Genomic DNA, 115343 nt, shown 5'->3' with positions numbered 1-115343 from the left:
CACGATTTAATTCGCTGTATAGAACCTTGGATGAAAAAGTATCAGCTTTGGTTAGACACTCGCAGCAAATCGCAACGTGCAGATTTACATGTTCAACAGCAAGATCTATTGCCGCCACAAAATGCTGAGCCTATTGTGCTGGATAGCGCCATGTCTGCCAATGAAGCAATCCAACAGATTGTGAATAACACCTTTAAGCAGCTGTTACCCAATGCCACCGCTTTAGCATGTGGGACGTTCAGCAGTGAACATATTCATCAGGCTCGTGTTGCGATACGACGCATGCGCAGTGCCTTAAAAAGCTATAGCACGTTGACGCATGAAATTTCACCGCATTGGGCTGCGCAGTTACGCGTGATCTTTCAAGCCTTGGGTTATGCTCGTGATGCCGATGCAATCCGAGAAAGCCTGCTGCCGCAATTACAACAAGTGGGCTGCTCGCATCTTAACTTTCCTGATGAAAGCGCCTATCACACTCAGGTCACGCAAATTTTTCAGTCAACCGAAACCAATTTGCTGATTTTAGATTTAATGAATTACGTTACGTCTCCGGTCAACCCGAAAAACAAAAAGAAAAAAACCTTTAAACATTATGCTGAAAAGCAATTAAAGAAAACCCATCAGCGCATTGCAGATGAAATCGGACATTTTTCTCAATTGGAGGATGAGGACAAGCATCAACTACGTAAACGCTTTAAACATTTACGCTATAACATTGAGTTTGTCCGTAGCTTATATAAGCCCAAAGCCGTTAAACACTATTTAAAAGCCATCAAACCAATTCAGGAACTGTTAGGTCAATATAACGATTTGCTGGTGGCTGAACAATTTATGCAGGAAATTCCACAAAATGAAGATGTGGCTTGTGCTATGCAGTGGCTCAACCAACAAGAAAAGCAACAACTCAAACATATAGACAAACAACTGAAAGCCTTTCGGAAAATTAAACCGTTCTGGAAATAGACAGCCTTCAGCGATATTTGCCAAAAACTTTCCAGACTTGGTTATCTGCCAAAGGATCACTATAGCTATCGCTCCGCTGTTTGCGTGGTTTTTCACGTGCATCGACCAATTTAAAATGTGCTTCGGTGCTTAACACAATGCCATTTACATAAAATCGAGTCCGCGTATATTCAGTTTGCCCGTGCTGAAATACATAAGTTCTTAAATCAATAAATTCACGATGCGCAACCAACGCCGCCTGCTCGTCACTATTCAGCCAAGCTTGCATCGCAGCGACTTGCTCCACAGGAAATTGTCCGCATTTGTCTAACAAACTGGCAATCCCTCTAAAGGTTTTCGATTCTTTGGCGCGCGTTTTATTAATCCGAATCCGGTCGACATGAAAATAGAACAGCGGCAAATTTAAATGACTGGGTAAGTGAATGGCATCCACTGGCTCGTCCGTTAAAAAAGGTTGGCTTAGAAGTTGCGCCCGCTCAATTAAATCTTGCCATTGTTGATAATAGTGCGCGACCTCTTGCTCCGACCCATAATAAATCGGTAAACCTTCAACATTGGCTAAATCTTGTGGTGGCCAAATTTGTTGACGCAACAGTGATATATCATGCTTAAGGTTTTGAATTGCAATAGCATCTGACATAAAGTATTCCCGTTATTATAATGCTTAGGCTATTTTTAGATTAAGTCAAAGGTTTTGTTTCTGCAAGGCTTTGCCTATAATGCGGAATGAAATTTTTTGCTAGGAACAGTCATGGTTCAAAAGATTGACGCTACCGATGTCACCGAAGAAGAAGCTTTGAATGCTGCTTTTTTTGAACGTGCCGATGAGTTTATTAAACAAGCCAATGAATTTTGCCGTCCAGTCAAAGGACAACAAGTCAAGCCAAATGAAATTCGTGGGCAAGTGAGTGCATCGATGCTTTTTGCAACGGCTCGTTTTAATACTTGGGTCGCAGCAAATAATTTTAAAGATGGCAATGAAATGCGTGAGGCTAAAGACCAAGTCATGTCTTATGTCATGCAGCAATTTCAAATGATGCTCGAAGACAACTATGAAGAATACTGTGAACAGTTCGAGAACTATTTACGCTTCCGTCATAATGAAGAATTCCACGCCAATAAGCATGATCACGATCATTAATTGAGTCGTAACTAAAAACCCTTAGTCTTCACTAAGGGTTTTTTTATGCCTTAAATTTTACGATCCCAGACAATTTTCTTTACGGCATTGTCCACTACCGTCACGGTGTAATAGGTATTTTCCAGTAAATAAACATAGTCAGATGCGGTGAATTTCTTGTCCCCTTCTTCCCATTCATAATGACGAACCGAAACGGGTTGCTGCGCCATGTTTTGCAGCAACTGAATATAGCTATCTCCTATATGAACCAACTGACCATTATCTGTACGGATGACACGGGTTTCGGTTGCTGCCACAGCATGAGAGATAGCACACCAAGAGAGAAGAAAAAGAACACTATAGGTTTTTAAAATTTGATTCATATTTAAATGCTGTCCGCTTCAGAATTGTATTATTTATAAAGTGTGATTTCGCTTATTTTTTACCATTTGTTCATTTTAACTTCAAGTTATAAAAAGAAAAGTCACATAAATGTGACTTTTCTTAAAGAGCTCAATACAGTAGTTTGTTCAGCAGATTTATTGTGATTGTCCATATTGATCAGCCATGACTTCCACTAACTGATCCAAATGGATGTACTTTTTAATCACACGATCAACATCGGCTTTGGTCAACTGCGCAATCGCCTGATCACGTTTTTTACGGAACAAGAGGTCACGACTGCGTTCCAACTGTGGGGTGAGCATTTGATGAATATTGCGTTCATCTTCCAAAGCGGTGACACGATTTTTCATAATGTCAGCTTTGGCAGCTTCCACCTCTTGCTCGGTGACCCCTTGTGTCAGTAATTGCTGCAAAACTTTATGCACTGACTGGGATACTTGATCGGCCTTGCCCGCAGTATAATTTGCGCTAATGCTTAAAGCCCCCGAATCAATCCAGTCATCCAACTGAATTTCACTGCCAAAGCCATACACTAAAGCATTTTTCTCACGTAATTCTTGTGCCAAACGTGAAGACAATTGTGAGTCACCTAAAATATAGCTGAACACCCGCATGGCTGCGGCATCTGGATGTTCTTCACCCAATGGGAAAGTCAAAAGTGCCTGATAGCTTCCAAACTCACGCTGTTCAGATAAAACATGCTTTTTTTGAGCTTTATAAGCTGTATAAGTCGACGTTAATTGCTCATAAGGTTGCGTGCTATTCCAAGTACCGAATTGCTTTTTCACGTTTCGCAGCATTTTTTTCGTGTCAAACTCACCAGTAATGGCCAGTTGGGCATGATTCATGGCAAAGAACTGTTGATATAACTGCTTCACCTGTAGATTACTGGCAGCTTGATATTGTTTTTTCGCAAACTCAGGCTCGAAATGATAACGCAAATCTCCCGGTGCATAGATCTCAATTAATCGTGCAATGTTGAGTGCTGCTACGGTTTCAGGTTCGGTATATGGTCGGTTTAAACTGGATAATGTTTGCGATTTAATTAAATCAAATTGTGATTGCTCGAATTTCGGATTTTTCATGACCTCAACAATGTAGTTGAAAAAATCTTCAAATTTTTCCTTCTTCGCCACAATCTGAACAGTCATGCCGTTGGCATTGGCACTCACCGATGCCGAGCCACCAGCATCAATTGATTTGTCTGCAATATCTTGCAAACTGTACTGATCCGATGCACGCAACAACAAATAGGCAGTGAAATCGATAATTTCACTTTTATTCATTAAAGCTTGCGCGGTACCAAAATCCACATTAATTGTGGCATAGGTTTTATTGTCTTTGGTTGCCACAGGGAAAAAGGCATATTTCAAGCCGTTCTTTAATGCACCGCGCTGAATTTTCTGCTCAGTTTTCTCTAAATTCTGCGCAGAAGTCGCCACATATTGGGCCACTTCCTGTTGATAGACACTGACATCTTTTAAAGGCTCAACAGCTTGTGTTTGCTGATCCAACGTTTTGGTCGGTGCTTTAGTTTGTTGCTGCTGTAAGGCTTTTTTCTGGTCTTCAGGCGTCGGCTGAATGTCTCCTGAAATACGATGATCTTTCACCAAAAACTGTTTCAAGGTTTGATTGACATCATTCACACTCAACTTTTGAATATTTTCCAGATCAACATAATACTGATCCCAGCGTCCTTGGCTCGCGACAAAATAATCGGCAATACGGGAACCTAAAGCCGCAGAATTACTTTGAATACTGTCTGCCTGATTTTGAATCAGACTTTTCACCCGTTTCAACTCGGTTTCGTTAAATGCCTTACTCTGCTCAATACCTTGATCCAGTGCTTGTTCAACTTGCTGTGCATCATTGTTCGGTGCATAAATTGCCCCCATAAACACCAAGTTGAAATCTCGATCTAACCAAGTTGTTGCCTGTACCATGGTGCTAGTTCCAGTTTCCACCATGTCTTGATATAAATGCCCGCTAGGCTGCATCGTATAGAGCAAAGGTGATAATGCTAAAGCCGGTTTAATCGAGTCATTTTTCCCATTTAAATAGATATTGAATTTGGCTAAATCACTGCCTTTTTGCACTTTAAACTGGCGCTGCTGAATTTTAGTTGCATCCAGTAAGGGTACTTTTACTTGCGCCGGAATTTGGCGTGCTGGAATCGGGCTAAATTTTTGCTCAATTTGATTTAATACTTGCGCTTTATCAAACTTACCCGCAATCACCATCGCTGCATTATTTGGCGCGTACCAAGCACGATAAAACTGATTGAGTTCGCTCATCTTGATCGACTGCAACTCTTTTAAATCGCCAATTGGTAAACGTCCCAAGTATTGATTACCGTAGGCTGATTTCCACATTTGATCCATCAACACTGAAAATGGCTGATCTAAACGGACTTCACGTTCACGCTTTACAATAGCAATTTCAGAAGGCACAAACTTTTCTTGCAACACCAATTTGTCCATGCGCTCGGCTTCTAAATGAATAATTTCATTTAAAGCCGTTTGATCGGGTCGTAGAACATTAATATAACGGGTGGAATAATAATCCGTACTGGCATTGGTCATTAAGGTATATTGATCGAGCCGACGCTGAAACTCTTCCCCCTTCACATTCTGAGTGCCTTTAAAGGCCAAATGTTCCAGTAAATGCGCTAGTCCCCCTTTGCCCTGTGGATCATTCAAAGACCCCGTCAGGTAAATGGTACTCATATAGACTTTGTTTTCTTTATCATTCGGTGCCAAGATGACCCGAAAACCATTATCTAATTTATATTCTTCAATCTGATGTTCAGATTTGACTAAAACAGGCTGTGCCCAAGCAGCCGAACTTAAACCAACAAAAAATAGAGAGAAAGTAAGTTTTTTCAACCGCATTAACATGTTAATTCCAATATATTCAGTCATATAAATATTGTATAAGCTGACTATCTTACGGAATCAAAATTGGGATTTATAGTGAAGTTTTGCAAAGCAACCCTCGGTTTTGAGTGTTGCTTTGTTCAAATATAATTAATCTAAGAACAACTCTGCCTGCATATAGAGTTTGCCATAACCTGAAATTTCTATACGGTCTTGTTCCAAGATACGACAGTACAAAGCCCCACCTCGTGCTGAAGCTTGATAAGCTGTGAGCTCATTTTTACCCAAACGTTCTGCCCACAACGGTGCTATTGCAGTATGAATAGAACCTGTAACAGGGTCTTCATTGATGCCTATTGCAGGGGCAAAATAACGTGACACACAATCATACTCTGTATTTGAAGCAGTAATGGCAACATCGACACTTGAACACTGTGCCGTAATAGCGGTACGTAAAGAACCCAACTGCTTTAACAGTTCTAAGTTTGGTTGCTCATCCAGCACATCCTGAACATTTTCATATTCAACAATGTACGCCTGCTGGTTCAAATAGACATTTTTAAAAGGTTTGCTGAGGGCTTGGCTCAATAACGCTGGATACTCTTCTACTTTTTCAGCACGGCGAATCGGAAAATTCATACAAATTTTGCCATCATCAGCCTGACTTACAACAAAAACACCTAATTTTTTCACATGGATATGAATCGTTTTGGCTGGAGTAAAATCTTTAAATAGCACAAAACTGCTAGCTAAAGTTGCATGCCCACAAAAATCAACTTCAGCCGTGGGGGCAAACCAACGAATTTCATAATTCTCTGCATCAAGCATGCGCACAAATGCCGTTTCCGACAGGTTATTTTCCAAAGCAATATTTTGCATCAGAGTTTCATCTAGCCATTGTTCAGTCACAATTACTGCCGCAGGATTTCCCTTAAATAATGCCTGTGTAAAAGCATCGACTTGATACATCTTCATGTGGATTCTCCATTGTTTGATTGCTATTTTGCCCGTTCAGCTCAAAAATAACAGATACAAATATATTTCAATTATGGGTACAGTTTGAGTCTTTTCGATATCGCATAAAAAGAAAGCCAATATTCAACATATTGGCTTTCAAGTTAAAAATAGCGAATTTAGTTCTCGGTTAAATCGACATTTTCTTGTTCAAACACAGCTTTATTGGTTTGTCCCAACACCTGACTGGTGACCATGCCTGCGGTCATTGAACCATTGACATTCAGTGCTGTACGTCCCATATCAATTAAAGGCTCAATTGAAATAAGCAAAGCAACCAAGGTTACTGGTAAACCCAACATCGGCAACACAATTAACGCAGCAAAGGTTGCTCCGCCACCCACACCCGCAACACCAACAGAACTGAGCGTAACCACACAAACCAAAGTCAAAATCCAAATCGGGTCCAGTGGATTAATACCCACGGTTGGTGCCACCATCACTGCCAACATGGCAGGATATAAGCCTGCACAACCATTTTGACCAATCGTGGTACCAAAAGATGCCGAAAAACTGGCAATTGATTCTGGTACACCAAGTCGACGGGTTTGCGCTTCAATATTTAAAGGAATACTGGCCGCACTAGAACGACTGGTAAATGCAAAGGTCAGCACTGGCCAAACCTTTTTAAAGAATTGAATCGGGTTAACACCCGTAAAGAGCAAAATCAAGGCATGCACGGCAAACATAATGCCGAGACCAATATAGGAAGCCACCAAGAATCCGCCTAAATTGAGAATATCCGCCAATTTAGAATTCGCGACAATATTGGTCATTAACGCAAACACACCATACGGTGTTAAGGTCATAATTAAACGAACCAACTTCATGACCCATGCTTGCAGAAGTTCAATCGCTGCGAGGAGTTTCTGCCCTTTTTCTGCATCTGCTTTAATCAGATTCAGTCCTGCAATTCCCAAGAATACCGCAAAAATCACCACGCTAATGATTGATGTCGGATGAGCCCCCGTCAGTTCTGCAAAAGGGTTGGTTGGAATGAAGGTTAAAAATAAGTCAGGCACTTTTAGGTCAGTCACTTGCCCGACATAATCGGTCTGAATGGCATTTAAGCGTTCCGTTTCCTGTGTCCCTTGTACCAACCCTGCTGCTGTTAAGCCAAACAGGTTGGTCACCACAATACCCACAAATGCAGCAATCGCAGTGGTCGCCAGCAAAGTTCCAATGCTGATAAAACTAATTTTACCGAGCGAACCTGCATCATGCAGTTTAATAACTGCCCCTAAAATAGAGACAAAGACCAGTGGCATAACCACCATTTGCAACAGTTTGACGTAGCCTTTACCAACCAAGTTAAACCATTGCACTGACTGCTGAAGAATAGCGGAGCCTGAACCGTATACAAGGTGTAACAGCAAACCAAATACAACACCTAGACACAAGCCAGCAAGCACTTTTTTGGCAAGACTCCAGTTGGTATGCCGTGTCCGACTTAATAAGAACAGCAATGCGACAAAAATGATGACATTGATGATTAAGGGCATATTCATGTCTTTTCCCTAAATGATATAACCCTTATTATAAAACAAAATACTATTCGACTTTTGGCTTTACCTTTTCTTCTCTACCAAGTGTTCAAATTTAAACTACTCAGGCTGTGTTCAGCGTTATTATATTTACCTTGTCCACCAAGGATTCTGCACAACCATGCCCACAGCAATTTCTTCACATATTCAACCTGTAGAACTTTCTAAAGCCTATCGCCTGCTCAATCATGGTCCAACCGTACTGGTATCGGCGCGCCATCAAGATGAGATCAATGTTATGACGGCAGCTTGGGCGTGTGCCTTAGAGTTGGTTCCCGCCAAAGTCTCCGTTGTTTTAGACAAGAGCACCAAAACCCGTAAACTTATCGAACATTCCGGTTATTTCGCCCTGCAAGTCCCGACCTTAAAGCAACTTGAACTGGTACAAGCACTGGGTTCTATTAGCCAGTTCGACGACCCGAATAAGCTTGAGCATTGCAAAACACCACTGTTCATACTTGAGCCATTTGAGCTCCCACTTGTGCAAGGTTGTGCCGCTTGGCTTATTTGCGAATTAATTCCCGAACCACACAATCAGCAAACGCATGATTTATTTATTGCTAAAGTGGTTGCAGCTTATGCCGATGATCGTGTGTTTCGCGATGGACATTGGTATTACCATGAAGCCGACCCATCATGGAAAAGTATTCATCATGTCGCTGGTGGTCATTACTATAGTATTGGCGATGCGGTTGTGGCTCAATCAGCGCAACCCAAACCCTAATACTGAAGTGTTTGCCGACTTGAACTAAAGATGAAAAGTACAGCATTGTCTTTCTATATTTTTCACCTTATAGTTCAAGTATATTTTTTAAACAATAAGTCAAATAATATGAACAGGACGTTCTCTACCACACTACGACTGAGCATCTTTCTTTGTCTAAGCATGTGTCTGGGCATTGGTCTGCTTCGTTTTTCCTATACAGCATTATTACCTTCCACGCGCGAAGCCTACGCATGGAGTCATAATTTTGCCAGCATTCTAGGCAGTGCCAACCTCCTCGGCTATTTGGTCGGAGCATTTTGGGCCATGAAAGTGCCACAAAATTCCAAAATGCCGTTTTACATTCTTGGGGCAGCCCTGTGCGGTTCAGCAAGTCTGTTGGCCTGTGCCTTTACCCATTTTTCTGAAACATGGTACTTGGTCTGGCGTTTTATTTCGGGCATAAGTGGCGGACTGTTGATGATTCTGTCCCCAAGTGTGGTGGCGCAGTGCAGCGAATTACAGCACCGTTTCAAAATTAACTTTATTGGTTTTAGTGGCATTGGCCTAGGGGTGTTATGTGCCACGCTGTTTATGCCTTATCTCGATCAAATTGAGACATCAACTGCTTGGCTGATCTTATGTGCTTTTGCTTTTAGCATGAGTGCTGTGTTGTGGATTCTGGTCCGTCCGTTTCAAACACAGTTGCAGTCTATTGCTACCACTCAAAGCCACTTCGGTCAGGTCAATCCAATCTATTACAGTCTTCTAATTGCATACGCTTGTAGTGCCTTTGCCTATATTCCGCACTCCTTATTTTGGATTGATTATTTAAGCCAAGTCTTGGAGTTGAATTTATTCTGGATTAATTTCAACTGGATACTCTATGGTTTAGGCAGTGCGCTCGGGGCATATAGTGCCTATATATTAGCGCGTAAATTCGGTAATTTTGCCGCACTGAAAGTCTTGTATAGCCTTTATATCGTTGCAGTGTTAATGGCGGTCTTGAGCTTTTCAGCTGTTTTTACCTTCTTATCCTCATTCCTCACAGGTTTGCTCAATCCTGCTGTGGTTTTCCTGACGTCTTACACCATTTTGCAATTGTACGGTTTGGCTTATAAAAAACTCTGGAGTATGGCGACTTTAAGTTTTGCCGCCATTCAGTTGATTGGAGGGATTAGCTTTAGTAGCTTGCAGCATTTTGGAGTATCCTACCCACAGCAGTTTATGATTGCGTCAAGTGTACTGTTACTGGGTACGCTGCAATTATTTTGGTTTAGCCGCCCACAGGCCAGTACTAAGCTCCATAGTAACCACATGACCGAGTAACGCGGCTCACTCATTTAAATTTGATTGCGTGTTTATTCCAGTGCAATACAATATGTCGCTATAATCCTTGCGCATGTAAAAAAGGATAAGGATTCACCGCCCCTTGCCCACTCCGATAAATACCATAATGCAAATGTGGCGGAGTATTTTGAGCATTACCGGTATTGCCCACATAACCCAGCACGGTGCCTTGCTCCACCCAGTCCCCAACTTCTATTTGCTGGGCATAAGCATCTAGGTGCGCATAATAATGTCGACTTAAATCTGGACCAACCACCCAAACAACTTTTCCACCTAAACTGTCTAACCCCACTTTTGCCACTATCCCTTGTGTTGTACTCAGTACCACTGTTCCGCGTTGAGCAAAAATATCAATACCTTCATGTTTTCGCCCTTGGCCTCTGGCTGCACCCCAAGTATCACTGATTTGCTGAGGCGTCACGCCTTCTACAGGCATGGGAAGTTGCTGCGGCAAATCTTGACGAGCCAATTGCAACTGTAAAACAGGATATTGCCAACTGGTCGATTGCCCCGAGGCAGGCGGTTTACAGGCAGAGAGTAAAACACTGAGTACTAAGAACGCAGTTACACATTTTATTATTCGAGATTTGGAGGTCATTCTTATGATGCTAGTCTTTTCAAATTGGCTTCATTGTAACGATGTCCAACACCGCTCCATAGGGTGTTTTGGTTATCTTATATTTGTGCCAGACCCACGATGAGCACTGAAAAATGCCTGTTTTAGTATTGGGTAAAAGATGGGTAGAATGCCGCAATCAATTTGAACATGAACTTTTTAAAAGAAAAAAAAAAGCCTACAAATGAGTCAAGTAGGCTTTAAAAAATTTAAAACAAGTCAGGGAACTATCAGCTTTAAATCTTGTGCTAATACTGCCAAAGACGAAGCTTATTTACAATACTTTGGTTAAAGATATATTTAAAATATTTGTTAAAAACACCTTTTTTTTTTAATACACGCAGAAAAATGCCGATAGATTCTGATGCATGTCCCCATCAACTGCTCAAACTATCTTTTTGCTTATTTAAATAGTGATGGTATTCCTTCAGATATTGTTGAGCCAAGGCTGTCTTTTGCGGCTCGGCTAAAATTTTTCCCGCTTGCTGAAAAAAACCATGCTCCTCTTCTTTCAAATGATGATGCACCATTTCAGATAATTTCTTGGCAATTGATAACCAACTCGGATGACTAAAATCCAAGTCTGTCAGCTGCTCTAATAGCTCATCCATCGCGTGATGTTCTGCTAAAGCATGACGCGTAATATTCAGTCCTGAATCAGTCATCATGAGTGGAATATAAAAATATCGATCTTCTGCAACGGCATGTGCAAACAATTCATTCTTTAATGCATAAAACAATTCATGCCGTTCTTCACTATCCCCTGAGGTTTGAATTAACTGTTGCGACAAGATTCTCTGCTTATCATGACTTTGTCTTAATGCTTCAAAAATTGTGGTGCTTGTCATTGCGATCAACCCTCTTGAACGTATGTATGCGTCTACTATGAACATACTCCATAAAATGATCAGTTTCCGAACTGTTTTATTTTTAAGCGTAATGCATTACCATTTTTTTCAAATTGTGTTTTTACTGCCGTTCATTGTTAATATAAAAGAATCCAATAATCACAGCTGCAACCACCGCTCAATTTGCGAAATGTTTAGGCGCTATTGAAAAGAAAAAATTTAAAAAGAATAAATCGCTCACCCTGTATTTAAAGCGATTGCACAAGAAGATTTCGTCCCCTGCTCAAAAAAGAACTGCATGATCTATCCCTAAAACTACAGTTTATAAAATGCTAGTTCTATTAAGCTCAATCAAAAAATGCCCATGACTCTAGAGCCAGCGCTTTAGATGAATACAATAATCTTCACAGCCAAATGGAATGAATATCACCCAATTTTTAAGTACATGACATTAAGTTTTTCAAAAAAGAAGCGATAAATAAAAACTACAGATATTCTGATTATTCTATATATTGAATAAATCTAAATCATTTTTCATGATCAGACTAAAAATCTAAGAATTAGAAATAGCAGCTTGAAGCAAGGAGGCAATCAATGCCTAATTTCAAAAGACCTGAGCTCTTAGGTTTACTTTTTCCCACGGTATTGCTCATAAGTGTTTCCACTATCGTATCTGCACACACTGCACCAGTAGTGCTGAATACCAACAAAGCGCTTGTTTATCCAGATATAGATCCCAGTTTAAGTGAAAGCCTTTATCCGAATGAGGCTGCCACGGCTAAACAAATTGCCGACAGCATTGAAATGTCCATTCGCAAACAATATGCCACAGATCTCGCACTACGTGATGCACACCCTAAAGCTCATGGTTGCGTACGCGCAGAATTTCAAATAAATGACACCTTACCTCCCACCCTAGCGCAAGGTGTTTTCATTCCAGGGAAAACCTATCCAGCATGGATTCGTTTTTCTAATGCATCGAGTAATGCTAAACAGGCGGATATTAAAAAAGATGCACGCGGCATGGCAATCAAGCTTTTAGGAGTATCTGGTAAAAATCTTTCAGATGAACCTTCTTCTACCCAAGATTTCATCATGATCAACCACCCAGTCTTTTTTGCCAATGACCCCGCTCGCTATTTATCATTCATACAAGATATCAATAGTGACAAACTTCTAAAAAAACTACATATTCCTTTCGCATTAGGGGCAAAAGGCACTTGGATTGCCTTAAATACTAGAAATAAAATTTCAAATCCATTACAAGCCAGATACTGGTCTATGGTGCCCTATCAATTGGGATTAGGTAAGCAACGTCAGGCGGTAAAATATTCTGTTCGAGCTTGTTCGACCGTGCTTAGCCCTTTGCCTGCTAGGCCTAACAAGGATTTCTTAAGGGAGGCACTCCGCACGAGTTTGCAAGAAAACGATGCGTGCATGGAATTTTTAGTTCAACCTCGAACATCCAGCGCCATGTCCGTCGAAGACTCTATGACTGAATGGAAAGAAGACCAAGCCCCTTTCTACAAGGTGGCAACGATTCGAATTACTAAGCAAGTATTTGATACCCCAGAGCAAAATAATTTTTGTGAAAACCTCTCTTTTACACCATGGCATGCATTAGCTGAACACAAACCCCTTGGTGCGATAAACCGAATGCGTAAAGTTATCTATGAGCAGATTAGTCGCGTCCGACATGAAATGAATTCGACTGAAAGATTGGAGCCCTCATCCTAATAAAAATAAATTAAGGCAATATAGCTAAAGAAGGAGTCCTTATCGTTCTGAAACTTTCTCAACAATATATTGCCTTAAAGCATTAAGACAAAATGGATCAATGATGTGTTCAACTTAAGCATCTGCTGTAGGGCAACTGAAATCAAATATTTACTAAACATGTCCAAGCTTTGGAACAAAGAGGATTACCTATCCGATGTAAAGAATAAAATTGAGGAGCATCAGCCGAAATCTGATATAGTAGCCTACATCTCATGGGCTTTTTCCTTACCCTTCCCGACCTACTCCCACTTATACGGGTAACCAAACGGGTAACACAAGCAAGTCCAAACAAATTTTTTAAATTTTTTAGTAGGTTAAAGTGAAAATAGTCATTCTTAACAAGCCTTATGACGTTCTCTCTCAGTTTCGTAAAGACGAAGCGCATATGACAATGTCTGACTTTGTAGACGATTCAACTTTGCGTTTAGCAGGTCGTCTCGATATGGACTCTGAAGGCTTAGTTTTTTTAACTGACCACGGTGGTCTAAATCAATACATTACCAATCCTGCAAACAAAAAGTACAAAACCTATTTAGTTCAAGTTGATGGTGATGTGACTGAAGAAGCTTTAGAGCAACTTCGCAAGGGTATTGAATTAAAAGATGGCATGACCTTGCCAGCTAAAGCCATCAAAGTTCAACAGCCAGAATGGTTATGGGAGCGTGATCCTCCTGTACGTTTCCGCGCTTCTGTTCCGACTTCTTGGGTTGAAATTTCAATTTGTGAAGGTCGTAACCGCCAAGTACGTCGTATGACTGCTGCTGTCGGCTTCCCGACTTTACGTTTAATTCGTACTAAAATTGGCTCAATTGACTTGGTGCAATTAGGTTTACAACCGGGTGAAACCAAAGAAATTGAACCTTTACTGTACCCTGACTTTAAAGATGTACCAGCAGAAAAACCTTACCGTTCGCGTTCGTATGTGAAAAAGCCAGGTGGTACGGGTGGTAAGCCAATCGTTCGTAAGAATAAAGATGGTTCTACCAAAAAATCGGGTACGAAGCGTATTTGGCAAATGGACGAAAGCGAGAAGCCAAAACGTAAAACCAATGGTACTACACGTCCAAATACCAAAGCTCCGCGTGGTCGTGGACGTAGTGGTCGTTAAGATTAGATCATTTTAAAGCCCACGTCAGTGGGCTTTTTTAATAAATTAGTCCCGCTTATAAATAAAACATACTTCTTCGCGATCTAATGATTCTAATTCAGTTTGCATATATATTTCATAGTTATATTTTTCATTTATTGCATATAAATTCTCAAAATCAATCGTAATTTCAGCAAGCATAATTTGTTGCATATCATTAATATCTAAATTAATCTGATATAAATTCAATTTCACTTCCACAGTTTCTTTTTCACCAATTTGATCCAAATAAAATATGGCTTCTTTCATATTATTTCGAATATAAAACGCATTAGCTACTCCACCCAAATTTGTCAGATTAAACTTCACTTCAACAAGAAAATCATTGCCATCAGGATGACTAAAATATGTAAATCCACTATCTCTAATCACAAATATTGGCTTAACCGCCTTGTTGAGGGCATCAAACTGCTGCTTTTGAATAGCAGCCATTTCTTTTTGCTGCTGAACACTCTCTTTCATCTCATGAATCTGAAGTTGAAGTGCTCTTTCTTGTTGTTCTAGGGCTCTTGTATTTTGATCTAACTGATTACCTTGCTGGATATAGCCTAAAATCAGCCAAAAGAAAGCAATTGGTGCAAATATTCCTGCAAGAAAATCCCCCAATTCATTTAATGACTCCGGTGATTCCAAACTTCCAAAAAACCAAGTTAAACCAATTACGCCCAACCAAATTACTGTAATGGCTATAGCCCAATTCAAACTTTTCTTATTCATATTTTTAGCCAGTTTAAATATTTGTAAATATAAAAAAGCCGATGCATTCGCATCGGCTTTTTCACATCATCGACTAAAGCCGATTTTGCTAAACTTAAACAGTTTCAAGTGCAGCGTTAAGTGTAGCACTTGGACGCATTACAGCATTTACTTTCGCTGGGTCTACAGCGTAGTAACCACCGATATCTGCCGCTTGACCTTGAACAGCTGCAAGCTCAGCAACGATTTTTTCTTCGTTGTCAGCAAGTACTTTTGCAAGTGGAGCAAATTTCGCTTTTAACTCAGCATCTTCGTCCTGAGCAGCCAAAGCTTCAGCCCAGTACTTCGCTAAGTAGTAATGGCTACCACGGTTGTCTAACTCACCCGTACGGCGTGATGGAGACTTGTCGTTATCAAGTAACTTGCCAGTCGCTTGGTCTAAAGTTTTCGCAAGAAGTTTCGCCTGAGCGTTGTCTTCTTTAATGCCTAACTCTTCCAAAGAAACTGCTAATGCAAGGAACTCACCTAAAGAATCCCAACGTAAGTGGTTTTCTTCTACAAGCTGTTGTACGTGTTTAGGCGCAGAACCACCAGCACCAGTTTCGTACATACCGCCACCTGCCATTAACGGCACGATAGACAACATTTTCGCAGAAGTACCTAATTCCATGATTGGGAACAAGTCAGTGAGGTAGTCACGTAAAATGTTACCAGTTACAGAAATCGTATCTAAACCACGAGCTACACGCTCAAGCGTATAACGCATTGCACGTACTTGTGACATGATTTGAATATCAAGACCAGTAGTATCGTAGTCTTTCAAGTACTTTTGTACTTTCTTGATAAGTTCATTTTCATGTGGACGGTACGGGTCAAGCCAGAAGATTGCAGGCATACCAGAGTTACGCGCACGAGTTACTGCAAGTTTCACCCAGTCACGAATCGGTGCATCTTTCACCTGACACATACGCCAGATGTCACCTTGCTCTACATTTTGACTCATCAACACTTCGCCAGTGTCAAGGTCAGTAATGTTGGCAATACCCGCTTCTGAAATTTCAAAAGTCTTGTCGTGTGAACCGTATTCTTCAGCTTTTTGCGCCATTAAGCCTACGTTTGGCACAGTACCCATCGTTTTCGGGTCAAAGTTACCATTCCACTTACAGAAATTGATCATTTCTTGGTAAATACGCGCAAATGTAGATTCTGGCATTACGGCTTTACAGTCGTACTGTTTACCATCTGCACCCCACATTTTACCACCACTACGGATCATTGCAGGCATAGAAGCATCTACAATAATGTCGTTTGGAGAATGGAAGTTGGTGATGCCTTTAGCCGAATCAACCATTGCTAATGCAGGACGGTGTTCTTGGCAAGCATGTAAATCTTCAATGATTTCTTCACGTAAAGAAGTCGGTAAAGTTTCGATCTTTTCATAAAGACCTGCCATACCGTTATTTACGTTAATGCCTAGCTCATCAAATAATTTGCCGTGCTTTTCAAATGCATCTTTATAATAAATTTTAACGCAGTGACCAAATACGATTGGGTGCGATACTTTCATCATGGTTGCTTTAACGTGCAACGAGAACAAAATGCCCGCTTCGCGGCAGTCTTCGAGTTGTTTCTCGTAGAAGTCACACAGTGCTTTTTTGCTCATGAACATTGAATCGATAATTTCGCCATCTTGAAGCGCAACTTTTGGCTTAAGAACGATCGTTTCACCAGAGTTGGTGATCAATTCCATTTTCACGTTACGCGCGCGGTCAAGCGTCATCGATTTTTCGCCATGGTAGAAGTCACCTTCTTCCATGTGTGAAACGTGAGTTTGAGACCATTGCTTCCACTCGCTCATTGAGTGCGGGTGTTTTTTCGCGTAATTCTTTACTGCAGCAGGCGCACGGCGGTCAGAGTTACCTTCACGTAATACTGGGTTTACAGCAGAACCAAGGCATTTACCATAACGTGCTTTAATCGCTTTTTCTTCTTCAGTCGTAGGATTTTCTGGATAGTCAGGAATCGCAAAACCTTTAGATTGAAGTTCCTTAATGCATGCAATTAACTGAGCAACAGAAGCACTAATGTTAGGAAGTTTGATGATATTCGTGTCAGGATCTTGTGTAAGACGACCTAATTCTGCGAGGTTGTTTGGAACCTTCTGCTCGTCGCTTAAATAGTCAGCGAATTCTGCAAGCACGCGTGATGCTACAGAAATATCACTTTTGGTGATCTCGATGCCAGCTGGCTTAGTAAAGGTTTCAATGATCGGCAGTAGCGAATAAGTCGCCAACAATGGCGCCTCATCAGTCAGTGTGTAAATGATGTTTGACTTTCCACCAGCCATATATAGCCCCTTGTGTTAAATTGAGTTTTAGAGAACCAGACTTTTGATCCAGTCCTACGAACCGATTGCTTAAATAAACCCTGAGAGTATCGGCCTTCAACGCTTCCCAGTCAACGATATATCTTGTGATAACGACATTTCGTAAGAAAATACCACCTAATCTGTGTGGTTTTTTTAAACAGTTTTTAAAGTCAGCCACTTAGATTCTGATCAGCAGATGTAATTGGATTGCTCAAGGATTAAGCTTCACCTTGGCGGCTCATGCTTATATTAAATCCAATATATGACAATCAAATAAATCCATCTGTTCCAAAACTGTTCAATTCTGTATTCAGTCTGAATATTGGTTGAACTTTCAAATTTCCAATTTTTATCAAAACAACTTGATCAGGCTGCATGATGATGCTAATTATGATTCATCTTACATATTTTAAATAATTAAAACGTATCATAAAGGACGGAATAATGGAAACCGCAAAAGGACTGGCTTTATTTAACAATGATCAAGTCATGCAAGAACTTGGCATCCGTTTAGTTGAACACCATACCTACTATGCCAAAGTCGAGTTAACCATCGAAAAACGTCATACCCAAGCACATGGGACTTGTCATGGCGGGATTATCTTTACTTTAGCCGATGGTGCTTTTGCTATTGCTTGCAATACCGGTGATTACCCTGCTGTCGGGCAGCACTGCAATATTAGCTATATTAAACCTGGGCACATTGGCGACACACTCACCGCAACCGCCGAACTGCGTTCACAAGCTGGACGTTCTGAATTTTATGATATTCAAGTTATCAATCAAAAACAGGAAACAATTGCTGAGTTTCGTGGTATTTCTCGCATACTCATTCCCTCAAAAAAGTAACCGCTCAATAAAGGGTTTAATCTGAGCAGCCACTTAGCGCATAGATTCGGGCCAGTTATGTCCTTGAATGATGGTTACATATTGAAATGTTGAATTTCACCTGATTGTTTAAACTAAAACCCTTTTAAGCTTGAGGATCAATCAGATGGTTAAATTTTTACTGCCACTTGTTGGACTGGGTTTCTCTTCTTTGTGCTTGGCACAGAATCCATTAAGTGTGCATGTACTCAACTTAGAAAATGGCTTGCCTTCTGCAAACGTCAAAGTTGTGTTGGAAGCACAGCAAAATAATCAATGGACTGAAATTAGTTCGGGCACCACAGATGAACAAGGACGGATTAGCGATCTTTATCCGAAAGATAGCACTTTACAGAAAGGCATTTATAAAGTCACTTTTAAAACAGGTGACTGGTTTCGCCAAAAGAATCAACGTGCATTTTTTCCAGAAGTTCCTGTGGTCTTCGTGATTGATGGTTCACTGGAGCATTACCACATTCCGCTACTCATCAGCCCTTACGGTTATTCCACTTATCGAGGCAACTAATCGCTCTTTAGCACATCGAGTTTAGTCACAAATGAAAAAGCCAATGCGTTAACGCATTGGCTTTTTATTGGTTTAAGGTATTTGCATTAAGCTTTTAACCAAGCCTCGACTTTCGCCTGATCTTCCACTTTAAGCTCTACAGTTGTTAAGTCCGTTTCGCCACCTTGAACTTCAAACTGCATTAACTCGTCACGACGGAAAGCAAAGATGCTAAAGCTGTCGTTACGTTTTGCATATTGAGCTAACAGCTTTTCGCTGGCTTTTAAGCCATCAATCGCAAGAATCACATCATTCGCAGAAAGCCCCGCTTTAGCAGCAGCACCGTCACGACGGGTTTGCTGAATCAGTACGCCTTCTGGTTTGTCGACGACTTTCATGCCAAATGGTAATGATTTGTCATTCTTCAAACTATAACTTAAACCAAACTCAGGGAATAATTGATCCAGCGGCAACTCATCAACGGTATTGATTAAATGGTTGATCTGCTCAACCCAACTGTCACCCGTCAGCTCTTGGCAGATTTCAAAAATCGTCCGCTCATTTACTGCAATGCCTTTTTGCGCATTTTCATACAATTTACGCATTAAGGCATCTAAGCTTGAACCACGTAAACGCAACCCTAAGTCCAAACAAAGAGCCACTAAGCACCCTTTATTGTAGTAGCTGGTGCCTGCATTATTTGAGTTTTCATCCTGACGATAAAACTTCACCCAAGCATCAAAACTAGATTCCGCCACGGTTTGCACATGACGACCCGGGTTTTGCAAGTAACGGTCAATCTGAGTTTTAAGCAGTTTTAAATAAGACTCTTGCGATACCACACCACTCCGCAACAGAATTAAATCATCATAATAGGACGTGAAGCCTTCAAAGATCCAAAGCAGCGTGGTGTAGCTTTCTTTATTCAAGTCATAATTAACTAAGTTTTCAGGGCGAATAAATTTCACCAACCATGAGTGGAAATATTCATGGCTGCACAAGCCTAAGAAGCGTTGATAATCTTCAGACGGTTCTTGCGGTTCATCTACCTTCGGTAAATCATTGCGCGGAATAATTAAACTGGTACTGTTCGGATGCTCTAAACCGCCATAGCTATTGCCAGTTGCCATAGTCATAAAGGTATAGTTGGCAAACGGTGCCGATCCGAACATTTTAATTTCAGTGGCACAAATTTTTTCAATGTCTTGCTGCATACGTTCCGCATTCATGGCATGTTGTCCAGACACCACAAATTCATGTGCAATGCCTTCTGCCTCAAAGCTAAAACGAGTTTGCTCTGCCAATTCAAACGGTGCATCAATTAATTCGGCATAGTTGGTCGCTTTTAAGGTATAGCGACCTTTGACCAAACTTTTAGATGCCAAGCCTGTAGCCAACTGAAAATGCTTTAATTCATCTGGCAAAAACAGTTCGACTTCAACTTCTTTATCTTCCTGACCTTCTAAACCTAAACACGCACAGGCAGGATTGACATATAAACGGTTCTGATCGACATAGGCACCACGCACAGACAGATCGTAGGCATAAACATCATATTCAACCGTAATAAATTCATGATCCGTGTTAAATAAACGCCATTTATTCTTTTCAAATTTCTGAATTTTTAAAACGCGCCCTGCTTCATCATAGGCACGTACTGATTCAATATGTTTCGAGAATTCACGAATCAGATAGCTACCAGGAATCCATGTTGGGAGAGAAAGGACTTGAGTTGGGTTCGCCAAAAAACGCAGTGTGACATGCACAAGATGCTGACGATAATCGTCAAACTCGATTTGATAATGCAACATAATAGGCAGTTCAAAATAAAATAATTGATCTTGCCAGTTAGCTTAGCATTTTTTTTAAAGCCGATGCAGAACTGTGTTATTTGTCTGCAAATCAGACTAGCCATCTGCACAAAAAAGGCATAGCATGCCCCCTAGTTTTGTCAGTTTATTGCTGATGGATTAGCTTGATAGGAATACCTTTGAAACGTTTCACTTACCTCTTCGCATTATTTGCTTTGCTGTGTACTTCTTTCGCACATGCAGCTCTTCTTAATCTGGTTCCCGAGAGTGTCCAAGCCGAATCATGGACGATTTTAGACACACAATCTGGACAAGTGATTGCTGAACATAATAGCCACGTGCAGCGTGCGCCGGCATCATTAACCAAAATGATGGTGGGATATATTGCGCTAAAAGAAATTCAAGCAGGTCATTTGCGTAAAGATGAAGTCCTCACAGCGACTCCCGTCGTTAAAACGGTAATGTGGGACGAATCGCAAATGTATTTGAAAGAGGGTGAACAAATTTCGGTAGACCAATTACTGGCTGGATTAATTGTAATGTCTGCCAATGATGCTGCGGTTACACTGGCCGAACGTATTTCGGGCAGCATTCCTAAGTTTGTTGAGCGCATGAATCAAGAAGCGAAAGCTTTAGGTATGAAAGACACGCACTTTCAAAACCCAGCAGGGATTACCATGCCCGAGCATTATTCTTCTGCCAATGACTTAGCACAGTTGGCTCAAGCGATTACCAAACAAACACCTAATTATTTGTACTACTCCAAACAACAAAGCTTTTCTTATAATCAACGCTATCATCACGCCACCAACTTGTTACTCAAACAAGACCCTAGCGTAGATGGTTTAAAAACAGGTTATACCAAAGCTGCGGGCTATAATCTTGCTTTAACCGCAAACCGTCCAACCATGAATGTAGATGCACCAAATCGTCGTCTGGTCGTGGTGGTGATGGGTACCAAAAGTGCTGCCAAGCGCGCGGAAGTTGCCCATGACCTGATGAATTTGGCTTACACTTACACCCGTAATGAAGTTGCAATTAAAGACAAGCAACTGATTGCTGAGCTACCTGTGGTCAAATCCACACTGAAAATGTTTAAAGTGCACACCCAAGCCCCTGAACTAATTACAACCTCCCTGTATGATCAGCCTTATGCGATTGACTTAAGCACCTATGACCGCACCAATCAACGCATTATGCTCAATACTGGGGATGGCAGTATTCGTCCAATTGAGCCTGTGCTGGAAACACGCACACATTTAAATGTCGAAATGAATGAACAAACCCTGACTGCGCCGCTAGCAAAAGTCATGCAGCTGGCAACCGTTCAGGTTTATCAAAACAATCAACTGTTACGTACCATCGCGATTGAAGATGACGTGCAAATTGATGAAGCCAATATTTTCCAGCGCTTCTTTATTTGGCTAAAGCATATCCTGCCTTTTTTCAGCACTGAAGAACTCAAACTAAAAATTTATCCACTGAATTAAATAGCAATGCTTTGGTCTGGTTTATGTAAGTTGTTGTAACTTGTAAAACAATTCCAACACATCCCCGATAAGAAGATGGCATGTTAAGCCATCTTCTTTTTTTTTATAATAAATAGGTCCATCTAAGAATGAACGAACTACATCATATTGTGATTGTGGGTGGTGGTGCTGGAGGATTAGAACTTGCCACCTTATTGGGAGACCAATTTGGCAAACATGCCAAAGCTAAAATTACTTTGGTCGATCAAAATCTTACTCACATCTGGAAACCACTGCTGCATGAAATTGCAGTAGGTGCCCTGAATGCGCAAACCGAAGAAATCAATTATTTTGCCCATGCTGCCCAGCACCATTATGAGTTTGTATTGGGGCGCTTTAAGGCTTTAGATCGCTCAGAAAAAAGTATTGTGCTAGAACACTCTTTTACAGCGAACAATGAAACACAGCGAAATTTTTCCCTCAGCTATGACACTTTAATTTTGGCGTTGGGGTCTACATCAAATGACTTCAATACCGAAGGCGTGCGTGAGTACTGCCACTTTCTCGATAATCGCGCCCAAGCCGAGCAATTTCAGCAACAACTTTTAGCCCTATATCTGAATGCACAAACACAGGCTGCTCTACCCGACCTAAATATTGCCATTATTGGAGCGGGTGCAACTGGCGTAGAGCTGGCGGCAGAACTGGTACAAAGCACACGTACTTTTCAGCAATATGGCTTGAATAAGATTGACCCGAAACGGGTAAAAATTTCCTTGATTGAAGCAGCTGACCGTATTTTACCAGCCCTTTCCGAAAGCCTGGCCCATCATACTCAGCATGAATTACAACGTGCCAATATTCAGGTGTTAACCCACAAGCGCGTCAACAAAATAGATGCGCAGCAGATTTATTTTAGCCATGGTGCCTCAATTCCCGCAGATTTAAAAATCTGGTGTGCTGGCATTCAAGCCCCAAAGGTTTTCCAGCAATTGACCGAATTTGAAAAAGACCATTTAAACCGTCTCAAAGTCTATGCCACGCTACAAACCAAAACTGACCCCAATGTTTTTGCTTTTGGGGATTGTGCGCATTGCCAACCGATTGCCAATGAACCCGTGCTGGGGCCACGGGCTCAGGTTGCCAGCCAACAAGCCCACTTTCTGGTTGATGCGATGTCGGCCCGCCTCAAGCAAAAACCGCAACCGATGTTTAAGTTTGCCGATAAAGGGGCTTTGGTGTCATTAAGTCATCATAAAGCTGTAGGAGAATTGCTGGGGCAAGTCAATGTACAGGGTTGGTTGGCTAAGTCGCTGTATATTTCTTTATATCGAATGCATCAAGCGACTTTACATGGCTATACTCGAACAGCATATTTCATAGCAAAAGACGCGATGAACAAAAAAATCGCACCTAAAATAAAATTGCATTGAAATTTTTTAAACTGCCCCGATAATCTTAAAAATGTCGTAAAAAAGTACAAAATGCAGTTTTTTGATGAAATTTAGTCAACAAAATTTGCATTTCACTTTATGATGTACCCTTAAAAATTGAATGGATCAATAACATGACTGCAATTGCAAATAACCACGTGGTTTCTTTCCACTACACATTGACTAACGCAGAGGGTGAAACTCTCGACCAATCTCAAGGTGAACCACTTGCATATTTGCATGGTGCGGGCAACATTATCCCTGGTTTAGAAAAAGCGCTTGAAGGTAAATCAGTTGGCGAAAAATTCACTGTAAATGTACCTGCAGCTGAAGGTTATGGCGAATACAACCCAGACCTAGTTCAAGAAGTTCCAGCGCAAATGTTCCAAGGCGTTGACAACATTCAAGCAGGCATGCAATTCCAAGCTCAAACTGATGACGGTGTTCAAATCGTTACTGTTAAAGCAGTTGAAGGCGACAACGTAATCGTTGATGCAAACTTCCCACTTGCTGGCCAAGACTTAACTTTTGAAGTTGAAATCGTTGAAATTCGTGAAGCTTCTCAAGAAGAATTAGATCACGGTCACGTACACGGTGCGGGTGGTCATCACCACTAAGATCGACCGATCGAAAAAGGCAAAGTTTAACTTTGCCTTTTTTTATGCCTATTTTTTCAAATTTAGTACATTGCCGACTGAACATTTGATTTAATTCAATTTAGAATGCTTTATCTTGATTATTCAGTGATTTGGCTCATGCAACTTATTTGGTTCCGACAAGATTTACGTATTCAAGACCATGCCGCGCTTTGGTATGCTGCTCAAACGGGTCCCTGTCTCGCGATCGTCATTTTATCGCCTGAACAGTGGGCATTACATCAAGATGCACCCGTCAAAATTGATTTTTATCTCCGCCAATTGCATACGCTAAAACAACAACTCGCTCAGCTAAACATTCCTCTAATGGTTCGTAAAGTTGCATTATGGAAAGATGTTCCGCAAATGCTGCTCGACGTAGCGACGGAATATGCGATTGAGAGAATACATGCCAATATTGAATTTGGAATTAATGAATTAAAACGCGATCACGATTTGCAAACGCGACTACAACAAAATAATAAAACCCTAGAGCTGTACCAAGACCGAACCCTGTTTCCGATTGGTTCAATACGAAATAAATCTCAACAGCCTTATCAAGTGTTCGGTGCGTTTAAAAAGTACTGCTATGAAGCTTTAAGTCTCAGTCTACCACAATGCTACCCTGCGCCCGCTGCACAGAAAACACTGTCTATAACAATCGATGACGAGATTCCTGAACTTACTGACTTTTATACACACATCATTGATCCGCACGTCCAAAAGCTTTGGCCTGTGGGTGAAGAGCATGCTTTAGCTCATCTCGATGACTTTATCGAACATCAAGTAAGCCACTATCATAATGAAAGGGACTTTCCTAATTTAAGTGGTACAAGTCAACTGTCCCCTTATTTGAATATCGGCATTCTCTCCATTCGCCAGTGTCTACAAGCCTTATTCAGAACCCAGCAAGGTCATTTTATTCTCGAAAATGAAGGTCAACAGATTTGGTTAGATGAACTGCTTTGGCGAGAGTTTTATCAACATATTCTGTATGACTATCCCCGCGTATCACAACATCAACCCTTTAAAATCAGCACCCAATATATTGAATGGCGCAGTGCACCTGAAGATTTAGCCGCATGGCAACAAGGTCAAACCGGTATTCCGATTGTCGATGCTGGCATGCGACAACTGCTTGCTACGGGTTGGATGCATAACCGTGTGCGGATGATTACCGCCATGTTTCTGTGTAAAAACTTGCTGATTGATTGGCGCTTGGGAGAGCAATGGTTTATGCAGCATTTGATTGATGGTGATTTGGCGGCCAATAATGGTGGTTGGCAATGGTGTGCATCAACAGGTACCGATGCCGTCCCCTATTTCCGAATTTTTAACCCTGTGAGTCAATCGCAAAAATTTGATGCCAATGGCGACTATATTCGCCAATGGGTTCCTGAATTAGCACATTTGGACAGCAAAAGCATTCATGAACCTTATGCCAAAAACCCAAATTTAAAGCTCGCATATCCGCGGCCTATCGTAGATTTAAAATCGAGCCGTCTCCGCGCAATTGCAGCATTTAAAGGAATTTAATCGGTTCGAGTCAAGCAGTGTCGACACGCTGCTTGACCTTCTCCCGTAATACCAACAACATGAAACTGGCCTTACAGCTCGTAGAAATAAACAACAAATACAGTATATTTCATGTTATAGTTCACTTATTCATCGACCTAACGGTATTCTTGTTGAGATTGGGCTTACTTATACCAATTTCACACGGAATTCATCGCCATGTTGGATAACTCCCGATCCAAATGCACTGCACCCCCCAACTCAGATTACCCTTAAGGCAATTGGGTTATTTTGAGCTGATATTGTTGAGGTTTTTCCAAATTTCTTTGGGAAATATTGCATCCGAGCTTGAAGTTTTAAATTGCAGTCCGCGTTGAGTGTTACATCATGTCTCAGCTTCCTGATTGAGCATCGAAAAGCAGCTTGTTCGCTTATGTATGTTGTGAATAACACGTCCATTTCATTCATGGTGTGTCCTTGCATACATGGCATCGAACCGCGGCTTTTCATCAAAAGCCTGTGTAAGACACCAGCCGAGCATGATGGGTTGTCTCTGCAGCTCAACTGTAGCTGAAAGCTGAGCTCATCTGGTTTCGAAACAATTCAGGTCTCGCGATGACTTGATGTCATGCTATTGGCGATTGAAGCCCTAAATACCCAAGATGAAGTCATTATGTTTCTTTTAAAGAGGTAATTATGCGTACACTACTTGTTGTATTACTCATGACTTATTGCTTAGCTGGGTGCCAAGGTGCTGTAACCCCACCGCCACCAGCAACACAACCCCTCATTCAAGATACGCCAAGTGGATGGGTCGGATAAATGAAAAAGCCCCGAATGGGGCTTTCATTTTTAGTTCAATCGAGTGATATCCGTGCTTGTACAAACAATTTCAAGTTAGGCGTTGCATGAAGCAAATGCCAATCTTCAACTTGATCCGATATTCCCGTTAAGCCGCTTGCTCATCACGCTTGAACACCAGTTCGGCTTTGCTTGAACTCGCTGCATCAAAATAATATCCATCGGTGTTAAATGACTTTAGGTCTTCTGCATGCTGCAATTGATTTTGAATCATATAACGTGCCATTAAACCACGTGCCTTCTTGGCATAAAAACTGATGACTTTGTATTTGCCATTCTTCTGATCTAAAAACACTGGCTTAATAATTTCAGCCTGAATTTTGCTTTCTTTGACTGCCTTGTAATATTCATCCGAAGCCAGATTCACCAGCAATTCAGAATTTGCTTGAGCCAAGTCTTGATTGACCAATTGCGTAATTTGATCCCCCCAAAACTCGTATAAGTTATGCCCCCGTGCATTCGCTAACTTTGTGCCCATTTCTAAACGATACGGCATCATTAAGTCTAAAGGGCGCAATAAACCATACAATCCTGACAACATACGCAAATGATTTTGTGAAAATTCAATATCTTGCTCACTTAGAGCATAAGCATCTAGACCTGTATAAACATCCCCTTTAAAAGCAAAAATGGCCTGACGTGCATTCGAAAAATTAAACTCAGGCTGCCAATCACGGAAGCGTGCGACGTTCAATTGGGCAATTTTTTCACTGACACTCATTAAACTGGCGATTTCTGAAGCAGACAGTTTACGACTTACGTCTATAAGTTGTTGTGAATGCTCTAACAGTCTTGGTAAAGTGTGCTGGTCAGTTGGAAGTGCAGATTCATAATCTAAAGTCTTAGCAGGAGAAATTAAGGCGAGCATATACAATCTGATTAAAAAATAATTAAACAAACTATAGCAGTAGAGTTATTTTTTTTCCAATCTGTGTTTTTACTAAGCATAATCGGTAAAATAGCGGATTCTCCTGCTATTTATCCATTTATCTTATGTCCGAGCAAATTTTCATTCCCGGTCCTGTGGGTCAAATTGAAGTTTTCGTTGATTACCCACAAGGCGAAGTGAAAGGATTCGCGGTTATTAGCCACCCCCATCCATTGCAAGGCGGCACACCTCAACATAAAGTTCCGGCATTACTTGCTCAAATTTTAGTTGAAAATGGCTGTGTGGTGTATCGTCCAAGCTTCCGTGGTTCTGGTCAAAGTGATGGGATTCACGATGAAGGTCATGGTGAAACTGATGATGTGCTAAAAGTCATCCATCATGCGCGTTTACAACATCCTAGTTTGCCATTTTATGCGGGTGGCTTTAGCTTTGGTGCACACGTTATGGCGAAATGCTATCACGCTCTACCAAGTGAACTCAGACCTATTCAAACTATTCTTTGTGGTCTTCCAACTGCGACTGTGGCTGGAGTTCGCCACTATCAAACTCCTGAAATTAAAGGTGATATCCTGTTTATTCACGGTGAAGCCGATGAGGTTACCACACTGTCTGATATGATCGCTTGGGCAAAGCCACAGCGTCATTTAGTAACGGTATTACCTGGTGCGAACCACTTCTTCACAGGTTATTTAAAACAGTTGCGTATCGCGATTGCACGCTTCTTATTAATTTAAGCGGCAAGCAAAACAAGAAAGAGATCATGCTTTTCACTACTAGCCTGATCTCTTTTTTTACGTTTGGCATCTGAGTAATTGTATTTTTTATCAGTCGCAAGCATCAGACTTAAGCTAAGTACTATTTTATTGCTTTTACTGCCCACTTCACCAACAGCATTTTCATTCCTCCGATGACCACGGTACTAGTTTTTTTTATCGTTCATTTTGAGCATTTTTATTGCTACGCATGATTCACCATTAATTTAAATCCAGTGTTTGTTAGCCTCCAGTTCATTTTAATCTATCAAAATTTACGCATCTGTCTAAAGCTTCAATTTTGCCATTTTTTGGCACATTATGTACATTCGTATTTTAATTATAAGCTGTACAATCAATACCTTAGCTCATTCGAGTTAGCCTTATATCATTTATACAATATTCAGGGATTATATGAGATCACTTTTCGGCGCAATTGTTATTGCTCTGGCTGCCAGCTCTACTTTTGCTCAAGACATTACTGGAACTTGGCGCTATATTGATGACAAAACAGGTGAACCTAAAGGCTTGGTTAAAATCGAAAAACAAAGCAATGGAACGTATGCTGGCACTGTGCTGAAACTTACCCCGCGTGCGGGTTATACGCCCAAAGAGTTCTGTACGCACTGCCCACCACCTTATACCAACAAACCGATTGTTGGAATGCAGGTCATTACAGGGTTAAAATCTGAGGATCATATCAATTACTCCAACGGTAAAATTATTGATCCCGTATCTGGAAAAATTTATAGCCTCAAAGGCAAAATCAGCGCAAATAGTAAAAAACTATTTTTACGTGGCTATTTCGGTGTTTCCGCGGTTGGACGTAGCCAGACTTGGTTACGCGTGGAATAAAGCTTTTATAGCCTCAGAAGATAGGATGAAATCTAAATCTTCAGATAAATAGCATTCTATTGATGGATGTATTTGAATGATGCTGAATTATCTAGTAATAATTCAGCATCTATAAAGCATATTAAGCCTTCCATTCAAAACCACTAAATGCCTCATCCTCTTTTAGGCTATTTTCAACCGCCTGCGCCAACTGATTGAGCAAACTACGCTCACTGATACGCTCCAACCAGTCTTGATCTTCAGCAGGATAAGAGGAAATTTCGCAAACGAGATGACCCTCCTGATCTGTGCCTTGGCAGGTAATTGCTAAAGGCAATGCATGCTCATCTACACTGACCGCGACTTGATCACCACTTTGTGACAAAGTTTGAAACCCATATTGATTGAGTTTACCTGCCAGTAAATCCACTACATATCCCTGTGTGATATGGCATTGATTCTGTTGATCTGCCGCATGATGATGGTGTTCACAATTGGCAGTAAATTGTAGTTTTCGCATAGCTCAACCCTAAGGCATTTTTATTATATGGGTTTAGCATAAGCAATAAAAACAAAACAGCCAAGCTTTCGCTTGGCTGTTTTTAGATGAATTTATGACATCAAGGGTCACTGGTTTTACTCAGTGACTTGAATCGCTAAACCCGCCTGATTGGCTAATTCGGTAAACGTTGGGAAACTGGTCGCCACTGTTTCAGTTCCCACAATGTTGATTTCACCCGAACTACGTAAACCCGCCATACTAAAGCTCATGGCAATACGGTGGTCATGATGTGACTCAATCACACCACCAGTGAAGATGGCAGACCAATCCCCTGATTTACCCTGACCTTCAATAATAATGCCATCTTCGGTTGGTGTGCAGTCAATACCCATAGTTTTTAAACCATCAGCCATGACTTGAATACGATCTGATTCTTTGACACGTAATTCAGCAGCACCCGTCAGCACAGTTTGCCCTTCAGCACATGCAGCCGCAATAAACAATGCTGGGAATTCGTCAATCGCTAAAGGCACTTGGTCTTCCGGCATGTGAATCCCTTTTAGGGTACGACTACCCCGAATACGAATATCCGCAATCGGCTCACCACCTGCAATGCGCTCGTTTTCTACGCTTAGGTCAGCGCCCATTTGCTTCAGAATCTCGATGACACCTGTACGCGTTGGGTTAATCCCCACCGCTTCAAGCGTAACATCTGAACCTTCGGTAATAGCAGCACCCACCATAAAGAACGCGGCAGAAGAAATATCGGATGGAACCTGAATTTCAGTTGCTACTAGCTTGCCACCACCTTGCAGTGAAATACGGTTGCCTTCGGTTTTCACATCATAACCAAAAGCACGCAACATACGCTCAGTATGATCACGAGTCGGTTCAGGCTCAGTTACAGAAGTCTCACCTGCTGCCCAAAGACCTGCCAACAAAATCCCTGATTTTACTTGCGCTGAAGCCATTGGCAAATCGTAGTGAATACCTTTTAAAGCTTGGCCACCAGTAATAGACACTGGAGGTGTTCCACGTTCACCCGTAGTTTGAATCTGTGCACCCATTTCACGTAAAGGTTTCGCAATACGCTCCATTGGACGTTTAGACAGTGACGCGTCACCTGTCATTACCGAATCAAATTTTTGTGCAGAAAGCATACCCGATAAAAGACGCATCGACGTCCCAGAGTTGCCCATATAGAGCGCACTTGCTGGAGCTTTTAAGCCGTGCATGCCCACACCATGAATGGTGACTTCACCATTTTTTGGACCTTCAATACTGACGCCCATATCACGGAAAGCTTGCAAAGTAGCTAAAGCATCTTCGCCTTCAAGGAAACCTGTTACATGTGTGGTACCTTCCGCAATCGCACCAAACATGATAGAGCGGTGAGACACAGACTTGTCCCCAGGCACGGTAAATTTACCTTGGAATGTCTTAGGGCCTGGCAAAATGGTAAATTGTTGTGTCACCTTATTTTTCTCCATCAAGGGTTTCTTGGCTAACATGTGATTAAAATGTTGTCGTGCAGCCTGAGCATTACCGAGTAAGCCCATTAAGGCTGGCGAATCTTCATTTTCAATCAGTTTTCTAAGTACAGCGAGTTGTTGTTCAAAACCATCTACAGCATTCAAAATGGCTTTTTTATTGGCAAAGAAGATGTCATGCCACATTTGTGGATCACTGGCAGCAATGCGCGAAAAGTCTCGGAATCCCCCTGCTGCATAACGGAAAATGTCCAGATTATCAGCGCGATTGGCCAGTTGCTCCACCAGATTAAATGCCATTAAATGCGGGAGATGACTGGTATGGGCCAAGACTTCATCGTGCTTTTCCACATCCATGCAAATCACTTCCGCTTTTGCGGCTTGCCACAGTGTAATCAGCTTTTCTACTGCCCAAGGTGCGCTACTTGGCAGCGGTGTAAGAATGACTTTGTGATGGGCAAATAAATCGACCTTACCCGCATGAACGCCAGTATGTTCAGCACCTGCAATTGGATGACCTGGTACAAAACCAGCCGGCAGTGCATCACCATAGACCGCTTTCGCTGCATCAACCACATTGCCTTTGGTACTGCCCACATCAGTGATGATGCAGTTTTCTGACAAATACGGCTTAATGGTTGCTAGGACTTTTTCTGTCGCACGGACTGGCAAAGCAAGCACAACCAGATCAGCACCTTGTACAGCATCGACTGGATTGCTAAAGCCTTGCTCAATTAAACCTAATGTTTTCGCATCTTCCAGCGTTTTCGCTGAACGTGTCGATGCAACAATTTGGTTTGCCAATTTTTCAGCAATTATTACACGAGCCAAACTCGAACCAATCAGTCCCAGTCCAATAAATGCAACTTTTTCAAACAACGGCTGTGTCATCTTTTATGCTTTCGCCTCTAAACCCCACACTTTGGCAAGTGCTTTTCAACAGTATCTTTTGTTTCAGTTTGTTCAAAACTCGAACTCTTTGGCTGCTGTCTCAACCTTACCATCATTAATCCAGATTCAGACTAAACTCACACAGTGAAACAGCAGCGCCACCTTCCGATGGCTCATGTCATTTATAGCACAGCGATTGGATAAGAACCCAATACACGCACTTCTTTCACTAAAGGACGAATTTCTTCAATCGCAGCTTTCACATTGTCTTGCTCAATATGCCCTTCAAGGTCAATAAAGAACACATAGGCCCATTTTTCTGGGAGTGCTGGACGAGTTTCAATACTGGTTAAACTGATTTGATGTTTGGCAAATGGTGCCAAGATTTCTAATAAAGCACCTGCACGATCATGAGCAGAAATCAGCAATGAAGTTTTATCATTACCACTTTGCGGTACTTTTTCACGACCAATCACCAAGAAACGCGTGGTATTTTCTGGGTTATCTTCAATATTGCTATGCAAAATTTCTAAATCATAAATGCTGGCTGCAACATCGGAAGCAATCGCTGCAGAATGCCACTCGTTACGAATACGGCGGGCCGCTTCAGCATTGGAGTTTAAAGCCACGCGCTCTACCCCTGGATAATGCGCATCTAACCACTTACGGCATTGTGCCAAGGTTTGCTGATGAGCATAAATCTGCTTAATACTGTCTTTTCGCGTATTTTCTGAAATTAAGAATTGATGATGAATACGCAATTCGACTTCACCAATCACATTCAAGGTCGATGATTTAAAACAATCTAAGGTGTGGTTCACGACACCTTCAGATGAGTTTTCAACAGGCACTAAACCATAATGCGCACTACCTGCTTCAACTTCACGAAACACTTCATCAATGGTTGGTAAAGGACGAACCACTGCATCCTGACCAAAATGTTTTAATACCGCTGAATGGGTAAATGTGCCGACAGGGCCCAAGAAAGCAATGCTTTGTGGTGCTTCTAAAGCCAAACATGCAGACATAATCTCGCGGAACAACCGTGCCATTGTCACATCTGACAAAGGACCTTCATTACGTTCCATGACATTACGCAAGACTTGTGCTTCACGTTCAGGACGGTAAAACATTGGATTCTCTTCAGAAGCAAATTTTGCTTTTGCAACTGCTTCTGCCAAGCGTGCGCGACGGTTAATTAATTGCTGAATTTGTTGGTCTACAGAATCAATATCTTCGCGAATCTTAGTCAAGTCTAGAGAAGTCGTAGTGTTTTGATCGTCGTTGATCATTGTTATTTCGCCCTGCAAAAACGTGAATGCCGACAGTATATCAAGAGTTCAATTAAATGGTAGGCAATAAAATCTGGATTCACCCTGTTTTCAAGCCACTAGCCCGAATTATTGCAACAATTTGGACTAAAGTTTTTGTATCGGCTGGCGGTTTAGACAATAGCTTCTGGATTTTTGATCAACACATTAATTCCAATCGTAAACAATTCACTCAAATTATCCCGAGTGTCATGACCGCCTATAGACAGTCCATTTGCTCAACAAGATAAAAAATCACTTGAATGATCAACTTCAAGCATAGCGGTCAGATGTTTATCAATATGACATTATCAAGGCAGCTTACTTTTGATCACAAATTAACCACAATTTAATATGACGTATTTCACAATTTGTCTGTTATTTTAATTTTAAAAATGCTATTCGGAGAATAACAATGCCAAAAAGAATTGCAGTTTTAGTCACGCATGATTTTGAAGACATGGAGTATGTCGAACCTGTAGAAGCCTTCCGTGCAGCAAGCCATAGTATCGTCAATATTGAAAATAAAGCCGGTAATATTGTTTATGGGAAAAAGCGTAAATATTCAGTCACCATCGATTTAAGTATTGATGATGTCTGTGTGCATGAATTTGATGCGCTACTGATTCCCGGTGGATATTCCCCCGATCATTTAAGAGCCGATGAGCGCTATGTGGATTTTGTCCGTCGTTTTGCCAATGCGCAAAAACCGATTATGAGTATTTGCCATGGTCCGCAATTGCTAATCAATGCAGGTGTGGTTAAAGGACGGCGCATGACCACCATGAAATCCGTCATTATTGATTTAGTCAATGCTGGAGCTGTGGTTTATGATCAGGCGGTCGTAAATGACAATAATCTTTATATTTCTTCCCGTGCGCCCGAAGATTTACCCGCATTTATTCGTGAAAGTTTGAATGTCTTAAGATTATAAAAAAGAGCCTATCGGCTCTTTTTTTTTCACTAACGACCGAGCAAACCCCGCGCCACAATTTCTTTCATAATTTCATTGGTACCGCCATAAATTCGTTGAATTCGGGCATCCACAAAGAAACGTGAAATTGGGTATTCGCTCATATAGCCATAACCACCAAACAATTGCAGCAGTTGATCTGCAACTTTCATTTGCATGTCGGTGGAAAAACTTTTTAATGCAGCAGCTGTTTCCACATTGAGTTTGCCTTGCATGTACAACTCGACATTTTGATCATAAAAAGCCGCGGTGGCCAGTTCATCAATTTTTGCCTGCGCCAAGACAAAACGAGTATTTTGAAATTGTCCAATTTTTTGGCCAAAGGCTTGTCGTTCTTGTACATATTGCGTAGTGACATCAATCGCACCGCGAATCGCCCCTAATGCTGTCGCTGCAATTGCGGTCCGTTCACGCGGTAGCTCTTGCATTAAATAATTAAAACCCTGTCCAGCTTGTCCGAGTAATTGATTTTTCGGTACTTTGACATTGTCAAAAAACATTTCCGAAGTATCTTGTGAATGCAAGCCAATTTTCTCAAGATTAGTCCCATTTTTAAAGCCATCTAAATGGGTGTCTAATAAAAGTAGAGATACCCCTTTAGCACGCGCTTGCGGATCTGTTTTGACCGCCAAAACCACGAGGTCTGCATGTTGACCATTTGAAATAAAAGTTTTAGAACCATTTAGCAGATAATAATCTTCTTGCAAAATGGCTGTGGTGCGGATGGCTTGCAAGTCTGAACCTGCTCCCGGTTCTGTCATTCCAATCGCCCCGACAACTTCCCCAGTGACCATTCTTGGCAGCCAGTATTGCTTTTGTTCTTCGGTGCCAATATGCAGAATATAGGGTGCTGCAATTTCCGAGTGGCATGAGATCGCTGTCGATAAGGCACCATATCCCGCACGAGCTGATTCTTCGACTAACATTAAGGAATAATAGGTTGGAACCGCATAACCACCATACTCTTCTGGTACATCCACACATAAAAAGCCATTTTCACCCAACTGATTCCAGACTGAGCGTGGCATAATTCCTTGCCGTTCCCACTCATAATAATGTGGCGCAACATGCTCTTGCATAAAGCGTTTGAAATTATCTCTAAAAAGCTCCAGATCCGCATCATAAGCCAGCATATGTCTTCCTTTTTTGTTTTTAAATTTTGAACTGACATGCTAGGTAATTTCCAAGCATCTGTCATGTGCAGTTTTATTCTTATTTCAAATCTATCCAGCCAGTTTGCTCAGCAGAAATCTTGCCCAATAAAAAAGGAAGCCGAAGCTTCCTCTTAAAACCAACACGCATTATGCGTGGGTTTGATTTCCTTCATCCATCATTCGCTTATCAACCTCTTCAGGGTTTGCTAATGCAAAATCAAGTTTTTCTTTGTCTAACTGACCTACCCATTTCGCAACCACAATCGTTGCCAAAGAGTTACCCACCAAGTTAGTTAAAGCACGGGCTTCCGACATGAAACGGTCAATACCCAGAATCAACGCTAAACCTGCTACTGGAATATGTCCTACCGCAGACAATGTTGCCGCCATCACAATGAAACCAGAACCTGTTACGCCCGCAGCACCCTTAGATGAAATTAAAAGTACCAATAACAAGGTAATTTGGTGTGAAATATCTAAATGGGTATTGGTTGCTTGTGCAATAAATACTGCTGCCATGGTGAGATAAATAGACGTACCATCAAGGTTAAATGAATAACCTGTCGGAATAACCAGACCCACCACCGATTTTTCACAACCTGCAATTTCCAGTTTCTTCAACATACGCGGCAATACCGATTCTGATGATGAAGTCCCTAAAACAATCAATAATTCTTCGCGAATCATACGGATCATTTTAAGGATACTGAAACCACAGATACGGCTGATTGAACCTAATACAATAAAGATAAACAATAAGCAGGTGATGTAGAAGCAGATAATTAACTGAGCCAATTGTGCCAAGCTGCCAATACCGTATTTACCAATGGTAAATGCCATCGCACCAAATGCACCAATCGGCGCAAGCTTCATAATCATATTTACGATATTGAAGAAGACATGCGAAATTTGGTCAATCAGCTTGAGTACAGGTTTACCAGAATCACCTAACTTATGCAGGGCGAAACCGAATAAAAGCGCAAAGAGTAAGACTTGAAGAATTTCACCTTCCGCAAATGCACCAACAACGGTATGCGGAATAATATTCATCAAGAAATCAATTGTGCTTTGTGAATGACCTGACTCAACATATTTTGAAATACCCGATACATCTAAAGATGCTGGGTCAATGTTCATGCCTACACCTGGTTTTGCAATGTTAATCACAAGCAAACCAATCAATAAGGCAATCGTCGAAACAATTTCAAAATAGAGTAAGGCGATACCACCAGTTTTACCCACCGATTTCATGCTTTCCATGCCAGCGATACCGCTAACAACTGTACAGAAAATCACTGGGGCGATGATCATTTTAATCAATCGGATAAATGCATCACCTAAAGGTTTAAGCTGCTCACCTAAACCTGGGACATATTGTTCAGCACCATTTACAATCTGGGTTCCACTTGGGGAGAAATGACCAACCAGAATACCTGCAATGATGGCAACAATCACTTGAAAATACAGTGATTTATAGATGGGTTTTTTAGCCATAGCGTTACTTCTTCACATGTTTCTAGTACTAGAAACATCCAATATTCGTCTATTCCTAGGAATACACAGCCCTTAAAAATTCCTTTTATAATCACTACAAAAGGCTATAGGCATTAAGTTAGTCTTAATACCTTTGAATTAAACTTAATAATATTTTCTGCAATTCCATCGCAGCTCGATTACTGAAAATGAATCTTTTCAATAAGTTAGGAAAGTCAACTAGTAAGAAAAACTTAACATTCACCTTAAGTCGGTTGAATTTTACAGAATTTTTGGATAGTAAATCTACATTTATTTTTCAATTTGATTAAGTAATAATCAATTTTTATTAGACATTAGTCTTATGCCCGCGCGAGCAATTTTCTTCCCTTTCTAGCAAAATCTTTCTATTATCAGAATCAATACTCTCCCCAAACCTTTAAGTTACGCAGTGATCAGATCTAATGACGACCAAAAGAAATTTATATAAAGATTTTGAGCATCCATTTGCCCAATTTGTCCGTATCGTCGGTAAAGGAAAAAATGGAGCACGTTCGCTAACTTATGATGAAGCTTATCAAGCCTTCAAAATGATTTTGAATAATGAAGTACTCGATGTGCAGTTGGGGGCTTTTTTAATGTTATTACGTGTCAAAGAAGAATCTGTGGATGAGTTAGCAGGTTTTGTACAAGCCACACGTGACGCATTAAACTTTGAACCAATTGAGGTCGATTTAGATTGGTCATCTTATGCGGGAAAACGTAAACATTATCCTTGGTTCCTACTGGCAGCTTTAACGCTGGCGCATCATGGCTACCGGATTGTCATGCATGGTGCTGCAGGTCATACCCTCAATCGCGTCTACACCGAACAAGTCTTGGAATATCTTGGCTTCCCGATTTGCCAAAACCAGCAAGACGTTGTGCAACAATTAAATCAACGTAATTTTGCCTATCTTCCTTTAGCGGTTATTTCCCCAGTTTTAAGTGAGCTGATTTCACTACGCAATGTCATGGGCTTACGTTCCCCTATTCATACCTTAGCGCGTTTAATTAATCCCTTTAATGCCAAAGCCACCTTACAAGCCATTTTCCATCCTGCGTATCGTAGTTCTCACCAACATGCAGCTTTGCGTTTAGGCTATCAAAATAGTGCCGTGATTAAAGGTGAAGGTGGCGAGTTTGAACGCAACCCAGATGCAAAAACTCTCATCTGCGGAATTAAACAGGGTGCACTGTATGAACATGAATTACCGAAACTGACTGATAACCGCAGTCCAGTCGAAGAAGAGCTTGACTTGGCTGTGTTTAAATCAGTTTGGGAAGGTCAGCAAAAACATGAATATGGTGAAATTGCGGTCATTGAAACCATGGGCATTGCCTTATACACCATGGGAGTTTGTGACTCTTACCCAGCTGCCATGCAAAAAGCCCAAGAGCTCTGGCTCAATCGTTTTTGAGCTTAAACAGCCATTACAATGTAATGACAAACCAAATCAACCCTCAAAAAAAGGACTCTTTATGAGTCCTTTAATCTATATATAGCAGGCTATTTTGAGGTCAACCGCTGTAATGCATTAAACAAAACGAATCGGTTTAAATTCAGGTTCATTTTTGTGATGGTCATCATCACATTGTTCGCCTTCCTCTTTGGTACCGCGGTCAATATAACCACTACGCTCTGTTTCAGGTAAATTTTTCATTTCCCATGCGTACACGGCTTGCATGCAAATTTCACGCTGTTCTTTGGTTAATACAACACCATTCGGCCACTTACCAATTTCAACCGCAGTCTTTAAACGAGCCACAATATCAGGATCGAGTACAGCCAGCATTTGTTCAATATTCATAAATTAATCCTGTTGTTGCAGTGAATCAAAATCTCGGTTCCAGCCCAGTTTGGTTCGGCATGACATATAGAAGTCATAACCAGGCGGATGTAATAGATTTAATTTAAAGGGATGCTTACGGATATGCAAACTATCCCCGACATTGAGTGAAACACTATGTTGCCCATCAGCACTGACCATTGGCAATACGCGGTTTTCACGAATCAAAATTTTGATTTCACTGTGTCCACCCACCACAATTGGACGCGAAGATAATGTATGTGGATGCATAGGTACCAGTGAAATCGCATCCATACTCGGATGCACAATCGGCCCACCACCAGATAAGGCATAAGCTGTCGACCCTGTCGGGGTAGAAACAATCAAACCATCACTGTGTTGGCGATACACATATTGACCATCAATGTTCAGCTCAAAGTCAATCATATGCACCGATTTACCCGAATGCAGGACCACATCATTTAAGGCGATGGCATCATGTATCGTCTCACCTTTAGAGCGTATTTCCATTTCCAGCAAAAAACGTCGGTCTTGCTGGAACTCACCTTGTAAAACCTGATCAAGCTTAAAGATCACTTCAGTCGGTTTGATATCGGTCAGAAAGCCTAAACGACCACGGTTCACCCCAATCACGGGTGTGTTATATTTCACCAAAGAGCGCGCGGCATGTAATAAAGAACCATCACCACCCACCACAATCACCAAATCGACAACCTCACCCAGTAAAGCTCGACTCACCGTTTGCGTATTTTTATAAGGAACAAGCTGGGCTGTTTCTGCATCAAAAACAGGATGTAAACCTATGCTCATTAGATGATCGTGAATCAGGCTTAACGTTTCAACAACAGAAAATTTGTCTGGTCGACCAATTAATCCAATATTCCGAAAAGACTTGTGTGAAAGTTGCACCTATGTGATCGCTCCGCTTGGATTCGGACATATCATAGCATTAACCCGAATGAAATAAAAAACCTTAAAAATAACCTTGTTAGCCTATTCATTTATATGGCTTTTCGCTTCTGTGACAGATTTATTATTGCAAATTCACAAAAAGCTTCGCATGATTAGCAAAATTTATCAGGATCTTATCACCTTTTATGAAGTTTGAACGTGGCATAGGATTATTCGCACTTATTTTCTCCATATTGGTTATTGGTATTTTTCTAGCATTTAGTTTTTACCTCATCCGTCTAGACAATATCGTGAGAGAAAAGTTTGAAGGGAAGCGCTGGGATATTCCTGCGAAAGTTTTCGCTCGCCCACTAGAAATTTATACCAATGCACCGATCAGCCAGACCGACTTTAATCAAGAATTAAAGCTGCTCGGCTATAAAAGTGCAGACAGCTATGCGAAATCTGGGAGTTACGTCAGCTCAGGTGATACTTTATATGTGCATACCCGCGGTTTTGACTTTGGTGATAGTGCTGAACCTGAACAAGTGCTTAAAGTCAGTTTTGCAAATGACCAAATTAGCGAAGTCAGTGCCACTAAACCTTCCTCTACAGGAATTGCCCGTCTAGAACCGTTATTGATTGGTGGTATTTACCCGCAGCACAATGAAGACCGCGTCCTGATTAAATTATCCAATGTACCGAAACCCTTAATTGAAGCGTTAATTGCGACCGAAGACCGTAACTTCTATAAGCATCATGGTATTTCGGTACGTGGTACAGCGCGTGCTGTGGTCAGTAATATCACCGGTGGTAAACGTCAAGGTGGTTCAACCTTGACTCAACAGTTGGTAAAAAACTTCTATTTAAGCCCAGAACGGACATTAAAGCGTAAGGTCAATGAGGCCTTAATGGCATTATTGGTCGAACTTCACTACGACAAAGATGAAATTCTTGAAGCCTATTTAAATGAAGTGAATTTAGGACAAAACGGTAACTATTCAATTAATGGTTATGGTCTAGCTTCACAGTTCTATTTCGGCTTGCCTTTACGCGAACTCAATATTTCACAACAAGCCTATTTAGTCGGCTTGGTTCAGGGGCCATCTTTATTCAATCCGTGGCGCAATCCTGAAGGTGCAAAAAAGCGCCGCGATATTGTGTTAAATAATATGTTGGTGATGGGTTATTTAACTCAAGAACAATATGATCGTGAAATTGCACGCCCATTAAATGTTTTAGCCAAGCCAACCTTAGGCCCAGCCCGCTTCCCAGATTTTCTGGATATTGTGCGTCGTCAGTTACGCACAGAATACCAAGAGTCTGATTTAACCAATCAAGGTCTGAAGATTTTCACCACACTTGATCCTGTGGCGCAAACCAATATTCAAACTGCCTTTAAAGATTCAGTTGCACGCTTAGCCAATAACAATCCTAAGCGCCTTAAAGATTTACAAGGCGCTGTACTGGTTTCACATCCAGAAAATGGTGAACTGGTTGCCGCTGTCGGCTCAACTCAAGACTTTACCGGCTTTAACCGTGCCTTAGATGCCAAACGTCAAGTCGGCTCTCTGTTAAAACCTGTCATTTATTTAAGCGCCATTGAATCAGGTCGCTATAACTGGGCTAGCCCAGTAGAAGATAGCTACATTAGCGTACCGAGTGACGGAAAATCTTGGACACCTAAAAACTATAGTGGTGGTGAACATGGGGTTGTACCGATGGTACAAGCGCTGTCGAACTCTTATAACTTGGCGGCTGTTCGCTTAGGACAAGAATTTGGCGTGTCTTCATTTAGCAATCATCTGAAAAAGTTTGGTGTAACCTCGAATATTCCATCTTACCCTTCCATTTTCTTAGGTGCGGTAGACATGTCGCCAATGGAAGTCATGAGTATTTACGGTAACTTTGCCACGGGTGGTTTTAAGTATCCGATTAAATCGATTCGCTCGGTGGTAGATTCAAACGGTCGAGTATTAGAACGCTATAGCTTAACCGTGCAACAAACCATTGATCCTGCCGCGGCCTATATTGTGAATTACGGTTTGCAACAAGTCATGAATTCCGGAACGGGGCGTTCTGCTTATCAGACTCTGCCAAGCTCTTTGAAGCTCGCAGGCAAATCTGGTACAACCAACGACACGCGTGACTCATGGTTTGCGGGCTATTCAGGCAATTATCTTAGTGTGGTATGGCTCGGGCTTGATGACAATAAAGTTACAGGACTGACTGGTTCGTCGGGCGCTTTACCTGTGTGGACCAACGTCATGAGTCAATTACGTCAAAAACCAGTCAATTTACGTCAAACCGACAATGTGCAATGGCAATGGATCGATAGTGGCTCAGGCAACTTATCGGCTCAGGGGTGTGAAGGTGCATTGTATATACCATTATTAAGGAGTGCTGTACCACGTCGTGCTACAGCATGCGGCTTTCCTCACTACCAAGTGGAACCAGTTTACACACCTGATACGGAAATGAATCAGAACCAACCGAATCAACCCGATAGTATGGACAACTATATCCGCGAGAGTGAAGATGACATGCAGCAAGACCTGAATGAGAATTCTGGGCGTGTGATTTCGAGCGGTAGTTTTGCCAACTAAGGATGCCTCATTTGTTATGCTAAGACCCTTATTTTTTTCTCTTTCCGTGATGACTTTGGCGGCTTGCCAAAGTCTTCCGACCCCTTCTACATCTGCCCCTGAACCAGAAAAGAACACAGCAGAAAAAAGTACTTCATCAGGGGTAGTGATTACCCCTTATGAACAGCCTGAAATAAAGCGGCAAAGCATGCAGGTGGTCATCCCTGAGCAAAAGTCAAAGCAGAAGTTTGAAGATGGGCGACTGTTACCTGCCTTTAAAAGCCTGATGCAACAAACCCAAGAAGCCTATAAACAAGGTCGATGGAACGATGCAGAAGCCGCAGCTATACGTGCACAACGTTTAGCACCACAGTCAGCGGAGACTTTCTTATTTCTGGCTTTGGTGGCTAATCAGAAAAATCAGCCTGCAAATGCAGAAGCCTTAGCTCGACGTGGACTAAGCTATGCGCAAACCCAACCGATGAAAAAACAACTCTGGTTGGCAATTGCCAAAGCAGGACAAAAACAAAACAACAGTAAAACCGTGCAACAAGCGCAACAGGCACTGAAATCACTTTAGTGCCCGCGCCTGATTGAATCGGGTTTAACAAATGTTGTCTAAATAAAGCGAATCCCTGCAATACCATAGGCATGGTGCGATTGTGCCTCCTGTAAGGCTTCTGCACGCATTCCTCCCAACGCAAATACAGGAATATCCACCTGCTGCGCGTATTCTTTAAAGCGAGTCCATCCTAATGGACTGACCTCAGGATGCGTCGCTGTTGCTAAAACAGGGCTAAGAAAAATGGCATCACAACCAATCTTCTGTGCATGCTGCATCGCAACCAAATCATGACAAGCCGCAATAAAACGTACCCCGACTGGTAGTTCGCCCGATTTTAATGCCATCAACTGATGTTGTTTTAAATGTACTGCAGCCAGCCTTTTTTGTAGCGGCTGCGTTAATTGCTGCCAAGCTTGCCAATTAATAATCAAATTCGCTGCCAGCTCTGCGGGTAATTGTTCTAATTTTTCCAAATCTGCCGCTTGATGCTCAACACGCCAATACATGAGCTGCTGGGGCTTCAACTGTTGCAATTCGGCTAAATGCTCTGAAATTTTAATCTGATTAGGCCAATACAGGCGTTGTAGGATCGCAAAATTCGCTTTGGGAAAATTCAAATTTAACAACTCAGATCTGCTGTACCAAGTCCAAGGCTGCTGTATTTCATTTAATAAGGCTTCAGGTACGGCTGCATGGAATAAATGTAAATTAACCACCACATCATCATACTCATGACAAATCACATCGAATGCATGCCAATCATTTAGCCCCACTCCCACCTCTTCAAATACTTCACGGCGACAAGCCTCTAAGGGTGTTTCATTCTGTTCCACCTTACCGCCTGGGAATTCATGTTTATTGCCCTGATGTTGAGTTGCACTCCGCCAACCCACTAACACTTTAGCTTGATGAAATAGCAAAGCAATTGCGACATGAATATTGGGCTTAGACATAGCGAGTTCCGTTACTTGAAAGTGTTATAAGTGTAAGTAAATTTAGTTTTTTTATAAATCCTTAAAAATCCCGTTGACAGATCTATTCGATAATGATTATCATTTAAATCACTCAAGAATACACCACGGAGTCAACAACAATGAATGCCCCATTTAGCTTATTTACCCGTAATACCGAATCAGCACATGCACTACCGATGTTGCACTCCAATAACCTTTTTGCGCTTGGGCGTGAAATTCGCATCATGCATGCAGGCGAAGAATATCGCCTTCGTTTAACTCGAAATAATCGACTTATTCTCACGAAATAAAAATCAAAACAAACCAATAACAATAAACGTGGGAACCAGCAGTATGTCAGCGCGTACTGCTTTTTTAACTGGCTAATAAAACAAATAATCTAATTAAGCGACAGCAGCAGCCTGAAACACCAATTCAACTTTTAATCCACCATGCTCGGAAGCTGAAAAATGCAGTTCGGCCTGATGCAATTGCATAATTTTTTTGCAAATAGATAAACCCAAACCTGATCCCGTGGTTTTCGTGCCCAATACGCGATAAAAGCGCTCCCCTAAATGGGCAATCATACTTTCCGTCAAACCTTCTCCTTCATTTTCTATTGTGCAAAACACCTTTTGCGCTGTCGCACATATTTTCAGGTCAATCCTGCCCTGCGGCGGACTATAACGGATGGCATTATCCAAAAGATTACGTAAACAGGTTGCCAGTAATTCTGGGTTTGCCTTAATCCAACTCGCTTGCAACTGAGTATGCAGCTGTACCTGCTTTTCAAGGCTAAATATCTCAAGACTCTGCCATACTTCAGCCAGCAACGCACTCAGATCAATATGCGCGGATTGCAAGTCGGCTGTTTCGGTCGGATCCAAACGTGCCAAAAGCAGCAGATTTTCTACCACCTGGGTTCCGCGACTGACATCTTGCTGAATGTGCTGCAACTCTTGGGTAAACTGTGGCTGATCTCGATATTTACGCTGTAAGAGTTGTAGACGTAACTGAATCGCTGACAATGGGGAACGTAATTCATGTGAAGCATCCGCAGTGAAACGTTGTTCGGCTTCTAAAGATTGTTGCAGATGCTGGAGTAAATGATTCAGTTGCAAAATGATGGGTTGCAATTCGGTCAGGCCCGGCTCGGGTTGGAATATTGGAGATAAATCTTGAGCACTTTTGGCTGAGATGTTTTGCGAGAGTGTTTGAATGACTTGGAATTGCCGCTTAATCGCCCAAGATGCAAACAGCCACTGTAAAAGCCACAACCCCAATAACAGCGCGGCATACAGCACAAAACTGGCCAAGACTTCTTCAAATCGGACTTTCAACGGCTGATAAACCATCACCTGCATACCAGTATCTGGATGAATACTTTGATAACTCCGCCAAGGCTGCTGATGCGACCACACATAGCCAAAATGTTCATCTCCTGCAGCGAATGCAAGCTGGTGATCGTCTATCTCAAAATGTTCAGACTGCAGGATAATATGTTGCTGCTGCCTCAGTTGATATTGTAAATCAAACTCCTCACTGAGCTGGCTAATCTGCGACTTGAGATCAGGTTGATGCTCGGGCGCAATCAGAGCATCAGCGATTTCATCCATAATGTCATCTTGTACCTGCATGTTTTGATAGATGGAGATACCGACCAGTAAAATAAAAGCAATAATCCCTGCTGCAACCGAACTCAGTACAGCAATTTTAACCAAGGTCTTTTGCAAGGAAATTTGCTTGCTCACGATTTAATTTTCCTGATTCATACGATAGCCCAACCCGCGCACAGTTTTAATCAAGCTTGAGCCAATTTTCTTACGTAATTGATAGATAAACACTTCGATGGCATTACTCTCAATTTCTTCCCCCCAAGCATACAGAGACTCTTCCAACTGTTCTCGGGTGACTAAATGCTCGGGCTTTTGCATCAATTTATATAAAATCTGAAATTCTTTTGCAGTGAGATGAATCACTTGCCCATTTTGATGTAGGACTTTGGCTTGCGGATCCAATTGTAAATTAGCAAAAGACAAATACTGCCCGGCAGCTGGTTGCTGCTGAAGTCGTAACTGTGCCCGCACGCGTGCAGAGAGTTCCTCCAAGCTAAACGGCTTGACCAAATAATCATTGGCACCCAAGTCTAGCCCTTCAACGCGATCCCGAATACTGTCTCGTGCGGTAATAAAAATTACAGGCGTACCTTGCTGCAAAGCTCTAATATTTTTAAGAATGTCATCACCAGAGGCTTGCGGTAAGCCGCGATCGAGCAATATACAATCATAATGTTGCTGTGAAGCGGCATGAATGGCATAGTCGCCCCGATCGACCCAATCTACGCTATAGCCATCCATTTCTAGCCATGCTTTAATGCTTTCGGCTTGAGAACCATCATCTTCCGCTAATAATATACGCATGAGCGCTTCGCCTCGAATACACATTCAGCTTATGTCAATGTTGCTAAAAGACAAAGGCCTCATGCAAAGCATGTGGCACTTAATAGACAATCGATTAAAAACTCACCTGATCAACATCAATTTCAACACGTTTCGCTGGACGATAATCAATATCCACCTCACCGGTGAGCGTGACAGGGGTAGTGGCTGAAACTGGCTGACCACGCCATAATTCGTCATCAATCTCGACGGTCATCGTACCAGTCGCATCACGGAACTGATACTTCTCTTGCCCCAAAGCCTTCACCACATGACCTTTAATTTGAACTGGCGTTTCATCTTTTAAGTTCATGGCTTGTTTAACCGTGGTTGCCGCTGGACGGATTGCTTGCTGATTCACTGCCACATTATTGGCAACCGCCATTGTGGTTAAGCCACCAAGTAATACCGTTAACATGGTCATTTTAGAAAATTGTTTCATGACTTTGCCCTCATTAATATGACTGAATTTGGTTAAAGCAATTAAAACAAATCAACATGAGTGGAATCTTAAGATGATCAACGACAGTTTCTTTCAACTAAAATAAGATGACCACTCCTACATGTCTTTCAAATGGGGTTGAAGCTGTTAAATCCAACCCCTTAATACCCGCATATTAATTTAATGGCACGACTCTAAGCACTTCTTCTAATGTCGTTAGCCCAGCAATCACTTTACGTGCACCCGCGATGCGGAGAGGCTCAATGCCTTCTTTTTTCGCCTGTTGTCGTAATTCAGTCAAGTTGGCATTAGCGCCAATCAATTGCTTGGTTTCCAAACTCAAGGGCATAAACTCATAAATCCCGACACGTCCTTTATAACCGGTATGTCGACAAGCTTCGCAGCCCACTGCACTATAGACTTTTGCTGGCATTTCCATAATGTAATCAAAGGTCAGGTGCTGCCATTCATTTTCATTAATATGGTTTTCTTGCTTACAATGTGGGCAAAGCTTCCGTACCAGACGCTGCGCCAATACACCTAAAATTGTGGCTGCCGTTAAAAATGGCTGGACACCTAAATCATGCAAACGGGTTAGACTTGAAGGTGCATCATTGGTATGTAGGGTCGAAAGAACCAAGTGACCTGTTAATGCCGCCTGAATGGCCATGTTTGCAGTATCATGGTCACGGATTTCCCCCACCATAATAATATCGGGATCTTGACGCATTAAAGCCCGTACCCCATCGGCAAAACCTAAATCAATTGCGGCATTCACCTGCATTTGGTTAAAACTTGGCTCTAACATTTCAATCGGGTCTTCAATGGTACAGACATTAACCTGATCAGTCGCCAGTTGCTTCATGGAAGAATATAAGGTCGTGGTTTTACCCGAACCCGTGGGTCCCGTGACTAAAATAATGCCATGACTATGTGCAGTCAGGGTTTGCCAGTCACTTTGTAAACTGCCTTCGAAGCCCAATTGCTCAAAACTACGCACCAAAACTTCCGGATCAAAAATACGCATCACCAACTTTTCACCAAAAGCTGTTGGTAGCGTCGATAAGCGCAATTCTGTTTCTTGCCCTTTTGGCGTACGGGTTTTCAGTCGCCCATCCTGAGGTTTACGCTTTTCGGCTACATTCATCCGCCCCAAAATCTTAATCCGAGAAATGACAGCCGTGAGGGTGTTGGCAGGCATGTTATAAATGGTGTGCAGTACGCCATCAATACGGAACCGTACTTTGCCAGTATCTTTACGTGGCTCCATATGAATGTCACTGGCACTTTGTTCAAATGCAAACTGCAAAATCCAGTCCACCAGTTTCACAATATGCTGATCATTTGCATCTGGATTCTGGGTATCTCCCAGTTGTAATAAGGCTTCTACCCCTTTATTTTCACGATCATAAGCGCTTGACTTCAGCGAGTTTGAAACTGCTCGACTGACCTGATAATACTCAATCAGATAACGCTGGAGCTGATCAGGACTGAGCAATACCCGCTGGATTTTCTTCGGCAATAAACTGCGTTCTAAGTTTCCGACCCATTCGGTTTTGTAGGGCTGATCCGTCGCAATTAAAACTTCATCGGCTTTCACTTCAACAGCAAGAATTCGGTTACGAAAAGCAAACTCCTGCGACATGACATTGGTCAGTGCTGCAACATCGGCTTTTAGTGGATCAATGACATATAAGGTCAGACTAGATTTATCCGCAAGCCACTGCATTAAACGATTGAGTGAGAGTGTAGTCTGAGGATAGAGTTGATCTTTTAAATTAAAATTGGCAATCCACTGCAAAGGATGCCACTTTAGCTGCTCGCGTTGTCGATGTGTGGTTTGAACTAATAACTTTTCCCGCTCATCAATACGCCCATCTTTTAATAACTGCTCTAAACACCAAGTGGTATCAATTTCAAAATTAAAATTCATTGTTCTAAGCCTCAATTTCTAGCGACACTATAACAGACTTTATTTTGTTGGTGTTTATAGGCTTAAAAGGGAAATATAGGGTTTCAGTGCTTGATCATTCAATTGATAAATAAGCAATATTCAGTTTTATATTTCACAGTTTTTAAAACGCGATGTAATATAAATATTATCCCGAAGTTAAATATGCATCATCAGAAAAACAAAACAGGGTTTAGATATAAAAAATAGCGGATTAATTGATAAGGTTTTTAAAATATGCTGCCAAATCCAATTTTTAACCTCACTGTACAACAAGCATCCTTCCAAGAGTTGCTCACCATTATGGCGGCAGCTTTAGGCTGCGGGTTATTAGTGGGATTAGAGCGAGAACGCAGCAAACACCGGGATAATCCCAATAGTTTTGCAGGCGTGCGTTCATTTGCAATTTGTGCATTAATGGGGGCGCTGTGTTTTTCATTCGGAATTGCGATCGGGCTGATTGGTGCCGTCATTATTGGTGGGATTACTATTTTTTCACTCCGTTACCAAGTGGATGATTTTGGGGTCACCACAGAATTGGCTTTTGTCATGACTTATTTTATTGGCGCATTATGTTTATGGCACCCGCCCTTTGCCGCAGGTTTATCAGTCATTCTGACCATTATTCTCATGATGAAACATTCGATTCATGGCATAGCCAGTCAGTGGATTACCGAAAATGAATTTCGTGATGGCTTATTTTTACTGGCCTTAATCTTAGTGGCCCTACCCCTAACCCCCAATATCCCGCTCTGGGGAACGGTACTTAATCCTCATATTATTCTTAAGCTATTAGCATTAATTCTTGCAGTTCAAGCACTTGCCCATATTGCCAAACGGCTACTTTCATCAAGAAATGCCCTAATTTTATCCGCACTCGCTTCTGGTTTTGTGTCCAGTACCGCCACCATTGCCAGTTTGGGCATGGAAGTACGAGCAGGGCGTGCCGAGCCTATACCGAATGCTGGTGCAGCATTATTGTCCTGTGTAGCCACCTTGCTACAAATCTTACTGATTGTTGCAGGTATCAGCCTCAGCTGGTTCAAAATTATTATTCTGCCTGCTTGTGCCGCCATGACAGTATTGGTCCTTTGGGCACTCTGGCTCATGCGTAAAACGAAACCCTCTGCCCCGATTGAAAAACCGGATGGACGAATGTTCAGCCTCAAAGAAGCCGCGATTATTGCAATGACCTTAACGCTGATACAGGCGGCCATATATGGGCTGAGTTTACTTTTGGGCAAAGCTGGTTTGATTATGGGCACCCTATTGGCATCCCTGTTTGAAATTCATGCTGCGATGGCGGCAATTGTGGTGCAAGGTGGTCCTGAAAATAACACTTTAATTTTTGCACTCATTATAGGTATGGCAGCACATGCCATCGCAAAATCAGTCAATGCTGCACTCACAGGTGGCCATCAATATGCTTTAGCTTTTGCACCTGCGCAAATCTTACACATGTTGGTTTTTATCGGTTTATTATGGTGGATGATGTATTAATAACGGTATATATACGCAATAACAGATATCTAGACAATCATTATATAACTCATAATGTGAATGATTTTAATCTAGATTAAAAAATAATGTGTACATTCACCGCATAATCTAGTAAACCTCATTAATATTTATAAGCATGACATTAATCACACTAAACAGAAAATTATTTGTGATTAATTTCGCTCTACATACAATTAAGAATTAAGAATCATTTAAAATGATGCTTGAACTCAATCTCTATATAAGTGCAAAAGGTTCGTGGAATGAACGACATTGGTTTTAAAAGTTTTCATGATGCAGGACAAGCCGTATTACAATTTTTATATCAGCGGTTTGGTTTTGGTCTGTGGATGATTACCCGTGTCGAAGGTGATGACTGGATCATCTTGCAAACTGAAAATAATGGCTATGACATACAAGTGGGACAAGTCTTTCACTGGACAGACTCTTTTTGTTCGCAAATGGTGCTTGGTAAAGGCCCTAAAATTGCTCCGATTGCAGAAGACATCCCCGCTTATAGCCAAGCCCCGATTGCCCAGCAACTCAATATCAAAGCCTATATTGGCCAAGCGCTAACCAAAGAAGATGGCAGCCTATTTGGGACTTTGTGTGCCATTGACCCTGAGCCAAAATCTGAAAGTCTTAAAGCAGAACAAAGCTTAATCGAATTACTCGGTGATTTACTCAGCCAAATTTTACAGACTGAACTGCGTGAAATTGAGCAAACCCGAAAAAATGAAAGGCTGCAAGCCGAAGCATTACGTGATCCTCTGACAGGCTTATATAACCGTCGCGCCTGGGATCAGTTTGTGCTTGCAGAAGAAGAACGTTGCCAACTTTATGGACACCATGCCACGGTGTTTATGCTCGATTTAAATGATTTGAAATTTATGAATGATGTACACGGGCATGCAGCAGGCGATAAATTAATTTGTAATACTGCCAAGGTATTGGCTGATAGTTGTCGAAGTACCGATATTATCGCCCGCCTTGGTGGAGATGAGTTTGCCATTTTAACCGTAGAAAATGACTTAGAAGCCTCTGAAACTCATCTACAACGTATTATTGCAAATTTAAAGGCCAAACAAATTAGTGCTGCAATTGGTTTTGCGCTACGTGATCCAAGTGATGGCATTATTGCCGCCTGTCTCGAAGCCGATAAAAATATGTATCAAGACAAACTCATGCGCGTATGAACGCGATTACACCACTGCTAAAGCAATCACTTCTAGCGTGTGTGCCTGAATCACAAAGCTGACATCCAATTCGGCAAACTTCATTTTATAAATCCGCTCACTGTCTTCTTGATAGGCAGGACGCGGATCTAAGGACAACACCTGCTCCAACTCATGCAAACACTCTGGTGTGAGCTGACCACATTGCAACATTGTTTGTTTCTCACGATCCGCCTGCACTGACCAAAGCACCTGCATGCGCTGTGGCTCTTGTTGGGCATAACCACTCTGGGCGGTTTGCAGAGCATCGGAGTACTGGATATACGGCTTGATATCTAGAATCGGCGTTCCGTTTAATAGGTCGCTTCCAGTCACATACACCCTTACCGACTTGCCCTCTTTTTTTACTGCACTTAATTGAACCACCGACAAACCTATTGGCGCAGGTCGATACATGCTCCGTGTCGCAAAGACCCCTATTTTCTTATTACCACCTAAACGCGGTGGTCTAACTTGAGCACGGAATTTTCCATGATTTTGCGCATTTTTATTGTCATGGAACTGCCAAATTAACCAGAGATGACTAAATTCCTCAATTCCTTCAAATGCTGCCAGATCATTATAGGGGGCTTGCATTTCAATATAAGATTGAACCTGAACCAAGTTGGGTTGCCGCGGAATTCCAAACTTTTCCTGATACGGCGAGTGCATAATTCCAATAATGGGTAGGTGAATTTCAGACATAATCACTTTTTCTGATAAGTTCAATTAAATATATTCAGTTTATCGAGAATGATTTTAGATTAGAATAGCAAGCTGTTCTAATTTGATAATTTATTGAGACCTTTCATGGCTGCTTTTAACGTCGAAAAGATTACTCACGTACACCACTGGAATGACACACTGTTCAGTTTTAAGACGACGCGTGATACCGCATTACGTTTTAAAAATGGTCAATTTGTGATGATTGGTCTTGAAGTCAATGGTAAGCCACTGATGCGTGCTTACTCTATTGCAAGTGCAAATTATGAAGAAGAACTTGAGTTTTTCTCAATTAAAGTTCCAGACGGCCCATTAACATCTATTTTACAAAAAGTTAAAGTGGGTGATGAACTTCTTGTTTCTAGAAAACCGACAGGTACTTTAGTCCTAGATGACCTAAACCCTGGCAAAAACTTGTACTTGCTTTCTTCGGGTACCGGCCTTGCTCCATTTTTGGCAACAATTCGTGACCCAGAAACTTACGAACGCTTTGAAAAAGTGATTGTGGTTCATGGTACTCGTTTCATTTCAGAATTGGCTTACCAAGATCTTATTCTCAATGAATTACCAAACAATGAATTCTTTGAAGAGTTGGGTATTAAAGACAAGTTGGTGTACTACCCAACTGTGACTCGTGAAGAATATCCAAACCAAGGTCGCGTAACTACAGCGATTGAATCTGGTGAGATTTTTGAAAAAATCGGCTTACCACGCTTCAACCCAGAAACAGACCGCGCAATGCTTTGTGGTAGCCCTGCATTCTTGAAAGATGTAGCTGATCTACTTGACCAACATGGTTTAAAAGAATCTCCACGTATGGGCGAGTTAGGCGATTACGTGATTGAACGTGCTTTTGTTGAAAAATAATCAACAATGCCATTTAAAACCGAGGAATTTCCTCGGTTTTTTTTATTTTTCAGTTATTTAATTTTTATTAAATTTGATCAAATAATAAACACAAGAACAACTTTTTGTCATAAAATACGACGAAGCGTCTTAAAAGTGTTGTTTCAATCAACAAAAATACTTATAATCCCACTCACAAACAGACAGGTCTGTCTAGTTTGAAAGTGCGTTTTTTTTGAGCTGATGTTATTTATAATCAATCCAGAGGGTACTTTATAATAATTATAATAAATAACATAAGAGGGAGAATCAAAGCTCCTCAAAACATTAATATTTTAGACAGCTTCTGCTCGGTGCTGGCTAAAATATTAATATCAGGGAACTATCAGCGAAGCGTGAATATCTTATGGTATTCACGCTTTTTTATTTCTCGATGCTATGCACCCAATCTGCATATTTATTTTGCATAGAACGCTTAAACCGCCATCAGCTCCAATTGAATCAATTGATTGACACGTTTCCAGTATTCATCAATTTTGACTGAGTTTTTGTCCATCTGTGCCTGAATGGTCATACCATCTAAAATACTTGCTAGCAATGTTGCCAACTGTAGTGATTGCTGAATACCCAGCTTTTCCAAAGCAAAACGAATACGCTCGGTTAACCACTCTTTATATTCCATTGCAGGCTGCATGGTGGAAGGATAAACCTTAGAAACTTCTTCGACTGCTTTTTGAAACATACAACCATTAAAATCTTCCATATGAAACCATGCGTGGTACCAATAAAAGATTGTTTTAATATGATCTAAATATTCCTCAGCTGGACACTGAGCTATTGCTGCATCTAAAGATTCTTGTAAATTCATATTTCTACGGTGTAAGCACTCTTCAATGAGTTTCGCCTTGGACGGAAAATATTTGTAGAATGTCATTTTAGCGACACCCGACTCGCTGATAATTCGATCAATTCCAATCGAGTTATAACTATAAGAATTGAAAAGATGAAGTGCAGTACTAATAATGTCGTCTTTTTTTGACATGCTATTTACCTACCAAACTTATCTTTAAACAGAAATGGACCACAATGGAATAAAAAAGGGGCATCTTTTTTAAGTAATGAAACTGATGAGCAACATTATATCATTATTTGAATCTGATGCTTAAACTCATGCGTAAAGTTTCGTATGTCACTATTATATAATAATAATTCCTTAAATGTGAAGCAGCGCTTCTAAATCTTTATAGCGTATTTATTCTTTTTTTAATATGATTAAATTTATTGAAAATCTGACTTCTCACTCATGAGTACACTTGCTTTTACCCAATCAGAAAATGCACGATTGGAGGCTTTAAATTTTTTACAGCAGTCGGTTAATCAAGCACGATGGTCTCATCACGTCCAGCAAGTCAGTATGTTGAAACAGCAGAGTCTTCAACACCCCTTATTTTCCCAACCCATCTTAAAACGATTACAACAACAGTCCCTCTCTCTCGAGCAACTTAAATTAATTCATGTCAATTATTTTGCCGCGATTGTTAAAGTGTTTACCGATGCATTGAGCATGCTGATTTATCAGGCTTGTCAACTTGAGCAACATCCGAATATACATGCACACCAGCGCGTACAGGCCAAAGCTTATGCACGCTATCTCTTGTCACTGAACTTAATTGATGAATTGGGCTTTAACACCTATCAGTTACATTTAAGCTCACCCAGTAAATCGCACTTGGTCTATTTCATCGACTTACTGCAAGCACTCGAGATCAATCCCCATGCCGAACACATCGTGTGTCCAGAGGCGATTGAACTTAATCAATTTATTCAGTCACATCTCGATTCTTATAATCATCTGCTGATTTTGCTGGCCTGTGCAGAATTACAAGTCATTACCTACAGTGAAGCCCTGAAAATTAATCTTGAGAAATATGATCCGCGCTTTGCACAAGGGTATTATGCTTGTCATGGTGTTGTCGATCATTCTGACCGATTGGCAAATGACAATAACCACGAAGATGACATCTGGGCGCTGTTAATGCAAAGCTTTCAACCAGAGCAACAAGCGGAATACCAAGCTTTGGTGCAGACTTATCTTGATCTTTGGGCCAAGTTCTGGAGCAAAATGAACGCAATGACTCACGCAATGGAATAGGAATAAATTTACGTATTAGGCTACTTTTTATAATATTTCCGTCATTACAATAAATATTCCATCAATGCCATGACCTATACAAACTTAAAATTTGCAGATTTTCTCCAGCCTCGCCCCAAACCTACGGGACTCGATGTGCAATGTAAATTACAACATTTCGCACTCGTTACCTATGCCCTAGACCCTGAGCGATTCAACGCTATTATTCCTGAGCGCTTTAAGCTAGATACCATTCAGTATCAGGGTAAAGAACAGGCCTTAATGTCTGTCGTTCCGTTCATTGATGTTGATTTTACTTCTGCGGTTTACCCCTTTCCAAAATTTCGCATGGGACAAACCAACTACCGTGTCTATGTGATTGATCAGCAAACCCAACAACGTTGTGTCTGGTTTTTAGGAACCAGTTTGGATTCTTGGACTCTAATCGTGCCGCGTTATTTATGGCAACTGCCTTGGCATGCTGCGTCATTTCATTTTGATTGCCAGCAAGATTCGCAAGGTTTGTACACGCAATACCATATGACCACCCACTCCGCTTGGGCCAGCGCTGAACTACAACTGACACAGTCTGCTTCAGAACCTTGGCAGTATGCAGGTTTCCCTGATTTAGAAAGCTATTTGGTCTATTTAACTCACCCTTTAATCGGATTTTATCACCGTCGAGATGGACAGTTAGGTACCTATCGGGTTTGGCATGATCGACTACGGCCTCAACCTGCGCAATTGCTACATGCGAAATTTGATCTGTTGCAACGTTTAAATCTGGTGTCGTATGAAGATCAGTTAAACCCCTATAGTGTACTGATTGAACCAATGAATGAGTTTACGATTTATCTTCCTCCTCAAGTGATTCGTGCATAAAAAAGAGAGCCTATAAGGCTCTATTTTTTATTATAATTCTTCGAGGCGATTCATCAGTCGATCCCTTTGCCTTTCTCGTAAAGCATGTTTCACAACACGATATCCGCCTGTTAATCCTAACAACGCCATAATCAAGGCCACAATTAAATCGGGGAATAAGCTCCCTGTTCCAAAGACGCCAATCGCTGCAAAAATTACGGCAATATTACCAATCGCATCATTACGGCTGCATAACCAGACCGACTGCATATTGGCATCCCCATCTCTGAAGGCATACAGGATCACTGCCGCAATCACATTCGCAACCAAGGCCAATACCCCAATTACCCCCATGGTGATTGCTTCAGGTGGAATCCCCTGCAAATAACCATAGCCTGCTTTCACAATCACCACGATACCAAAAATCGCCATGGTCAAACCTTTAAGCAAGGCAACAGTGGCACGCCAGTATAAACTCGCCCCCAATACCGCCAAGGAAATCGCGTAATTGACTGCATCGCCAAAAAAATCCAGTGAATCGGCCCAAAGTGCCGATGAATGCGCATAGGCACCGCCGATTAATTCAACCAGAAACATGATGAGATTAATGACCAAAGCAATCCATAAGGCGGTTCTAAATTTACTATTCTGTTTAACTGGTGCGGGTTCATGACTACAGCTACAAGCCATTTCCATACTCCTCATTCTGTATTATGCTTATTTAAAACTATGGACTCGCTCTAAGGTCAAGCCATGCAGCATTATTTAATCCATCAGCTCGCCAAAAAAACTCAGTTGCCGGTAGATACCGTGCGCTTTTATGAAAAAAAACAGCTCATCACAGCGAGCTTTCGTGCCGAAAATAATTATAAATATTATGATGAAGCAACCTTAAAACGCCTGCAATTTATTAAACAGTGTCGCGCCTTAGATATGTCTTTGGCAGAGATTCAACAACTGATCGAATTGATTAAACACCCGCAACAAGGTTGCCAAATTGTTGATCAAATGATCGAACAGCACATCCAGCAGGTTGAAAAGCAGATTGCTGAATTGATCTCATTTCAAAGCCAGTTACAGGAACTACGTCAATCCTGTTCTAGCAATACCACCATTGATCACTGTCAAATTCTAAAAAATCTTGGATTATCAGAATAAAACCGACCAATTTACTAGGTTGAAACCTTTTTTTATATCCATACAATAAAGCCATATTACTTGTATGCCTTTATTCTGTCATGAGCATTCACCACGTTACCGAACTTCTTTCTCCTGCTGGTTCTTTAAAAAACATGCGTTACGCCTTTGCCTATGGTGCAGATGCGGTCTATGCGGGGCAACCGCGTTATAGCTTACGTGTCCGTAACAATGAGTTTGATCATGACAATCTCGCCATTGGCATTCAAGAAGCACATGCTTTAGGTAAAAAGTTCTATGTGGTGGTGAATATTCAACCGCACAACAGCAAGCTGAAAAACTTTATTCGTGACTTAGAGCCGGTCATTGCCATGCAACCCGATGCCTTGATTATGTCTGATCCTGGCTTAATTATGATGGTGCGTGAGCAATTCCCTGACATGCCAGTGCACCTTTCCGTACAAGCCAATGCCGTCAACTGGGCAACGGTAAAATTCTGGAAAAATATGGGACTGACACGCGTGATTTTATCGCGTGAACTGTCACTGGAAGAAATTGAAGAAATTAAAAACAACGTGCCTGACATGGAAATTGAAGTCTTTGTGCATGGCGCATTATGTATGGCGTATTCGGGTCGTTGCTTGCTTTCAGGCTATATGAATAAACGTGATGCCAACCAAGGCGCCTGCACCAATGCCTGTCGCTGGGATTATAAACTGCATCCAGCACAAGAAAATGAAACGGGTGATGTAATTCCCGTCCATCAAGTACAAGAAACTCCATGCTGCAACAGCGATGCTGATGAACAGCATGCACTGGCACAAAATCAATGTTCTGAACCTGTTTTATTACAGCGTAACGAAGAAGACATGTTCGCGGCTGAAGAAGATGAACATGGCACCTATTTCATGAACTCGAAAGATTTGCGCGCAGTTCAGCACGTCGAGCGATTAACGCAAATGGGCATTCATTCCCTCAAGATTGAAGGTCGTACCAAATCATATTTCTATTGTGCGCGTACCGCACAAATTTATCGCAAGGCGATTGATGATGCTATTGCAGGCAAACCGTTTGATCCATCTCTGATGCTACAGCTGGAAGGACTGGCCAACCGCGGTTATACCGAAGGTTTTTTACGTCGCCATGTGCATAGCGAATACCAAAATTATGAAACAGGTTCTTCACGTTTTGACCATCAACAATTCTGCGGTGAAGTGTTAGAACGTCATGGTGACTACATCAAAATTGATGTGAAAAACCGTTTTGTGGTGGGTGATACACTGGAACTGATGACCCCAAAAGGCAATATTCAGTTTGTCCTGAGCGAAATTTTAGATAAAAAAGGCAACGCTATTCCTGATGCCAAAGGTTCAGGACATATTGTCGATATTCCTGTTCCAGCAGATCTTGATATGCAATATGCCCTACTGATTCGTAATTTGCCGAATTCGGAAGTGGATATTACTGCTTCATCACTGGCATATGTCGCAGGTTAAGCTATGGCATTAAGAATTACCGATGCCTGCATCAATTGTGATATGTGCTTACCTGAATGTCCGAATGATGCCATTTTTGAAGGTCAGAAAATCTATGAAATCGAGGTCACGCGCTGTACAGAATGTGTCGGATTTTATGACCATCAAACCTGTATGGCTGTGTGTCCGATCGATTGTATTGAAGTGCATCCAGAACACATTGAGAGCCAAGCTGAATTAGTGGAGAAATTTAAAGCTTTAAATATTATTTAAAAACAAAAATGTTTTAATCGCCTGATTTGGGGGAAAACAATAAACAATAAAAAAAGGAACATCGGTGTTAGCGTCCTCAGTTCCTATAAAAATTAAACCGTTTAATAGCAAGCCAACATAACTCAGTGTATGTTGGCTCTTTTTATTACTGACCTGAACGGATCATGTAGTCAAATGCTGAGAGTGATGCTTTTGCACCTTCACCAGTCGCAATAATAATTTGCTTGTATGGCACAGTGGTACAGTCACCGGCAGCAAATACCCCTTTCACATTGGTTTCATTGCGTTCATTAATTACAACTTCACCACGGTTCGTTAATTCTACTGCACTTTCTTTTAAGAAGTCCGTATTTGGCAATAAACCAATTTGTACAAAAATCCCTGCCAATTCAACCGTATGTTCAGCGTCTGTTGCACGATCTTTATACTTCAAACCAGTTACTTGCGCACCATCACCGATCACTTCCGTAGTTAATGCATTCATGATCACTGAAGCATTTGGCAGACTGTTTAGCTTGTCCTGTAACACTTGGTCGGCACGAAGTTTCGTATCAAACTCCACCAAAGTCACATGTTCCACAATACCAGCCAAGTCAATCGCTGCTTCTACACCAGAGTTACCCCCACCAATCACGGCTACACGCTTGCCTTTAAACAAAGGACCATCACAGTGTGGGCAGTACGCTACACCACGGGTACGGTATTCTTTCTCACCCGGCACATTCATTTCTCTCCAACGTGCACCTGTAGAAAGGATCACAGTTTTCGATTCCAATTTTGCACCATTTTCCAGTTCTACCGCAACCAAGCCATTGGCTGTTTGATCCGCGCCAGTAATTTTGTTGACACGTTGCAGATTCATGATGTCTACGCCATATTCACGGACATGGGCTTCCATATCTTGCGCAAACTTTGGACCCACTGTTTTTTGTACTGTGGTAAAGTTTTCAATATCCATGGTGTCCATGACCTGACCACCAAAGCGTTCAGCTACGATACCGGTTTTAATGCCTTTACGTGCGGCATAGATTGCCGCTGTACCGCCCGCAGGTCCACCACCAATCACCAAGACATCAAATGCTTCTTTCGCATTCAATTTTGCCGCTTCTTTTTCAGCAGAATTGCTATCCAATTTGGCAATAATTTCTTCCAAGGTCATACGACCTTGACCAATGTGCAAGTCGTCTTGGAATACCATTGGCACTGCCATGATTTTGCGTTGCTCGACTTCGTCTTGGAAGAATGCCCCATCAATCATCGTTGCGGTTGAACCTGGGTTATAAATGGCAATCAGGTTCAATGCTTGCACAACGTCAGGACAGTTGTGACAGCTTAATGATACAAACACATCGAAGTTTGATTTGATGTTCAAACCTTTAATTTGGTTTAAAACCTCTTCAGAAACTTTCGGTGCATAGCCAGAAACTTGTAACAATGCCAAAATCAGTGAGGTAAACTCGTGTCCCATTGGCAACCCAGCAAAGTGTACACGCGGTTGCTCTCCTGCTTTTGCAATGGCAAAACTTGGACGACGACTATGTGCACCATCAAAGCGTGCGGTCACTTGGTCAGATAACACGGCAATTTCAGTGACCAGTTCTTTGATTTTTTCAGACTTCTCTGAAGCATCTAAAGACGCAATAATTTCGATTGGGCTTTCAAGACGTTCTAAAAGTGTTTTTAATTGAGCAGAAGTATTTTGATCTAACATTGCTAACGACTCCAGTGGAGAGATAATTAAGTTGATGAATGCATCATAGTAAAAAATACAAAATAGGTAAAACAGTTTGTATTCATAAATACAATCGAATAATTAGATTAATAGAGAAAATATTACATTACTTGAATGACTTACCTGATATTTTTTAAATTCTGTTCAATTCTACGTGTTCGTGCCAGAAAATACCTTGATAATAAGAACAATATGCAACTCGCAACCACACTTAAAATAAATATAGAAAGAATAATAACTTGCAAAATCTCTCGCCATTTTTGTGCTTGTTCAACCTGAGGGGCAATCGACTGTGTGCTTGGGGTAATCGCTTTGCCATACAGCTGTTGTTGCATGGCCCATAATTGGGAAGGATTAAAACCATATTGCACAAATTTAGGATCATTTTGCTCAGCTTCAGCCAAAGTCAGCACATACGGAATCGCGGCATTTTCATCTACAGGAGCATGTAATAAGGCGATCTGCGCCAAAATATAGGCTTTGACAGGTTTTGCCAGCTCGGTTTGCTCTAACTGCTGGGCAAGCGCACTCTCTTGCAAACTGTTTTTATAAACAATCGCTTCGCTATACGGATTATCATCTTCGTTCCAGTCATATTGCACATAAGTTAGGCCAGACCAAATACAGATAAAGGCAATGAGCCAAGCAACAAACTTCAGCACAAACGATCGAAAGCGAATGGCAAAAAAGCGGATTTTCTTGAGAAAATGAACGACAAAAAATGCACCCACAAAGGCACAGAATATTTTAATAAATAACCAGCCAAACCAAGACAGTAAATTAAAAAAATAGTCAGGCGCAGTCGCTGACTGCGCCAATTGGGTTTCGGCAGAAATCGGAATATGCAGTTGCATGACTTCGGTACTGATACCAAACAGACTGTAAATCAACTCCTGTTGTAAAAAGAAGCTCAGCAACGCGACCAATGCCACGCTTGACGTCAATATACCGAGCCACATTAGCTTTTTCTGCCGCTGTTGAAGGGTCAGCATACCGCGCTGTAGATGGGAAGATTGAAGCGCATATTCATCTTCGAGTTTGGACAAGCGACCTCCTACTAAATCAGAAAACAGATCGGAGATAAAAGAATGCTTTTACTGTTTATTCGACTCTAATACCAATTGGCTAAGATTACTTTGTAAATTGCGTAAACGCACAGCGGCTTCTTCACGTTTTTGCATGCCTTCTTTTTGCACTTGCAGCACATCATTCACCGTTTGAATCAAGGTATTTTGCACATGCTCTAGGGTATCGATATCAATCACCGAACGCTGATTGGCACGTGCAGTATCCACCGAGTTCTGATGCAGTAAGTCGGCATTACGGCGCAATAAATCATTGGTGGTGTCATCAATGGTTTGCGCAAGTTGTACACTATTTTTTTGCTCTTGCAATGAAATGGCAAGGCTAATCTGGTTTTTCCATGCCGGTAAGGTAATGTTTTTAATGGCATAAAATTTATCGACCAACATTAAGTTATTCGACTGAATAATGCGGATCATGGGTAAGGTTTGCATGGCCGATTGTTGTAAAACCTGCAAATCACTGACCCGCTTTTCCAAATTGTTGGCTAAATGGTTTAAATCATAAATTTGCTGTGTCGTGGTTTGATCTTGTTCTTGATGAGTTAAAGCGGCTATCTGCTGTTGAATCTCATGCTGTTTGATTTTACCCGCAGCAACATAAATCCCCAATTGTTTATATTCATCCTGCACCGCAGTAAACATGTTTTCGAGGGTATTCACCCGTGTTTTCAAGCCTGACTGCGATGCTTCAATTTCCTTAACCAGCGCATCAATCTGTTCTTTGGTGCTATTAAAATGCTGATCAAAACTCTGTTTCGCACCTTTGAACTTACTTAAGATGCTGCCGAAAAAGCCTGAACTCTTAGACGGGTTTAAAATACTCGTACCGTTTAACTGCTGCGCCACTTGCACCACCTGATTCAACTTTTGTCCAGTTACATCTAAATCTTTGTTTTGAACCAAATCCAGCAATTCATCGGTATAGGTCGATGTTTGCGTGGCAATATGCTTACCATACTCAGCAACAGCTTGATGATTCATATCTGCCAACTCTTTCGCGGCAGAAAGCACTTCATCTAAATCGGATGCCTGTAAACCCAATTCTTTCAAATTGAGCTGTTGAAATTGTTGTTCTGCTAATTCTTGATTGATCGAAGGAGTTAAATCGTGCTGTGTCGCCTTGGTCATAATTCACCTAATATTGTTAGGAGTTACCCGAAGGTTTCTCTAATGATTTTCTTAAAGTTTTAATCAATTTATCGCGGCTATTATCCAGCTTTATCAACTCAGATGTCGAGTCTGTCTGATGACTTTGTTTGACATGATATTGCCAAGCGGGAATCAGGACTTGCTGCGCCTCGGTAAAACGGTCTAACAGCCCCAAAGACAATTGCTCCGCGAGTTGCATTTGCTGCATGGCAATATCATTGCTGGCTTGTACGGTTTGCAATGTCTGTATTTTCTTCGCTAGCCGTTCCGCAAATTGATCTAAGGGGTGCGTGGATCGCATCATATTGGGATATTCCAGCAAAAAATCTTCTGCTGCCCGAACATAATGCGCCATACGATTTCTTAAACCGAGCAATTGCTGTAGACGTGACTGCGATTTTTGAATCTCAATCCGCAGCTTTTGACTAAGATGACTGGCGGTGTCTAACCGTTGATCAAGGTTCTTATAATATTCAATTTGCCCAGAATCATGTTCAATATCAATACCCAGCCATTTCTGTAAAGCATTAAATTTGCGTTTTTTTAAATACTTATTCGACTGCGTTAACGCTTGAATTAATGCCGCTATACTTTCGCGAAAATGTTGGGTCAGTTGAGGATCGACACCCTGTAAGAGTACCGATTGCGCTTGAATAATGGGTTCAGCATAATGCTGAAGTAAAGCTGCATTTTCAAAAATAGGCACCAATTCATTGCGCTGAATAGCCAAAACTTCCTGTTGATTCACCTCTATGTCATATAAAGGCATCAGTTCTGTAACTTGCATAGCAATTTAAATCGTGACCAGTACTCATTTGTTTTAACATAGTCATTGAAATAAGCAACTCCGAAATTTTACTGTTTTTGTTGTTTGAACCTACCTAACATCAACTTATTCAGATTTTAAAATTCAAGGGTTTAGCCTAGTGCCCGGAAAAAACTTGCAGTGAACTGTCAATAGATTGCAACCCCTCCACTTTTTACTCAAACCCCGATCCATTCTTGAATTCCTCAATATTTCTACATAATTTTAGTTTAATCTTACGCGCGATTACATTTGGATACATAGTTCATGGATGCGATACCACCCATCTGGAAATACCGTGCGCTCACTTTTGCCCTACTCAGCCTCTCTTCACACAGTTGGGCTGTAGACCCCGTAAGCAATGTCGTAGAAGAACCTGTTCAAACCTTAAAGACCTTGAAGCTACAAGCAAATAGCACCGTGCCCAAAGACAATGATATCAGCGCGATTGCGAAAACCATTATTGGTCGTGAGGAAATGCTGAAGTTTGGCGATCAATCCGTCAGTGATGCTTTAAGACGTGCAGCAGGTTTTCAAATGCCAGGACAAGGACCGCGTGGTCCGGGTGGTGCATCGGGTATGCGTTTCCGCGGTGGTGCTGCACCAATATTCATGATTAATGGTGAACCTGTGCAAGGTGGACCACGTGGCGGTATGTCGATTATTGATACCCTGACACCTGACATGATTGAACGCATTGAAATCACCAAACAACCGAGTGTGACTCAAGCCTCAGTCGCCAGCTCTGCGGTGATTAATATTATTTTAAAAGAACCTTTACAGAATACCCGCCTGAGTGGAACTGCACGAATAGGCTATGGTCAATATCGCTCAGATGGCGCCGCAGAAGAACGGAAAAACCTCAGCCTACAAATGGATGGTCGTGACAGTCCATGGCTGTATAGTGTATCGGCCAATCAAAGTTGGGATGACACGACATCCATCACAGAAACTCAAACGGCAAACCAAACTCGGGTGCAAAAGAGCGTGACTGAACGCAAAGCCACGATGGTCAGTCCACGCCTAGAATATGCAATTGATGATGAAAAGAAAGTTGTGGCAGAACTATTTTATCGTAAGCATGAACGTGAAGGCACGCGTTCAGATCTAACTCAACAGGACAAAAATGACAGCCTACGCCTGAACACGCGATTTGAACGACAAGTTGAAAAAGATAGCGATAAAGTTTGTTTGTCTTATGAAAAACAAGATGAATCCGAACTCACACGCTCAAGTGCGAATTCGCTCTATATCAGCCAACAGATTGAAGAATTGGGGCTGGCCTATGATGGAGTGCGAAAGCTCGATGATCATCGTCAAATTAAATTTGGCTTAGACACACGCTCAAATACCTTAGACAGCAATAGCGCAGATAGCTTGGATGAACAACGCTATGCGCTTTACAGTGAAGGCAGTTGGCGGGTTAGCGATCAGCACACGCTTACCTTGGGCTTACGGCAAGAATGGATTCAGCGCTCAGGCTTGGTCGATTATGATGATCAGCATCTCAGTCCTGTACTGGCGCATCGCTATAACTTTAATGATGTATGGTCACTACAAACCAACATCAGTCAAGCCTTTCGCAACCCGAAAGCCGATGACTTATTGCCAACGGTCTCGATTTCTACCGATAGTGATGCTGGCAGTCTGAACAACCCAGACCGTGGTGGTAATCCATTTTTACGTCCCGAAAAAATTCAAGCCTATGAGTCTACATTGGGCTATAACACGGCTGCGGGTGGTGTAAATTTAACGGGTTTTTACCGCCAGATTGATGACTATATTGAATCCGTAATTGCTCAGGAAAATAGTCGTTATGTCAAACGTCCACAAAACCAAGCGCATGCCACCACTTACGGTATCGAACTTTCCGGTCGTTATGCTCTGAAACAGACCGAACAAGGACATTCATGGATGGTCAACAGCCAGCTGTCGACGATTCGTGCCAAAGTCGAAGAAGAGAATGGACAACAACGGTTGGCCAGTGATGTCGCACCATATAGCGCGAGTCTGGGTCTATCTTATAACTATCAGCCATGGCAGCTTTCGACCAGTGCCAACCTGAGTTACACCCCAGAATTTACCCGAGCTTTAGAAAATCAGCCTTATACTCGAACGTCAAATGAACGCGTAAATTTAGACCTTAGCGTGACCAAACGCTTTAAACAAGGTTGGTCAACCAGTTTAAGTGCTAGAAATCTGCTCAGCACAGATTATAAAGAACGGCTGAATTATCAAACTGATGGCAGCTTATATCAAGCTCGAATCAGCCAAGCCATTCCCAGCATTCTTTGGAATGTAGAAAAGAAATTTTAAGCCTGAGGGCTTAAATCAGTCACAGCAGTTCATCCTTGTCAATTAATCGGACTGATGGACTGCCGAGTGTAAGTCATCATTTTATCTAGCACTCGTTATAAAAAAGCACCACTCACTGTATTCCAAATGAGTGGTGCTTTTATTTCACGGTAATCAATCAGCTTGAAAACAGCATTTCAAGCTTGGCGTATTAAGCCACGTGCTTTTGTACCAAGATTGATCCAACGGAATAACCCGCACCGAATGAACACAATACACCGTATTCACCATCATTCACTTCATGCGCAGAACGATGTAATGCAATAATTACGCCTGCAGATGACGTATTGGCAAACTCATCCAAAATGATCGGCACCAAGCTTGGATCAGCTTCAGCCGCTTCTTTACCTACCACCAATTTCAAAATCAGTTCATTCATATTCTGATTGGCTTGGTGTAACCAGAAACGCTTCACCTGCTCAGGTTTAATCTGATTCTTCTCGAGCTGATTGGAAATCATTTTCGCCACAAGCGGACAAACTTCTTTAAACACTTTGCGACCATCTTGACGGAATTGCTTGTCGTCACGTGAAGTGAGCTCAGAACCGTTTAAGAAGCCAAAGTTATTACGAATATTATTCGAGAATTGTGTGAACAAATCTGTATCTAAAATCTCAAAACCTGTTTTAGTTTCAGTATTCTCAATAATTGATGCCGTTGCCACATCGCCAAAAATGAAGTGACAGTCACGTGAACGGTAGTCAGTATGACCCGAAGTCAACTCCACATTCACCAATAGCACACGACGCGCACCAGTTTTAATTGCATCATAAGCTTGCTTTAAACCAAACGTCGCTGCTGAACATGCCACATTCATATCATACGCATAACCTTGAATACCGAGTGCAGTTTGAATTTCAATCGCTACCGCTGGATAGGCACGTTGCAAGTTTGAACATGCCAAAATCACCACATCGATATCTTCTGCGGTTACACCCGCATTTTCCATCGCTTGCTTTGCAGCAATGACGCCCCACTCAGCTTGAATCGATAACTCATCATCACTACGCTCTGCTAAACGTGGACGTAAACGGTTTGGATCAAGTACACCGGTTTTTTCGACAACATATCGACGCTTCACACCCGATGCTTTTTCAATAAACTCTGCGCTAGAGCCACGACGTGCTTCTAACTCACCTGCTGCAATTGCATCAGCATGGTCTTGGTTATACTGTTCCACATAAGCATTTAGACTTTCAACTAGCTCTTCATTGGTAATGACATGCTCAGGATGGAACAAGCCAGTACCTGTAATACGTATGCCCATGTAAAACTCCTTCTCTGAATTCGCTCTATATTAACTAATACCAAGACGTTCCCATGATTTTTGTAGTCGTGTCTCAGAAATAGGCATCTTGGTTTTCATCGGTTGAGAAAATAGAGAAATGCGCAACTCTTCGATCATGAAATACAATTCTTTCAAACGAACGTCATTTTTATATTTAAATAATTTATCCATCCACGGATCAATTTGTCCAATGGCAGCAATATCTCGTTGGAGATTATTGGGCAAGCGGTCCAAACGCAATAGCAAAGCCGCTAAATATCGTGAATACTCAGTCCACACATCTACAGGTTTGCCATAGACAAAATCCGACAATTGCATTAGATCTAATTGATCTTCTATATCATCCATACTGCGCCCAAATATATCGCCATCGAGCATCAGGAGTTTCTGGCGAATACTTTGCCACTGGATAAAAATATCACTCATCATTTTTAACGCGTGTTGTCCATGCGTTAAAAAGTTTTGTTTAACTTTCTGCAATAACTGCTGAAATTCGATCTGGTTGATCGGCAGTTCGGTAATCGCCAATTGCAGCGTGGCATAAACCAACATGTGTTCCAGCTGAGCCTTATCCCCTAAAGGTGAATAGGCCAATGCCATCGGCTTGGAGATCTGCTTTTTCAACTGACGGACTAAATCACCCAATTGCAAATGAATCAGACGAATAACCCCTTCACGATGTTGCTTGATGGCTTCATCCTGATCGTTAAAAGTCTGAATCACCACACCTGAATCGTCTTTAGCGTCCAGTTTGGCAAAAACTTTAACAGGCACCAAAGCTTGATATTGCTTGACCACCACGCCCGTGACTTTATGTGAAGCTTCAAACACAAAATCTTCAGGGAAAGTCTGGAACTGCCCTTTGGCTTGTTTGACTGGACTATGCGTTTCAGTCCGGCAACGCGCTTTTAACTCTGCTAAGTTACGCCCTTTTTCAATCACACGCCCTTTTTCATCGATGACTTTGATAAACGGCAGCAAATATTGATCAATTTTTTCAAAAGAAAAATCTTTTTCAGTAATTTGCTCACCGCGTAACTGAAACGCCAAGAAGCTGAATAAATGCTCGCGCAAATGTACCGCATCAACGCGCTGCATTAATTTTTTCGCAGTATCTGGAATCGGCACCAAGTTACGGCGTTTATCTTTCGGTAGCGCTTTTAATAAGGCTTCAATCAAATCTTGACGCCAACCCGGAATTCCCCAAGACCAGATGTTTTCATCCACTTGTGGCAAAGCCTGTACAGGAATTTTAACTGTCGCGCCATCTTCATCATGACTTGGATCAAAACGATAACTTGCCGCCAGACGCAGCTCACCATTATGCAAATAGTCAGGGAACTGCTGGGTGGTCGGACGATCATTTAGCCACAGTGCATCATCTTCAACATACAAGAAGCGTGGTTGTTTCGGTTCAATGGTCGCGCGCCAGTCTTCAAAGCTGCGACGACTGGCAATTTCAGCAGGCACCTTCGCTGCATAGAACTGGTAAATCGTTTCTTCATCGACCACCAAATCACGACGACGGAGTTTATCTTCAACCCGCTCGACTTCTTCCAATTTGAGTAAGTTATGCTTTAAGAATGGCGGCATGATGCCCAAACTACCTGTGGTTAAAGCATCTCGAAGGAAGATTTCATGGGCCGCTGCTTGATCGACTTTTTCATAGTTGATCATACGCTTCGGTTCAATAATCAGGCCGAACAGTGAAATCTGGGCATAAGCATTTACAATGCCTGCTTTTTTCGACCAGTGTGGTTCAAAGTAATGATATTTCAGTAAGTCGCGCGCAGCCAATAGAATCCATTCAGGTTCAATTTTTGCCAACGTCCGCAAATACACCTGTGAGGTTTCCACCATTTCAAATGCCATAATCCATGAGGTATTGGTCTTATGTAAAGTTGAGGCTGGAAATACGCGTGCTTTTTGCTGGCGTACCGCCATAAACACGTTACGTTCATCGGTTTTATTGGCAATAAATGACAATAATCCTGTTAGCAGCGCACGATGCAAGTTTTCATAACTGGCTTTTTTATCATTAAAAGAAAGATGCAGGCCTTTGGCTAAATCCAACAATTGCTCATGGGTCTTTTTCCACTCACGCAAACGTAGCCAGCTCAAGAAATGCTGACGAGCAAATGTGCGGCGTTTATTTTCACTCATGGATTCGACTGGATCATGAATCGCTTCCCACAACTTCAAATAGAACAGGAAGTCGGAATCTGCTTCACGGAACAAGGCATGTTTCTGATCCGCTTGCATTTGTTTATCGGCAGGACGTTCACGCGGATCTTGCACTGCCAAAGCCGCCACAATAATCAATACTTCATTTAAAACACCAAAATGCGCCCCGCCCACAATCATACGGGCCAAACGTGGGTCAATCGGCATTTTTGCCATCATTTGCCCAATTTTGGTCAGCCCATTACTCTGATGGGCTTTTTTGCCACGCCCAGTTTCGGAAGCTGGTTCTGCTTTGCTCTCAATAGACTGTGCTGCACTCTTTTCCGTTAAAGCGCCGAGTTCCACCAACAATTTACGCCCATCATTCACCAAACGATGGTCGGGCGGCTCAATAAAATCAAATTGCTCGAGTGAACCCAAGCCCAGACTTTGCATTTGCAAAATGACTGACGCCAAATTGGTCCGCTTAATTTCAGGCTCGGTAAATTCAGGGCGGCTCTGGAAATCTTCTTCGCTATACAGACGAATACATACCCCAGGGGCGATACGTCCACAGCGTCCTTTACGCTGATTGGCTGCCGCCTGTGAGATGGCTTCAATCGGTAAGCGCTGGACGCGTGAACGATAGTTATAACGCGAGATACGGGCAAAACCGCTATCAATCACATAACGAATATTGGGAACGGTCAACGCTGTTTCTGCAACGTTGGTGGCAATAATAATGCGTCGCCCACCACCCGTCGCATTAAAAATCTTTTGCTGATCTGCTAATGCCAAACGGGCATAGAGCGGTAAAATTTCGGTATGGCGGGGACCGTACTTATACAAAGTTTCTTGTAATTCTCGAATTTCCTGCTCGGTGCTGGCAAAAATCAAGATATCGGCATGTTCAGGATGACCCTTTTCTTGTGCATCCTGAAAACACTCTTCGACCGCTTGCACCACAGCACGCGGTAAATTCTCTTCAAAATCATCAAATTCATCATCATCACTGCCCCCAATACTCAATTCGGAGATCGGGCGATAGCGGACTTCTACAGGGAAGCTACGTCCTTCAACTTCAAAAATAGGCGCGCCATTAAAATATTGGCTAAAACGCTGCACATCTAAAGTCGCAGACGTCACAATCACTTTTAGATCAGGGCGTTTTGGCAATAATTGCTTTAAATACCCCATAATGAAGTCAATATTTAATGAGCGTTCATGCGCCTCATCAATAATGATCGTATCGTATTTACTCAGATAACGGTCATGCGACAACTCTGCCAGCAAAATACCATCTGTCATTAAGCGTACAATCGAGTCTTGTGAGCCTTGCTCATTGAAGCGGACTTTAAAACTGATGGACTCGCCCAGTTTTTCACCCACTTCTTCAGCAATACGCTGAGAAACACTGCGTGCGGCCAAACGACGTGGCTGAGTATGACCGATCATGCCAGTCAAACCCCGCCCCGCCAGCATGGCGATTTGTGGCAACTGCGTGGTTTTACCTGAGCCCGTTTCCCCTGCCACAATAATGACTTGATGCTGTTGAATCGCAGCCATCAATTGTTCAGCCGACTGCGTAACAGGTAGGTCTTGATTCAGTTTAATCTGAGGAAGACGGGCAAAACGGGCACGCACTTTAAGATTGGACTGTTCAAACAGTTCCTGATATTGCTGTGGATCACCATCTTTAGTGCGGCGCAGTCGATTTAAACGATGACGGTCGCGGGCCATAACCCATTGATCGATATTTAAATGACTTTGCACAGATGATTTATCCCAAGAAAAAAATTTGAATCATGCATTTTACGCCTTAAGCTGCCATAGAGAAAGCCTCTAACACGCGATACTGAAATGCGCCATGAATTCTGCTTATTTTTCAAGCCAATTTCAGCATAGAAATCGTGCGGTGAGATGTCGCGGATAAAATTAAAGGACAGCTTGGTGCAGAGACACAGCCATTCAGTTGTCAGAAAAATAAACAGAGACAACATACAAAAAAATCTTTTTTCAATTTTACCCTTGAAATTCAAGAGCAATGACTGCATGTTGAATAACGATTTAAATACGACAATTTGATTGTGACGTATTGTCATTTTTTCATCATCTGTTTCATTTGTAATAGCGGATGATGCTATTGGATGGAAAGGTGTTTAAATTGCTCATTCGGTTTTTCCGATGCTTGTGATGTAAAAATACCATTTCAGCAATCATAAAAATTTCGATATTCTACTTCCAAATTCAAAGACTAACCCCAATCATGGAGACAATGATGAGCTTAATTAATACTGAAGTTAAACCATTTAAAGCACAAGCATACCTTAACGGTAAGTTTATTGAAGTAACTGAAGCTGACCTTAAAGGTAAATGGTCAGTAGTTTTCTTCTATCCAGCAGACTTCACTTTCGTTTGCCCAACTGAGCTTGGTGACCTTGCTGACAACTACGCTGAATTCAAAAAATTAGGCGTTGAAATCTATGCAGTTTCTACTGACACTCACTTCACACACAAAGCTTGGCACGATTCTTCTGCTGAAATTAAGAAAATTGAATACCCTATGGTTGGCGACCCGACTTGGACGCTTGCTAAAAACTTCGAAGTATTAATTGAATCTGCTGGTCTTGCTGACCGTGGTACTTTTGTTATCGATCCAGAAGGCAAAATCCAAATCGTTGAAATCAACGCTGGTGGTATTGGCCGTGACGCTCAAGAACTTCTTCGTAAAGTTAAAGCAGCTCAATACGTTCACGCTCACCCAGGTGAAGTATGCCCTGCTAAATGGAAAGAAGGCGACGCAACTCTTGCTCCGTCTATCGACCTAGTAGGTAAAATCTAATTTCTGATTAGATTGCATCAAAAACCACGCTTTATGCGTGGTTTTTTTATAATAAAAATCTGAGTTTTTTTATCAAGAATATATTTGAAGTCCTTACAAATTCTGTTATACATCTAAGTAAGTCTTTAACTTTATTGCAATGCAATCGAGCTTAGGCTTTTTGAATTATTATATAAATTCAAGGAGGTATGTATGGGGATAATGCTAGCCGTGACTTCTTGGAAATACAATGCGACTTCAAGATACTTAAAGATTTTTTATAATAATGGTTCCGGAGAACTCTACCACCCAGTGCCTAAATTTGTTTATGCGAATATGTTACGATGTAGTGATAAAGCCGCTTTTGTACATAAATACCTAGAATACGACTTGCACTTCACTCGCATTACCATCCAATAATACCAATAAAAAATCAGGGCTTACCCTGATTTTTTACGATTAGTGTGGTGTTCCGCAATAACTCAATAATCTTTTGCTGTAATCAGCAATAATCCAGCCCCCAAAGATAAGGTCGACAATAAGTACTGCCCTTCCTCTTTCACCAGATTAGTGAATGCTTTGACTTCTTCTGCATGCGAAATCACATTATCTACAATCAGCACACCGCCTTGTTGGGATAGAATCCGTTTTAAATCTGGCCAATAGCTGACATAGGCATCACGTTCCGCATCTAACAGAATCAAATTAAAGGTAGAAGTGCAATCCGCCAAATAATCTTTGGCATCTCCCACCCAAAATTGGATACGTTGATCCAGACCAAATTCTTGGGAAAATTGCTGTGCCTGAGCACTTCTTGCCGCATCTAATTCTAAAGTCGTGAGTTCACCTTGAGTGACCTGCAAAGCATCTGCCAGCCACAAGGTGGAATATCCCGTCGAAGTCCCAATTTCCAAAACACGCTGTGACTTTTGAATGCGGATTTGCATCGCCAAAAACTGAGCAGAATCAGGTTCAATATTTCGATAACGTTGCAGGCGATCTTTCTGAGTGGCATCATGCTTTTTAAATGATTCGTAGAGATCATTTAGTCGGTTTTTAAATTGTTGACTCAAACTCATCGAGATGTCCCAGTTTTATCATTCAGTATGTTTTAAATTTCAATTTTTATTTCATTCAATTTATAGTTATATATCAGTTTTTTGAATCAGGCGAAAGCGAGGCACCACTTCGCCACTCTCTAAGGTCACTTGTTCACGAAACATAGTTAATGGTCGTACCCAAAGCGAGTAATCCCCATATAAACACTGATAAACCACAAGTTGCTCTTCTGTTTCACTATGTGTCGCAACAGAAAACACCTGATACAACTGCCCTTTATAGTGTTGATAAATCCCACGGTCTAGCATGTTTTTACTCACATCAATCTCTAAAGTGCTTATGCTAAATCATTCAATTGTTTTTGCAAATTGACCTAGCTTTAATTGATGTATTTTCATAATAATCTAGGCAATACATCAGGCTTGAAAGTAAAAATTATTCTGTATTAAATAAAAAAAACCACTTCCGAAGAAGTGGTTTTTTATTCCCTTATTTCTTGAATGGGAATGCATATTTCACAATACGTTTAATCACACTGCCGTATTGCTTCACCAAACTGGCATTGTTGTAGTTTAAGCCGTATTTCTCACACACCGCTTGCACTTTGGGTGCCATTTTACGATAGCGACGTGCAGGAATATCTGGATACAAGTGATGCTCAATTTGATGGCTCAAATGTCCAGTCAAAATATGGAAAGCTTCAGAACCTGATAAGTTTGAAGAACCACGGATTTGGCGCATATACCAGTGACCACGGCTTTCATTTTGTAAAACTGTTTTTGGGAACACTTCGACATCTTTGGTAAAGTGACCACAGAAAATTACGCTGAAGGTCCAGATATTACGAATACCATTTGCAACCAAGTTACCTGTAAAGACTGGGAATGCAGCAGGACCTGCGATCAATGGGAAAAACACATAATCTTTAAACAATTGTTTAGTAATTTTGCGTTGTAACGGTTTCCACTCTTCTTTCAGTTCTTGTTTGCTTTTACGACCAAACCAAACTTTACCCACTTCCAAGTTCTGAATTGCTACGCCCCATTGGAATAACAAGCAAAATGGAATGCTATACAAGGGTTGTAGTAAAAAGCCAGGTTTCCAACGCTGTTCCGGGAACAAACGCAATAAACCATAACCAATATCATCATCCATACCTTTAATGTTGGTATAAGTATGATGCTTATAGTTGTGAGTTTGACGCCAGTTATCAGACGTTCCGACAATATCCCACTCGTAGTTTTGACCACTGAATTTAGGATCATTCATCCAGTCATACTGACCGTGCATGACATTATGTCCTAATTCCATATTTTCCATGATTTTGGCAAAGCCCAATAGGCCTGTACCTAAAATCCATGCTGGCGGGAACCAACCTGCAAATAAGCAAGCACGCCCTGCAATCGAAGCATACTGGACTGTTGAATAGACACGACGGATATATTTGGCATCTTTCTCGCCAATATCATCCAAAACTTCTTGTTTAATGGCATCTAATTCACGCGCCAATTCATCTAACTCAAACTGAGTAAGTTCACGATTTTTTGGATTTTTAAAATATTGAGCTTTTACAGGCATATTCATGATGTTGAACTCTCTTATAAATCAATCACAAGATCTGTTTTGGCAGAACTTACACATAGTTTTAATGGATTACTTGGCTCATGATTCTGTTGACCATTCAACATATCTTGAGTTGAACCTTGTACTTTATTACACACACATTTATGACAAACGCCCATACGACAACCATAAGTTGGCTTGACGTTGGCATGTTCTAAGCCCACCAAAATTGATTGACCACGTGGGATCGCCACCACTTTGTTGGATTTGCTTAACGTCACATTCACGAAGCCTGTGTCATCATTTGCTACAGGAGACATGCTAAACGCTTCGCTCTTGAATAATTGAGCTTGAGCAAAGAGCTGTTCTGCTTGCTGAACGAAACCAGAAGGTCCGCAGGCATATACAACAGAATGTTCAATATCAGTCAATACGTCCACCTGAGCCGCATTTAAACGTGCATCGGCATGATCTTCCTGTGTGTAAAATACTTGATATGAAAATTGTGGATACTGCTTGGCCCATTGTTCAAAATAAGATTTGAAAGCAAAGTCGGCATAATGTTTTACCCAGTACATCACATGCACTTTACGCTGTGATAATTGCTCTGCCTGCGCTAAAGCCGTAAGCAAGCTATACATTGGGGTAATACCACTACCTGCTGCTAACAAAATTAGAGGTTGTGCTGGTTCAGGTAAAAGCATGTCACCATAAGGTTGACCAAACTCAAGAATGTCACCTACGTTAGCTTGATTGACTAACCAGTTACTGACTTTACCCTGTTCTACTTTTTTTACTGTCAGCAGAACATGTTGTGCATCAACTTGGGTCAAGCTATACGTACGCTCATAACGCGCACCTTGCACATTGACTATGACAGGATGATGCTGCCCTGCTTGGCCCATTTTAAAATGGCGGTTGACTTCAAGCGTCAAGCTTACCATTCCATCAGCCGTATTGTCTTTTTGTACAATCTTGCCTAATGGCTGATTTACAGACCAAAGTGGATTGAGCTTTTGCAACCAAAAGTTTAAAGAGTGTTGATCAACAACACTGTCGACTAAAAAATTAAGGGGAGAATTAGATTTCTTTAGCATGAACATCGTTTGGACCACGCAATTGATTTTTAATTATTATACACGTGTATATATATTTGTATATATATTCGTCCTTTTTTTATTCATTCACATCACAGGCAGTAAAGGCTATAATGCCAAAAAGCCTTTAATCTATTGAAAAATATGAACCAGCCTTCGATCAAAACAAAACACGATACTACGACTCATGACCTAAATGTGGCACATGAACCTGTTGTGGTACGTTCTGTCGGTCGTAAAGCTACCATTACGAAAGATGAATTATTCCAAGCAGCACTCAAACTGATTGGACCAGAAAAAAGCATTGCCTCTTTAAGCCTGCGAGAGGTTGCGCGCGAAGCAGGCATTGCACCGAATAGTTTTTATCGACATTTCAAAGACATTGATGAACTTGCCATTGAACTGATTGACCGCTCAGGTATTGTACTGCGTCAAATTTTGCATGAAGCACGTTTAAAAGCGATCAAGCAAAGCAGCATTATTCGCAGTTCTGTGGAAGTTTTTATTGAACAATTGAATACCGATGAAGGCAACTTAAGCTTATTGTTACGTGAAGGCTATACCGGTTCTGCGTCTTATAAACAGGCTGTAGATCGTCAATTAAATTTCTTCCAGCAAGAACTGAAGGATGACTTGATCCGATTAGAACGTCTCAATCACAGCAAAATGGCACATCCTGAGCTTGCTGCCAAAGCCATTACCCAACTGGTGTTCCACATGGGTGCCAAAGTCATTGATTTACCGAATGATGAACGCAAGGCGGTTGCAGAACAAACCATGATCATGATTCGTATGATTTTAGAAGGCGCACGCCATCTGGATGAGTCGCAAATCCGTTAAATCGATCACTAGTTAAAATACCCAATAAAAAAAGCACCTTACGGTGCTTTTTTTAACTTGGAGCCAGTTAAACCTTAAGGTTTAACCACCACCAAGACCTGAATCGCTTCTGGGGTTACGGATAAGCCATCTAGCAATCCGATGCCTTCTTTTTGCAATTTTTGTAAGCGCGTGATTTCGTCTTCACGAATACTCGGGTTAAATTGCTTCAAGTAGCTTAAACGATCAATTTCATATTGCCATTTGCTACCGTAGATTTCTTTGGCTTGCTGTTTCATTTCAGGTAAAGCAGCTTTAGCAATATTCAGAGCTTGTTGATAGCGCTCTTCAATCACGTCACGACGTGCTTTGACCACCTGACGGCAGCTATTGCTGTCTAAATGATGCAAATACGGTTTCAAAATGCTTGGCTCAATTTTCATCGACAAATCTTGCCCATTTTCACTGAGCAATACACGAATCAATTGTTGCGGCAAGCTTGATGGCAAGTTCAAGGCTTTTGGCGCAATCACATCGACCTTAAACCAGACTTCAAGCAGAACCGAACCTTGCTTTAATGCATTCGACTTTAAAATCGCAACGTTGGTACTGCCAAAGGCCTGCGTATTGATCATTTCCATCACGCTTTCCGTGAATGGATGCTCTAAAGTCAAATACTGTGCATCTTCACGCACTTGCGCTTGATCGCGATAGAAGGTCGCAGTCATGCCTTCTTCATCCAAAGTTAAACCTTGAACTTGCATCTGGTCTGTCGGTTTAATAATGACTGTACCATTACTTTGCTCATCAAAATCAATGTTGGTTGAAGCCATAAAACGCTTCATAAACATTGGCAAAGTGGTGTTGTCATCATAATCTTCTAGCGCTTGGACAATTTCTTGCGCCACGATAGGACGGCACGAATTGTATTCTAGTAAACGGTCACGCCCTGCTTGCAATTCCGCTTCTAGCGCTTCGCGTTGTATGCTGACTTCTTCTAGTAAGTCTTCAAACTTTTGCCCCATATCTGCGAGCAAGCAGTCTTTTAAGTCCACAATGAAGTTTTCTTGCAAGGTTTGTGCTGTAGGTGAAATATTGCTGAAAATATTTAACGCTTCGTTATACCAACGGAACATACGCTCTTGCGCTGTACCTTCTAGATATGGCACATGAATTTGAATGCGGTTTTCTTGACCAATACGGTCTAAACGACCAATACGCTGCTCTAAAACATCTGGGTTCGCTGGCAAGTCAAATAATACCAAGTCTGAAGCAAACTGGAAGTTACGCCCTTCCGAACCGATTTCAGAGCAGAGCAAAATCTGCGCGCCATAAGAATCTTCAGCGAAATAGGCCGCCGCTTGGTCACGTTCCAATAAGCTCATGCCTTCATGGAACATGGCGGTACGAATCCCTGCATGCAGGCGTAACGCATTTTCCAAGGCTTCCACCACTGGACCGCTACGCGCAATCAATAACACTTTTTTGTGTTTTAACTGAGTACGCAGCATTTCCATGAGCCAGCCCACACGTGGGTCAGATTCCATCCAAGCCCCATCAAGCTGTGCTTCTTCAGGCCACATCTGTTCACGCAGTTTGCCATCTTTAGACCAGTTTGCTGGTGCTGGCAATGGTGCAGGTTGACAATCACGTCCTGGGAAACCTTGAATCGCTTCACGGGTATTACGGAATAAAATACGACCTGTACCATGACGGTCCAGCAATTCATGAATTGCACGGAAACGTTGTTCAGGTTCATCTTGAATAGGATGACCCAATAATTGTTGAATTGCCGCCAAATGACTCTCATCAAGCGCTAAATCAGACATCAACACTTCAGCAATTTTAGCGGTATGCAAATACTTTTCTTCTTCATCCAAGAAGCGGTCTAAAGAACTAAAGCGCTGTGGATCAAGCAAACGTAAGCGTGCGAAATGACTCTCTACACCCAACTGTTCAGGCGTTGCAGTCAACAGTAAAACACCCGGTGTTTGCTCCGCCAACTCTTCGACTAAATCGTAGCGGTCGTTACCACCTTCTTCTTCATTCCACATCAAATGATGGGCTTCATCCACCACCAAGAGATCGAAACCAGCTTCTAGGGCTTGTTCACGCAAATCATCATGGTCAATCATCAAGTCTACGCTGGCAATAATACATTGCTCAGTCAAGAACGGATTCAGTTCAGGGTCATGCTCTTTAATAGACGCTGTACGGGTTAAATCGAAAATAGAGAATGCCAAATTGAAACGACGGCGCATTTCAATCATCCACTGATACTGTAGTGAATCAGGCACTAAAATCAGAATACGTTCAGAACGCCCTGTTTTTAATTGTTGATGGATAATCAAGCCTGCTTCAATGGTTTTACCTAGACCCACTTCATCAGCCAATAAAACTCGTGGCGCAAAACGCTTACCGACTTCATGCGCGATATACAATTGATGCGGAATCAGACCAACACGTGCACCCACTAGACCACGGAGTGGACTACTTTGCATATTGGCTTGCATCAACAAGGCTTCAATACGCAGGTCGTACCATTCTTTATAATCAATTTGGCTGGCCAATAAACGGTCAAGCGGCTTAGATAATTGAATCTGCGCGCCAATACGGGTTTCGTTTAAGGTTTTACGTTGTTGAGAACCATCTTCTAAAGTACGCACCACTGCATAACGCACCACGCCATGATTATGCTCTAAGGACTCGACCAACCATTGCGTTCCTTCCTGATCATGAACTTCATCATTCGCATTAAATACGATACGAGATAAAGGGGCATTGTTTCGGGCATATACACGCGTTTCATCGCTTTTTGGAAATAAGATACTAATTGACCGTTCATCCACGTCAATTAATACCCCCAAGCCAAGCTCTGTTTCTGTGTCAGATAACCAACGTTGACCAATAGCGAACTGCTGCAATTTTTCCACCTTTATCTCAAATGTAGACCAAGAAATAATTGCTCAAAAGCGAATAACATTTGAACAAAATTTCATGTCTTTAAGCAATATATTTTGACATAAAGCGCACTAAAAAAGTGGGCTTATTTCGAATCTGAAGCGTTTTTTTGCCTTAAAAAGGCACGGGACAATAGAACTCCACCATCGCTTCTGTCTTCGGATGCAAAAAGCTGAGGCGTTCAGCATGTAGACATAAACGATCCAAAAGTAGCTGCTCGGGTGCGGCATACAGCGTATCCCCCACGATTGGATGTCCTAAGTACTGCATGTGTACACGTAGCTGATGTGAACGACCAGTAATGGGCGTAAGTTCTACACGAGTGACAGGTTGACCTTGCATTTCAAAATGCTCGGTCGCCTTCCAATGTGTTAATGCTGGCTTGTTATGACTCGGGTCGGCAATATGTAAAGGTGGACGCGTCGGATCATACACCACAGGAACATCCACCGTTCCCTCACCCACCAGATGTCCTGCCACAACAGCTTGATATGTTTTTGAAGTTTGTCGTTCTTGAAACTGACGAGAAATTCGGTTTTGCCCGAATTTAGACAATGCAAAAACCAAGATGCCTGAAGTATCACGATCCAGACGATGAATCAGCAAGGTTCTCGGTTCTTCTTTTAGCAACCGATTAATCACACAATCTTGCAAGTCAGCCGTTTTCCCTGGCACTGTAAGAATCCCCGCGGGTTTATGGATTACCATAAAATCCTCATCACGGTGGATCAGATGTTCATTCAGAAATTGACTCAAGAGATATTCCAAGCTGACTGTGCAAACAAGCGGGCAATAATAAAAAGCTCACTCAGAAATTACAATGCAGAAACGGAGAAAAGTCAGCGTTTTTTACGATTTTACCCAAAAAAAGTACTGATTGTATGCATATCATGAATTATGCCTCAGCAACTGTATCAATTTTTTTAAATTTCGACTGTGTATGACATCTTCGTAGCGAATATCGGCACCGTTTGCACGCCATAATCCCACCAAACTGACCACTGCAACTGAGTCTAAATTGTACTCGGCCCAATCTCGAAATAAATCGAGCTCTAAGGGATCGAGCGCTAATTGCTCTGCCACCGCGTAGATAATCCCTTTTTCTGACAAGACAAAATCCTTGGGTGCGCTCAACGCCTATAGCCGCAATAGACTGTGTGTATTCATATGATGAAACTGTTGCTGACACAACTTTTCAATCCACTGCACATGATGTTCGCTATTCGCCAATAACACAGCATCATTCACCACACAAATCTGCTCACTCACAGAATGAATATGTGCTATGAACTGCTTCGCCAGTGGATTAATTAAACCAATGACCAGCAACTGTTGCCGATCAGACAAATATTCACCTAAGCGCTGCATGGCATCCATTGGATTGGCGAGATCCAAATCTAAAATAGGAATATCAAGTGCTTGTGCTTTTTGAATACAACGTTGCATATTTGCAGCCAGTTCACTACTGATCCAGTCAGGTTCGGTTCTCAACTGCTGCAAACCCATCACCAGTAATACACTCTGTGCAGAATTCAGTGACCATTTGGCTTGTGAAGCAACCAGCTGAATTTTCTTTGGTAAAGGATAAAACATTAGCCCTGAACCTGTGCCAGAAACTGTTGAATCGCGAATTGTGCAATTTCTGCATCTTGGAATGACTTGACGCCAGAAATACCCACTGCCCCTACAAGTTGCCCTTGAAACAGGATTGGCTCACCGCCCTCTAACATGCCCGACAAACTACTCACCGTCAGGAAACCCTGTTGTCCATTGCGGATTAAATCTTCAAACAATTTACTTGGACGCCGACTTAGGGCAGAGCATTCAGCTTTTTCAAGACACAGCCGAGCAGTCATGGGCGATGCCCCATCCATACGCTTCATATTTAAGAGACAGCCCGTTTCATCTACCACAGCGATACTGACTGCAAAACCGTTTTGCAATGCATATTCATAAGCGGCATTTAAGATCCAATCAGCGTCGGCCAAGTCTAAACAATGTTTGGTTTTCATCTGTTTTCCTTACATAAAAAAGCCTGCAACATAGTCACAGGCTCTTTTCAACAATCACTACAACTTATGCTTTCATTTCAGCAAAGGTTTCTTTGGCTGCTTGAATAGTAAACGCAATATCTTCATCACTGTGCGCACTGGAGATGAAACCCGCTTCAAATGCCGATGGCGCTAAGTTCACACCACGTTTTAACATACCATGGAAGAATTTACGGAATGCAGCCACATCACACTTCAACATTGAATCAAAACTGGTGATGTCTTCTTGATCGGTGAAATACAGACCAAACATTGCACCCGCTTGTTGAGTTTTAAAAGGAATACCCGCAGCATCTGCTTCTTGTTGCAAACCAGCCAGTAATTTTTCTAATTGTGCAATTAAGTTTTCATAGAAACCCGGTTGGCGCAAATGCTTAAACATTTCAATCCCTGCACGCATGGCCAATGGATTACCAGACAAGGTGCCCGCTTGGTAAACTTTACCTAATGGTGCAATACATTCCATCACTTCGCGTTTACCACCAAAAGCACCGACTGGCAGGCCTGCACCAATAATTTTACCCAAAGTGGTAAGGTCTGGTGTTACGCCATAATGGGCTTGCGCGCCACCGAGTCCAACACGGAAACCCGTCATGACTTCATCAATAATGAATACTGCGCCATGCTCATCACACACATCACGAATCGCCTGTAAGAATCCTTCTACTGGTTTCACCAAGTTCATGTTGCCTGCAACAGGCTCAACAATCACCCCTGCAATTTCAGCACCAAATTTGGCAAAGCATTCTTTTAGGGTTGCAATGTCGTTATACGGCAGGGTTAAAGTATGTTTGGCAAAATCGGCTGGTACGCCCGCAGAAGTTGCTTCCCCTTCACCCGTCGTCAGCAAACCCGAACCGGCTTTAACTAACAAGGAATCCGAATGACCGTGGTAACAGCCTTCAAATTTCACAATTTTGTCACGGCCTGTATACCCACGTGCTAGGCGAATGGCCGTCATGGTTGCTTCAGTACCCGAGTTGGTCATACGCACCATTTCAATTGATGGCATGATCTCACAAATCACATCGGCTAAAGTTGTTTCATGAACAGTGGGAGCCCCAAAACTCAAGCCATCAACCGCAGCTTCTTGTACGGCTTTAATAATGTCAGGATGAGCATGCCCCAGAATCATTGGCCCCCAAGAGCCAACATAATCCACATAACGCTTACCATCCACATCAAACAAATATGCACCCTGCGCTTTTTCAATAAAAACGGGGGTTCCACCTACACCATTAAATGCACGTACCGGTGAATTGACACCACCTGGAATATGTTTACTGGCTTGTTTAAATAGTTGTTCTTGCTTTGGAGATAAACTCATGAATTCACTCAACCTAAAAAGAAAATAATCGGTTTAAAACATTATGCAGTTTCAGCAAATAACTGTGCCCACGCATGCACACGGGATGGGATGTCCGCTACATTCAGCGCTAATATATCACTAATTACCGCGCAAAGGTCTGCACCCGCTGTAATCACAGCTGCTGAATTTTCAACAGTTAATCCCCCAATTGCACAAATGGGCACAGCATATTTTTGCTTCGCCTGAGCAATCACCTCAATGCCCACATTGCCCGCTTCTGGCTTGGTTGCTGTGGCATACACTGCACCAAAAGCAACATAATTCGCCCCATCAGCAATGGCTTTTTCCGCCAGCGGCAAGGAGTTCAAACAGGTACGTCCAATAATCACACCTTGAGGTAAACGGGCAGCAGCATCGGCAATTTCACCATCATCCTGCCCCAAATGCACACCCAATCCGTATTGTTCTGCAAGAGCCAAATCATCATTGATCACAAATGGCACATCGTACTGTTCACATAAAGCTTTAATTTGCTCTACTTCAGCAGCTTGATCAGGTTTTGCAATTTTTTTACGACGATACTGTAGAATCGCCACCTGACCCGTAGCCAATGCAGCATGTAATTTTTCGAGCAAAATCGTTAAAGGATCATCATTGGTAATCAGATATAAGCCGCGCATAAAAAGCCTTTTAATACTGAATGCATCATTCAATACTCGATCATGAGCCTTGAACAACAACACTTTATAAAAAAAGCCATCATAGCATTATGATGGCTGTGAAACCGCTCAGATTCAGCAAATAATCACTGTCCTAAGGGTTAATTACAGATAATGGCCTTCACGTTCTGGTTGATAAAGCACACGCTCAATCTTCACTTTCATTAAATGCCCATCGGGTTGCGGCCATTCAATTTCCTGCCCTTCCGCCAAACCCAAAATAGCAGCGCCAACAGGGGCTAGCACATTCACCTGACCTTTATCGCCTCGAAAATCATGCGGATACACCAAGGTAATTTCCGTAGCGGTCGTATCTGGAGCAATTTTGATGAGCACACGCGCATTCATCGTGACAACATTGGCAGGAACATCTTGCGGAGCAACCACATTGGCACGTGCTAACTCTTCTTCCAAGTGCTCCATGGTTGGCGTTAATTTTGATTGATGTTCTAACATGGTTTCTAAACGGTTTAGATCCTGTTCAGAAACAATAATGGTAGGTCTATCCATAAAAACCGTCCTTTTAAAAAATCATGTTGAAGTGATGATTTATATCTTCTTTATTTTCAGTTGCTGATTTATTTATAACAGAAAATGAAACCAGGTGAAGCGCTACATTTTGTATAGCTATAAAAAAAGCCCCCCTTGAGGGAGGCTTCTCAAGTAGAGTGCAAATTATTTTGCATATACTGGGAATTTAGCACATACCGCTGCAACTTTTGCTTTTACGATTTCGATAACCGTTTCACTGCCTTTCGAGTCAAGAATGTCAGCAATCCAGCCTGCCAATTCGCGAACTTCTGCTTCACCAAAACCACGAGTCGTTACAGCTGGTGTACCAATACGGATACCAGAAGTAACAAACGGAGAGCGTGGGTCATTTGGTACAGAGTTTTTGTTCACTGTAATGTGAGCAGCGCCTAACCAAGCATCCGCATCTTTACCCGTAATGTCTTGCTTGATTAAAGATAACAAGAACAAGTGGTTTTCAGTACCGCCAGAAACAACGTCATAACCGCGCGCGATTAATACTTCAGCCATCGCCTGAGCATTTTTAACCACTTGTTGTTGGTATGCTTTGTATTCAGGTGCCATCGCTTCTTTAAAGCAGATTGCTTTCGCTGCGATAGCGTGAACTAATGGACCACCTTGGTTACCTGGGAATACCGCTGATTGAAGTTTTTTCTCAATTTCTTCATTCGCTTTCGCAAGGATTAAACCAGAACGTGGACCACGTAAAGTTTTATGCGTCGTTGTCGTTGTAACGTCAGCAATTTGCACTGGGCTTGGGTAAACACCCGCAGCAACTAAACCAGCAACGTGAGCCATATCAACAAAAAGGTATGCGCCTACTTTGTCTGCGATGTCACGGAAACGCTGCCAATCAACGATTTGGCTATAAGCAGAGAAACCAGCAACGATCATACGTGGCTTGTGCTCAACCGCTAAACGCTCAACTTCTTCATAATCGATCTCGCCAGTTTCTGGGTTTAGACCGTATTGAATCGCATTATATGTTTTACCAGAGAAGCTTACTTTCGCACCGTGAGTCAAGTGACCACCGTGAGCCAAGCTCATACCTAAAACTGTATCGCCTGGGTTAAGTAAAGCTAAATAAACTGCTGAGTTTGCTTGTGAACCTGCATGCGGTTGAACGTTAGCATAATCAGCACCAAATAATTCTTTAGCACGGTCAATTGCCAATTGTTCAATGATGTCTACATATTCACAACCGCCATAATAGCGTTTGCCTGGGTAGCCTTCTGCATATTTGTTAGTGAGTTTTGATCCTTGAGCTTCCATTACTGCTGGTGAGCAATAGTTTTCTGATGCGATTAACTCAATATGAGCTTCCTGACGAGCGTCTTCGTTAGAAATTGCTTGAGCTAATTCTGGATCAAATTCAGCAATAGAGATATTGGCAAACATTAGCGAGGTCCTATGTATTTAGGGCTTTTAAGCCGTGCTAAGATTGGCGCGTATTGTAGCATGAAGTTTATAAATATTGAGAATGAAGTTTACTCAGTTTTAAATAAAAAAAGCCCATGTCGATAAAAAACATGAGCTGATTTATTCAAAGCAACTTATTGAATTGGCATTAATGTTTGCACATCCGTAATAATATTCGGAATATTCAATACATAGGCCGTTCCATGATCCCAAGTTAGACCTGTTCGATAAGAAATAGATGAGTTTTTCGCAGCGTCTCCACTTAACAGCGTATCGGTCGCAATTTTTGGCACTGTCGTATCTAGCGCACCCTGATAAATAATTATTGGCGTACTAATTTTAACTTGAAGGGGTTGCGAATCACTATCTAGGAATTTCTTAACTGGGGACAACGTCATAAAGTTACTTTGTGTTCGCGGATAATTACTAATATCCCCTCCGTGGTTTTGAGCATAAGACAGCATGCCTAAACCAAACTCCTGCCCTAAAGAGGTATAACAATCTGTTTCAGCATTATCTGCAATTTGGTCGGTTGGGGATTTAAATACCTGACTATACTGTAAGGTCGGATTAGGATTACGTAATCCCGCAGTAATTAAAGCCGTAAAGGTATCTAAAGATGCTAGTGTGGTAATTTTTTCACTTAAATCTGTTTGCTGTGCGGCAAGACCCTCACCGACTGTTAAGATCAACTCAAGATTCGAGGCAGGTGCAACAGCAACTGTACCTTTATAGTCTAGCTGTGCCCGAGATTGATATTGGGCTGCAGCTAATGCCGCATGACCGCCTTGTGAATGCCCAACCGTCATCCACCGACTGGCTGCTTTTGTCCCCAAATAATTACGTGCCGCAACCACGGCATCGGTAATCGAAAAGGCTTCACTTTTTACATTCAAGAAAGGATGTAATTCATCATTTTTTGGCTCACCTAAACCCTCATAATCAGGTGCAACCACGGCATAGCCAGCCAACAGCAGACCATTAATCATGGCCTGGATATAACTATTTAACTGATTCCGACTTGGGGCACAAATATCTGCCACCCCTGTAGTACCATGCGCCCAAACTACAATAGGCCAACCTTTTGCTGGTGGCGCAGTTTTAGGGGTAAACAGTAAAGCGGTTGCTTGTACCTCTGTATTATCAATACCTAACATTTTATAGGTCATGACCACACTTTCACCCGCAGTCGCGGACATGTCAGTTAAGGTATATGCTGTTGGGGTAGACACCACAGGATTCACAATATTATTTTTCGGAATATTGTCACTCGATACATAAGAATCGTGGTCATCATCGTGACACGCTGTCAGTAACATGGCTGTACTGGTCAACACGGCAATCAGCAATTTTTGATGCATATTTATATATCCTTATTCAATTTTTATTGTTTTTTGCTTCACTTTCAGCAACGCTTTATTTTTACGCTTTTTTATCCACTTGTTCAATTTTATTTTGATTCGCTCTAAATTTTGCACTTTATCAACAATATTTAACCCTTTTTCTTTCTTTTCAAGCGCGTCAGGCTTAACCAGCATTTGTCTCTTGATCTTTGAAAATGTTAAATTGCAGCATTGCGCTGTACTTTAGGATCATCATATGCAAGCCATTATTCTGGATACCGAAACACATACCTTAAATGGTCAACCCATCGAAATTGCATATGCACCGATTCACGTCGAACAGGGCAAACTCACCTTAGATAAATCCAAATTATTTGACCAGCTCTATAGTGTCGATGAACCAATTTCTTTTGCCGCTATGGCGGTGCACCACATTTTAGAGTCGGATTTAATTAATCAGCCACATTATAGTAATTTTAGTCTTCCCTCTGATACGCAGTACATTATTGGTCATAATGTCGATTACGATATTCGAGCGATTGAAAAATGTGGCGTTGACACCAGTGCCATCAAGGCAATTTGTACTTTAGCACTGGCACGTCGTGTCTGGCCTGACGCAGAAGCCCACAATATTTCTGCTTTAATTTATATGATCAGCAAAGGCAGCGAAAAAGCCCGAGAAATGATTAAAAAAGCACACCGTGCTGATATGGACATTATTTTAACGGCCAATATCTTAATGCACATTGTGCACCAGCTAAATATTAACAGTATTGAAGAACTCTATATTGCTTCAGAAGATGCTCGCATTCCACGCAGTATCAACTTTGGCAAACATCGTGGCACCAATATCAGCGAGCTCCCTGCTGACTATATCCAGTGGTTATTACGCCAAGATGAGCTCGACCCTTACCTTCGCAAAGCTTTAGAAAATGTGAATTTAGTCACATTATAAATCAATGATTTGTAATCAAATTTTAACAGTAGTGTAATTTTCACGCAGTATAGTCTGCTTAATTTATCTCATGGAATAAATTAAGACATGATTCACTATTCTAAGACACAACTAGGACATGACGCACTAAAACACCGTTCTATGCAATTAAATGCGCGACAACGCCGCTTATTGGTACTGATTGGCACAGAAGATTTTGACTCCATGAACGAAATCTTCAAGCAGCGTCTTGCCCCGCCAGAATTGATTGAGCAATTGAGTGAAATGGGGTTGATCATGGCTTCAAGTGCCCCATCCTTAACTCAACATGAATTGATTGAGCAACCCGCACATACGGGAATCAGCAAAACTCAATCTGAGCAACTCACAACCCACGTTGCCGCTCAACAACAAGAAACCGTTCAAAACTCAGAACCCGCAGCACAGCCTGTTTTACTCTCTCAAGAGCAAATTATTCATTCTCCCCAAGCAGTGACTGAACCTGTCTTTGAAGATATCGTTGCGCTCGATTTTGATGATGTGAAGTATTTGATGGCACAACTTTTACAGAAATACTGCGGACTAATGGCAAAACAACTCATCTTACGAATTCAAGGCTCAGAGGATATTCGCGCATTAAAATTATGCCAAATGCAGTGGATTACCCAGCTCCAAGAAACGCGTATTCCCCCTAAAGAACTCAATCGAATTTTGCATCAAATTAATTTCTCTTTACAGAAGTTAAATCCTGCTTAGGCTGTTTAGATGTTTTTTCTTTTATATAAGGCAAAATACCGCTTAAGTCTGCCCACGTGGCACAAGAATTTATTTTTAAATCATCAGCTTGGTATGCCTTATTCCTTTCAATCTAATGATTGATCTCCCGTGTACACCAAGCTTTCGACTTTCGCGTTATAGATCATTTTTTTAAATCAGTTGAAATAGTCTGATTTAGGTACGACTATAATGCCGCAATATTTGTTTTTTCATCCCGATGATCATCCTGCTTATCTTAAAAAGGTCGGCAATTGGGTGATTACTTTCGCATCTCAGCAGCCTGATACAGCGCATACTCAATTAATGCTTCGTTATGTGATTCCACAACAAATGGACAATACGCTACAGCTTCGAAGCATATGCATTGAGCAGTCTAAGCAAGAAAATTACTGGGAAATTCAGTTACTGCAATGTTATGACGCACAGCTTAACACTGAAATGCTTCTTGCCGTTCAAGAGCAGCGTGCACAAGAGATGCTGCATAAACTCATTCAAGAATTTCAAAAATACGATGTCGATGTGCAATTGAAAAAAAGAGATTGCAGAAAACTGAGAGTAGATTAACAAAGTAGAATTTTGTACCCTATAAATAGCAAGAACTCGCATTTCTGCGAGTTCTTTTATGTTGGATGGCTAGTGCTGATTTTTTATTTGAACTTAACGTTACAAATTCAATTAGCTGTCAATGATCCGTCCAACTACTTCGTAGCTCTTAGTGTTGCTAGCTACTGTAGTTTTAATATAAGACGATGCAATAAAATGAGCAAGCAGTAATGACATTTCAGAACAAAAAATATTCAAAAAATAAATTGATTTTAGAATAATTCAATGTCATTACACCACCCAACAACAACTTAAGTATTTGTATTATAGAAATATTTTTAAAATCCCCTATAATCTGTACAAAGTACTGTAAAACTTAATTCGCTTTTATCCTTAGCTAAATACCTGCTGATTTTTCTGGCATTCTTCTTTCATTAGGGATGCTAGGCCAAACCGTTTAAAGCTGATCCTAGATGCGTTTTCTGTGCCATCCATTGGCACAGAAGCATGCATCTAAAGTCATTAGCAGTGTTTTAATTTAACTGAATGACAACTTGAGGCTGATCTTTCTTTAAGTACTTAATTAAAATTAATGAGAAAGCAGCACAAAAAGCCGGTATTGCCAATAAACTCATAATTTCAAAACTCGAAAGATGTAATGACATTAACCAGCCACCAACAATAGAACCCACCACCGAACCTGATCTGCCCACGGCATTCGCCCAACTCACACCTGTTGCCCTACAGTGAGTTGGATAAAAACCTGAAGCAAAAGCATTTACACCCACTTGTGATCCGCTGATTCCTATTCCAACACCAAACATACCAATCATCAGTAAAATGGTATTTGCATATTCAATGCCAAGCCCAAGGCAGATTAGGAAAATGGCACCTAAAACATAAGCAATGCTCAGAATTTTTGTGGCATCAGATTTATCCATAAGAATCCCTAATGTAATAGCACCAATGGTTCCACCCACCTGAAAAATTGAAGTCAACCAAGAAGCATTTGATAAATTAAAACCTTCATTGGTTAATAAGGTCGGCATCCAGCTGGAAATCATGTAAATAATCAACAAGCTCATAAAGAAGGTGAACCAAATCAGAACCGTACCTAAGGCATAACCTTTTGCAAATAAATCTTTGAAACTTGATTTTTCAACTTCATTCACGGTTGGAACCAAGTGAGGTTGAACTGTAATCTGTGGTGCAATACGTGCAACAATCTTTCCTATTTTTTCCTGACTTTTCTTTTTTAACACTAAAAAACGCAATGACTCTGGCAATAAAATGTATAAAAAAGGCACTGTAATTAAAGGCAAAATACCGCCAATCAACAAAATACCATGCCATCCAATATGCGGAAGTAATTGTGCTGAAACAATACCACCCAAAGCAGAGCCAATGGTAAATCCACAAAACATCATGGTGACGAGATTAGAACGACGAGATGTCGGGGCGTATTCTGAAGTTAAGGTAATGGCATTCGGTAAAGCACCACCTAAACCTAAGCCCGTAATGAAGCGCCAGATAATCAGTGTTTGCATGTCTGCTGCTAAAGAGGCAAAAATGCTGGCGATTCCAAAAACGATGACTGATCCTATTAAAATTGGTTTACGCCCCAAACGATCTGACAATGGACCAAAGACTAAGGCACCAGCCATTAATCCAAAGAGACCTGCACCAAATAAAGGGGCTAAATCGGTTGCCTGTAAAGCCCATTCAGCTTTCAATGCAGGAGCAATAAAACCAACAGCGGCAGTATCAAAACCATCAATTGCTACTATCAAAAAACATAACCACATGATGAGTTTTTGAGTTCTTGACAATGGATTACTGTCAATAAAGCGCTGAACATCTATTTCTTTGCTATTTTGAGACATAAAACTACCCTCTGCACCATCTGAGTGGTGCTTTTGCAATCCTTGGCATAAGGCGCTCAACGACTAAATTTTTCTGGCGTTGAGCATCCATTCTTTTAAATCAATGTATAGATTTATTTCACATTCACAGTAATTCCAGTCAAACCTGCGACTTCGGCACGTATCACATCACCTTTCACGACCGCACCCACACCTTCAGGCGTACCGGTAAAAATCAAATCACCCGCTTTCAACTCAAACAAAGAGGATAAGTTGGCAATGGTTTCCGCAACATTCCAGATGAGATGACTGATATCACTCCGCTGTTCTGTTTGTGCATTTACAGTCAAATGAATATCGGCACTGTTCATTTCACCTGTTTCAGCAATTGGATGAATTGGGCCGACTGGAGCAGAATAATCAAATGCTTTACCTACCTCCCAAGGACGACCTTTTTCACGCATTGCCATTTGAAGATCACGACGGGTCATGTCTAAACCTACGGCATAGCCATAGATGTAATCTTTGACCTTTTCCACGGAAATGTCTTTGCCATCTTTAGCAATGGCAACCACTAACTCGATTTCATAGTGATAATTATTGGTTTGTGAAGGATAAGGAATGTCCACTGGTTCCTGATTCACAGGCACAATTGATTCGAGATCATTGGGTTTACAGAAGAAAAATGGCGGTTCACGGTCTGGATCAAAACCCATTTCGCGAGCATGTGCAGCATAGTTTCGGCCGACGCAGTAAACACGGCGTACAGGAAATTTCTGCTCTGAACCATGAATAAATAAACCTGCCGTCGCCATTGGCGGAAAAATAAATGACATAACGAATATTCCTTCTCTAATCTTTCATTGGGAGCGTTAAACAGCATCTAGCTGTTGTTCAGGTGCTGCCTGCTTAAAGGCATCCAGTGTCATACAATGCTGATAAATTTCATTAATATTGGGATACATCGACATATCCACTTGAAAACGTCGTGCTGAATCAACTTGCGGAATCAAATATGCATCTGCAATCGTGGGTTGATGGCCATAACAGAATTTTCCACGCTCAAGATCACGAGATAAAATCTGTTCCAATGCTTGAAAACCGCTATGAATCCACTGAGCACACCAAGCCAAAACTTGGATTTCATTCAAACCCAAGTCATGACGCAAATATTCCAATACGCGCTTGTTGTTTAAAGGATGAATATCGCAGCCAACCAACGCTGCCATGGCACGGACTTGCTCTTTAGCTAGAGCATCTGTTGGCAATAAAGCTGGCTCAGGATATTGCTCCTCTAACCACTCAATAATGGCTGGACTTTGGGCTAAGTTACCGTATTCCGTTTCCAGCACAGGGACAAAACCCTGTGGGTTTATGGCTGTATATGACGGCTGCTGATGTTCGTTTTTCGCTAGGGATACGAAACTGGTGGCGTAATCTAGACCTTTAAGATTGAGTACAATCCTTGTTCGGTGTGAAGTTCCGCTACGGAAGAAGCTATAGAGTTTCATGCCACATTTCCCTGATAATTCTTCACGGCTTCTAGACAGTTATCGACATTCCAGCCATATAACCATTCCATGGCGTCATAGAAACGTTCTACTGGGCGACCACGCCATAAATCATTACGGACTAAGCGCTTTACGCCTGAAGCATGGTAAATTTTACCCATTTCACGTGAGGACAGAACAATACGTGCCGTACGCGAAACCCGAGCCTTTTGATACATATCAAAAGCTTTAGCAATATCATTATTATTGACACGTAAAGCCTCACCCAAAGTCACAGCATCTTCCATTGCCATACATGCCCCTTGAGCCATATATTGCGTGGTTGGATGTGCTGCATCGCCAAGTAATGTCACACGTCCAAAAGTCCAAGTATCAATGGGTTCACGATCAGCCGTGGCCCAACGACGCCAGCTTTTTGGCAGCTCGATGAGCTGACGAGATTTGGGACAAATACCTTGAAAATACGATAGAACTTCTTCTTTAGAGCCATCAGTCACACCCCATTGTTCCTGCTGGCGACTATGGAAAGTCACAACGACGTTATATTCTTTACCGCCGCGCAGTGGGTAATGAACCAAGTGGCAATTTGGTCCCACCCAAATACTGGCTGCATTCCATTTTAAGTCTTCAGGGAATTCACTTTCTGGCACAACAGCACGGTATACAACGTGTCCTGTGACCAGTGCTGGATCACCCACATATGTTTCACGCACTACGGACTTCACCCCGTCAGCACCAATCAGGGCTTGACCAGTAAATGACTGACCATGTTGATCATAGATCGTGACACTGTTTTCATCCTGTTCCACTTTCTGGATGTGACAGTTGGTGATAATTTCCAGATCACCATATTTCTGGGCACCTTCGACCAACGAACCATGAATATCGGCACGGTGAATCACTGCATAAGGGTTACCAAAACGGCGACGAAACTTTTCATCAGTCGGAATTTTACCAATCTGATATCCATCAATTGCATCATGCATCACCATATAGTCGGTATAAACAGCTTTACCACGTGCAATTTCACCAATCCCTAATGCATCAAAAGCATGAAAGGCATTTGGACCTAATTGAATTCCTGCTCCAATCTCACCAATTTCTGGTGCCTGTTCAAAAACCTGAACTTTGAAACCTTGCTTCGCCAATGCCAGTGCAGCTGCGAATCCGCCGATGCCGCCACCTGCGATAAGAATAGGGTGTTGAGTATTTGACATGACTTATATCCTTATAAAAAATGCTGATCAGTGACGTTCACGAACTGAATACAAGCCCAACTTGCGTTGCAGTGGTGCTTCATCGGCTATAAATAAATAGCAAGGCTGATCAGATGTATTGATTAAATCAATATGAGAAAAACAAGGGGCGCAAGCAGTGTCTGCTTTGACCAAGTTAAAATCTTTTTGATCAATTTTGACCTGAAACTGGCCGTCGATGACATGAAACACTTGAGCACATGAACGTGGTTGCAGCTGAACCGTTTCATGAGGACGCAGCATTAATGCTGAATAACCAATGATGTTTTGACAGTCATCCCCCGTTTCGGGATTGATATATGTCACCTGAACTGGTGCTTGATGATGCTCATCATCAGCAAGAGCATGTAGAACTTTTTTAGTCTCTTTCCATGAGTAGCGCATGATTGGGTATGAGGTATTTTCACGCGTAAAGTGTGCCGTCGGTACAACGCCAGCACCATAACGATGGGCATTTCCAGCACTTGTGACTTTTTGGATTTCTCCGGGCTGCACATAGGATGCTTCCATGTAATAGACCAGTGGTAGATCCAACACATCTAACCAAATCACGGGTTCATTGCCATCATGACCATGCTCATGCCAAAGTCCGGATGGCGTCAGAATTAAATCGCCATGTTCCATCATGCATTTTTGACCTTCAACAGTCGTATAGGCACCTTCTCCTTCTACAATTAAACGTACTGCATTAGGTGTATGACGATGTGATGGCGCCCATTCTTTTGGTAATAACAATTGCATCCCCAGATACATCACGGAGCTAGCTTTCATGTTTTCTAAACCATGACCTGGGTTAGCTAAAACCAAAACGCGTCGTTCAGCTTTTTCAATCGGTGTTAATTCGCCAGCTTCTAAAAGTAAAGGCTTAATTTGGTTAAAATACCAAGCGGTTGCTATCGTTTGAGGCATGGGCTTAAATGGAGGGAGGACATTTCTCAAACTTGGCCATAACGGTACTAAGTTTGAATCTTCAAGTTGTCCAAGATACTGTTTGGGTAAGTCATCTAAAGTTGCGAGTTGTTCCATTGCTTGATCCTCTCTTCCTTGCTCAATTGCACAATATATTTGTACGTTTAGAGCTCATTCTTCCTTGATCATCAATGTAGCAATTGAAATCTGTTGAAACCATGCAGCAAAAACAATAGGCTGTATTGATAATATCAATACAGGGATTTGGGGATGTTGGATTTAGATACTCGACTTTTGCAAATTTTCTTTGAAATTTATAATCATAATAGTGTTTCAAAAGCAGCCGATAAATTAGAAATCGGGCAACCTACTTTGAGCATCGCCTTAAATAAATTGCGTGAGCACTTCAATGATCCACTGTTCATTCGTATTGAAAATAAAATGCAACCGACTGAATTATCCCTTCAAATCTACCCTTTGGTTGTGGAAATTCTAAATAAACTGAAACTCGTTCAAAATTACAATCTTGCTTTTGATCCACTCACTTCAAATTATCAATTTAAAATAAGCATGACGGATATTAGCCATTTGGTACTTTTGCCTAGATTATTGAATTACTTAAGAGAACATGCGCCTAATATTCGTTTAGAAATCGTTCCGATTGATTCCAACACCCCGCTCATGATGTCTAATGGTGAGCTTGATTTGGCGATTGGCTTTTTACCTCAGTTAGAAGCTGGTTTTTATCAACAAACCTTTTTTAAGCAACATTACGTGTGCATCGCCAGTAAAAATCATCCAAGAATTACGGGTCCAGCTATTTCAAAACAAGAGTTTCTTCGTGAGTTACATGTCGATATTTTTGCGACGGGTGGACATTATGTGCTTGAACATGAATTACAAAAACTTGGTGTTAGTCGTAATATTCTTATTCGTTTACCAAGCTATTTAGGTGTAGGGCTTGTGGTTGAAGAGACCGATGCGATTGCGACGATTCCTTACTATTTAAGCCAAATTCTACTGATTAGAAATGGATTGGTCGTACTTGAACCACCCTTTGAATTTCCGACATACAGTGTGAAACAACATTGGCATGCTCGCATGCACATGAATCCTAGTAATCAATGGCTACGAAAAGTGTGCTTTGAACTTTTTTCTTACTAAATCAGAGGTTAAATAATCATTTTTAAAATTTCCTCTCATTTGATATGACTTTGTTACACAAACCTCTAAAACTAAAGTTGATCTAAGTTATTTGAATTAAAGACCCAACTCGAATCAATAATAACAGCGACTCTCTTCTTCGAAATTAGGCGGACATCATCAAAACGCCAATATGCCCCACCTTTCTGATCCAATAACAGATAAAGACCACCACCATCTGAAAGCTTCATATTTTTTCAAATGATTTCTTTTGCATTGAGATTGAAGATTTAATTTTTGAGTCGGTTAGACTAATCACTAATTTAGGCATCTTTTTACGGTATCCTAAAACGCTCTTGTAGCGTATCAGACAGCCCTGTAGCGTAAGCGATTTATTTTAAATAGTTTTTAGACAACATCGGAAGGGATAAAACAAGAAAATGGTGCGCTCAGCGGGAATCGAACCCACGACCCCAAGCTTCGGAAACTTGTACTCTATCCAACTGAGCTATGAGCGCGCGAGTCACATGATAGCAAAAAAATAAAGAAGTGAAAGCAACTATATATAAATCCTTCATTTTTATGATTAGAGTTTAATCAATGTTCTAACTGTGCAACGCAGTATTCCCTGTATTTCACTTGGTTTATTGTGCAAGATCGCTCACAATAGCTGCACTCTATATGCTGTGAGAACTTTATGACCGATGCATTACTGATCAGAGATTTGTCGAAAACTTATCGTAATGGCTTTCAAGCCCTCAAAGGAATTAATCTCACTGTCCCTGAAGGTGAGTTTTATGCCCTACTTGGACCAAATGGTGCAGGCAAATCAACGACCATCGGTATTATCAGCTCGCTGACCAAAAAGACCTCGGGCACTGTCGAAATTTTTGGTCACAATCTGGACACGCACCCATCTCAAGCAAAACAATGTTTAGGTGTTGTTCCCCAAGAATTTAACTTTGGTCAATTTGAAAAGACCTTCGATATTTTAGTCACCCAAGCAGGCTATTACGGGATTCCACGCAAAATTGCAGAACAACGTGCCGAACATTATTTAGAAAAACTTGGCCTCTGGGAAAAACGTAATACGCAAGGTCGTATGCTTTCAGGTGGTATGAAACGTCGCCTGATGATTGCTCGTGCCATGATGCATGAACCTAAACTACTTATTCTGGATGAGCCTACCGCAGGGGTCGACATTGAACTACGTCGTTCGATGTGGGATTTTCTGACTGAAATGAATGAAAATGGCACATCCATTATTTTAACGACCCATTATTTAGAAGAAGCAGAAATGCTCTGTCGTCGCATTGCGATTATTGACCGTGGTGTAATTAAAGAAGACACCACCATGAAAGCCTTCCTCAATCAATTACATGAAGAATCTTTTATCTTTGATTTAGCAGAACCAATTCAGGCACCGCAACTCGATATTATTGGGGTCCGCTTTAATTTAATTGATCCTGTCACGCTCGAAGTCACGATGGACAAAGCACATACCTTGAATCAGCTCTTTCAGTTACTTGAAGCCCAAGGTATTCAAGTTCGTAGTATGCGGAACAAGTCTAATCGTTTGGAAGAACTGTTCGTTAAACTCGTGGAGAAAAATCTAGAAGGAGCTGCACCATGAATCTCACTCAAATGCGTGTTGCACTCTTCACCCTCGTCCATAAAGAAGTGCGCCGCTTTATGCGCATTTGGCCGCAAACTTTGTTGCCGCCTGCCATTACCATGAGCCTTTATTTTGTGATTTTTGGAAATTTGGTCGGCTCACGTATCGGACAAATGGGCGGATTTAGCTATATGCAGTTTATCGTGCCCGGCTTGATTATGATGGCGGTGATTACCAACAGTTATGCCAATGTCTCATCAAGTTTCTTTAGTGCTAAATTTCAAAAAAGCATTGAAGAGCTGATCATGAGTCCAGTACCTCTACACCTAGTGCTGTGGGGTTATGTGCTGGGTGGACTCTGTCGTGGGGTATTGGTCGGAATTATCGTGACAGCCATGAGTCTGTTTTTCACTGACTTATATATTACCAATTGGTTTGTGACTATATATACCGTCATTGTGACTTCATTACTATTTTCATTGGGTGGCTTTATTAATGCCGTTTACGCCAAATCTTTTGACGACATTTCCATTATTCCAACGTTCGTACTGACTCCGCTGACCTATTTGGGTGGTGTTTTCTATGCGATTAGCGCATTAAGTCCATTTTGGCAAAATCTGTCTTTAATTAACCCGATTGTCTATATGGTGAATGCTTTCCGATTTGGAATTCTCGGTCACAGTGATGTGAATGTTTCGATTTCACTCACCGTGGTGACTTTATGCTGTGCAGTCCTTTACGGTATAGCGTATTATTTACTTTCTCGTGGCTCAGGAATGCGTGAATAATGAGTGTAGAACATTCTTTACTCGGTAAAGACACCCAATATCCATCAACATATCAACCAGACATTCTTTTTCCAATTGAACGTGCCCAAGCACGTTCAAGTTATGCCCATATTGAAGGCATTCAGCAAGGAAAAGACTGGTGGCATGTGTTTGAAATTTCTTGGCTCAATGCTCAGGGTATTCCACAAGTAGCCATTGGGCGTTTGACCCTGCCCGCGACATCACCAAATTTGATTGAGTCCAAATCACTCAAACTGTACTTTAATAGTCTAAATTTCACTCCATTTGAATCTGAAGCGGCATTTATCGCAACGGTCGAAAAAGATTTATCTGCGGCTGCTGGTGCCAGTGTCAGCATTCAATTGTTTCAGGTCGATGCGCTTGAAGTCCATCAGCCTGAGGGGCTCTGTATTGACGACCTGATTCCTGAACGCTTAGAGAATCATCCTGATGCCTCACTACTTGGTTTCGACAATGAAAATGCTGAGCATATAGAAGTACAGCTTTATTCACATTTATTAAGAAGTAATTGCCCAGTTACCGGTCAACCTGACTGGGGAACAGTATTTATCCGTTATCAGGGTAAAAAGCCTTGTTATCGTTCACTTTTAGCCTATATTATTTCCTACCGTCAGCATAATGGCTTTCATGAGCAATGCGTTGAACAGATGTACGCTGATATCTGGCAACATCTGCAACCTGAAAAACTCATGGTTTATGCGGCTTATACTCGCCGAGGTGGTTTAGATATCAATCCTTGTCGTGTATCGGACTTAACATGGATGCCTCGCCCAATTCGTTTGGCGCGACAATAAAATGAAGAATACTGAGGTTAAATAACAATGCCTTTTTTTGGTTTTGTCCCTTCTGAAACACTATTAAATAGTATTCAAACAGGTCAGCAAAAGAAAAACTCGAGTGAACCACTCTACCCTTTACGTGACCAGACCGCTTTATTAATCAATGATGAAATTATTGATGCCATTTTAACGGAATTGGTGCGTCGTTTCCCACCGAGTGAGAAACGCGACACTGCCGAGAAATTAGCCGGCTATGTCAAATCAACCGTGGCGGTCTTGTTAAAACAGCTTTTGAGCAAAGCCTCAAATGATGTAGTGAAACAATCCATCGAGTTTTCTGAAAAAAGCTTGTTTAAAGATACCCAAGGGCAATATCGCGTGGGCGAAAGCCTAGATGCGAGCTTGGTCACCAATTTAAAGAGCACATTTGCGGACATTCGTTCAGGTCATGATGTTAATAAGTCAGTCTTGATCGAATTGTATAAACAGTTCGCAGAAGCCACTGTACGCCATTTTATGAATGATTTTAACAAAACCCTCGATTTGGGCATGATCAAGCGCAAAGCCGCGGATATCGGCTCTGCGGCGGTGATTAAAGCCGTTCACATTGCGATTGATAAAATCTTTCCGCATTTAACCAAAGAAGAACTGACCATTTTGGCGGAGTATCACGATACTTTGTTCCATCATTGATAGAAAATTGAACTATCGGAAACCTAGCTTTTGCTAGGTTTTTTTATTGCTAAATATTGATATACAGCATCTATACACAGGTATAAGGTAGCAGGCGCAAAAAATGCCAAATACTTTATATCAATCACTCCCATGTCTGTACAACCGCAATACAAATTTCTACGCCAGACCCCTCGAGATGGGTTAAGCCCCGCTACGACATCCAAATGGCAAAAGCTTCACCTTGATCCATGGCTATGCTTATACTTGTGTTTGACCGCTGTCTTAGGTCTCACCGTTTTTTATAGCGCCTCCGAACAGAATTGGGGACTGGTTTCCAAACAAGCGCTCAGTTTTACTCTAGGCTTCTTAGTCATGTTAGGGCTCGCCCAGATTCCGCCTAAGATCTATCAGGCATTTGCCCCTTTTTTCTATCTTTTTGCTTTCCTCTCCCTCATAGCCGTTAAATTGTTCGGGGAGGTCAGATTGGGCGCTCAGCGTTGGATTGATATTCCTGGTTTAGGCAGTGTACAGCCCAGTGAATTTATGAAAATCGGCATGCCATTAATGATTGCATGGTATTTATCCCGTCAGCCTTTACCGCCAAAATTCAAACATATTGCCTGTAGCTTAATTCTAATTGGACTCCCCTTCTTATTAATAGCAGAACAACCTGATCTGGGTACTTCGTTACTCATTTTATCCAGTGGTTTGTTTACGCTATTTTTAAGTGGCTTATCTTGGCAGATGATTACACTGGCAATCGTCACCATCAGCGCCATTATTCCCCTCGCATGGCAATTTCTATTACATGATTATCAACGTCAACGCGTATTAACCCTGATTCATCCCGAAGCCGACGCTTTGGGCACAGGTTGGAACATTATTCAATCTGAAACGGCAATCGGTTCAGGTGGTCTTTCAGGTAAAGGGTACTTGCTTGGCACACAATCTCATCTTCACTTTTTACCCGAAGGCCATACCGATTTTATTATTGCTGCATTTTCTGAGGAATTTGGGCTCATTGGTATTATCATATTGATTATACTGTACTTTGCGATTATCAGCCGTACCTTTCAAATTGGGTTAAACAGTTTTCACAATTTTGGACGTTTGGTGGCCAGCACCTTTGCTTTGTCATTTTTTGTATATGTATTTGTCAATGCGGGTATGGTCAGTGGTATTTTACCCGTAGTGGGTGTGCCTTTACCTTTTATGAGTTATGGCGGTACTGCAATTATTACTTTAATGGCCACTTTTGGCGTTGTGATGTCGATTCATACACATCGATAATTTTTGGGATTTAACCAATATGACGAATTTGTCTATTTATAAAAAACTGAAACGTTTATCTTTGCTTGTTGGTGCTTTTTCAATTACCAGTTTTTGCCAAGCCAACGATTTTGCCAATGATCCTCAATATTCCAGCTTTAAGCAAAAAACCATGCAAACCTATGGTTTAAGTGCCGAACAAGTTGACTGGGCAATGAGTGGTGCACAAAACCTCCCGAACATTATCAATATCATGAATCGCCCTGGTGAAAGTAAGCCATGGTATGAATATAAAACCAACTTTATGTCCGAAAGCACCATTCAACGTGGTGTGCGTTTTAAAATGCAATATGCCGACACATTAAACCGTGCCGAGCAACAATTTGGCGTTCCGCAGCCTGTCATTTTGGGCATTTTGGGGGTCGAAACTGGTTTTGGTGCCAATAAAGGCAATTTCATTACCAGAAATGCGCTTGCAACACTTGCATTTGGTTATGAACGACGTGCGGCATATTTCCAAGACGAACTTTCCGCATTGATCGCTTGGAGCTATAAAGATGGCATTCCAACCAACTCCGTCGTCGGATCATATGCAGGAGCGATTGGCTATCCGCAATTTATGCCAAGCAACATTCCTAAATATGGCGTGGATTACGATGGTAATGGCCATATCGACTTGCGCAACTCTGCTGTCGATGCGATTGGTTCGATTGCCAATTATTTGGCACAACATGGTTGGCAGCGTAACCAACCGATTGGGTTTGCAGCACGCTATACTGGCACTACACCTGAAAATATTATTGCCAAAAATCTAGAGCAACCTACACCTTATGGTGCATTAAAGACACACGGTGTTTCACCCATTAATCCCGTCGTAAAAATTGATGATCTAGATATGGTGAATGTGATTCAACTCGAAGAAAATTATGGCTCAACTTACTACATCACTTACCCAAATTTTCAAGTCATAACCACCTACAACAAGAGCCGCATGTATGCGACCGCAGTGTGGCAATTAGGTACGGAAATCGCTAGCCGATGAGGCTAGCTTTTACAATAAATCTTAAAAGTCAATATTTTTTTTAAGTAAAAAGTATATAAAATCAGCTTTTTTAATATTGTGTTACAATATCGATTATTTTTTAATCGAAAAATAATCGAATTACCTACTTTTTGTAATTATTTCGAATAAACACTAGACACTTTTACCACGCCATGAATATTATCCATCTCGTCAAATGTAGTTGCACAAGTGAATAAATTGACTAGTTTGCTTGTTTTTCAAGGTTTTTTTGCCGAATAACAATTTATGCAAATTGGTCTTTAGGAGATTTTATGCATTCTTCAATGAAATATATTCTTGCCATAGCGACCACGTTCGCCCTGAGTCAGTCTCAGGCTGAATTGGTTCAATCATCGTCGTTAAATAATGACAGTGATAACTCACGTTTAGCAGCACGTGTATTAAACAAAGATGCTCAAAGTTTTAATTCTCACTTTTCTAACTTGAATAGCCTTTCAATTACTGAGAGTTCTGGTGATAAAATCCGCCGCGAAACAATTGCAGCGAAAATCGAAATCCCAGCAGATGAGCCTTCAGTCATTGACAAGTTAAACAACGTTGCTTCGAATACAGTTCGCCAGTTTAGCCAAACAGGTGTAGCATCGTGGTACGGTCGTCAATTTCACGGTCGTAAAACTGCTAACGGTGAAACATTCGATATGAATGCACTTACCGCTGCACATCGTAGCTTGCCACTGAACTGTTACATTCGTGTCACCAACAAAAACAATGGTAAAAGTGTTATTGTTAAAGTGAATGACCGCGGTCCTTTCCATGGTAACCGTGTACTCGACCTTTCTTATGGTGCTGCAAAACAACTTGGCATCACCAATGCAGGGACAGCAAAAGTAAGCATTGAACGCGTAGCAGGTCCAAACTCTTAATTTGCTTCAGCCCGCTATATTTGACAATCGAAGCCACATTTATGTGGCTTTTTTATTTTCTATTTTAATTAATATGTTATTTTAAAAAAGATAAACACAAGAAGTCGATCACCTTAGGGGGAATACGATCCAATGATGAAATATGTCCAACATTCTTATACTACTTCAACTTTAAAAGTTTTGACGGTACTCAGTACAGCACTCCTAACCGCATGCTCCTATTCAATTTCCAAACACATTCAACGCGACGCTAAAGTAGATCCACAACAAGAAACTACGTTTATCTTACATGGCGGCCCGATTTTAACCATGCAAGGTGACACCCCGACTTATGTAGAAGCGATGCTGGTCGAAAATGGCGTGATTAAATTTACAGGCTCACTCAATGAAGCCAAACAGCTCAATCAGCGTGCTCAGCGTTTCAATCTGCAAAACCATACGGTCATCCCCGGGCTGATTGATGCACACAGTCATGCCAACAGTGTCGGCTTACAACAAAGTGTCGCCAACCTATATGCCCCGCCCGATGGCCAAGTGACCGATATCGCAACATTAGTTGAGGCTATGCAGGAATGGAAAAAGAATAATCCCAAATTTATTCAGGATGCTTCCGGCTGGATCATTGGCAATGGTTATGATGATGCACAACTAAAAGAAAAGCGTCACCCGACTGCAACTGAACTGGATGCCATTTCCACGGATCAACCCGTCATTATTCTGCATCAGTCTGGACATTTAGCAACAGTCAACCACAAGGCATTAGAACTGCTCAACATTAATGCCAAGACACCCAATCCGCCCGGTGGCTACATCCGTCGTGAAGCCAATTCAAAAGTTCCGAATGGCGTACTCGAAGAAAGTGTGGTTTTTAGTGCCATGATGCAGATCTTTCAGCACATGCCTGCTGAAACCATGGAAAAAATGGCTCTCACGGCTGTGCAGACCTATATTAAAAATGGCTACACCACTATTCAAGAAGGCCGTGCAGATGCAGGCACATCCGAGTTATGGAGAAATATTGCCCAAAATGGCAAATTACCTGTAGATTTGGTGGTGTACCCTGACATCAGTACTGAAAAAGAATACATGTTGCAGCATGGTACTAGCCAAGAATACAAACATCATTATCGAATTGGTGGAGTCAAAATTAGCTTGGATGGTTCACCTCAAGGCAAAACAGCTTGGTTAACCAAACCCTACCGGATCCCACCTGAAGGACAAAAAAAATCATATCGCGGATATGCAGCATTCCCACAACAAAGTACGGTGCAAAATTTAATTAATCTTGCCTACCAAAATAATTGGCAAATACTCGCACATGCCAATGGCGATGCAGCAATTGATCAATATTTAGCAACCATTGAACAAGCGACCGCAAATTATCCAGCACAAGACCGACGTAATGTGATTATTCACTCGCAGGTGATGCGCGAAGACCAACTTGAGAAAGCAAAAGCCCTTAAGCTCATTCCTTCTTTCTTTTCATTGCACACCTACTATTGGGGTGACTGGCATATTCAGCAGACTTTAGGGCTGCAACGCGCACAAAATATTTCCCCGACGGGTTCTGCACTGCGTAAAGGAATTTTATTTACGGAACATCATGATGCCCCTGTGATTCCACCAAACAGCATGATGACTTTAGATACTACGGTAAATCGTGTCACACGTAGTGGTGTCGTGTTAGGAAGTGATCAGCGTATTAGTCCCTACCATGCCCTCAAGAGCATGACCAGTTGGGCTGCCTATCAATATTTTGAAGACAATCAAAAAGGCTCGCTCAGTCCGGGTAAATTGGCTGACTTTGTAATTTTGAACCAAAATCCAATGACCGTACCAACAGATCAAATCAAGAACATCAAGATTTTGGCAACATTCAAAGAAGGTAAAGAAGTTTATCATGCAGCTAAATAAGTAAAATTTAGCTTTTCAGTTCCTGAGGTAGTTCAGCATATGATGTGGAACTACCCCCACTTCATGCTGCACCTCAATCTATCTAGTCAACCTAAAGTCCATGATATCCAGAAATGCAGCAACCATTTTGACCTACGCTTTTTTCTGTTTTATATTTTATGCAGTTCCACAATAAATAAAAAAATCATCCTGCAGGAGCAATTGATGAAAACGATAAATGAATGGTTTGATGAATATAGTGAAAGCCACCAAAATAAAACCAATAAACTAATTCACTGGTTTTGTGTACCAACTATTCTTTTTTCCATTATTGGGATTTTGGCACACTTTAGCGCCTTACTCACCGCGCTGATTATTGTGCTTTGTCTTATTTTTTATGGCCGACTCGATCTAGTTTTGGCTGTCGCGATGGCGGCACTCATGCTTACGATGGCATGGTTAATTTTCGTTTTACCCGTGGGTACGGGTTTTTATATTACGTTATTTGTTTTTGCTTGGATTGGTCAGTTTTACGGGCATAAAATTGAAGGAAAGAAACCTTCTTTCTTTAAAGACCTCCAATTCCTTCTGATTGGCCCAATTTGGTGTATGGATGCATATCTAGCTAAACTAGTACCTAAATTTAAAAGCCACTCTAGAGCGCAAATGAACGCAATTTAGTGCATATGCCCAATCTTCACTGTGGAGTTTAGCTTGTAACAGCTTTTCCACAGTGAATCTTTTCAAAATAACAGCATTTCTAAGGCATAAAAAAACAACAAACTTAGAGCCAAACTCAACAAAACTCGACGAAATAAAAAGGACACCAGTACACAAAAAATCGTCGCATAAAAATAACTATTCGTTGGCAATGAACGCCACTCGCCCGCATCATAAAAAATAATAGGGATACAAATAGCGGTGAGTAAACAAGGTGCTGAATACTTCAACATCCGTTCAAAGAAAACTGGAAATTGTATAGCAACTTTTGGCTCTAAGAAGAGATATCGATTAAAAAATACAATGCCAGCCAACAAGAAAATAAATGTCCAACTCATGCTTTTTTCTCCCAGCGTTCCATATAGACCGCCACGCCCATTCCCAACATTCCTGAAATTAAGATCGCAGCCTCAATATGTAAGGCCGTTAAACAAAGCGAACTCATAATCGTCGTCAACACACCCACCAAACTGACCCAGTTCTTAATAAAAGGCACTATGATTGCCACCAGTACCGCAACAATTGAAAAATCCAGATGTAGACTCGATAAGTTTGGAACAGTCGAAGCCAAATAAATACCCAACAAACTAAACAGCACCCACGCCAAATAAAAGCACAGCCCTGCACCGAGCAGATAATAAGTTCGACGTTGTGGTTTTCTCACAGCTACCGCAAACAACTCATCCGTTAATAAAAATCCCAAGGGAATACGGTAAAAACTTGCTAAAACCGAAATATCTTTGCGTAGTGTAAGTGCGTAAATGAAATGCTGACTGGTTAAGAAAAAGACCGTCATTGCAATTGTGAATGCTGTGGCATCCGCCGACCACATGCCCAAACTGACCAGTTGCGCTGCACCTGCAAAAACCACCGCCGACATCGCTACCGCTTGAGGAATTGTCAGTCCTGCATCAATCGCGATAGAACCCGCCAAGATGCCCCATGGCAGCACCGCAATCGACAAGGGTAAAATATCTAAAGCTCCTTGAATAAAATCCTGAGATTTTTGATGAGCTATAGCACTACATTGCTGCTGAGAGAGAGCCATAAATTTGTACGCCATCCAGAACACTGAAGTACAATAAATACTCTGACACTGGGTTTTCTTGTATGAAATTGCGCTTTGCTTTAAATTAATTGTTTTAAATATTCAAAATAAAATTATAAATATTGATAATTTAGCTATGATGTATAGGTAGTTCTAGTAGATAAATTAACGTAAGCTCATCACATATTGCAAAGGCGTTACACCCATTGCCTTTTTAAAATGGCGATTAAAATGACTTTGATCTGAAAATCCACATAAATCCGCAACCAAAGCAATATGCTCGCCTTGCTTCAACAATTGCTTAGCTTTTAATAAACGGAACTGAACCAACCAAGCATGTGGAGGTAATCCGGTATATTTTTTAAATTGTCTTAAAAAATGCCAAGGACTCAGCCCCACTGTTTCAGCCAATTCATTCAGGGAATATTCTTTTTCAGGTGCGCTCGCCAGTAAATCCTTAATCATCAAAATACGGCTATGAACTTCGGGAAGGCGGGTATCTATGACTGGCTTACGGCTATGCCGTGACATTAAATACGCCAAAGTTGAAATATATAAGCTTTGTTTAAACAATAAGTTATCTTCTTGTTCCAACAAGTCAAATAAGACCCGCAGTTGTTGCGCCAAGCCTTCATCGTGCAGAACAGCTTGAGGAAACCAAGGCACTGTACCTGAATGCTGAAAAAAATCCTGACTGACTTCTTTTAGCATTTCCGGGGTTGGATAAATCGCACGATAACGCCAACCTGTTTCCACGGCAGATGAACCCGTATGCACCTCATCGGCATTGACCAGAATAATATCGCCTTTGGGTGCCACATGCAGTGCCCCCGTCCGATAGAAAGATTGCGCACCTTCCTCAATGACCCCGATGCAATAACCTTCGTGCACATGTTTTGAAAATTGCTTTTCTACGTAGGAAGCATTCAGTAACTCCAAGCCTCCCAACTCTTGTACGTGTTGAAATTTTACACATTCATGCTGCACATTACTCTCGTTACTGCTCATTTACACCCGCCAGCTTGGCCTTCAACAGCAAAATAGCATGTTTAAATTTGCTGTATAGAACAAAATTGCTCAGTAACATCACTACTGATAGGTCCTCCCCTGATATTTTAACCATCCATCTAGATGCTGCCGCTGTGGATCATGATGGGTCCAATGAATCACGCCTCCCTTCGGGTTGTATTCATATTCGCCATAAAATTCCACCACATCCCCTTTTTGCAAATGATCTATTCTCGATGCCAAATCAATATTATGAGCAACCAATACTGTTAAGCCATTGGGTAAAGATAAGATAAATTTCTGATGCCTTGAGCCTTCATGATCATCCGCTAAAACGGCTAGCACACGTCCACTGGCTTGAATCTGCAAATTACTTTGTTGTTGCTGAAATGCCTGAAGTATTTTTTGACTATCATCTGTGCTTAATTGTGTTTCAGACTGAACAACGCTTGATGGCTCATTGTTCGATTGGATGCCATGATCTCGATCAAATCCTAAATATGCAGCAATCAAAACCAGAATCACAACGCCAATTCTTAGATTTGTTTTATTCATCATTTTTTATCCTTTTTATTCGATATAAAAAAAGCCCCAAACGGGGCTTTTTTTTGCAAAATAAAATTATTTTGCAGCAGCTTGAGCAGCAGCAACTTCTTCAGCAAAAGAAAGTTCAGCTTTTTTCTCAATACCTTCACCCACTTCGAAACGAACGAATTGAGCTACAGTTGTACCAGTCGCTTTTAATACGTCAGCAACTTTCTTGTCGTTGTCGATTACGTACATTTGACGCTCAAGAACAACTTCGTTCAAGTATTTCTCAACTGAACCAGTGACCATTTTTTCAACGATGTTTGCTGGCTTACCAGATTCGATCGCTTTCGCTTCAGCAATTTCTTTCTCTTTCGCGATAAGATCAGCAGAAACGCCTTCAGCTGTTACAGCTACTGGGTTGAATGCAGCAACGTGCATTGCAACGCCTTTACCAGTTTCAGCTTGGCCTGTGTAAGATACAACAACACCAATTTTTAAACCGTGTTTGTAAACTGCAAGGTTTTCACCTTCAACAATTGACGCACGACGTACTTGGATGTTTTCACCGATTTTTTGAACAAGAGCAATACGCGCTTCTTCAACAGTAACGCCATCTTCAAGTTTAAGTTCAGCGATTTTAGCAGCATCAGTTTCGCCAGCAGCAAGTGCAGCAGCAGCAACTTTAGCAGAGAAACCAGCAAAGTTTTCGTCTTTAGCAACGAAGTCAGTTTGGCAGTTTACTTCTAAAAGAATTGCTTTGTTGCCGTCTTGAGCGATAGTGATCGCACCGTCAGCAGCAATGTTACCAGCTTTTTTAGCTGCTTTAGCTTGACCAGATTTACGAAGGTTATCAATCGCTAATTCGATGTCACCGTTCGCTTCTGTTAATGCTTTTTTACATTCCATCATTGCTAAACCAGTACGGTCACGCAATTCTTTAACCATGCTTGCAGTAATAGCAGTCATGTGTATCTCCTAAAAATCGGTAGAAAATGAATTCTTTTTAGAACAGAAACGGCCCAGAGGGGTTCTCATGGGCCGTCTGCATACATGACGCTTACTTTGCCACCATCACATGTCGCAAAAATGACAAGCTTGCGTCAAAACGCATTAAGCCTCAGGAGCTTCTTTAGCAGCTTCGTCGCCTTTTGCTTGTGCATTTGCTTGAGTTTGAGCGTACTCTTTACCAGCAAGGATCGCATCAGCCATAGCAGAAGCGTAAAGTGTTACTGCACGGATCGCATCGTCGTTACCAGGAATAACGAAATCAACGTTATCTGGGTTAGAGTTTGTATCAACGATACCGATTACAGGAATACCAAGGTTTTTAGCTTCTTTAATCGCGATTGATTCGTGGTCAACGTCGATTACGAATAATGCGTCAGGTAAACCACCCATGTTTTTCACGCCGCCTAAAGCACGCTCAAGTTTTTCCATCTCACGAGTACGCTCTAAAGCTTCACGTTTAGTAAGCTTAGCGAAAGTACCGTCTTGAGATTGAGTTTGAAGGTCTTTTAAACGGTTGATAGATTGGCGAAGTGTTTTCCAGTTCGTCAACATACCACCTAACCAACGGTGATCTACATATGGTTGACCAGCGCGTTGAGCTTGTTCACGGATGATGTTAGAAGCAGCACGTTTAGTACCAACGAACAATACTTTGTTCTTTTTGCTTGCAAGATTGTTAACAAAGTTCAAAGCATCATTTAACGCAGGAACAGTGTGCTCAAGGTTGATGATGTGAATTTTGTTACGCGCGCCAAAAATGTATTGACGCATTTTTGGGTTCCAGAAACGAGTTTGGTGACCGAAGTGAGCGCCTGCTTGAAGAAGGTCGCGCATGCTTACGTTGTAATCTGCCATTTTCTTTACCTTAAAGTTTGGGTTAGGCCTCCATATATCCGCATTCTCCACCTATTGCTAGGCACCCAGAGTAATGTGTCGATATATGTGCGGATTTTATTGCCCCATCGCACAAAGCCCGCGAAATTTATTCACGAAAAAGCATTTGATAAAATGGGCGGCTATTTATACCATAGTCACATACAAATTTCCAAAAGTTTTTAGAGATCATGAACACAACTTATCAAGCTCCACGTCGACTCATTAAAACCCCAGATGAAATTGAAAAAATGCGTGTGGCGGGACGACTGGCGGCAGAAGTGTTGGATATGATCAAACCGCATATCAAGCCAGGGGTGACTACCCTCGAATTAGACACGATTTGTCACGATTATATTGTCAATGTACAAAATGCCGTTCCAGCTTGTTTAGGCTATGGTGCAGCACCAGGTCGTCCTGCGTTTCAGCACACCATCTGTACTTCAGTCAACCATGTGGTGTGCCACGGTATTCCATCTGAAAGTAAAATCTTGAAGAAAGGCGATATCTTAAATATTGACGTTACCGTAATTAAAGATGGCTACCACGGCGACACCAATATGATGTATGTCGTGGGTGGTGAAACCTCTATTCTGGCTGACCGTTTATGCAAAGTCGCACAAGAAGCCATGTATCGCGGTATTGCGACTGTAAAACCAGGTTCGACCATTGGTGATATTGGTTTGGCAATTCAAAAATATGTTGAGTCTGAACGTTTTAGCGTTGTACGTGAATACTGTGGTCATGGTATTGGTACGGTATTCCATGATGAACCTCAAGTGTTACATTATGGTCAAGGCAATAGCGGCATGATTTTGGAAGAAGGCATGACCTTTACCATTGAGCCAATGGTGAACGCGGGTGTATGGCAAACCAAATTACTGGGTGATAAATGGACCGTTGTAACCAAAGATCATAAGCTTTCAGCACAGTATGAACACACCATTTTGGTCACCAAAGATGGCGTTGAAATTTTAACAGCTCGTCCAGAAGAAGATTTATCTCGTTTCCAGACTGAAGCTGCGTCATTGGCTTAATTCTGCTAACAGATGTCAAAAAGGTCACCTTCGGGTGATCTTTTTTTATCGCTTTAGATTGTTATTTCTACTGATTTTTTATTGATTAATAAATACTTAAACAAGATTAAACACCCCATGTTTAATTTGTAGTTCTTGCCCACTGGCTAACAAAGAACCTAGATAACTCACATAACCACCCCAAAATTACGGTAATTTTCACAAACTTTTAAAATTTTCCCTGATTGAAAACAACAGTTTTCTGTTATGCCCTTATTGAATAATGCCCCCTGAATAAAAATGATGAAAAATGGACATGGAGTCCCGATATGCATAAAACAGGATTGGCATTATCAATTGCTATAGCCCTCATTCCCACATACAGCCAAGCGAAATCCCCCTATTTCAGCCTGCAAGATGGGGACGGTTTAAACGCTTTTCAATTTCATTCGGTGCATTACACGTCATGCCACAAGGACAAGCGCAACCGTTTCGAGTCAATACCGCAGTTAAAGAAGCTGAAAAAGCCAAGGTCGGTAGTATTCAGGCACAAACCGTCTTAGACAATCTCCGCCCTGAAAGTGATGTGAATCCCCTGCTCAAAGCGACACTGGAAGGTCTGGCCGCAATTAATGCTCCTGTACCCGCGAGTCTAAGCGGCACAGCTGAGCTACACGGTTTAAGCCAATGGAATAATGCGGGGACTGGACTTGAAGCCGATGAGGTCAGCACTTTAGGTATCATGAGCAATTATTATTTTACAGATCATGTTTCCTTAGAGATTAAAGCAGGCATACCCCCCAAAGTTGATTTACAAGGTCAGGGTAAAATCTACGCCCCATTTTCAGCGATAGCCACGCCTATAGGTGGTGCCTTAAGTCAATTGGAACTGGAAAATAATATTCTGATTACCGATTTAGGGGCTCAAGGTGCTGCTGCTTCAGCTCGAGCGTGGACGCCTGCATTTGAATTGCAATATCACTTTGGCAATACTGGAGTCAATAAATTTCGACCTTATGTGGGTTTGGGCGTGATGTATGCCTATTTTAATGAATTAGAAATGAACCCACGCATTGAACAGGACTTAATTGCCGCAGGACACATGATTGCCAATATTAAACAAGGCCATGCGGGTGCCTCTCTAGAAGGCAAAGCCAGTTCAGCCAATCCTCAGGTTGAGCTAGAAGCCTCAGAGGCGATTGCCCCGATTGCCACAGTGGGATTTACTTATGATTTTAATGATGCATGGTTTGCGGTGGGTTCACTCAGTTATGCTCAGCTCAGGAATGACACCAGCATTACCGTGACTGATACCAAACTAGGTGAACTCATTCGCTCCAAAGCAGATATTGAGATCAATCCTATTCTTGCATATGCAGGCATGGGTTATCGATTTTAAAGTGTCAAAGGTGCTTTTTCTGTATCTTAATGAAATTATTAAAAATATGATGAAGATATCAAACTGGCTATAGCGTTTTATCACCGCAGTCGCTCATCTAAAGTGCATTGTTATGATGCACTTTCACTCCCTGCCTCAAACAATGAATTATTTTTGATCAAAAACCATTCATCGTTATGCAAGCACATTCGCTTAGATTTTGGCGATCTTGACACATCGTTTCACCCAAAGACTCAAGTATTTAAGCACTTTATCCATTCAATATACGACTCGCCCTCGCTGTTGGCATATTGCTTGCATTTTAATCAACAAGATGAATCAACGCAGATTCACACAGTATATAGACGGCCAACGATGTCCGTTCTGATCGGATTACAAGCCAGTTAAACAGCTTGTAAACAAAATAACGCTCAGTTCAGGGGATGGTTATGTCTTCAACAATAAACAGCGATGCTAAAAAAGCGACGCAAATTAAACTTTTCAGTTTCTCTACACCCGCAATGCGCGCGTTCCATATGTCATGGTTAGCATTCTTTGTCTGCTTCTTTGCATGGTTTGCCTGTGCACCCCTAATGCCTGTGATTAAGGGCGAATTCAACTTAACTAAAGATCAAATTGCCAATATCAACATTGCCGCAGTCGCAATCACCATTTTAATTCGACTGATTGTTGGGCCTTTATGCGATAAATATGGGCCCCGTAAAACCTATACAGCTCTTTTACTGTTAGGCAGTATTCCCGTTTTTGGTGTCGCTGCAGCCAACACCTACGAATCCTTCTTATTTTTCCGCCTCTTAATTGGTGCGATCGGGGCAAGTTTTGTCATTACTCAGTATCACACGAGTGTCATGTTTGCCCCGAATGTGGTGGGAACAGCCAATGCAGCAGCTGCAGGATGGGGGAATGCTGGCGGTGGTGCAACCCAAGCCCTGATGCCTTTAATTCTGGGGGCAATCGTGATGTTTGGGGTTGAGCAAAGTATGGGCTGGCGTATTGCCCTACTGGTGCCAGGTGTCATGATGGTCATTGTAGGTGCACTTTACTGGAAATACACTCAAGACTGTCCGCAAGGCGATTTTAAAGCACTTCGTGCACAAGGTATTGAAGTGGGCTGCGGTAAAAAAGGCGGAACGGCAATTTTGTTACAAGCAGCACGCAATTATCGTGTGTGGATTTTATTTATCTCCTATGCGGCATGCTTTGGGATTGAAATTTTTATTCATAACATTGCCGCCATGTACTATACCGAACACTTTAATATGGGCTTAAAAGAAGCTGGACTAGCTGCAGGGATCTTTGGTTTGTTAGCCCTATTTGCCCGCGCACTCGGTGGTATCGTTTCCGATAAAGTAGCGATTTCGAAAGGCTTAGATGGTCGTACCAAAGTCCTTTTTGCCTTGGTTTTACTTGAAGGTGTGTTCTTAATCTTATTTTCCCAAATGAATACCGCTGTATTAGCGATTATTAGCATGACCGTATTTGCACTATTTACTCATATGGCTTGTGGGGCAACCTACGCACTGGTGCCTTTTATTGACCGTGATGCCTTAGGCGGTGTGGCAGGGATTATTGGTGCTGGCGGCAATGTCGGTGCGGTAGCAGCAGGCTTCTTATTAAAAGGCGTATTAGATGTGCAAACTTGCCTATTTATACTCGGTGGTTTAGTGACTTTGGCAGCCTTCAGCGTCATCTTAATTCGTTTTACAGTCGAACATAAAGCGAAAGAAAAACAACTATTTGAACAAGCCGTTTTAGAACGTAACAGCATGGCTTAAATCTTCCAAATTTGGGGAATGGTAGCGTACTCATCTCCTTCCCCATCTTCCTCGCTAAAAATCTTAGACCTTTATACCTCAGGGAATTTCAATGAAATTACACACTCTCTCTGTGCTTTCGCTTGCCCTCATTTCCTTAAACTCTGCTTTTGCTGCTGATGATGTGCTTTCTCAGACCAAATTTGGATTGGAGAGCCGCTTACGTTATGAAATGGTCAATCAGGCTAATCATTTAGAAACTGCGGATGCCTTTACTCTCCGTATTCGCCCTTCAATTCAAACAGGCAGTTGGCATGGTTTGAGTGGCTTTGTGCAAGGCGAAGGTACCATTGAATTGAATGAGCATTTCAACAGCACACGGAATGCCGAAACAAACTATAGCAGTGTACCTGACCCTGAAAATTTGCAACTGAATCAACTCTACTTAAAATATGCCAGCAATCCAAAATTTGATTTCACCCTAGGGCGTCAACTGATTAATCTGGACAATCAACGTTTTATCGGTTCAGTTGCATGGCGCCAGAATGACCAGACTTTTGATGCAGTGACGCTGAATCTAAAACCACTGGCAAATGTCGGGCTATATTATGCTTATGTGAATCAGGTCAACACCATCTTTGGGCGTGAGAATCCTGAACCAAAATATGTGCAAGCACAAGATGGTGAACAAGATAGCGATATTCATCTAATTCAAGCCAAATGGAATGATAATCCTGCGCTGAATATGACTGCCTACGGTTATCTCATGGATTTTAATGATTTAGCAGCATGGTCAAATCAGACCTATGGTTTACGCCTGACGGGAAAAATGAACAAGCTGCGTTATGTGGCTGAGTATGCCAAGCAAACTGACTATGCGGATCAGCCGCTTGCCTATGATGCAGACTATTACACGGTTGAACTTGGCTACAACCTTACGGCTGCAAAGCCTCTGGGTGAAGTCGCATTTGGCTATGAAGTGTTGGGCAGTGATCATGGACGAATCGGCTTTCAAACGCCTCTAGCGACCAAACATAAATTCAACGGCTGGACAGATGTGTTTTTAAATACCCCTGCGAATGGTTTAACTGATTTATATCTCAGTTCAAATCTGAACATACTCAATCAAGGAAAATTAGGCACTGAATATCACCATTATCGTAGTGA

At 41.7% G+C, this 115343-nt stretch carries 107 protein-coding genes, 1 tRNA gene and 1 pseudogene (2 of these 109 only partly in view); 49 read left to right on the top strand and 60 right to left on the bottom strand.

Translation table 11 applies throughout. From position 1 onward, the window contains the following. Positions 1 to 963, top strand: partial view of a CYTH and CHAD domain-containing protein gene (locus ACX17N_RS05290; RefSeq protein WP_458891512.1) — the 3' portion only. Its footprint begins 498 nt before the window's first position; the window shows 963 of its 1461 coding nt (coding positions 499–1461); its start codon lies off the left edge, out of view; it ends in the stop codon at positions 961 to 963. A gap of 7 nt (positions 964 to 970) precedes the next feature. Here ACX17N_RS05290 and ACX17N_RS05285 read toward each other — a convergent pair whose 3' ends face one another. Next, positions 971 to 1603, bottom strand: coding sequence for a hypothetical protein (locus ACX17N_RS05285; protein ID WP_458891511.1), 633 nt, complete (start codon positions 1601 to 1603; stop codon positions 971 to 973). Positions 1604 to 1714: 111 nt separating this feature from the next. Between ACX17N_RS05285 and ACX17N_RS05280 the strand changes: the two genes are divergently transcribed. Then, the gene (locus ACX17N_RS05280; RefSeq protein ID WP_458891510.1) at positions 1715 to 2104 is read left to right on the top strand and encodes a DUF3144 domain-containing protein; all 390 of its coding nucleotides are present in this window, start codon (positions 1715 to 1717) and stop codon (positions 2102 to 2104) included. A 50-nt stretch (positions 2105 to 2154) separates the two neighbouring features. Here the strand turns inward: ACX17N_RS05280 and ACX17N_RS05275 are convergent, their stop codons facing one another. From ACX17N_RS05275 to ACX17N_RS05260, 4 genes are all read right to left on the bottom strand, one after another. After that, a complete protein-coding gene (locus ACX17N_RS05275; protein WP_458891509.1) occupies positions 2155 to 2466 on the bottom strand; it encodes a hypothetical protein in 312 nt (103 codons plus the stop codon). A gap of 156 nt (positions 2467 to 2622) precedes the next feature. Continuing rightward, on the bottom strand, positions 2623 to 5385 hold the full coding sequence (locus ACX17N_RS05270) for a M16 family metallopeptidase (protein WP_458891508.1): 2763 nt from the start codon (positions 5383 to 5385) through the stop codon (positions 2623 to 2625). A 129-nt stretch (positions 5386 to 5514) separates the two neighbouring features. Next, the gene (locus ACX17N_RS05265; RefSeq protein ID WP_458891507.1) at positions 5515 to 6339 is read right to left on the bottom strand and encodes a PhzF family phenazine biosynthesis protein; all 825 of its coding nucleotides are present in this window, start codon (positions 6337 to 6339) and stop codon (positions 5515 to 5517) included. Between the two features lie 158 nt (positions 6340 to 6497). After that, complete coding sequence (locus ACX17N_RS05260; RefSeq protein WP_458891506.1) at positions 6498 to 7886, bottom strand: L-cystine transporter; 1389 nt, start codon at positions 7884 to 7886, stop codon at positions 6498 to 6500. Positions 7887 to 8043: 157 nt separating this feature from the next. Here ACX17N_RS05260 and ACX17N_RS05255 point away from each other — a divergent pair, with 157 nt between their 5' ends. Beyond that, complete coding sequence (locus tag ACX17N_RS05255; protein ID WP_458891505.1) at positions 8044 to 8646, top strand: flavin reductase family protein; 603 nt, start codon at positions 8044 to 8046, stop codon at positions 8644 to 8646. Positions 8647 to 8754: 108 nt separating this feature from the next. Further along, on the top strand, positions 8755 to 9954 hold the full coding sequence (locus ACX17N_RS05250; RefSeq protein WP_458891504.1) for a YbfB/YjiJ family MFS transporter: 1200 nt from the start codon (positions 8755 to 8757) through the stop codon (positions 9952 to 9954). A 58-nt stretch (positions 9955 to 10012) separates the two neighbouring features. Here ACX17N_RS05250 and ACX17N_RS05245 read toward each other — a convergent pair whose 3' ends face one another. Both ACX17N_RS05245 and ACX17N_RS05240 read right to left on the bottom strand, forming a co-directional pair. Then, positions 10013 to 10573, bottom strand: a complete 561-nt coding sequence (locus ACX17N_RS05245) for a M23 family metallopeptidase (protein ID WP_458891503.1) — start codon at positions 10571 to 10573, stop codon at positions 10013 to 10015. Positions 10574 to 10968: 395 nt separating this feature from the next. Then, entirely contained in the window at positions 10969 to 11439 is a 471-nt protein-coding gene (locus ACX17N_RS05240; RefSeq protein WP_458891502.1) for a hemerythrin domain-containing protein, read from the bottom strand. 594 nt (positions 11440 to 12033) lie between these two features. Between ACX17N_RS05240 and ACX17N_RS05235 the strand changes: the two genes are divergently transcribed. Beyond that, entirely contained in the window at positions 12034 to 13176 is a 1143-nt protein-coding gene (locus tag ACX17N_RS05235) for a catalase family protein (RefSeq protein ID WP_458891501.1), read from the top strand. A gap of 361 nt (positions 13177 to 13537) precedes the next feature. Further along, on the top strand, positions 13538 to 14326 hold the full coding sequence (locus ACX17N_RS05230) for an rRNA large subunit pseudouridine synthase E (RefSeq protein ID WP_458891500.1): 789 nt from the start codon (positions 13538 to 13540) through the stop codon (positions 14324 to 14326). A gap of 45 nt (positions 14327 to 14371) precedes the next feature. On the opposite strand, the gene ACX17N_RS05225 is transcribed toward ACX17N_RS05230, so the two are convergent. Together ACX17N_RS05225 and ACX17N_RS05220 are read right to left on the bottom strand one after the other, a co-directional pair. Beyond that, complete coding sequence (locus ACX17N_RS05225) at positions 14372 to 15082, bottom strand: hypothetical protein (protein WP_458891499.1); 711 nt, start codon at positions 15080 to 15082, stop codon at positions 14372 to 14374. A 94-nt stretch (positions 15083 to 15176) separates the two neighbouring features. Then, the gene (locus tag ACX17N_RS05220) at positions 15177 to 17408 is read right to left on the bottom strand and encodes an NADP-dependent isocitrate dehydrogenase (protein ID WP_458891498.1); all 2232 of its coding nucleotides are present in this window, start codon (positions 17406 to 17408) and stop codon (positions 15177 to 15179) included. A gap of 465 nt (positions 17409 to 17873) precedes the next feature. On the opposite strand from ACX17N_RS05220, the gene paaI reads away from it, so the two are divergent. After that, complete coding sequence (gene paaI / locus ACX17N_RS05215) at positions 17874 to 18278, top strand: hydroxyphenylacetyl-CoA thioesterase PaaI (protein ID WP_458891497.1); 405 nt, start codon at positions 17874 to 17876, stop codon at positions 18276 to 18278. Positions 18279 to 18423: 145 nt separating this feature from the next. After that, positions 18424 to 18822 (top strand): hydroxyisourate hydrolase, encoded by a 399-nt coding sequence (gene uraH, locus ACX17N_RS05210; RefSeq protein WP_458891496.1) that lies wholly within the window; start codon positions 18424 to 18426, stop codon positions 18820 to 18822. A gap of 86 nt (positions 18823 to 18908) precedes the next feature. On the opposite strand, the gene ACX17N_RS05205 is transcribed toward uraH, so the two are convergent. After that, positions 18909 to 20612 (bottom strand): M61 family metallopeptidase, encoded by a 1704-nt coding sequence (locus ACX17N_RS05205; protein ID WP_458891495.1) that lies wholly within the window; start codon positions 20610 to 20612, stop codon positions 18909 to 18911. Positions 20613 to 20791: 179 nt separating this feature from the next. On the opposite strand from ACX17N_RS05205, the gene ACX17N_RS05200 reads away from it, so the two are divergent. The 5 genes from ACX17N_RS05200 to ACX17N_RS05180 all read left to right on the top strand — a co-directional run bounded on the left by ACX17N_RS05200 (position 20792) and on the right by ACX17N_RS05180 (position 26486). After that, positions 20792 to 22102, top strand: a complete 1311-nt coding sequence (locus tag ACX17N_RS05200; RefSeq protein ID WP_458891494.1) for a D-alanyl-D-alanine carboxypeptidase PBP6B — start codon at positions 20792 to 20794, stop codon at positions 22100 to 22102. A gap of 128 nt (positions 22103 to 22230) precedes the next feature. Then, on the top strand, positions 22231 to 23514 hold the full coding sequence (locus ACX17N_RS05195; RefSeq protein WP_458891493.1) for an NAD(P)/FAD-dependent oxidoreductase: 1284 nt from the start codon (positions 22231 to 22233) through the stop codon (positions 23512 to 23514). A 134-nt stretch (positions 23515 to 23648) separates the two neighbouring features. Continuing rightward, a complete protein-coding gene (gene slyD / locus ACX17N_RS05190; RefSeq protein WP_458891492.1) occupies positions 23649 to 24131 on the top strand; it encodes a peptidylprolyl isomerase in 483 nt (160 codons plus the stop codon). A gap of 138 nt (positions 24132 to 24269) precedes the next feature. After that, positions 24270 to 25685 carry a deoxyribodipyrimidine photo-lyase gene (gene phrB / locus ACX17N_RS05185; protein ID WP_458891491.1) on the top strand — a complete coding sequence of 472 codons (1416 nt, stop codon included), beginning with the start codon at positions 24270 to 24272 and terminating at the stop codon, positions 25683 to 25685. Positions 25686 to 26360: 675 nt separating this feature from the next. Beyond that, complete coding sequence (locus ACX17N_RS05180) at positions 26361 to 26486, top strand: hypothetical protein (protein WP_458891490.1); 126 nt, start codon at positions 26361 to 26363, stop codon at positions 26484 to 26486. Positions 26487 to 26613: 127 nt separating this feature from the next. On the opposite strand, the gene yaaA is transcribed toward ACX17N_RS05180, so the two are convergent. Continuing rightward, positions 26614 to 27393, bottom strand: coding sequence for a peroxide stress protein YaaA (gene yaaA, locus ACX17N_RS05175; RefSeq protein WP_458891489.1), 780 nt, complete (start codon positions 27391 to 27393; stop codon positions 26614 to 26616). A 125-nt stretch (positions 27394 to 27518) separates the two neighbouring features. On the opposite strand from yaaA, the gene ACX17N_RS05170 reads away from it, so the two are divergent. Together ACX17N_RS05170 and ACX17N_RS05165 are read left to right on the top strand one after the other, a co-directional pair. After that, positions 27519 to 28148 (top strand): alpha/beta hydrolase, encoded by a 630-nt coding sequence (locus ACX17N_RS05170; protein ID WP_458891488.1) that lies wholly within the window; start codon positions 27519 to 27521, stop codon positions 28146 to 28148. Between the two features lie 432 nt (positions 28149 to 28580). Next, on the top strand, positions 28581 to 29021 hold the full coding sequence (locus tag ACX17N_RS05165) for a DUF2147 domain-containing protein (protein ID WP_458891487.1): 441 nt from the start codon (positions 28581 to 28583) through the stop codon (positions 29019 to 29021). Between the two features lie 121 nt (positions 29022 to 29142). On the opposite strand, the gene ACX17N_RS05160 is transcribed toward ACX17N_RS05165, so the two are convergent. The 3 genes from ACX17N_RS05160 to pheA all read right to left on the bottom strand — a co-directional run bounded on the left by ACX17N_RS05160 (position 29143) and on the right by pheA (position 33175). Then, on the bottom strand, positions 29143 to 29520 hold the full coding sequence (locus ACX17N_RS05160) for a hypothetical protein (protein ID WP_458891486.1): 378 nt from the start codon (positions 29518 to 29520) through the stop codon (positions 29143 to 29145). Between the two features lie 116 nt (positions 29521 to 29636). Beyond that, positions 29637 to 31883 carry a bifunctional prephenate dehydrogenase/3-phosphoshikimate 1-carboxyvinyltransferase gene (locus tag ACX17N_RS05155; RefSeq protein WP_458891485.1) on the bottom strand — a complete coding sequence of 749 codons (2247 nt, stop codon included), beginning with the start codon at positions 31881 to 31883 and terminating at the stop codon, positions 29637 to 29639. 182 nt (positions 31884 to 32065) lie between these two features. Continuing rightward, a complete protein-coding gene (pheA, locus tag ACX17N_RS05150) occupies positions 32066 to 33175 on the bottom strand; it encodes a prephenate dehydratase (RefSeq protein WP_458891484.1) in 1110 nt (369 codons plus the stop codon). 433 nt (positions 33176 to 33608) lie between these two features. Between pheA and ACX17N_RS05145 the strand changes: the two genes are divergently transcribed. Beyond that, complete coding sequence (locus tag ACX17N_RS05145) at positions 33609 to 34127, top strand: type 1 glutamine amidotransferase domain-containing protein (protein WP_458891483.1); 519 nt, start codon at positions 33609 to 33611, stop codon at positions 34125 to 34127. Between the two features lie 29 nt (positions 34128 to 34156). On the opposite strand, the gene ACX17N_RS05140 is transcribed toward ACX17N_RS05145, so the two are convergent. Together ACX17N_RS05140 and ACX17N_RS05135 are read right to left on the bottom strand one after the other, a co-directional pair. After that, positions 34157 to 35299, bottom strand: a complete 1143-nt coding sequence (locus tag ACX17N_RS05140; protein WP_458891482.1) for an acyl-CoA dehydrogenase family protein — start codon at positions 35297 to 35299, stop codon at positions 34157 to 34159. A gap of 168 nt (positions 35300 to 35467) precedes the next feature. After that, the gene (locus ACX17N_RS05135) at positions 35468 to 36814 is read right to left on the bottom strand and encodes a dicarboxylate/amino acid:cation symporter (RefSeq protein WP_458891481.1); all 1347 of its coding nucleotides are present in this window, start codon (positions 36812 to 36814) and stop codon (positions 35468 to 35470) included. 443 nt (positions 36815 to 37257) lie between these two features. Here ACX17N_RS05135 and ACX17N_RS05130 point away from each other — a divergent pair, with 443 nt between their 5' ends. After that, positions 37258 to 38253, top strand: coding sequence for a glycosyl transferase family protein (locus tag ACX17N_RS05130; RefSeq protein ID WP_458891480.1), 996 nt, complete (start codon positions 37258 to 37260; stop codon positions 38251 to 38253). 117 nt (positions 38254 to 38370) lie between these two features. Here the strand turns inward: ACX17N_RS05130 and ACX17N_RS05125 are convergent, their stop codons facing one another. Together ACX17N_RS05125 and ACX17N_RS05120 are read right to left on the bottom strand one after the other, a co-directional pair. After that, entirely contained in the window at positions 38371 to 38643 is a 273-nt protein-coding gene (locus ACX17N_RS05125) for a YeaC family protein (protein ID WP_458891479.1), read from the bottom strand. 3 nt (positions 38644 to 38646) lie between these two features. Continuing rightward, positions 38647 to 39552 (bottom strand): NAD(+) kinase, encoded by a 906-nt coding sequence (locus ACX17N_RS05120; RefSeq protein WP_458891478.1) that lies wholly within the window; start codon positions 39550 to 39552, stop codon positions 38647 to 38649. 188 nt (positions 39553 to 39740) lie between these two features. Between ACX17N_RS05120 and mrcB the strand changes: the two genes are divergently transcribed. Together mrcB and ACX17N_RS05110 are read left to right on the top strand one after the other, a co-directional pair. Then, positions 39741 to 42140, top strand: a complete 2400-nt coding sequence (gene mrcB, locus ACX17N_RS05115; protein WP_458891477.1) for a penicillin-binding protein 1B — start codon at positions 39741 to 39743, stop codon at positions 42138 to 42140. Between the two features lie 16 nt (positions 42141 to 42156). Then, on the top strand, positions 42157 to 42699 hold the full coding sequence (locus ACX17N_RS05110; protein WP_458891476.1) for a tetratricopeptide repeat protein: 543 nt from the start codon (positions 42157 to 42159) through the stop codon (positions 42697 to 42699). Between the two features lie 38 nt (positions 42700 to 42737). Here ACX17N_RS05110 and ACX17N_RS05105 read toward each other — a convergent pair whose 3' ends face one another. Further along, entirely contained in the window at positions 42738 to 43637 is a 900-nt protein-coding gene (locus tag ACX17N_RS05105) for a thiamine phosphate synthase (RefSeq protein ID WP_458891475.1), read from the bottom strand. Between the two features lie 140 nt (positions 43638 to 43777). Between ACX17N_RS05105 and hemP the strand changes: the two genes are divergently transcribed. Then, complete coding sequence (gene hemP, locus ACX17N_RS05100) at positions 43778 to 43948, top strand: hemin uptake protein HemP (protein ID WP_100241596.1); 171 nt, start codon at positions 43778 to 43780, stop codon at positions 43946 to 43948. 93 nt (positions 43949 to 44041) lie between these two features. Here the strand turns inward: hemP and ACX17N_RS05095 are convergent, their stop codons facing one another. From ACX17N_RS05095 to ACX17N_RS05080, 4 genes are all read right to left on the bottom strand, one after another. Beyond that, positions 44042 to 45388, bottom strand: coding sequence for a sensor histidine kinase (locus tag ACX17N_RS05095; RefSeq protein ID WP_458891474.1), 1347 nt, complete (start codon positions 45386 to 45388; stop codon positions 44042 to 44044). Between the two features lie 3 nt (positions 45389 to 45391). Continuing rightward, on the bottom strand, positions 45392 to 46057 hold the full coding sequence (locus ACX17N_RS05090) for a response regulator transcription factor (protein WP_458891473.1): 666 nt from the start codon (positions 46055 to 46057) through the stop codon (positions 45392 to 45394). Between the two features lie 94 nt (positions 46058 to 46151). Further along, entirely contained in the window at positions 46152 to 46517 is a 366-nt protein-coding gene (locus tag ACX17N_RS05085) for a NirD/YgiW/YdeI family stress tolerance protein (RefSeq protein WP_458891472.1), read from the bottom strand. 175 nt (positions 46518 to 46692) lie between these two features. Continuing rightward, positions 46693 to 48450 (bottom strand): GspE/PulE family protein, encoded by a 1758-nt coding sequence (locus ACX17N_RS05080; RefSeq protein WP_458891471.1) that lies wholly within the window; start codon positions 48448 to 48450, stop codon positions 46693 to 46695. Between the two features lie 255 nt (positions 48451 to 48705). Here ACX17N_RS05080 and ACX17N_RS05075 point away from each other — a divergent pair, with 255 nt between their 5' ends. Together ACX17N_RS05075 and ACX17N_RS05070 are read left to right on the top strand one after the other, a co-directional pair. Further along, the gene (locus ACX17N_RS05075; RefSeq protein ID WP_458891470.1) at positions 48706 to 49968 is read left to right on the top strand and encodes an MgtC/SapB family protein; all 1263 of its coding nucleotides are present in this window, start codon (positions 48706 to 48708) and stop codon (positions 49966 to 49968) included. A gap of 263 nt (positions 49969 to 50231) precedes the next feature. Continuing rightward, positions 50232 to 51164, top strand: coding sequence for a sensor domain-containing diguanylate cyclase (locus ACX17N_RS05070; protein WP_458891469.1), 933 nt, complete (start codon positions 50232 to 50234; stop codon positions 51162 to 51164). 6 nt (positions 51165 to 51170) lie between these two features. Here ACX17N_RS05070 and tsaA read toward each other — a convergent pair whose 3' ends face one another. Further along, positions 51171 to 51887: a tRNA (N6-threonylcarbamoyladenosine(37)-N6)-methyltransferase TrmO gene (tsaA, locus tag ACX17N_RS05065; RefSeq protein ID WP_458891468.1), complete on the bottom strand. Its 717-nt coding sequence runs from the start codon at positions 51885 to 51887 to the stop codon at positions 51171 to 51173. A 105-nt stretch (positions 51888 to 51992) separates the two neighbouring features. Here tsaA and ACX17N_RS05060 point away from each other — a divergent pair, with 105 nt between their 5' ends. Continuing rightward, on the top strand, positions 51993 to 52772 hold the full coding sequence (locus ACX17N_RS05060) for a ferredoxin--NADP reductase (protein ID WP_458891467.1): 780 nt from the start codon (positions 51993 to 51995) through the stop codon (positions 52770 to 52772). 454 nt (positions 52773 to 53226) lie between these two features. Here ACX17N_RS05060 and ACX17N_RS05055 read toward each other — a convergent pair whose 3' ends face one another. Then, entirely contained in the window at positions 53227 to 53793 is a 567-nt protein-coding gene (locus ACX17N_RS05055; RefSeq protein ID WP_458891466.1) for a TetR/AcrR family transcriptional regulator, read from the bottom strand. 261 nt (positions 53794 to 54054) lie between these two features. Between ACX17N_RS05055 and ACX17N_RS05050 the strand changes: the two genes are divergently transcribed. Together ACX17N_RS05050 and ACX17N_RS05045 are read left to right on the top strand one after the other, a co-directional pair. Continuing rightward, positions 54055 to 54903 carry a hypothetical protein gene (locus ACX17N_RS05050; RefSeq protein ID WP_458891465.1) on the top strand — a complete coding sequence of 283 codons (849 nt, stop codon included), beginning with the start codon at positions 54055 to 54057 and terminating at the stop codon, positions 54901 to 54903. Positions 54904 to 54972: 69 nt separating this feature from the next. Beyond that, entirely contained in the window at positions 54973 to 55764 is a 792-nt protein-coding gene (locus ACX17N_RS05045; RefSeq protein WP_458891464.1) for a DUF2071 domain-containing protein, read from the top strand. Positions 55765 to 55794: 30 nt separating this feature from the next. Here ACX17N_RS05045 and ACX17N_RS05040 read toward each other — a convergent pair whose 3' ends face one another. Beyond that, on the bottom strand, positions 55795 to 56433 hold the full coding sequence (locus ACX17N_RS05040; protein ID WP_458891463.1) for a cation transporter: 639 nt from the start codon (positions 56431 to 56433) through the stop codon (positions 55795 to 55797). A gap of 63 nt (positions 56434 to 56496) precedes the next feature. On the opposite strand from ACX17N_RS05040, the gene ACX17N_RS05035 reads away from it, so the two are divergent. The 3 genes from ACX17N_RS05035 (at position 56497) to ACX17N_RS05025 (ending at position 58628) form a co-directional block, all read left to right on the top strand. Continuing rightward, entirely contained in the window at positions 56497 to 56901 is a 405-nt protein-coding gene (locus tag ACX17N_RS05035) for a MerR family DNA-binding protein (RefSeq protein WP_458891462.1), read from the top strand. An 80-nt stretch (positions 56902 to 56981) separates the two neighbouring features. Then, the gene (trhP, locus tag ACX17N_RS05030; RefSeq protein ID WP_458891461.1) at positions 56982 to 58376 is read left to right on the top strand and encodes a prephenate-dependent tRNA uridine(34) hydroxylase TrhP; all 1395 of its coding nucleotides are present in this window, start codon (positions 56982 to 56984) and stop codon (positions 58374 to 58376) included. A gap of 3 nt (positions 58377 to 58379) precedes the next feature. Next, entirely contained in the window at positions 58380 to 58628 is a 249-nt protein-coding gene (locus ACX17N_RS05025) for a YfhL family 4Fe-4S dicluster ferredoxin (RefSeq protein ID WP_458891460.1), read from the top strand. 145 nt (positions 58629 to 58773) lie between these two features. On the opposite strand, the gene ahpF is transcribed toward ACX17N_RS05025, so the two are convergent. From ahpF to ACX17N_RS05005, 4 genes are all read right to left on the bottom strand, one after another. After that, on the bottom strand, positions 58774 to 60339 hold the full coding sequence (gene ahpF / locus ACX17N_RS05020; protein ID WP_458891459.1) for an alkyl hydroperoxide reductase subunit F: 1566 nt from the start codon (positions 60337 to 60339) through the stop codon (positions 58774 to 58776). Positions 60340 to 60479: 140 nt separating this feature from the next. Further along, positions 60480 to 61352 (bottom strand): hypothetical protein, encoded by an 873-nt coding sequence (locus tag ACX17N_RS05015; RefSeq protein ID WP_458891617.1) that lies wholly within the window; start codon positions 61350 to 61352, stop codon positions 60480 to 60482. 102 nt (positions 61353 to 61454) lie between these two features. Further along, positions 61455 to 62573, bottom strand: coding sequence for a toxic anion resistance protein (locus tag ACX17N_RS05010; protein WP_458891458.1), 1119 nt, complete (start codon positions 62571 to 62573; stop codon positions 61455 to 61457). A gap of 16 nt (positions 62574 to 62589) precedes the next feature. Continuing rightward, positions 62590 to 63381 (bottom strand): tellurium resistance protein, encoded by a 792-nt coding sequence (locus ACX17N_RS05005; RefSeq protein WP_458891457.1) that lies wholly within the window; start codon positions 63379 to 63381, stop codon positions 62590 to 62592. Positions 63382 to 63666: 285 nt separating this feature from the next. Between ACX17N_RS05005 and ACX17N_RS05000 the strand changes: the two genes are divergently transcribed. After that, the gene (locus ACX17N_RS05000; RefSeq protein WP_458891456.1) at positions 63667 to 65715 is read left to right on the top strand and encodes a TonB-dependent receptor plug domain-containing protein; all 2049 of its coding nucleotides are present in this window, start codon (positions 63667 to 63669) and stop codon (positions 65713 to 65715) included. 190 nt (positions 65716 to 65905) lie between these two features. Here the strand turns inward: ACX17N_RS05000 and ACX17N_RS04995 are convergent, their stop codons facing one another. Beyond that, positions 65906 to 67021, bottom strand: a complete 1116-nt coding sequence (locus tag ACX17N_RS04995; RefSeq protein ID WP_458891455.1) for a beta-ketoacyl-ACP synthase III — start codon at positions 67019 to 67021, stop codon at positions 65906 to 65908. 30 nt (positions 67022 to 67051) lie between these two features. Then, entirely contained in the window at positions 67052 to 70978 is a 3927-nt protein-coding gene (gene hrpA, locus ACX17N_RS04990) for an ATP-dependent RNA helicase HrpA (protein ID WP_458891454.1), read from the bottom strand. Positions 70979 to 71483: 505 nt separating this feature from the next. On the opposite strand from hrpA, the gene ahpC reads away from it, so the two are divergent. Together ahpC and ACX17N_RS04980 are read left to right on the top strand one after the other, a co-directional pair. Further along, positions 71484 to 72047 (top strand): alkyl hydroperoxide reductase subunit C, encoded by a 564-nt coding sequence (gene ahpC / locus ACX17N_RS04985; protein ID WP_458891453.1) that lies wholly within the window; start codon positions 71484 to 71486, stop codon positions 72045 to 72047. Positions 72048 to 72239: 192 nt separating this feature from the next. Beyond that, a complete protein-coding gene (locus ACX17N_RS04980) occupies positions 72240 to 72446 on the top strand; it encodes a KTSC domain-containing protein (RefSeq protein ID WP_100241644.1) in 207 nt (68 codons plus the stop codon). 62 nt (positions 72447 to 72508) lie between these two features. Here the strand turns inward: ACX17N_RS04980 and ACX17N_RS04975 are convergent, their stop codons facing one another. The 4 genes from ACX17N_RS04975 to ACX17N_RS04960 form a co-directional block, all read right to left on the bottom strand. Further along, complete coding sequence (locus ACX17N_RS04975) at positions 72509 to 73105, bottom strand: O-methyltransferase (protein ID WP_458891452.1); 597 nt, start codon at positions 73103 to 73105, stop codon at positions 72509 to 72511. A 66-nt stretch (positions 73106 to 73171) separates the two neighbouring features. After that, positions 73172 to 73393 (bottom strand): DUF1653 domain-containing protein, encoded by a 222-nt coding sequence (locus ACX17N_RS04970; protein WP_458891616.1) that lies wholly within the window; start codon positions 73391 to 73393, stop codon positions 73172 to 73174. A 181-nt stretch (positions 73394 to 73574) separates the two neighbouring features. Then, positions 73575 to 74669 (bottom strand): fatty acid desaturase family protein, encoded by a 1095-nt coding sequence (locus ACX17N_RS04965; RefSeq protein WP_458891451.1) that lies wholly within the window; start codon positions 74667 to 74669, stop codon positions 73575 to 73577. 14 nt (positions 74670 to 74683) lie between these two features. Beyond that, positions 74684 to 75751 (bottom strand): ferredoxin reductase, encoded by a 1068-nt coding sequence (locus ACX17N_RS04960; RefSeq protein WP_458891450.1) that lies wholly within the window; start codon positions 75749 to 75751, stop codon positions 74684 to 74686. Between the two features lie 138 nt (positions 75752 to 75889). On the opposite strand from ACX17N_RS04960, the gene fabR reads away from it, so the two are divergent. Beyond that, positions 75890 to 76585: an HTH-type transcriptional repressor FabR gene (gene fabR / locus ACX17N_RS04955; protein ID WP_458891449.1), complete on the top strand. Its 696-nt coding sequence runs from the start codon at positions 75890 to 75892 to the stop codon at positions 76583 to 76585. 74 nt (positions 76586 to 76659) lie between these two features. Here the strand turns inward: fabR and rapA are convergent, their stop codons facing one another. From rapA to ACX17N_RS04900, 11 genes are all read right to left on the bottom strand, one after another. Then, on the bottom strand, positions 76660 to 79497 hold the full coding sequence (gene rapA / locus ACX17N_RS04950) for an RNA polymerase-associated protein RapA (protein WP_458891448.1): 2838 nt from the start codon (positions 79495 to 79497) through the stop codon (positions 76660 to 76662). Positions 79498 to 79639: 142 nt separating this feature from the next. Continuing rightward, positions 79640 to 80281 (bottom strand): RluA family pseudouridine synthase, encoded by a 642-nt coding sequence (locus tag ACX17N_RS04945; RefSeq protein ID WP_458891447.1) that lies wholly within the window; start codon positions 80279 to 80281, stop codon positions 79640 to 79642. 132 nt (positions 80282 to 80413) lie between these two features. Next, complete coding sequence (locus ACX17N_RS04940; RefSeq protein WP_458891446.1) at positions 80414 to 80635, bottom strand: phosphopantetheine-binding protein; 222 nt, start codon at positions 80633 to 80635, stop codon at positions 80414 to 80416. 27 nt (positions 80636 to 80662) lie between these two features. Continuing rightward, the gene (locus tag ACX17N_RS04935) at positions 80663 to 81118 is read right to left on the bottom strand and encodes a hypothetical protein (protein ID WP_458891445.1); all 456 of its coding nucleotides are present in this window, start codon (positions 81116 to 81118) and stop codon (positions 80663 to 80665) included. Further along, positions 81118 to 81537, bottom strand: a complete 420-nt coding sequence (locus tag ACX17N_RS04930) for a GlcG/HbpS family heme-binding protein (protein WP_458891444.1) — start codon at positions 81535 to 81537, stop codon at positions 81118 to 81120. Before ACX17N_RS04930 ends, ACX17N_RS04935 begins: the two co-directional genes overlap by 1 nt. Before the next feature lie 64 nt (positions 81538 to 81601). Next, on the bottom strand, positions 81602 to 82903 hold the full coding sequence (hemL, locus tag ACX17N_RS04925; protein ID WP_458891443.1) for a glutamate-1-semialdehyde 2,1-aminomutase: 1302 nt from the start codon (positions 82901 to 82903) through the stop codon (positions 81602 to 81604). Positions 82904 to 82944: 41 nt separating this feature from the next. Next, the gene (gene thiE / locus ACX17N_RS04920; protein WP_458891442.1) at positions 82945 to 83565 is read right to left on the bottom strand and encodes a thiamine phosphate synthase; all 621 of its coding nucleotides are present in this window, start codon (positions 83563 to 83565) and stop codon (positions 82945 to 82947) included. 144 nt (positions 83566 to 83709) lie between these two features. Further along, positions 83710 to 84114: a nucleoside diphosphate kinase regulator gene (gene rnk / locus ACX17N_RS04915; protein WP_458891441.1), complete on the bottom strand. Its 405-nt coding sequence runs from the start codon at positions 84112 to 84114 to the stop codon at positions 83710 to 83712. Between the two features lie 165 nt (positions 84115 to 84279). After that, positions 84280 to 85533: a serine hydroxymethyltransferase gene (glyA, locus tag ACX17N_RS04910; RefSeq protein WP_458891440.1), complete on the bottom strand. Its 1254-nt coding sequence runs from the start codon at positions 85531 to 85533 to the stop codon at positions 84280 to 84282. A 155-nt stretch (positions 85534 to 85688) separates the two neighbouring features. Further along, positions 85689 to 86915, bottom strand: coding sequence for an alpha/beta hydrolase (locus ACX17N_RS04905; protein ID WP_458891439.1), 1227 nt, complete (start codon positions 86913 to 86915; stop codon positions 85689 to 85691). A gap of 12 nt (positions 86916 to 86927) precedes the next feature. After that, complete coding sequence (locus ACX17N_RS04900) at positions 86928 to 87092, bottom strand: hypothetical protein (RefSeq protein WP_458891438.1); 165 nt, start codon at positions 87090 to 87092, stop codon at positions 86928 to 86930. A 61-nt stretch (positions 87093 to 87153) separates the two neighbouring features. Between ACX17N_RS04900 and ACX17N_RS04895 the strand changes: the two genes are divergently transcribed. The 3 genes from ACX17N_RS04895 (at position 87154) to ACX17N_RS04885 (ending at position 89172) form a co-directional block, all read left to right on the top strand. After that, complete coding sequence (locus ACX17N_RS04895) at positions 87154 to 87852, top strand: 3'-5' exonuclease (RefSeq protein ID WP_458891437.1); 699 nt, start codon at positions 87154 to 87156, stop codon at positions 87850 to 87852. Positions 87853 to 87939: 87 nt separating this feature from the next. Then, the gene (locus ACX17N_RS04890; RefSeq protein ID WP_458891436.1) at positions 87940 to 88587 is read left to right on the top strand and encodes a hypothetical protein; all 648 of its coding nucleotides are present in this window, start codon (positions 87940 to 87942) and stop codon (positions 88585 to 88587) included. Between the two features lie 210 nt (positions 88588 to 88797). After that, positions 88798 to 89172 (top strand): hypothetical protein, encoded by a 375-nt coding sequence (locus ACX17N_RS04885; RefSeq protein WP_458891435.1) that lies wholly within the window; start codon positions 88798 to 88800, stop codon positions 89170 to 89172. Between the two features lie 512 nt (positions 89173 to 89684). Here the strand turns inward: ACX17N_RS04885 and ACX17N_RS04880 are convergent. The 5 genes from ACX17N_RS04880 to ACX17N_RS04860 form a co-directional block, all read right to left on the bottom strand. Then, a complete protein-coding gene (locus tag ACX17N_RS04880; RefSeq protein WP_458891434.1) occupies positions 89685 to 91034 on the bottom strand; it encodes an MFS transporter in 1350 nt (449 codons plus the stop codon). Positions 91035 to 91147: 113 nt separating this feature from the next. After that, entirely contained in the window at positions 91148 to 91849 is a 702-nt protein-coding gene (locus ACX17N_RS04875) for a fumarylacetoacetate hydrolase family protein (RefSeq protein ID WP_458891433.1), read from the bottom strand. Positions 91850 to 91885: 36 nt separating this feature from the next. Next, a complete protein-coding gene (gene maiA / locus ACX17N_RS04870; RefSeq protein WP_458891432.1) occupies positions 91886 to 92524 on the bottom strand; it encodes a maleylacetoacetate isomerase in 639 nt (212 codons plus the stop codon). After that, positions 92521 to 93741 carry a 3-hydroxybenzoate 6-monooxygenase gene (locus ACX17N_RS04865; protein WP_458891431.1) on the bottom strand — a complete coding sequence of 407 codons (1221 nt, stop codon included), beginning with the start codon at positions 93739 to 93741 and terminating at the stop codon, positions 92521 to 92523. Before ACX17N_RS04865 ends, maiA begins: the two co-directional genes overlap by 4 nt. A gap of 27 nt (positions 93742 to 93768) precedes the next feature. Continuing rightward, positions 93769 to 94806, bottom strand: coding sequence for a cupin domain-containing protein (locus tag ACX17N_RS04860; protein WP_458891430.1), 1038 nt, complete (start codon positions 94804 to 94806; stop codon positions 93769 to 93771). Positions 94807 to 94959: 153 nt separating this feature from the next. Here ACX17N_RS04860 and ACX17N_RS04855 point away from each other — a divergent pair, with 153 nt between their 5' ends. Further along, positions 94960 to 95853, top strand: a complete 894-nt coding sequence (locus ACX17N_RS04855; RefSeq protein WP_458891429.1) for a LysR family transcriptional regulator — start codon at positions 94960 to 94962, stop codon at positions 95851 to 95853. 71 nt (positions 95854 to 95924) lie between these two features. Here the strand turns inward: ACX17N_RS04855 and ACX17N_RS04850 are convergent, their stop codons facing one another. Both ACX17N_RS04850 and ACX17N_RS04845 read right to left on the bottom strand, forming a co-directional pair. Beyond that, positions 95925 to 96083 (bottom strand): hypothetical protein, encoded by a 159-nt coding sequence (locus ACX17N_RS04850; protein ID WP_458891428.1) that lies wholly within the window; start codon positions 96081 to 96083, stop codon positions 95925 to 95927. A 190-nt stretch (positions 96084 to 96273) separates the two neighbouring features. Beyond that, a tRNA-Arg gene (locus ACX17N_RS04845) sits at positions 96274 to 96350 on the bottom strand. Positions 96351 to 96529: 179 nt separating this feature from the next. Between ACX17N_RS04845 and ACX17N_RS04840 the strand changes: the two genes are divergently transcribed. From ACX17N_RS04840 to ACX17N_RS04800, 9 genes are all read left to right on the top strand, one after another. Then, positions 96530 to 97465, top strand: a complete 936-nt coding sequence (locus ACX17N_RS04840) for an ABC transporter ATP-binding protein (RefSeq protein ID WP_458891427.1) — start codon at positions 96530 to 96532, stop codon at positions 97463 to 97465. Continuing rightward, on the top strand, positions 97462 to 98235 hold the full coding sequence (locus tag ACX17N_RS04835) for an ABC transporter permease (RefSeq protein WP_458891426.1): 774 nt from the start codon (positions 97462 to 97464) through the stop codon (positions 98233 to 98235). Before ACX17N_RS04840 ends, ACX17N_RS04835 begins: the two co-directional genes overlap by 4 nt. Further along, positions 98235 to 99050: an NADPH-dependent 7-cyano-7-deazaguanine reductase QueF gene (gene queF / locus ACX17N_RS04830; protein ID WP_458891425.1), complete on the top strand. Its 816-nt coding sequence runs from the start codon at positions 98235 to 98237 to the stop codon at positions 99048 to 99050. The genes ACX17N_RS04835 and queF overlap by 1 nt, the downstream gene beginning before the upstream one ends. Before the next feature lie 27 nt (positions 99051 to 99077). Next, positions 99078 to 99728 carry a hypothetical protein gene (locus ACX17N_RS04825; RefSeq protein WP_458891424.1) on the top strand — a complete coding sequence of 217 codons (651 nt, stop codon included), beginning with the start codon at positions 99078 to 99080 and terminating at the stop codon, positions 99726 to 99728. A gap of 132 nt (positions 99729 to 99860) precedes the next feature. Next, a complete protein-coding gene (gene rodA / locus ACX17N_RS04820) occupies positions 99861 to 101000 on the top strand; it encodes a rod shape-determining protein RodA (RefSeq protein WP_458891423.1) in 1140 nt (379 codons plus the stop codon). Positions 101001 to 101019: 19 nt separating this feature from the next. Further along, positions 101020 to 102021, top strand: coding sequence for a lytic murein transglycosylase B (mltB, locus tag ACX17N_RS04815; RefSeq protein WP_458891422.1), 1002 nt, complete (start codon positions 101020 to 101022; stop codon positions 102019 to 102021). Positions 102022 to 102314: 293 nt separating this feature from the next. Then, a complete protein-coding gene (locus ACX17N_RS04810; RefSeq protein ID WP_458891421.1) occupies positions 102315 to 102926 on the top strand; it encodes a septal ring lytic transglycosylase RlpA family protein in 612 nt (203 codons plus the stop codon). A 135-nt stretch (positions 102927 to 103061) separates the two neighbouring features. After that, positions 103062 to 104840 (top strand): amidohydrolase, encoded by a 1779-nt coding sequence (locus ACX17N_RS04805; RefSeq protein ID WP_458891615.1) that lies wholly within the window; start codon positions 103062 to 103064, stop codon positions 104838 to 104840. 204 nt (positions 104841 to 105044) lie between these two features. Then, positions 105045 to 105500, top strand: coding sequence for an Mpo1 family 2-hydroxy fatty acid dioxygenase (locus ACX17N_RS04800; RefSeq protein ID WP_458891420.1), 456 nt, complete (start codon positions 105045 to 105047; stop codon positions 105498 to 105500). A gap of 62 nt (positions 105501 to 105562) precedes the next feature. Here ACX17N_RS04800 and ACX17N_RS04795 read toward each other — a convergent pair whose 3' ends face one another. The 6 genes from ACX17N_RS04795 to rpsB form a co-directional block, all read right to left on the bottom strand. Then, the gene (locus ACX17N_RS04795; RefSeq protein WP_458891419.1) at positions 105563 to 105877 is read right to left on the bottom strand and encodes an AzlD domain-containing protein; all 315 of its coding nucleotides are present in this window, start codon (positions 105875 to 105877) and stop codon (positions 105563 to 105565) included. After that, complete coding sequence (locus ACX17N_RS04790; RefSeq protein WP_458891418.1) at positions 105874 to 106587, bottom strand: AzlC family ABC transporter permease; 714 nt, start codon at positions 106585 to 106587, stop codon at positions 105874 to 105876. The genes ACX17N_RS04795 and ACX17N_RS04790 overlap by 4 nt, the downstream gene beginning before the upstream one ends. A 165-nt stretch (positions 106588 to 106752) precedes the next feature. Beyond that, positions 106753 to 107595 (bottom strand): helix-turn-helix domain-containing protein, encoded by an 843-nt coding sequence (locus ACX17N_RS04785; protein ID WP_458891417.1) that lies wholly within the window; start codon positions 107593 to 107595, stop codon positions 106753 to 106755. An 81-nt stretch (positions 107596 to 107676) separates the two neighbouring features. Further along, positions 107677 to 108153, bottom strand: a complete 477-nt coding sequence (locus ACX17N_RS04780) for a DUF3465 domain-containing protein (protein ID WP_458891416.1) — start codon at positions 108151 to 108153, stop codon at positions 107677 to 107679. Positions 108154 to 108216: 63 nt separating this feature from the next. After that, positions 108217 to 109092 (bottom strand): translation elongation factor Ts, encoded by an 876-nt coding sequence (tsf, locus tag ACX17N_RS04775; RefSeq protein ID WP_458891415.1) that lies wholly within the window; start codon positions 109090 to 109092, stop codon positions 108217 to 108219. A gap of 144 nt (positions 109093 to 109236) precedes the next feature. Beyond that, the gene (rpsB, locus tag ACX17N_RS04770; RefSeq protein ID WP_016167395.1) at positions 109237 to 109989 is read right to left on the bottom strand and encodes a 30S ribosomal protein S2; all 753 of its coding nucleotides are present in this window, start codon (positions 109987 to 109989) and stop codon (positions 109237 to 109239) included. A gap of 209 nt (positions 109990 to 110198) precedes the next feature. Here rpsB and map point away from each other — a divergent pair, with 209 nt between their 5' ends. From map to ACX17N_RS04750, 4 genes and pseudogenes are all read left to right on the top strand, one after another. After that, positions 110199 to 111044 (top strand): type I methionyl aminopeptidase, encoded by an 846-nt coding sequence (map, locus tag ACX17N_RS04765; RefSeq protein WP_458891414.1) that lies wholly within the window; start codon positions 110199 to 110201, stop codon positions 111042 to 111044. Positions 111045 to 111352: 308 nt separating this feature from the next. Continuing rightward, a pseudogene (locus ACX17N_RS04760) lies at positions 111353 to 112422 on the top strand (OmpW/AlkL family protein). Positions 112423 to 112850: 428 nt separating this feature from the next. Beyond that, positions 112851 to 114197 (top strand): MFS transporter, encoded by a 1347-nt coding sequence (locus ACX17N_RS04755; protein WP_458891413.1) that lies wholly within the window; start codon positions 112851 to 112853, stop codon positions 114195 to 114197. A gap of 91 nt (positions 114198 to 114288) precedes the next feature. Next, positions 114289 to 115343 carry the 5' portion of an alginate export family protein gene (locus ACX17N_RS04750; protein ID WP_458891412.1) on the top strand. Its footprint extends 160 nt past the window's final position, so only the first 1055 of its 1215 coding nucleotides appear in the window; the start codon lies at positions 114289 to 114291; its stop codon lies off the right edge, out of view.

The organism is Acinetobacter sp. GXMZU3951, assembly GCF_054457875.1.
The sequence above is the reverse complement of the archived record's forward strand: the minus strand, read 5'-3'. Positions and strand labels throughout refer to the sequence as shown.

Excerpts from the sequence above, each read along its gene's own strand:
- ACX17N_RS05285 (WP_458891511.1), bottom strand. The coding sequence starts at position 1,603 with ATGTCAGATGCTATTGCAATTCAAAACCTTAAGCATGATATATCACTG.
- ACX17N_RS05280 (WP_458891510.1), top strand. The coding sequence starts at position 1,715 with ATGGTTCAAAAGATTGACGCTACCGATGTCACCGAAGAAGAAGCTTTG.
- ACX17N_RS05275 (WP_458891509.1), bottom strand. The coding sequence starts at position 2,466 with ATGAATCAAATTTTAAAAACCTATAGTGTTCTTTTTCTTCTCTCTTGG.
- ACX17N_RS05270 (WP_458891508.1), bottom strand. The coding sequence starts at position 5,385 with ATGTTAATGCGGTTGAAAAAACTTACTTTCTCTCTATTTTTTGTTGGT.
- ACX17N_RS05265 (WP_458891507.1), bottom strand. The coding sequence starts at position 6,339 with ATGAAGATGTATCAAGTCGATGCTTTTACACAGGCATTATTTAAGGGA.
- ACX17N_RS05260 (WP_458891506.1), bottom strand. The coding sequence starts at position 7,886 with ATGAATATGCCCTTAATCATCAATGTCATCATTTTTGTCGCATTGCTG.
- ACX17N_RS05255 (WP_458891505.1), top strand. The coding sequence starts at position 8,044 with ATGCCCACAGCAATTTCTTCACATATTCAACCTGTAGAACTTTCTAAA.
- ACX17N_RS05250 (WP_458891504.1), top strand. The coding sequence starts at position 8,755 with ATGAACAGGACGTTCTCTACCACACTACGACTGAGCATCTTTCTTTGT.
- ACX17N_RS05245 (WP_458891503.1), bottom strand. The coding sequence starts at position 10,573 with ATGACCTCCAAATCTCGAATAATAAAATGTGTAACTGCGTTCTTAGTA.
- ACX17N_RS05240 (WP_458891502.1), bottom strand. The coding sequence starts at position 11,439 with ATGACAAGCACCACAATTTTTGAAGCATTAAGACAAAGTCATGATAAG.
- ACX17N_RS05235 (WP_458891501.1), top strand. The coding sequence starts at position 12,034 with ATGCCTAATTTCAAAAGACCTGAGCTCTTAGGTTTACTTTTTCCCACG.
- ACX17N_RS05225 (WP_458891499.1), bottom strand. The coding sequence starts at position 15,082 with ATGAATAAGAAAAGTTTGAATTGGGCTATAGCCATTACAGTAATTTGG.
- ACX17N_RS05220 (WP_458891498.1), bottom strand. The coding sequence starts at position 17,408 with ATGGCTGGTGGAAAGTCAAACATCATTTACACACTGACTGATGAGGCG.
- paaI (WP_458891497.1), top strand. The coding sequence starts at position 17,874 with ATGGAAACCGCAAAAGGACTGGCTTTATTTAACAATGATCAAGTCATG.
- uraH (WP_458891496.1), top strand. The coding sequence starts at position 18,424 with ATGGTTAAATTTTTACTGCCACTTGTTGGACTGGGTTTCTCTTCTTTG.
- ACX17N_RS05205 (WP_458891495.1), bottom strand. The coding sequence starts at position 20,612 with ATGTTGCATTATCAAATCGAGTTTGACGATTATCGTCAGCATCTTGTG.
- ACX17N_RS05195 (WP_458891493.1), top strand. The coding sequence starts at position 22,231 with ATGAACGAACTACATCATATTGTGATTGTGGGTGGTGGTGCTGGAGGA.
- slyD (WP_458891492.1), top strand. The coding sequence starts at position 23,649 with ATGACTGCAATTGCAAATAACCACGTGGTTTCTTTCCACTACACATTG.
- phrB (WP_458891491.1), top strand. The coding sequence starts at position 24,270 with ATGCAACTTATTTGGTTCCGACAAGATTTACGTATTCAAGACCATGCC.
- ACX17N_RS05180 (WP_458891490.1), top strand. The coding sequence starts at position 26,361 with ATGCGTACACTACTTGTTGTATTACTCATGACTTATTGCTTAGCTGGG.
- yaaA (WP_458891489.1), bottom strand. The coding sequence starts at position 27,393 with ATGCTCGCCTTAATTTCTCCTGCTAAGACTTTAGATTATGAATCTGCA.
- ACX17N_RS05170 (WP_458891488.1), top strand. The coding sequence starts at position 27,519 with ATGTCCGAGCAAATTTTCATTCCCGGTCCTGTGGGTCAAATTGAAGTT.
- ACX17N_RS05165 (WP_458891487.1), top strand. The coding sequence starts at position 28,581 with ATGAGATCACTTTTCGGCGCAATTGTTATTGCTCTGGCTGCCAGCTCT.
- ACX17N_RS05160 (WP_458891486.1), bottom strand. The coding sequence starts at position 29,520 with ATGCGAAAACTACAATTTACTGCCAATTGTGAACACCATCATCATGCG.
- ACX17N_RS05155 (WP_458891485.1), bottom strand. The coding sequence starts at position 31,883 with ATGACACAGCCGTTGTTTGAAAAAGTTGCATTTATTGGACTGGGACTG.
- pheA (WP_458891484.1), bottom strand. The coding sequence starts at position 33,175 with ATGATCAACGACGATCAAAACACTACGACTTCTCTAGACTTGACTAAG.
- ACX17N_RS05145 (WP_458891483.1), top strand. The coding sequence starts at position 33,609 with ATGCCAAAAAGAATTGCAGTTTTAGTCACGCATGATTTTGAAGACATG.
- ACX17N_RS05140 (WP_458891482.1), bottom strand. The coding sequence starts at position 35,299 with ATGCTGGCTTATGATGCGGATCTGGAGCTTTTTAGAGATAATTTCAAA.
- ACX17N_RS05135 (WP_458891481.1), bottom strand. The coding sequence starts at position 36,814 with ATGGCTAAAAAACCCATCTATAAATCACTGTATTTTCAAGTGATTGTT.
- ACX17N_RS05130 (WP_458891480.1), top strand. The coding sequence starts at position 37,258 with ATGACGACCAAAAGAAATTTATATAAAGATTTTGAGCATCCATTTGCC.
- ACX17N_RS05125 (WP_458891479.1), bottom strand. The coding sequence starts at position 38,643 with ATGAATATTGAACAAATGCTGGCTGTACTCGATCCTGATATTGTGGCT.
- mrcB (WP_458891477.1), top strand. The coding sequence starts at position 39,741 with ATGAAGTTTGAACGTGGCATAGGATTATTCGCACTTATTTTCTCCATA.
- ACX17N_RS05110 (WP_458891476.1), top strand. The coding sequence starts at position 42,157 with ATGCTAAGACCCTTATTTTTTTCTCTTTCCGTGATGACTTTGGCGGCT.
- ACX17N_RS05105 (WP_458891475.1), bottom strand. The coding sequence starts at position 43,637 with ATGTCTAAGCCCAATATTCATGTCGCAATTGCTTTGCTATTTCATCAA.
- hemP (WP_100241596.1), top strand. The coding sequence starts at position 43,778 with ATGAATGCCCCATTTAGCTTATTTACCCGTAATACCGAATCAGCACAT.
- ACX17N_RS05090 (WP_458891473.1), bottom strand. The coding sequence starts at position 46,057 with ATGCGTATATTATTAGCGGAAGATGATGGTTCTCAAGCCGAAAGCATT.
- ACX17N_RS05085 (WP_458891472.1), bottom strand. The coding sequence starts at position 46,517 with ATGAAACAATTTTCTAAAATGACCATGTTAACGGTATTACTTGGTGGC.
- ACX17N_RS05080 (WP_458891471.1), bottom strand. The coding sequence starts at position 48,450 with ATGAATTTTAATTTTGAAATTGATACCACTTGGTGTTTAGAGCAGTTA.
- ACX17N_RS05075 (WP_458891470.1), top strand. The coding sequence starts at position 48,706 with ATGCTGCCAAATCCAATTTTTAACCTCACTGTACAACAAGCATCCTTC.
- ACX17N_RS05070 (WP_458891469.1), top strand. The coding sequence starts at position 50,232 with ATGAACGACATTGGTTTTAAAAGTTTTCATGATGCAGGACAAGCCGTA.
- tsaA (WP_458891468.1), bottom strand. The coding sequence starts at position 51,887 with ATGTCTGAAATTCACCTACCCATTATTGGAATTATGCACTCGCCGTAT.
- ACX17N_RS05060 (WP_458891467.1), top strand. The coding sequence starts at position 51,993 with ATGGCTGCTTTTAACGTCGAAAAGATTACTCACGTACACCACTGGAAT.
- ACX17N_RS05055 (WP_458891466.1), bottom strand. The coding sequence starts at position 53,793 with ATGTCAAAAAAAGACGACATTATTAGTACTGCACTTCATCTTTTCAAT.
- ACX17N_RS05050 (WP_458891465.1), top strand. The coding sequence starts at position 54,055 with ATGAGTACACTTGCTTTTACCCAATCAGAAAATGCACGATTGGAGGCT.
- ACX17N_RS05045 (WP_458891464.1), top strand. The coding sequence starts at position 54,973 with ATGACCTATACAAACTTAAAATTTGCAGATTTTCTCCAGCCTCGCCCC.
- ACX17N_RS05040 (WP_458891463.1), bottom strand. The coding sequence starts at position 56,433 with ATGGCTTGTAGCTGTAGTCATGAACCCGCACCAGTTAAACAGAATAGT.
- ACX17N_RS05035 (WP_458891462.1), top strand. The coding sequence starts at position 56,497 with ATGCAGCATTATTTAATCCATCAGCTCGCCAAAAAAACTCAGTTGCCG.
- trhP (WP_458891461.1), top strand. The coding sequence starts at position 56,982 with ATGAGCATTCACCACGTTACCGAACTTCTTTCTCCTGCTGGTTCTTTA.
- ACX17N_RS05025 (WP_458891460.1), top strand. The coding sequence starts at position 58,380 with ATGGCATTAAGAATTACCGATGCCTGCATCAATTGTGATATGTGCTTA.
- ahpF (WP_458891459.1), bottom strand. The coding sequence starts at position 60,339 with ATGTTAGATCAAAATACTTCTGCTCAATTAAAAACACTTTTAGAACGT.
- ACX17N_RS05015 (WP_458891617.1), bottom strand. The coding sequence starts at position 61,352 with ATGCTGACCCTTCAACAGCGGCAGAAAAAGCTAATGTGGCTCGGTATA.
- ACX17N_RS05010 (WP_458891458.1), bottom strand. The coding sequence starts at position 62,573 with ATGACCAAGGCGACACAGCACGATTTAACTCCTTCGATCAATCAAGAA.
- ACX17N_RS05005 (WP_458891457.1), bottom strand. The coding sequence starts at position 63,381 with ATGCAAGTTACAGAACTGATGCCTTTATATGACATAGAGGTGAATCAA.
- ACX17N_RS05000 (WP_458891456.1), top strand. The coding sequence starts at position 63,667 with ATGGATGCGATACCACCCATCTGGAAATACCGTGCGCTCACTTTTGCC.
- ACX17N_RS04995 (WP_458891455.1), bottom strand. The coding sequence starts at position 67,021 with ATGGGCATACGTATTACAGGTACTGGCTTGTTCCATCCTGAGCATGTC.
- ahpC (WP_458891453.1), top strand. The coding sequence starts at position 71,484 with ATGAGCTTAATTAATACTGAAGTTAAACCATTTAAAGCACAAGCATAC.
- ACX17N_RS04980 (WP_100241644.1), top strand. The coding sequence starts at position 72,240 with ATGGGGATAATGCTAGCCGTGACTTCTTGGAAATACAATGCGACTTCA.
- ACX17N_RS04975 (WP_458891452.1), bottom strand. The coding sequence starts at position 73,105 with ATGAGTTTGAGTCAACAATTTAAAAACCGACTAAATGATCTCTACGAA.
- ACX17N_RS04970 (WP_458891616.1), bottom strand. The coding sequence starts at position 73,393 with ATGCTAGACCGTGGGATTTATCAACACTATAAAGGGCAGTTGTATCAG.
- ACX17N_RS04965 (WP_458891451.1), bottom strand. The coding sequence starts at position 74,669 with ATGAATATGCCTGTAAAAGCTCAATATTTTAAAAATCCAAAAAATCGT.
- ACX17N_RS04960 (WP_458891450.1), bottom strand. The coding sequence starts at position 75,751 with ATGTTCATGCTAAAGAAATCTAATTCTCCCCTTAATTTTTTAGTCGAC.
- fabR (WP_458891449.1), top strand. The coding sequence starts at position 75,890 with ATGAACCAGCCTTCGATCAAAACAAAACACGATACTACGACTCATGAC.
- ACX17N_RS04935 (WP_458891445.1), bottom strand. The coding sequence starts at position 81,118 with ATGTTTTATCCTTTACCAAAGAAAATTCAGCTGGTTGCTTCACAAGCC.
- ACX17N_RS04930 (WP_458891444.1), bottom strand. The coding sequence starts at position 81,537 with ATGAAAACCAAACATTGTTTAGACTTGGCCGACGCTGATTGGATCTTA.
- hemL (WP_458891443.1), bottom strand. The coding sequence starts at position 82,903 with ATGAGTTTATCTCCAAAGCAAGAACAACTATTTAAACAAGCCAGTAAA.
- thiE (WP_458891442.1), bottom strand. The coding sequence starts at position 83,565 with ATGCGCGGCTTATATCTGATTACCAATGATGATCCTTTAACGATTTTG.
- rnk (WP_458891441.1), bottom strand. The coding sequence starts at position 84,114 with ATGGATAGACCTACCATTATTGTTTCTGAACAGGATCTAAACCGTTTA.
- glyA (WP_458891440.1), bottom strand. The coding sequence starts at position 85,533 with ATGTTTGCCAATATCTCTATTGCTGAATTTGATCCAGAATTAGCTCAA.
- ACX17N_RS04905 (WP_458891439.1), bottom strand. The coding sequence starts at position 86,915 with ATGCATCAAAAATTGCTGATTGCCGTGTTGACCAGTACAGCCATGTTA.
- ACX17N_RS04900 (WP_458891438.1), bottom strand. The coding sequence starts at position 87,092 with ATGCTGGTTAAGCCTGACGCGCTTGAAAAGAAAGAAAAAGGGTTAAAT.
- ACX17N_RS04895 (WP_458891437.1), top strand. The coding sequence starts at position 87,154 with ATGCAAGCCATTATTCTGGATACCGAAACACATACCTTAAATGGTCAA.
- ACX17N_RS04890 (WP_458891436.1), top strand. The coding sequence starts at position 87,940 with ATGATTCACTATTCTAAGACACAACTAGGACATGACGCACTAAAACAC.
- ACX17N_RS04885 (WP_458891435.1), top strand. The coding sequence starts at position 88,798 with ATGCCGCAATATTTGTTTTTTCATCCCGATGATCATCCTGCTTATCTT.
- ACX17N_RS04880 (WP_458891434.1), bottom strand. The coding sequence starts at position 91,034 with ATGTCTCAAAATAGCAAAGAAATAGATGTTCAGCGCTTTATTGACAGT.
- ACX17N_RS04875 (WP_458891433.1), bottom strand. The coding sequence starts at position 91,849 with ATGTCATTTATTTTTCCGCCAATGGCGACGGCAGGTTTATTTATTCAT.
- maiA (WP_458891432.1), bottom strand. The coding sequence starts at position 92,524 with ATGAAACTCTATAGCTTCTTCCGTAGCGGAACTTCACACCGAACAAGG.
- ACX17N_RS04865 (WP_458891431.1), bottom strand. The coding sequence starts at position 93,741 with ATGTCAAATACTCAACACCCTATTCTTATCGCAGGTGGCGGCATCGGC.
- ACX17N_RS04860 (WP_458891430.1), bottom strand. The coding sequence starts at position 94,806 with ATGGAACAACTCGCAACTTTAGATGACTTACCCAAACAGTATCTTGGA.
- ACX17N_RS04855 (WP_458891429.1), top strand. The coding sequence starts at position 94,960 with ATGTTGGATTTAGATACTCGACTTTTGCAAATTTTCTTTGAAATTTAT.
- ACX17N_RS04850 (WP_458891428.1), bottom strand. The coding sequence starts at position 96,083 with ATGAAGCTTTCAGATGGTGGTGGTCTTTATCTGTTATTGGATCAGAAA.
- ACX17N_RS04840 (WP_458891427.1), top strand. The coding sequence starts at position 96,530 with ATGACCGATGCATTACTGATCAGAGATTTGTCGAAAACTTATCGTAAT.
- ACX17N_RS04835 (WP_458891426.1), top strand. The coding sequence starts at position 97,462 with ATGAATCTCACTCAAATGCGTGTTGCACTCTTCACCCTCGTCCATAAA.
- queF (WP_458891425.1), top strand. The coding sequence starts at position 98,235 with ATGAGTGTAGAACATTCTTTACTCGGTAAAGACACCCAATATCCATCA.
- ACX17N_RS04825 (WP_458891424.1), top strand. The coding sequence starts at position 99,078 with ATGCCTTTTTTTGGTTTTGTCCCTTCTGAAACACTATTAAATAGTATT.
- rodA (WP_458891423.1), top strand. The coding sequence starts at position 99,861 with ATGTCTGTACAACCGCAATACAAATTTCTACGCCAGACCCCTCGAGAT.
- mltB (WP_458891422.1), top strand. The coding sequence starts at position 101,020 with ATGACGAATTTGTCTATTTATAAAAAACTGAAACGTTTATCTTTGCTT.
- ACX17N_RS04810 (WP_458891421.1), top strand. The coding sequence starts at position 102,315 with ATGCATTCTTCAATGAAATATATTCTTGCCATAGCGACCACGTTCGCC.
- ACX17N_RS04805 (WP_458891615.1), top strand. The coding sequence starts at position 103,062 with ATGAAATATGTCCAACATTCTTATACTACTTCAACTTTAAAAGTTTTG.
- ACX17N_RS04800 (WP_458891420.1), top strand. The coding sequence starts at position 105,045 with ATGAAAACGATAAATGAATGGTTTGATGAATATAGTGAAAGCCACCAA.
- ACX17N_RS04795 (WP_458891419.1), bottom strand. The coding sequence starts at position 105,877 with ATGAGTTGGACATTTATTTTCTTGTTGGCTGGCATTGTATTTTTTAAT.
- ACX17N_RS04790 (WP_458891418.1), bottom strand. The coding sequence starts at position 106,587 with ATGGCTCTCTCTCAGCAGCAATGTAGTGCTATAGCTCATCAAAAATCT.
- ACX17N_RS04785 (WP_458891417.1), bottom strand. The coding sequence starts at position 107,595 with ATGAGCAGTAACGAGAGTAATGTGCAGCATGAATGTGTAAAATTTCAA.
- ACX17N_RS04780 (WP_458891416.1), bottom strand. The coding sequence starts at position 108,153 with ATGATGAATAAAACAAATCTAAGAATTGGCGTTGTGATTCTGGTTTTG.
- tsf (WP_458891415.1), bottom strand. The coding sequence starts at position 109,092 with ATGACTGCTATTACTGCAAGCATGGTTAAAGAATTGCGTGACCGTACT.
- rpsB (WP_016167395.1), bottom strand. The coding sequence starts at position 109,989 with ATGGCAGATTACAACGTAAGCATGCGCGACCTTCTTCAAGCAGGCGCT.
- map (WP_458891414.1), top strand. The coding sequence starts at position 110,199 with ATGAACACAACTTATCAAGCTCCACGTCGACTCATTAAAACCCCAGAT.
- ACX17N_RS04755 (WP_458891413.1), top strand. The coding sequence starts at position 112,851 with ATGTCTTCAACAATAAACAGCGATGCTAAAAAAGCGACGCAAATTAAA.